The 115,011-nt window shown below is 46.6% G+C and carries 106 protein-coding genes, 2 tRNA genes, 3 rRNA genes and 1 pseudogene (1 of these 112 only partly in view); 47 read left to right on the forward strand and 65 right to left on the reverse strand.

The window, feature by feature from the left end; all coding sequences use genetic code 11:
* The first annotated feature begins 21 nt into the window (after nt 1-21).
* Nucleotides 22-1,812, forward strand: a complete 1,791-nt coding sequence (locus tag LEPBO_RS0114405; RefSeq protein WP_017288286.1) for an ABC transporter ATP-binding protein — start codon at nt 22-24, stop codon at nt 1,810-1,812.
* Between the two features lie 12 nt (nt 1,813-1,824).
* Here the strand turns inward: LEPBO_RS0114405 and LEPBO_RS0114410 are convergent, their stop codons facing one another.
* The 7 genes from LEPBO_RS0114410 to LEPBO_RS0114440 form a co-directional block, all read right to left on the reverse strand.
* Entirely contained in the window at nt 1,825-2,769 is a 945-nt protein-coding gene (locus tag LEPBO_RS0114410) for an NAD-dependent epimerase/dehydratase family protein (RefSeq protein WP_017288287.1), read from the reverse strand.
* A gap of 2 nt (nt 2,770-2,771) precedes the next feature.
* Nucleotides 2,772-3,803: a glycosyltransferase gene (locus tag LEPBO_RS40070; protein ID WP_017288288.1), complete on the reverse strand. Its 1,032-nt coding sequence runs from the start codon at nt 3,801-3,803 to the stop codon at nt 2,772-2,774.
* A 5-nt stretch (nt 3,804-3,808) separates the two neighbouring features.
* Nucleotides 3,809-4,870 (reverse strand): hypothetical protein, encoded by a 1,062-nt coding sequence (locus LEPBO_RS37110; RefSeq protein WP_017288289.1) that lies wholly within the window; start codon nt 4,868-4,870, stop codon nt 3,809-3,811.
* Between the two features lie 140 nt (nt 4,871-5,010).
* Nucleotides 5,011-5,169: a hypothetical protein gene (locus tag LEPBO_RS43340; protein ID WP_017288290.1), complete on the reverse strand. Its 159-nt coding sequence runs from the start codon at nt 5,167-5,169 to the stop codon at nt 5,011-5,013.
* Between the two features lie 93 nt (nt 5,170-5,262).
* Nucleotides 5,263-6,450, reverse strand: a complete 1,188-nt coding sequence (locus tag LEPBO_RS0114430) for a glycosyltransferase (RefSeq protein WP_017288291.1) — start codon at nt 6,448-6,450, stop codon at nt 5,263-5,265.
* A 50-nt stretch (nt 6,451-6,500) separates the two neighbouring features.
* On the reverse strand, nt 6,501-6,812 hold the full coding sequence (locus tag LEPBO_RS0114435; RefSeq protein ID WP_017288292.1) for a PqqD family protein: 312 nt from the start codon (nt 6,810-6,812) through the stop codon (nt 6,501-6,503).
* Between the two features lie 99 nt (nt 6,813-6,911).
* Nucleotides 6,912-7,886 (reverse strand): sterol desaturase family protein, encoded by a 975-nt coding sequence (locus LEPBO_RS0114440; RefSeq protein ID WP_017288293.1) that lies wholly within the window; start codon nt 7,884-7,886, stop codon nt 6,912-6,914.
* Between the two features lie 363 nt (nt 7,887-8,249).
* On the opposite strand from LEPBO_RS0114440, the gene LEPBO_RS0114445 reads away from it, so the two are divergent.
* The 3 genes from LEPBO_RS0114445 to LEPBO_RS0114455 all read left to right on the forward strand — a co-directional run bounded on the left by LEPBO_RS0114445 (nt 8,250) and on the right by LEPBO_RS0114455 (nt 10,875).
* Nucleotides 8,250-8,897 (forward strand): CIA30 family protein, encoded by a 648-nt coding sequence (locus LEPBO_RS0114445; protein WP_017288294.1) that lies wholly within the window; start codon nt 8,250-8,252, stop codon nt 8,895-8,897.
* Between the two features lie 10 nt (nt 8,898-8,907).
* Nucleotides 8,908-9,336 carry a lactoylglutathione lyase gene (gloA, locus tag LEPBO_RS0114450; RefSeq protein WP_017288295.1) on the forward strand — a complete coding sequence of 143 codons (429 nt, stop codon included), beginning with the start codon at nt 8,908-8,910 and terminating at the stop codon, nt 9,334-9,336.
* Nucleotides 9,337-9,399: 63 nt separating this feature from the next.
* Entirely contained in the window at nt 9,400-10,875 is a 1,476-nt protein-coding gene (locus LEPBO_RS0114455) for an iron uptake porin (protein WP_017288296.1), read from the forward strand.
* Between the two features lie 57 nt (nt 10,876-10,932).
* On the opposite strand, the gene LEPBO_RS0114460 is transcribed toward LEPBO_RS0114455, so the two are convergent.
* The 3 genes from LEPBO_RS0114460 to LEPBO_RS0114470 all read right to left on the reverse strand — a co-directional run bounded on the left by LEPBO_RS0114460 (nt 10,933) and on the right by LEPBO_RS0114470 (nt 13,280).
* Nucleotides 10,933-11,823, reverse strand: a complete 891-nt coding sequence (locus LEPBO_RS0114460) for a hypothetical protein (protein WP_017288297.1) — start codon at nt 11,821-11,823, stop codon at nt 10,933-10,935.
* 114 nt (nt 11,824-11,937) lie between these two features.
* On the reverse strand, nt 11,938-12,540 hold the full coding sequence (locus tag LEPBO_RS0114465) for a DUF1517 domain-containing protein (RefSeq protein WP_017288298.1): 603 nt from the start codon (nt 12,538-12,540) through the stop codon (nt 11,938-11,940).
* 95 nt (nt 12,541-12,635) lie between these two features.
* A complete protein-coding gene (locus LEPBO_RS0114470) occupies nt 12,636-13,280 on the reverse strand; it encodes a hypothetical protein (protein ID WP_017288299.1) in 645 nt (214 codons plus the stop codon).
* A 115-nt stretch (nt 13,281-13,395) separates the two neighbouring features.
* Between LEPBO_RS0114470 and dacB the strand changes: the two genes are divergently transcribed.
* Nucleotides 13,396-14,853, forward strand: coding sequence for a D-alanyl-D-alanine carboxypeptidase/D-alanyl-D-alanine endopeptidase (gene dacB / locus LEPBO_RS0114475; RefSeq protein ID WP_017288300.1), 1,458 nt, complete (start codon nt 13,396-13,398; stop codon nt 14,851-14,853).
* Nucleotides 14,854-14,947: 94 nt separating this feature from the next.
* Here the strand turns inward: dacB and LEPBO_RS0114480 are convergent, their stop codons facing one another.
* The 11 genes from LEPBO_RS0114480 to LEPBO_RS0114535 all read right to left on the reverse strand — a co-directional run bounded on the left by LEPBO_RS0114480 (nt 14,948) and on the right by LEPBO_RS0114535 (nt 27,126).
* Complete coding sequence (locus tag LEPBO_RS0114480) at nt 14,948-16,540, reverse strand: iron uptake porin (RefSeq protein ID WP_197693264.1); 1,593 nt, start codon at nt 16,538-16,540, stop codon at nt 14,948-14,950.
* Nucleotides 16,541-16,854: 314 nt separating this feature from the next.
* A complete protein-coding gene (locus LEPBO_RS0114490) occupies nt 16,855-18,246 on the reverse strand; it encodes an efflux RND transporter periplasmic adaptor subunit (protein ID WP_017288303.1) in 1,392 nt (463 codons plus the stop codon).
* Between the two features lie 60 nt (nt 18,247-18,306).
* Entirely contained in the window at nt 18,307-20,670 is a 2,364-nt protein-coding gene (locus LEPBO_RS0114495; protein ID WP_017288304.1) for an ABC transporter permease, read from the reverse strand.
* A complete protein-coding gene (locus LEPBO_RS0114500) occupies nt 20,670-21,413 on the reverse strand; it encodes an ABC transporter ATP-binding protein (protein ID WP_017288305.1) in 744 nt (247 codons plus the stop codon). Before LEPBO_RS0114500 ends, LEPBO_RS0114495 begins: the two co-directional genes overlap by 1 nt.
* Nucleotides 21,414-21,677: 264 nt before the next feature.
* The gene (locus LEPBO_RS0114505) at nt 21,678-22,553 is read right to left on the reverse strand and encodes a metal ABC transporter permease (protein ID WP_017288306.1); all 876 of its coding nucleotides are present in this window, start codon (nt 22,551-22,553) and stop codon (nt 21,678-21,680) included.
* Nucleotides 22,516-23,241, reverse strand: coding sequence for a metal ABC transporter ATP-binding protein (locus tag LEPBO_RS0114510; protein WP_017288307.1), 726 nt, complete (start codon nt 23,239-23,241; stop codon nt 22,516-22,518). Before LEPBO_RS0114510 ends, LEPBO_RS0114505 begins: the two co-directional genes overlap by 38 nt.
* On the reverse strand, nt 23,238-24,206 hold the full coding sequence (locus LEPBO_RS0114515) for a metal ABC transporter solute-binding protein, Zn/Mn family (protein WP_036045906.1): 969 nt from the start codon (nt 24,204-24,206) through the stop codon (nt 23,238-23,240). Before LEPBO_RS0114515 ends, LEPBO_RS0114510 begins: the two co-directional genes overlap by 4 nt.
* A gap of 162 nt (nt 24,207-24,368) precedes the next feature.
* Nucleotides 24,369-24,806, reverse strand: coding sequence for a type II toxin-antitoxin system VapC family toxin (locus tag LEPBO_RS0114520; protein ID WP_017288309.1), 438 nt, complete (start codon nt 24,804-24,806; stop codon nt 24,369-24,371).
* Complete coding sequence (locus tag LEPBO_RS0114525; RefSeq protein WP_017288310.1) at nt 24,799-25,017, reverse strand: hypothetical protein; 219 nt, start codon at nt 25,015-25,017, stop codon at nt 24,799-24,801. The genes LEPBO_RS0114520 and LEPBO_RS0114525 overlap by 8 nt, the downstream gene beginning before the upstream one ends.
* 141 nt (nt 25,018-25,158) lie before the next feature.
* The gene (locus LEPBO_RS0114530; protein WP_017288311.1) at nt 25,159-25,701 is read right to left on the reverse strand and encodes a peroxiredoxin; all 543 of its coding nucleotides are present in this window, start codon (nt 25,699-25,701) and stop codon (nt 25,159-25,161) included.
* Between the two features lie 30 nt (nt 25,702-25,731).
* Nucleotides 25,732-27,126, reverse strand: coding sequence for a BCD family MFS transporter (locus LEPBO_RS0114535; protein WP_017288312.1), 1,395 nt, complete (start codon nt 27,124-27,126; stop codon nt 25,732-25,734).
* A 131-nt stretch (nt 27,127-27,257) separates the two neighbouring features.
* Here LEPBO_RS0114535 and LEPBO_RS0114540 point away from each other — a divergent pair, with 131 nt between their 5' ends.
* Nucleotides 27,258-28,211, forward strand: a complete 954-nt coding sequence (locus tag LEPBO_RS0114540) for an aldo/keto reductase (RefSeq protein ID WP_017288313.1) — start codon at nt 27,258-27,260, stop codon at nt 28,209-28,211.
* Between the two features lie 80 nt (nt 28,212-28,291).
* On the opposite strand, the gene LEPBO_RS0114545 is transcribed toward LEPBO_RS0114540, so the two are convergent.
* The gene (locus tag LEPBO_RS0114545) at nt 28,292-29,134 is read right to left on the reverse strand and encodes a DUF4351 domain-containing protein (RefSeq protein ID WP_017288314.1); all 843 of its coding nucleotides are present in this window, start codon (nt 29,132-29,134) and stop codon (nt 28,292-28,294) included.
* A gap of 129 nt (nt 29,135-29,263) precedes the next feature.
* Entirely contained in the window at nt 29,264-31,267 is a 2,004-nt protein-coding gene (gene uvrB / locus LEPBO_RS0114550) for an excinuclease ABC subunit UvrB (protein WP_017288315.1), read from the reverse strand.
* A 200-nt stretch (nt 31,268-31,467) separates the two neighbouring features.
* On the opposite strand from uvrB, the gene LEPBO_RS0114555 reads away from it, so the two are divergent.
* From LEPBO_RS0114555 to LEPBO_RS0114600, 10 genes are all read left to right on the forward strand, one after another.
* Nucleotides 31,468-31,656 (forward strand): CsbD family protein, encoded by a 189-nt coding sequence (locus LEPBO_RS0114555; RefSeq protein ID WP_026148649.1) that lies wholly within the window; start codon nt 31,468-31,470, stop codon nt 31,654-31,656.
* A gap of 248 nt (nt 31,657-31,904) precedes the next feature.
* Nucleotides 31,905-33,401, forward strand: coding sequence for a TM0106 family RecB-like putative nuclease (locus LEPBO_RS0114560; protein WP_017288317.1), 1,497 nt, complete (start codon nt 31,905-31,907; stop codon nt 33,399-33,401).
* A gap of 202 nt (nt 33,402-33,603) precedes the next feature.
* Nucleotides 33,604-34,872, forward strand: coding sequence for an MSMEG_0569 family flavin-dependent oxidoreductase (locus tag LEPBO_RS0114565; RefSeq protein ID WP_017288318.1), 1,269 nt, complete (start codon nt 33,604-33,606; stop codon nt 34,870-34,872).
* Nucleotides 34,873-35,045: 173 nt separating this feature from the next.
* Complete coding sequence (locus LEPBO_RS0114570) at nt 35,046-35,528, forward strand: MSMEG_0572/Sll0783 family nitrogen starvation response protein (RefSeq protein ID WP_017288319.1); 483 nt, start codon at nt 35,046-35,048, stop codon at nt 35,526-35,528.
* A gap of 52 nt (nt 35,529-35,580) precedes the next feature.
* Entirely contained in the window at nt 35,581-36,561 is a 981-nt protein-coding gene (locus LEPBO_RS0114575) for a Nit6803 family nitrilase (RefSeq protein WP_017288320.1), read from the forward strand.
* Nucleotides 36,554-37,630: an MSMEG_0568 family radical SAM protein gene (locus tag LEPBO_RS0114580; protein WP_017288321.1), complete on the forward strand. Its 1,077-nt coding sequence runs from the start codon at nt 36,554-36,556 to the stop codon at nt 37,628-37,630. Before LEPBO_RS0114575 ends, LEPBO_RS0114580 begins: the two co-directional genes overlap by 8 nt.
* Nucleotides 37,631-37,900: 270 nt before the next feature.
* Entirely contained in the window at nt 37,901-38,386 is a 486-nt protein-coding gene (locus LEPBO_RS0114585; protein ID WP_017288322.1) for an MSMEG_0567/Sll0786 family nitrogen starvation N-acetyltransferase, read from the forward strand.
* Nucleotides 38,386-39,339, forward strand: a complete 954-nt coding sequence (locus LEPBO_RS0114590) for a sll0787 family AIR synthase-like protein (RefSeq protein ID WP_017288323.1) — start codon at nt 38,386-38,388, stop codon at nt 39,337-39,339. The genes LEPBO_RS0114585 and LEPBO_RS0114590 overlap by 1 nt, the downstream gene beginning before the upstream one ends.
* Entirely contained in the window at nt 39,336-40,436 is a 1,101-nt protein-coding gene (locus LEPBO_RS0114595) for an MSMEG_0565 family glycosyltransferase (RefSeq protein ID WP_017288324.1), read from the forward strand. The genes LEPBO_RS0114590 and LEPBO_RS0114595 overlap by 4 nt, the downstream gene beginning before the upstream one ends.
* Nucleotides 40,429-40,716, forward strand: a complete 288-nt coding sequence (locus LEPBO_RS0114600; RefSeq protein ID WP_017288325.1) for an MSMEG_0570 family nitrogen starvation response protein — start codon at nt 40,429-40,431, stop codon at nt 40,714-40,716. Before LEPBO_RS0114595 ends, LEPBO_RS0114600 begins: the two co-directional genes overlap by 8 nt.
* 45 nt (nt 40,717-40,761) lie before the next feature.
* Here LEPBO_RS0114600 and mutL read toward each other — a convergent pair whose 3' ends face one another.
* Together mutL and LEPBO_RS0114610 are read right to left on the reverse strand one after the other, a co-directional pair.
* Nucleotides 40,762-42,399 carry a DNA mismatch repair endonuclease MutL gene (gene mutL, locus LEPBO_RS0114605; RefSeq protein ID WP_017288326.1) on the reverse strand — a complete coding sequence of 546 codons (1,638 nt, stop codon included), beginning with the start codon at nt 42,397-42,399 and terminating at the stop codon, nt 40,762-40,764.
* Nucleotides 42,400-42,622: 223 nt separating this feature from the next.
* The gene (locus LEPBO_RS0114610; RefSeq protein ID WP_017288327.1) at nt 42,623-43,591 is read right to left on the reverse strand and encodes an aminotransferase class IV; all 969 of its coding nucleotides are present in this window, start codon (nt 43,589-43,591) and stop codon (nt 42,623-42,625) included.
* Nucleotides 43,592-43,828: 237 nt separating this feature from the next.
* Between LEPBO_RS0114610 and LEPBO_RS0114615 the strand changes: the two genes are divergently transcribed.
* The 3 genes from LEPBO_RS0114615 (at nt 43,829) to def (ending at nt 48,221) form a co-directional block, all read left to right on the forward strand.
* On the forward strand, nt 43,829-45,442 hold the full coding sequence (locus LEPBO_RS0114615; protein WP_017288328.1) for a hypothetical protein: 1,614 nt from the start codon (nt 43,829-43,831) through the stop codon (nt 45,440-45,442).
* A 111-nt stretch (nt 45,443-45,553) separates the two neighbouring features.
* Nucleotides 45,554-47,371, forward strand: coding sequence for an ABC transporter ATP-binding protein (locus tag LEPBO_RS0114620; protein ID WP_017288329.1), 1,818 nt, complete (start codon nt 45,554-45,556; stop codon nt 47,369-47,371).
* Nucleotides 47,372-47,693: 322 nt separating this feature from the next.
* The gene (def, locus tag LEPBO_RS0114625; protein ID WP_017288330.1) at nt 47,694-48,221 is read left to right on the forward strand and encodes a peptide deformylase; all 528 of its coding nucleotides are present in this window, start codon (nt 47,694-47,696) and stop codon (nt 48,219-48,221) included.
* Here def and LEPBO_RS0114630 read toward each other — a convergent pair.
* The 3 genes from LEPBO_RS0114630 to argS all read right to left on the reverse strand — a co-directional run bounded on the left by LEPBO_RS0114630 (nt 48,210) and on the right by argS (nt 50,982).
* Entirely contained in the window at nt 48,210-48,629 is a 420-nt protein-coding gene (locus tag LEPBO_RS0114630; protein WP_197693263.1) for a sulfite exporter TauE/SafE family protein, read from the reverse strand. The two genes, def and LEPBO_RS0114630, sit on opposite strands and share 12 nt — an antisense overlap.
* A gap of 20 nt (nt 48,630-48,649) precedes the next feature.
* Nucleotides 48,650-49,150, reverse strand: a complete 501-nt coding sequence (locus LEPBO_RS0114635) for a GNAT family N-acetyltransferase (protein ID WP_017288332.1) — start codon at nt 49,148-49,150, stop codon at nt 48,650-48,652.
* Between the two features lie 65 nt (nt 49,151-49,215).
* On the reverse strand, nt 49,216-50,982 hold the full coding sequence (gene argS / locus LEPBO_RS0114640; RefSeq protein ID WP_017288333.1) for an arginine--tRNA ligase: 1,767 nt from the start codon (nt 50,980-50,982) through the stop codon (nt 49,216-49,218).
* Nucleotides 50,983-51,264: 282 nt separating this feature from the next.
* On the opposite strand from argS, the gene LEPBO_RS0114645 reads away from it, so the two are divergent.
* On the forward strand, nt 51,265-52,707 hold the full coding sequence (locus tag LEPBO_RS0114645) for a uracil-xanthine permease family protein (protein ID WP_017288334.1): 1,443 nt from the start codon (nt 51,265-51,267) through the stop codon (nt 52,705-52,707).
* Between the two features lie 146 nt (nt 52,708-52,853).
* Nucleotides 52,854-53,639, forward strand: coding sequence for a C39 family peptidase (locus LEPBO_RS0114650; RefSeq protein WP_017288335.1), 786 nt, complete (start codon nt 52,854-52,856; stop codon nt 53,637-53,639).
* Here the strand turns inward: LEPBO_RS0114650 and nadC are convergent.
* Nucleotides 53,629-54,486 carry a carboxylating nicotinate-nucleotide diphosphorylase gene (nadC, locus tag LEPBO_RS0114655; RefSeq protein WP_017288336.1) on the reverse strand — a complete coding sequence of 286 codons (858 nt, stop codon included), beginning with the start codon at nt 54,484-54,486 and terminating at the stop codon, nt 53,629-53,631. The two genes, LEPBO_RS0114650 and nadC, sit on opposite strands and share 11 nt — an antisense overlap.
* Before the next feature lie 6 nt (nt 54,487-54,492).
* Nucleotides 54,493-55,350 carry an NYN domain-containing protein gene (locus tag LEPBO_RS0114660; RefSeq protein WP_017288337.1) on the reverse strand — a complete coding sequence of 286 codons (858 nt, stop codon included), beginning with the start codon at nt 55,348-55,350 and terminating at the stop codon, nt 54,493-54,495.
* A gap of 323 nt (nt 55,351-55,673) precedes the next feature.
* Here LEPBO_RS0114660 and LEPBO_RS0114665 point away from each other — a divergent pair.
* The 8 genes from LEPBO_RS0114665 (at nt 55,674) to gyrA (ending at nt 65,306) form a co-directional block, all read left to right on the forward strand.
* Nucleotides 55,674-57,161: ribosomal RNA gene (locus LEPBO_RS0114665) — 16S ribosomal RNA — on the forward strand.
* A 114-nt stretch (nt 57,162-57,275) separates the two neighbouring features.
* Nucleotides 57,276-57,349, forward strand: a tRNA-Ile gene (locus LEPBO_RS0114670).
* 14 nt (nt 57,350-57,363) lie between these two features.
* Nucleotides 57,364-57,439: transfer RNA gene (locus LEPBO_RS0114675), tRNA-Ala, on the forward strand.
* Between the two features lie 198 nt (nt 57,440-57,637).
* Nucleotides 57,638-60,522: ribosomal RNA gene (locus tag LEPBO_RS0114680) — 23S ribosomal RNA — on the forward strand.
* Between the two features lie 114 nt (nt 60,523-60,636).
* A 5S ribosomal RNA gene (gene rrf, locus LEPBO_RS0114685) occupies nt 60,637-60,753 on the forward strand.
* The 16S, 23S and 5S rRNA genes sit together here with 2 tRNA genes alongside, the layout of an rRNA operon.
* A 129-nt stretch (nt 60,754-60,882) precedes the next feature.
* The gene (locus LEPBO_RS0114690) at nt 60,883-61,527 is read left to right on the forward strand and encodes a hypothetical protein (RefSeq protein WP_017288338.1); all 645 of its coding nucleotides are present in this window, start codon (nt 60,883-60,885) and stop codon (nt 61,525-61,527) included.
* Nucleotides 61,528-61,584: 57 nt separating this feature from the next.
* The gene (gene thyD, locus LEPBO_RS0114695) at nt 61,585-62,496 is read left to right on the forward strand and encodes a thylakoid membrane protein ThyD (RefSeq protein ID WP_017288339.1); all 912 of its coding nucleotides are present in this window, start codon (nt 61,585-61,587) and stop codon (nt 62,494-62,496) included.
* A gap of 152 nt (nt 62,497-62,648) precedes the next feature.
* Entirely contained in the window at nt 62,649-65,306 is a 2,658-nt protein-coding gene (gyrA, locus tag LEPBO_RS0114700) for a DNA gyrase subunit A (protein ID WP_017288340.1), read from the forward strand.
* A gap of 110 nt (nt 65,307-65,416) precedes the next feature.
* Here the strand turns inward: gyrA and LEPBO_RS0114705 are convergent, their stop codons facing one another.
* Nucleotides 65,417-65,623, reverse strand: a complete 207-nt coding sequence (locus LEPBO_RS0114705) for a hypothetical protein (protein ID WP_017288341.1) — start codon at nt 65,621-65,623, stop codon at nt 65,417-65,419.
* Nucleotides 65,624-65,810: 187 nt separating this feature from the next.
* Here LEPBO_RS0114705 and lpdA point away from each other — a divergent pair, with 187 nt between their 5' ends.
* The 4 genes from lpdA (at nt 65,811) to LEPBO_RS0114725 (ending at nt 69,681) form a co-directional block, all read left to right on the forward strand.
* Nucleotides 65,811-67,232, forward strand: coding sequence for a dihydrolipoyl dehydrogenase (gene lpdA / locus LEPBO_RS0114710; protein ID WP_017288342.1), 1,422 nt, complete (start codon nt 65,811-65,813; stop codon nt 67,230-67,232).
* A 179-nt stretch (nt 67,233-67,411) separates the two neighbouring features.
* Nucleotides 67,412-68,296, forward strand: a complete 885-nt coding sequence (trpC, locus tag LEPBO_RS0114715) for an indole-3-glycerol phosphate synthase TrpC (protein WP_017288343.1) — start codon at nt 67,412-67,414, stop codon at nt 68,294-68,296.
* 125 nt (nt 68,297-68,421) lie between these two features.
* Nucleotides 68,422-68,682, forward strand: coding sequence for a DUF5340 domain-containing protein (locus tag LEPBO_RS0114720; RefSeq protein ID WP_017288344.1), 261 nt, complete (start codon nt 68,422-68,424; stop codon nt 68,680-68,682).
* Nucleotides 68,683-68,721: 39 nt separating this feature from the next.
* Nucleotides 68,722-69,681 carry a hypothetical protein gene (locus LEPBO_RS0114725; RefSeq protein ID WP_017288345.1) on the forward strand — a complete coding sequence of 320 codons (960 nt, stop codon included), beginning with the start codon at nt 68,722-68,724 and terminating at the stop codon, nt 69,679-69,681.
* Between the two features lie 166 nt (nt 69,682-69,847).
* Here LEPBO_RS0114725 and LEPBO_RS0114730 read toward each other — a convergent pair whose 3' ends face one another.
* From LEPBO_RS0114730 to LEPBO_RS0114745, 4 genes are read right to left on the reverse strand one after another with little or no spacing between them, the layout of a single operon-like run.
* Nucleotides 69,848-70,360 carry a tetratricopeptide repeat protein gene (locus LEPBO_RS0114730; RefSeq protein WP_017288346.1) on the reverse strand — a complete coding sequence of 171 codons (513 nt, stop codon included), beginning with the start codon at nt 70,358-70,360 and terminating at the stop codon, nt 69,848-69,850.
* On the reverse strand, nt 70,323-71,162 hold the full coding sequence (locus tag LEPBO_RS0114735) for an ABC transporter permease (protein ID WP_017288347.1): 840 nt from the start codon (nt 71,160-71,162) through the stop codon (nt 70,323-70,325). The genes LEPBO_RS0114730 and LEPBO_RS0114735 overlap by 38 nt, the downstream gene beginning before the upstream one ends.
* The gene (locus LEPBO_RS0114740; RefSeq protein ID WP_017288348.1) at nt 71,155-72,159 is read right to left on the reverse strand and encodes an ABC transporter permease; all 1,005 of its coding nucleotides are present in this window, start codon (nt 72,157-72,159) and stop codon (nt 71,155-71,157) included. Before LEPBO_RS0114740 ends, LEPBO_RS0114735 begins: the two co-directional genes overlap by 8 nt.
* A 30-nt stretch (nt 72,160-72,189) precedes the next feature.
* On the reverse strand, nt 72,190-72,579 hold the full coding sequence (locus tag LEPBO_RS0114745; protein ID WP_017288349.1) for a response regulator: 390 nt from the start codon (nt 72,577-72,579) through the stop codon (nt 72,190-72,192).
* 126 nt (nt 72,580-72,705) lie between these two features.
* Between LEPBO_RS0114745 and LEPBO_RS0114750 the strand changes: the two genes are divergently transcribed.
* The 3 genes from LEPBO_RS0114750 (at nt 72,706) to LEPBO_RS0114760 (ending at nt 74,845) form a co-directional block, all read left to right on the forward strand.
* Nucleotides 72,706-73,755 (forward strand): ABC transporter ATP-binding protein, encoded by a 1,050-nt coding sequence (locus LEPBO_RS0114750; RefSeq protein WP_017288350.1) that lies wholly within the window; start codon nt 72,706-72,708, stop codon nt 73,753-73,755.
* A gap of 161 nt (nt 73,756-73,916) precedes the next feature.
* A complete protein-coding gene (locus LEPBO_RS0114755; protein WP_036044615.1) occupies nt 73,917-74,381 on the forward strand; it encodes a phosphate-starvation-inducible PsiE family protein in 465 nt (154 codons plus the stop codon).
* 11 nt (nt 74,382-74,392) lie between these two features.
* Complete coding sequence (locus LEPBO_RS0114760) at nt 74,393-74,845, forward strand: nitrate reductase associated protein (RefSeq protein ID WP_017288352.1); 453 nt, start codon at nt 74,393-74,395, stop codon at nt 74,843-74,845.
* Here the strand turns inward: LEPBO_RS0114760 and LEPBO_RS0114765 are convergent.
* From LEPBO_RS0114765 to LEPBO_RS0114775, 3 genes are read right to left on the reverse strand one after another with little or no spacing between them, the layout of a single operon-like run.
* Nucleotides 74,842-75,909, reverse strand: a complete 1,068-nt coding sequence (locus LEPBO_RS0114765; protein WP_017288353.1) for a glycosyltransferase family 4 protein — start codon at nt 75,907-75,909, stop codon at nt 74,842-74,844. The genes LEPBO_RS0114760 and LEPBO_RS0114765 overlap by 4 nt on opposite strands.
* Nucleotides 75,906-76,814, reverse strand: a complete 909-nt coding sequence (gene hpsE / locus LEPBO_RS0114770; RefSeq protein WP_017288354.1) for a hormogonium polysaccharide biosynthesis glycosyltransferase HpsE — start codon at nt 76,812-76,814, stop codon at nt 75,906-75,908. Before hpsE ends, LEPBO_RS0114765 begins: the two co-directional genes overlap by 4 nt.
* A 48-nt stretch (nt 76,815-76,862) precedes the next feature.
* The gene (locus tag LEPBO_RS0114775; RefSeq protein ID WP_017288355.1) at nt 76,863-77,402 is read right to left on the reverse strand and encodes a thioredoxin family protein; all 540 of its coding nucleotides are present in this window, start codon (nt 77,400-77,402) and stop codon (nt 76,863-76,865) included.
* Between the two features lie 148 nt (nt 77,403-77,550).
* Between LEPBO_RS0114775 and LEPBO_RS0114780 the strand changes: the two genes are divergently transcribed.
* Complete coding sequence (locus tag LEPBO_RS0114780) at nt 77,551-78,438, forward strand: alpha/beta fold hydrolase (protein ID WP_017288356.1); 888 nt, start codon at nt 77,551-77,553, stop codon at nt 78,436-78,438.
* Nucleotide 78,439: 1 nt separating this feature from the next.
* On the opposite strand, the gene LEPBO_RS0114785 is transcribed toward LEPBO_RS0114780, so the two are convergent.
* Nucleotides 78,440-79,522 (reverse strand): class I fructose-bisphosphate aldolase, encoded by a 1,083-nt coding sequence (locus LEPBO_RS0114785; RefSeq protein ID WP_017288357.1) that lies wholly within the window; start codon nt 79,520-79,522, stop codon nt 78,440-78,442.
* A gap of 77 nt (nt 79,523-79,599) precedes the next feature.
* Here LEPBO_RS0114785 and LEPBO_RS0114790 point away from each other — a divergent pair, with 77 nt between their 5' ends.
* Nucleotides 79,600-79,983 (forward strand): VOC family protein, encoded by a 384-nt coding sequence (locus LEPBO_RS0114790; RefSeq protein WP_017288358.1) that lies wholly within the window; start codon nt 79,600-79,602, stop codon nt 79,981-79,983.
* A gap of 187 nt (nt 79,984-80,170) precedes the next feature.
* On the opposite strand, the gene psaC is transcribed toward LEPBO_RS0114790, so the two are convergent.
* The 6 genes from psaC to LEPBO_RS0114820 form a co-directional block, all read right to left on the reverse strand.
* Entirely contained in the window at nt 80,171-80,416 is a 246-nt protein-coding gene (gene psaC, locus LEPBO_RS40975) for a photosystem I iron-sulfur center protein PsaC (RefSeq protein ID WP_009458117.1), read from the reverse strand.
* Between the two features lie 169 nt (nt 80,417-80,585).
* Nucleotides 80,586-81,485: a heterocyst differentiation master regulator HetR gene (gene hetR, locus LEPBO_RS0114800; protein ID WP_017288360.1), complete on the reverse strand. Its 900-nt coding sequence runs from the start codon at nt 81,483-81,485 to the stop codon at nt 80,586-80,588.
* Between the two features lie 359 nt (nt 81,486-81,844).
* The gene (locus LEPBO_RS0114805) at nt 81,845-82,036 is read right to left on the reverse strand and encodes a hypothetical protein (protein WP_017288361.1); all 192 of its coding nucleotides are present in this window, start codon (nt 82,034-82,036) and stop codon (nt 81,845-81,847) included.
* 95 nt (nt 82,037-82,131) lie between these two features.
* Nucleotides 82,132-83,946, reverse strand: a complete 1,815-nt coding sequence (locus LEPBO_RS0114810) for an FAD-dependent oxidoreductase (RefSeq protein WP_017288362.1) — start codon at nt 83,944-83,946, stop codon at nt 82,132-82,134.
* Between the two features lie 76 nt (nt 83,947-84,022).
* Nucleotides 84,023-84,646, reverse strand: coding sequence for a hypothetical protein (locus LEPBO_RS0114815; protein ID WP_144056202.1), 624 nt, complete (start codon nt 84,644-84,646; stop codon nt 84,023-84,025).
* Between the two features lie 200 nt (nt 84,647-84,846).
* Nucleotides 84,847-85,524: a Mo-dependent nitrogenase C-terminal domain-containing protein gene (locus LEPBO_RS0114820; RefSeq protein WP_017288364.1), complete on the reverse strand. Its 678-nt coding sequence runs from the start codon at nt 85,522-85,524 to the stop codon at nt 84,847-84,849.
* 104 nt (nt 85,525-85,628) lie between these two features.
* On the opposite strand from LEPBO_RS0114820, the gene LEPBO_RS0114825 reads away from it, so the two are divergent.
* Nucleotides 85,629-85,997 carry a DMT family transporter gene (locus LEPBO_RS0114825; protein ID WP_017288365.1) on the forward strand — a complete coding sequence of 123 codons (369 nt, stop codon included), beginning with the start codon at nt 85,629-85,631 and terminating at the stop codon, nt 85,995-85,997.
* Here the strand turns inward: LEPBO_RS0114825 and LEPBO_RS0114830 are convergent, their stop codons facing one another.
* Genes LEPBO_RS0114830 through LEPBO_RS0114870 form a run of 9 tightly spaced genes read right to left on the reverse strand, consistent with a single transcriptional unit; the run spans nt 85,998 to nt 96,353 of the window.
* Nucleotides 85,998-87,056: a glycosyltransferase family 4 protein gene (locus tag LEPBO_RS0114830; protein WP_017288366.1), complete on the reverse strand. Its 1,059-nt coding sequence runs from the start codon at nt 87,054-87,056 to the stop codon at nt 85,998-86,000.
* A gap of 10 nt (nt 87,057-87,066) precedes the next feature.
* The gene (locus LEPBO_RS0114835; protein WP_017288367.1) at nt 87,067-88,185 is read right to left on the reverse strand and encodes a glycosyltransferase family 4 protein; all 1,119 of its coding nucleotides are present in this window, start codon (nt 88,183-88,185) and stop codon (nt 87,067-87,069) included.
* Entirely contained in the window at nt 88,182-89,147 is a 966-nt protein-coding gene (locus LEPBO_RS0114840) for a GDP-mannose 4,6-dehydratase (protein WP_017288368.1), read from the reverse strand. The genes LEPBO_RS0114835 and LEPBO_RS0114840 overlap by 4 nt, the downstream gene beginning before the upstream one ends.
* 33 nt (nt 89,148-89,180) lie before the next feature.
* Entirely contained in the window at nt 89,181-91,559 is a 2,379-nt protein-coding gene (locus LEPBO_RS0114845) for a glycosyltransferase family 4 protein (RefSeq protein WP_017288369.1), read from the reverse strand.
* A gap of 11 nt (nt 91,560-91,570) precedes the next feature.
* Nucleotides 91,571-92,500 carry a class I SAM-dependent methyltransferase gene (locus tag LEPBO_RS0114850; RefSeq protein WP_017288370.1) on the reverse strand — a complete coding sequence of 310 codons (930 nt, stop codon included), beginning with the start codon at nt 92,498-92,500 and terminating at the stop codon, nt 91,571-91,573.
* Nucleotides 92,501-92,524: 24 nt separating this feature from the next.
* Nucleotides 92,525-93,568: a glycosyltransferase family 4 protein gene (locus LEPBO_RS0114855; RefSeq protein WP_017288371.1), complete on the reverse strand. Its 1,044-nt coding sequence runs from the start codon at nt 93,566-93,568 to the stop codon at nt 92,525-92,527.
* Nucleotides 93,565-93,978 (reverse strand): hypothetical protein, encoded by a 414-nt coding sequence (locus tag LEPBO_RS0114860; RefSeq protein WP_017288372.1) that lies wholly within the window; start codon nt 93,976-93,978, stop codon nt 93,565-93,567. Before LEPBO_RS0114860 ends, LEPBO_RS0114855 begins: the two co-directional genes overlap by 4 nt.
* A 7-nt stretch (nt 93,979-93,985) precedes the next feature.
* The gene (locus tag LEPBO_RS37115) at nt 93,986-95,338 is read right to left on the reverse strand and encodes a hypothetical protein (protein WP_017288373.1); all 1,353 of its coding nucleotides are present in this window, start codon (nt 95,336-95,338) and stop codon (nt 93,986-93,988) included.
* 16 nt (nt 95,339-95,354) lie between these two features.
* The gene (locus tag LEPBO_RS0114870; RefSeq protein ID WP_144056204.1) at nt 95,355-96,353 is read right to left on the reverse strand and encodes a class I SAM-dependent methyltransferase; all 999 of its coding nucleotides are present in this window, start codon (nt 96,351-96,353) and stop codon (nt 95,355-95,357) included.
* Nucleotides 96,354-96,506: 153 nt separating this feature from the next.
* On the opposite strand from LEPBO_RS0114870, the gene LEPBO_RS0114875 reads away from it, so the two are divergent.
* The 5 genes from LEPBO_RS0114875 to LEPBO_RS0114895 all read left to right on the forward strand — a co-directional run bounded on the left by LEPBO_RS0114875 (nt 96,507) and on the right by LEPBO_RS0114895 (nt 100,530).
* Nucleotides 96,507-97,247: a DUF3891 family protein gene (locus tag LEPBO_RS0114875; protein ID WP_017288375.1), complete on the forward strand. Its 741-nt coding sequence runs from the start codon at nt 96,507-96,509 to the stop codon at nt 97,245-97,247.
* The gene (locus tag LEPBO_RS0114880) at nt 97,237-97,755 is read left to right on the forward strand and encodes a GAF domain-containing protein (RefSeq protein WP_017288376.1); all 519 of its coding nucleotides are present in this window, start codon (nt 97,237-97,239) and stop codon (nt 97,753-97,755) included. Before LEPBO_RS0114875 ends, LEPBO_RS0114880 begins: the two co-directional genes overlap by 11 nt.
* A gap of 69 nt (nt 97,756-97,824) precedes the next feature.
* Nucleotides 97,825-98,934 carry a sensor histidine kinase gene (locus LEPBO_RS0114885; RefSeq protein WP_051077861.1) on the forward strand — a complete coding sequence of 370 codons (1,110 nt, stop codon included), beginning with the start codon at nt 97,825-97,827 and terminating at the stop codon, nt 98,932-98,934.
* A 96-nt stretch (nt 98,935-99,030) separates the two neighbouring features.
* A complete protein-coding gene (locus LEPBO_RS0114890) occupies nt 99,031-99,744 on the forward strand; it encodes a lysophospholipid acyltransferase family protein (protein ID WP_263970827.1) in 714 nt (237 codons plus the stop codon).
* A gap of 6 nt (nt 99,745-99,750) precedes the next feature.
* The gene (locus tag LEPBO_RS0114895) at nt 99,751-100,530 is read left to right on the forward strand and encodes an alpha/beta fold hydrolase (protein ID WP_017288379.1); all 780 of its coding nucleotides are present in this window, start codon (nt 99,751-99,753) and stop codon (nt 100,528-100,530) included.
* Nucleotides 100,531-100,613: 83 nt separating this feature from the next.
* Here the strand turns inward: LEPBO_RS0114895 and LEPBO_RS0114900 are convergent, their stop codons facing one another.
* From LEPBO_RS0114900 to LEPBO_RS40980, 3 genes are read right to left on the reverse strand one after another with little or no spacing between them, the layout of a single operon-like run.
* Nucleotides 100,614-101,432, reverse strand: coding sequence for a peptidoglycan recognition protein family protein (locus LEPBO_RS0114900; protein ID WP_017288380.1), 819 nt, complete (start codon nt 101,430-101,432; stop codon nt 100,614-100,616).
* 32 nt (nt 101,433-101,464) lie between these two features.
* Complete coding sequence (locus LEPBO_RS40075; protein ID WP_017288381.1) at nt 101,465-102,328, reverse strand: peptidoglycan-binding protein; 864 nt, start codon at nt 102,326-102,328, stop codon at nt 101,465-101,467.
* 58 nt (nt 102,329-102,386) lie between these two features.
* Nucleotides 102,387-103,229, reverse strand: coding sequence for a peptidoglycan-binding protein (locus LEPBO_RS40980; protein WP_017288382.1), 843 nt, complete (start codon nt 103,227-103,229; stop codon nt 102,387-102,389).
* 455 nt (nt 103,230-103,684) lie between these two features.
* Here LEPBO_RS40980 and LEPBO_RS43985 point away from each other — a divergent pair.
* A pseudogene (locus tag LEPBO_RS43985) lies at nt 103,685-104,668 on the forward strand (NB-ARC domain-containing protein); the annotation flags it as partial.
* A gap of 278 nt (nt 104,669-104,946) precedes the next feature.
* Here LEPBO_RS43985 and LEPBO_RS40985 read toward each other — a convergent pair.
* Nucleotides 104,947-105,855 (reverse strand): S66 peptidase family protein, encoded by a 909-nt coding sequence (locus tag LEPBO_RS40985; RefSeq protein WP_071596161.1) that lies wholly within the window; start codon nt 105,853-105,855, stop codon nt 104,947-104,949.
* 51 nt (nt 105,856-105,906) lie between these two features.
* Nucleotides 105,907-106,992 carry a glycosyltransferase family 4 protein gene (locus LEPBO_RS0114930; RefSeq protein WP_017288385.1) on the reverse strand — a complete coding sequence of 362 codons (1,086 nt, stop codon included), beginning with the start codon at nt 106,990-106,992 and terminating at the stop codon, nt 105,907-105,909.
* Nucleotides 106,993-107,256: 264 nt separating this feature from the next.
* Here LEPBO_RS0114930 and LEPBO_RS40080 point away from each other — a divergent pair, with 264 nt between their 5' ends.
* On the forward strand, nt 107,257-108,786 hold the full coding sequence (locus tag LEPBO_RS40080) for a serine/threonine-protein kinase (RefSeq protein ID WP_017288386.1): 1,530 nt from the start codon (nt 107,257-107,259) through the stop codon (nt 108,784-108,786).
* Nucleotides 108,787-108,864: 78 nt separating this feature from the next.
* On the opposite strand, the gene tmk is transcribed toward LEPBO_RS40080, so the two are convergent.
* Nucleotides 108,865-109,521 carry a dTMP kinase gene (gene tmk, locus LEPBO_RS0114940; protein WP_017288387.1) on the reverse strand — a complete coding sequence of 219 codons (657 nt, stop codon included), beginning with the start codon at nt 109,519-109,521 and terminating at the stop codon, nt 108,865-108,867.
* 287 nt (nt 109,522-109,808) lie between these two features.
* Between tmk and LEPBO_RS0114945 the strand changes: the two genes are divergently transcribed.
* Nucleotides 109,809-110,156 carry a hypothetical protein gene (locus LEPBO_RS0114945; protein ID WP_026148660.1) on the forward strand — a complete coding sequence of 116 codons (348 nt, stop codon included), beginning with the start codon at nt 109,809-109,811 and terminating at the stop codon, nt 110,154-110,156.
* 74 nt (nt 110,157-110,230) lie between these two features.
* On the opposite strand, the gene LEPBO_RS0114950 is transcribed toward LEPBO_RS0114945, so the two are convergent.
* The 5 genes from LEPBO_RS0114950 to LEPBO_RS0114970 form a co-directional block, all read right to left on the reverse strand.
* Nucleotides 110,231-110,656 carry an FHA domain-containing protein gene (locus tag LEPBO_RS0114950; RefSeq protein ID WP_017288389.1) on the reverse strand — a complete coding sequence of 142 codons (426 nt, stop codon included), beginning with the start codon at nt 110,654-110,656 and terminating at the stop codon, nt 110,231-110,233.
* Nucleotides 110,657-110,868: 212 nt separating this feature from the next.
* Entirely contained in the window at nt 110,869-113,163 is a 2,295-nt protein-coding gene (locus tag LEPBO_RS0114955; protein ID WP_017288390.1) for a heavy metal translocating P-type ATPase, read from the reverse strand.
* A gap of 67 nt (nt 113,164-113,230) precedes the next feature.
* Complete coding sequence (locus LEPBO_RS0114960) at nt 113,231-113,416, reverse strand: hypothetical protein (RefSeq protein WP_017288391.1); 186 nt, start codon at nt 113,414-113,416, stop codon at nt 113,231-113,233.
* Between the two features lie 95 nt (nt 113,417-113,511).
* Nucleotides 113,512-113,790, reverse strand: a complete 279-nt coding sequence (locus LEPBO_RS0114965; protein ID WP_017288392.1) for a TM2 domain-containing protein — start codon at nt 113,788-113,790, stop codon at nt 113,512-113,514.
* A gap of 60 nt (nt 113,791-113,850) precedes the next feature.
* Nucleotides 113,851-115,011, reverse strand: the 3' portion of a protein-coding gene (locus LEPBO_RS0114970) for a CPBP family intramembrane glutamic endopeptidase (RefSeq protein WP_017288393.1). 348 nt of this gene lie beyond the right edge of the window; only the last 1,161 of its 1,509 coding nucleotides appear in the window; its start codon lies off the right edge, out of view; it ends in the stop codon at nt 113,851-113,853.

The raw sequence follows: 115,011 nt of genomic DNA on the forward strand, positions 1-115,011 counted from the left end.
TGCTGCATCTCGCCTAGCACCATGCAAATTCGTCAAGTCATAAAAGCGCTGCACTTGTTACCTGTGTTGAGGTTAATTTGGTCCGCAGCGCCAAAGTGGACAACGATTCGCCTGATTCTTGTCGCGATTCAGGGCGTATTACCATTGCCCTTACTCTACTTCACAAAATTAATCGTTGATACAGTCAGCGCTAGTCTTCATCAGCCAGATTTACCAAGGCTTTTGGCTCTATTGGCAGGAGTGGCAAGCGTCATGCTGATCACGATTGTGTGCAATGCCATTTCAGAGTTTGTCAACACTGCTCAATCGCAGCAAGTCACGAACTACATGCAGGATGTTCTTCATGCTAAGTCGATCGAAATTGACTTAGAGTACTACGAGAACTCAGACTATCAAGACACGCTACAGCGTGCCCAGCAACAAGCGCTTCATCGTCCAGCGACTGTAGTGAATAATACTCTTGAGGTCGTGCAAAACAGTATTTCCCTGATGGGAATGATCGCTTTATTGCTGTCATTGCATTGGGGGGTCGCCGCAGTTTTATTTGTAGCAGTGATTCCGACTACTATGGTGCGGTTGAAGTTTGTGAATGTGCGCCACGAATGGTATCGACGACGCACTGCGATGGATCGACACAATCGGTATCTCAGTTGGCTTTTAATCAGCGATTGGTATGCCAAAGAACTGCGACTGTTTAATCTGGGACAGTTTTTTCGCCAGCGATTTAATCGCCAGCAGCAGCAACTCTATCGAGAAACTCTAGAGATTGGGCAACAACAAGCGATCGCAAATGGTTGCGCTCAGACACTTGCAGGAGCATTGATATTTGCAGCTTATGCCTTTATTGTTTATCAGGCATTTCAAGGCACGTTGCAGGTTGGTGATCTGGTGCTTTGTCGTGAAGCATTGCTACGTGGGCAAGGTGCGTTGTCAGGTGTAATGTCGCGGATTGGAGGACTTTATGAAGACAATCTTTTTCTGGCAAACTTATATGAGTTTTTACGGTTGAAGCCGAAGTTAGTCGAACCGATACGACCTCAGTCGATCCCAACACCCATGCAGCAAGGAATTGTGTTTGATCGAGTGAGCTTTCAGTACGACAATTCTGCGCGTCAAGCGATTCGAGATATTTCACTCAACATTGCTCCTGGAGAAGTGATTGCTTTAGTGGGTGGAAATGGTTCTGGAAAAACAACATTAATCAAGCTGCTGTGTCGATTGTATGATCCCACAGCAGGACGAATTACAATCGATGGGATTGATCTCAATCAGTTTGCGATCTCCGACTTGCGACGACAGTTCAGCGTGGTGTTTCAAGACTATGCGAAGTACCAAATGACCGCACAGGAAAACATTTGGCTGGGCAATATTGAACTCTCTCCGGATCATGAGCGAATTTTCAAAGCAGCCCATCACAGTGGGGCAGATGCTGTGATTCAAACATTACCTCAAGGCTATGACACCATTTTAGGAAAGTACTTTGAGACGGGTGAAGAACTGAGTCTGGGACAATGGCAGAAAGTTGCCTTGGCAAGAGCATTTTTGCGCGCTGCTCAGGTGATCATTCTCGATGAACCAACGAGTGCGATCGATCCAGAAGCCGAAGCCGAAATTTTCCAGAGCTTTCGTCAATTGATTCAAAACCAAGCTGCGATCCTGGTAAGCCATCGGCTTTCGACGGTCAAGCTCGCGGATTGCATTTATGTGATGGAAAACGGTTGCATTGTCGAGCGGGGAACACACGAGGAATTAATGCAGCAGCAAGGCAAATATGCTTTCTTATTTGAAACCCAAGCTCAAAACTATCGATAATATGAATCGATTCTAAGCTGCGATCGAGGCAAAGTCGAAACTGTGGAGCAGCGATCGCAGACCTTGTTTAGTGCTCCATTGAGGATGAAAATTCAACGCGGTTCGGGCTAGCATGATCTCGGCTTGAGAGTATTGAATATCACCGGGTCGCGCAGCGGCAAACTGCATTCCTGCTTGGTAATTGGGAAAACTTAACCTCAGCCAGTCGATCAGTTGTAAAAGTGAGGTCGCCTTTCCCGTACCAATGTTACACACAAGCGACGATCCGGGAGCCAGTGGAGCTTGTAAGGCTTGCACAAAGGCTTGAGCAACATCTTTAACATAGACAAAGTCGCGAGTTTGAGTGCCATCGCCGTAAACTGTAAGCGGTACTCCCTGCTGCATCGCTTGAATAAACTGCGAGATGACTCCAGAGTAGGAAGAATGGGGAGCCTGTCGATCGCCAAACACATTGAACAACCGCAATCCTACAAAGGAAAATCCGCAGCGCTCAGCAAATAAACGCCCATATTGTTCACTGGCTAATTTTTGTAGCCCGTAGGGAGAAATAGGCGCGATCGCGTGTTCTTCAGAAATAGAAGTCGCGGACAGATTGCCATAAACGGCGGCTGAACTCGCAAAAACGAGTTTGGGAATCGATAACGCTTGACAGAGATTGATCACTGCAATAATGCTCGAAAGGTTATTGTGATGAGACTGAGTTGAATGAAGCCATGAGTCCATGACTGAAGGGGTTGCAGCCAAGTGGACAAGACCATCAATTTTGCCGGAAAAATCAATCGGTTGACAGCGCAAAATATCTTTTTGTAGGACTGATAATTGTGGATGTGAAGATAGATTTTTCAGCGATCCAGTCATCAGATTATCGACAACAATTGCAGAATGTCCTTGTGTTAAGAGTTCTTCGGTGACGTGAGAGCCAATAAATCCAGCTCCACCAGTAACGATAAAGCGCATCTTCAGTATCCTTTTTGTTGTTTTAGAAAGTGGCGCAAGGCAGACAGAAACACGAACTGCTCAGGATGAAGACGCGCTTTAATCCACTGCTTGATGTTGTGTTTGACTCGATTAATGCTGAGAGAGCTTAAAAGCGCGATCGCAATTCTTGAACCCCAGTCACTTGGCGAGAGCCGCATCGTACCGGCTCCGATAAAGGAAGCAGAGCGGAGTCGATCGAAGATTCCGCCACCCTGGGTTTTGTGCAAGTAGAATGCAGTTTTACAGAGTGCTAGAGCAGCGATTGGATGACGGTTTTCTCGCAATAATCTCGCTTCATCTTCTGTGCAGCCAAACAGTAAAGGTGCATTTTGAACAAAACAATCATCAGTTAAGGCTTTCAACGTTCCTTGACCAATGTATGTTGCCGTTTCACTATTGCTCCGAATGCGGTAGTAGATGAGCGGTAACTCTAAATTGGCGAGCTTATATTTTGTGGCAACTCTTAGCCAAAGATCATAATCTTCGACACCCGGTCGTTCTCGATAGTTACCCACCTCTAAGATGGCTGACCGTCTAAACATGACAGATGGATGCGCCATACTGTTAACGCTGATCAGGTAGTTTACAATGTCCTCAGGGTGAGTCGGTCTAGGATAGAGTTCATTGAACCCTGTATCTTGGTGGATGAGATACATAGAACTGCCAACCACAGCAACATCCGGATGAGCGATTAAATACGAAAGTTGTGTTTCCAGGCGTTGTGGCACATTGATATCGTCGGCATCAATTCGAGCGCATAGTTCTGTGTTGGATGCTTCAACCATTTTGGCTAAGGAACCTCCAACCCCACACGGATCATTTGTCACCACTCGACCCGGTAAGCGTTCAGGAACCCATTTTTCTAGTTCTTCCAACGTGCCATCAGTTGAACCATTGTCCCAAATTAAAACTTCCCAGTTTTCGTAAGTTTGTGCCTCGATCGAGGCTAGAGTTTCGGGCAGGTAAGGCATCCCATTTTTGACAGGAATTAACCAGGTGACACATTCGCTCATAAGTTTTAGTGAGGGTTACACAGCGATCGCGATTGCTCTAAATCATGGGTAATCGCAGCACAGAGATGATCAAGCTGGTACAAATCATCTGGACGATAGAGTTTACGAATTGGTAGAGTTTGCGCAATCCGAGTAAGATGTTGCAGTTCTGCTTGTTGCCCCGATCTCGATAAGATCGATCGCCCGTAAGCATGGGTAAGTAACTGATGGAGGGCTGCGATCGGGGTAAGAGGATCAATCCTTACTTGGGTCAGCTGCGGATCTCGTTCTGTGAGCACATACACAGCGCTCAGAGGTAAGGGGTGTGCAGTAAAGCTTTGAGGTTTGGACTGGGTGGCAATACTAGGATTTGTATCGTTCTCCATCTGAGTACTCAGGTCTAGCAGTCGTTTATCCCAGCGGTTAGCAACCCGTCGCAGTTTAGAGGTAGAAACTTGTAGCGCATCCAGCGAGGGACTCCACAACCGCAAAGCAGGATATCCAGGCTGCACCCAGAATTGCTGATTCATCCAAGTCAGCGCAGCAATATCATCACTGAGAACGCTGTATCCTCGTAGAGCGAAGGCAGCAGCAGTGGTCGATTTCCCAGCCCCCGACTCACCGACTAGCGCGATCGCGCGATCGGCAATTTCCACCACGCTGGCATGGAGGCAAATCACATTGCGCAGCCGCAAAACATGCCCCAACACTGCCCCTAACAGCATCGATACAGCATCTTGAAACAGGTCTTCGTGTGACCAAAAGCCCCAAACTTCAGTCCCAGTGGGATTGATCACAAAATCCAGCCGATCGCCTCCCTCATAGGATCGTAGGCGTGAGTAAATGCCATCTGGTCGCTGGGTCTGCCACAAATACAAGCCCTCTTGTTGATCACTGGTGTCTGAAGCTTGCCAATAGCTCGGTTGCACAAAGGCATAATCAGCAGTCGCTGTGCCTAGCAAATTCACTCGAATTGGATCTTGCAAGGCAGTACGGGCAGGCAAGATGGGTAAACCAGGAAGCGATCTCTGGGTAACAAACTGACAGCCGTAGACTGAATAACAATACAGGCGATCAGAATTGAGCATAGGACAGATAAGTGGGATAAAGGTTGAGCAAGACGCAGGCGGATCTCTATCTCATGGAAATGCGATTCGAGGAGTGATCTGCGATCGCCAGAAGCACCCGCAGATCACTCCTTACCCTGGTACAAGCCAAGATAACAGCATTAGAGCGGCAAGATAGGTCCGGAAGTTGTCGGCGCAGTTGTCGGTGCGGCTGTCGTCGAAATGCCACCGCTTCCAACGACTTGGTGAGTCAGTCCAGCGATTGTGCCGTGTTCAACGAGCTGCGGAGAGCAATAGGTTTGCTTGTTGTTGTTAGACATTTGAAGAAGTTCCTCTGTTGTTGTTCGATTGACGTGGGTAGATCACAATTCCTGAAACTCGTATTGAGGCGTATGGAATGAAGCGCACGCTGATTAAACTGCTTGAGCAAGTGCTGTCTGTTGTCCCACCTGTTCTAGCGTCTGAAGAAATCGCTGTTTCCATATCGCTTCGTCAAACTGCTCGATGACCTGTTGGCGAATGCGATCGCAATGTTCCTGGTGCTCCGCCAACGATTGGTTTGCGACCTGAATCATCGTTTCAGCCAGTGCTTGTGGATGCCTTGGTGCAGTCAATGTACAAATCTGCTCAAAAATCGTGCCCCGATAGGCCGGTAAATCTGAGCTAATAATCGTACATTCGCAAGCGGCTGCTTCAAGCAATGTTGAAGGAAAAGCATCAGCCCCCAAATAGTTCACGACCACATCTGCCAAGTTATACAGTGTTGGCATCCAGAGATGGGGAAAGTGAGGTAACCAGTGCAGATGCTCCCTGAGATTGGCAGCTTCCGCCTGTTGGCAAACTTCCTTGTATACTTCTTGCACATCCTGCTGAGTTGATCGACCCATTCCACACATCACCAACTGTGTAGACTGCTGGAAATGAGGATAAGCCAGTATATAGGCTTGCATAATATATTCCTGCCCATAGCCGCGTCCCAGTCCGCGTGGCGACAGAAATATGAAGGTGTCTGGCGCAACTTTCAGCAAATCTTGTTTCCACTTTTTCAGGTCGCGCGTTGCCCCGCGATGAAATCGGGCAGTGTCTACTCCCAGTGGCAAAAGTGCAATCTCGGCACCTGGCGGTAGGAGCGCTTGAGAGGGTTCGACTAACTTCGGGTTTTCTACAATCAGCAGATCAGTGTGCTTCAGCACAAATTTGCCTAGTTCCGAGTGTTCGTCTACTCGGTCATATAGCAGAAAATTTAGAAACCCCCAGGCTGAGACAACAAGTGGATGCAAGCCCGCTAACGCACAGCTATACGCATACCAACCAATGCCATTTGTATGGATCACATCTGGTTGAAACTCAGTAGCAATTTCGCGTAAGCGAGGAGCTAATTTGATCGCCATGCGATGTTCTGTCGCTTGATCATCGATCGTGGTTTCATCTATCCAAGTTTCAATCAGCTTTTGAGCCTGAAAAAAGCGATAGTTCTCTGGGTGATGGTTTGGAAAAAAATCGCCATCGCTCACAAGGCAAACCTGGTGTCCTGCCGCAACCAGCCATTGAACTGGGCGCTCTGCCGCAATCCCTCCGGAAGAAACAACTAAAATTCGCATCGTGAATGAAGGTAAAGATTGTGAACTTCAACAGAAATACTTTCACTTGCTCAGGTTCGCATTTGCAGTTCAATTAATTCAGCCTTCAGTAGCTGTTCGATGAAGCTCAGGAGATCCTGCTTCAACCGCTCTGGTGTAACTTCATAACGCTCTAACAGCAAATCATACGCCGCCGCGATCGAATCCGACTCCGTTAACACTGAAAGCATCTCGGTTGCTATTGCATTTTGACTGAAGTACTTTTCAGTTTGCAGATTCAACAAGGCTGTCTCATCCGCTACATCTTGCATCAAAATATGAGGAACAAGCGCCACAGCATGATCTGGCAGAATTTGCGGTTTGATATGGCTGCTGTTTAGCATTGGAAGGCTCAAGAGTAATTGGTACAAGTAAATCTACTTACATTTTTTTATACGTCCGGATGGATTGAACCGTTTGTTCAGAGGAAAGATCCCCAACCCCTAATGAAACGGATAAAGGATTTGCGCCCAATAGGTTCTAACGACGCTGGGAAGCGTGAATTTTTGTGCGATCGGAAATTGTGGATCATCAATTCCCGTTCCTGGATAATCCTGAGTATCGTGATGTTGAGTACCAAACAAAAAATCCCAGATGGTCAGGAGAGAGCCATAGTTCTGATTATGTTGGCGCAGTTCGATCGAGTGATGAACGCGATGATATTGCGGTGTGACAAAAATATGCTTTAGCCAACCCATGTTACAGCGAATTCCGGAATGACAAAAACGCCCATACCAGTTGTAAAAGAAGATATAGTACATTTGCCCGGGATAGGGAATTGCAAATAGATACCATGGAAGAACCAAGATTGGATATCTCAGTAACATTTCCCCAGGATGAACCCGCAAAGAGGTGAATAGATTGAGCTGTGCCTGGGAGTGATGAATGACATGAAACCGCCACAGGAATGAATGCTGATGCATCAGAAGATGACTCAGCCAGGTAACAAAATCTGCAAAAATTATCGACAAAATAAACCGCAACCAATCGGGTAAAGCCAGCAGTTGTGGTAGATTGATGCCCCAATTTCCTAGTAGCTTTGTGTAAAGCCAATCTATCCCCATCGTGCAAGGCGCTATCCAACAGAATCGCATCACAAAGCTTCCAAGCAGCCAGATTGAATCTTGCAATAGTCCAATCGAAAAGGTTTTCTGCTTTGGCTCTACCGGGAAGAGCCGCTCCAGCAGCAAAATCGCTGCGGTCATTCCATAAAATATCGGATTGAAGATGACTTCAGTCATACTGGTCTTGATCGCGGCTTTAAGATTGCTCAACAGCCAAATTGTGATCGGTTTTAGCTGTAGTAGAAAATACAACCCAGTAGCTTTTTGCCAGTACAAAATACAAACTAACCCTACTAGCACTAGAAGCCCGTGCTTTTGGAGATTGAGCCGAACCAAGCGATCTCGCTTTTGCATAATACGGAGAATCAACTACCGAGTAGACAGAATGACAAAGCAATACGGTAGAGTCCCCAAAATCTGCACCACAATTTGCTTGTCCTACAGAACAGCAAATTGTGGTGCTAACGAATCGTATGGACAATCAGTTAAACTTCACACCTGATGTAAATACATAAAGGAATATGTAGCATAAAAACCTAGTGTAGTCATCCACAATCAACAAATTCTCTGCAAAGGCGTAGCGCAACTCACCCAATTCGGTAGATCTAAGGAAAAAGGCTGACAATACTGAGGGCGATAATCCTACTGAAATATGATGTAGAATTTCTCAATTTTGCTCGCTAGAGTAGGGGAAAGCCTCTTCATTTGGTGAATATCATGGCTCAGTGGGATCTTGGTCGATTTGTGCAAACATTAGAGTATTTTGAAGCGATACCCGTCGTTAGCTGGCTACAAAACATGTTTCAACCACGCCCCAAACCTTTGACCTCAAATGAAACTGTTCTCTTCGACTTCAACGATTCAGCAACAGATTTGAAAAATACTTGGGGGGCACTTGATGATGTCGTGATGGGCGGTGTTAGTAATAGTGGCATCCGTCTTGAGGGGGGTGTTGCTGTTTTTACAGGCAATGTCTCGATCGAGAATTCTGGAGGATTTGCCTCAGTTCGGACACGCAATTTTGATCCACCCCTGGATTTATCGAATAGATCCGGAGTTGAACTGCGGATCAAAGGTGACGGCAATCGCTATAAATTTCTCATCCGCGATAGTGATGGGTGGGATAGTACAGGTTATTCTTACTCGTTTGATACTGTTGCTGGCGAATGGATGACGATTCAAATTCCTTTTGCCCAGACGGTTCCAGTGTTCCGGGCAAAGACCGTTCTAAATGCCAGACTGGCGACTGAACATCTTCGGTCGTTTCAACTGATGCTGAGTAAATTTGAATATGATGGAGCGTTGAATCCCAGATTTAATCCTGGGACATTTCGCTTAGAAATTTTGTCGATCGCTGCCTACTAGGAGAAAGTTGATGCGGTTATTACACACGATGCTACGAGTTGGAAACTTAGACGAGTCGCTGAAATTCTACTGCGACACGCTCGGAATGAAACTCTTACGCAAAAAAGATTATCCCGGCGGCGAATTTACTTTAGCGTTTGTCGGCTATGGCGAAGAAGCAGATCACACCGTCATCGAACTCACCTACAACTGGGGAAAAGAGCAGTATGACTTAGGCGATGCTTACGGTCATATTGCGATCGGGGTCGATGATATTTACGCAACCTGTGAGGCGATCGCCGCGCGTGGCGGAAAAGTAACGCGGCAACCTGGTCCAATGAAACATGGCTCTACTGTGATTGCCTTTGTTGAAGATCCGAATGGGTACAAGATCGAATTGATTCAGCTTGGAACACAAGGATCAACTTCAGAGAAAAAGGAGGCAACTGCGAACGCTTAAAGCGCGCTCGGGTTCAGAGGGCTGCTATAACTAAGTTTGGCAGCCCGTCTGAGGAGTGAGTCTGTGAAAGAGTTGAATTGGATCTGTATCGGTATAATCCTTGCAACCGCCGTTTTGCCAGCGCGATCGCAGCCCGTTTCCGATGAGCCGAGCGAGCCAATGGAGCAAGTCACGACTGTTTCAGAATTGACCGATATTCGTCCTAGCGATTGGGCATATCAAGCGGTTAAATCCTTAGTCGAGCGTTATGGAATTCTCTCCGGCTATCCAGATCGCACCTTTCGCGGCAATCGTCCTCTGACTCGGAATGAATTTGCAGCCGCGATCGCAAATGTCATCGGTCGAATTGAAGAACAATTAATTGCAGGCAATTCAGCCAATACGATCGCAGAAGATATGCAAACAATTCGCCGCGTGGTTGCCGCTTATGGAGAAGCCTTATCGCAGCTACGATCGCGCGTTGATGACCTGGACAATCGGACAGCTACAGTCGAACGTCAGCAATTTTCGACAACGACAAAGCTGAGCGGGCAAGTTTATTACGGTGTGACGAATGGCACAAATGATCAGGCAACATTGCTGTCTCGCGTGCGGTTAAACTTACTCACCAGCTTTCAAGGGAACGATGTGTTAGTGACGCAACTCCAAGCCGGAAATGATGGGCGAGATGCAATTTCCAAAGCACACGACGAGCGGCAAAACTTACTAGGAACAAATGGAATTTTGGCAGATGGTGGCGGACTCGATGCTGTGGGAGTTCCGCGTGAATTAAAGATTCGCAAACTCTACTATTCGTTTCGCCCAAGTGAGAATTTGCAGGTTTCAGTCGGATCAAATTTGCCGCCTAGCGATTTTATCGATCGCAATCAGTTTGCGAACCAATCCGGGCAAAACTTTGGGTCGAGCTTTTTCGCGAACAATCCTTTGATTGTGCAGAATGAAATCGATCGCTTTGGGGGAGCTGGTGCGGCAATTGCTTGGAATGCGAATCGAGCATTGGTGATTCGAGGACTGTACGCTGCTGCCGATTCTGCAACCACAGGATTGTTTCAAGACCGCTATCAAGCCAGTCTCGAAGCTGAATATACGATTCCAAATCAACCGATCACCGTTCGCGCCCAGTACACTCATGCTGATATTAATGGCACGCAGATCAATGCGGCTGGTTTAAGCGCAGAATGGGCGATTCAAAGGCGATTCGGAGTGTTTGGAATATTTGGGCGATTGGGAATTGGGAGCTATGAAGGCTTTAACTCCATTCTCCAACAAGATTTAGACCTCAATCCAAAAACTTGGGCGTTAGGGGTTTCGTTTCAGAACTTTTTAATTCCCGGATCGAAAGCTGGACTTGCTGTTGGACAGCCATTTATTAGCGATCGCTTAGGCAATAAGACTCAGACGAATTTTGAAGCATTCTTTGGTCTGTTGCTCAACGATCGCTTGAATATCAGTCCTTCTGTTACGGTCGTATCGAATCCGAATAATCGGGCGAGTCCGACGATTTTAGAGTGGTCGTTGCGGGTGTTGTATGAGTTTTAGGTTGGTCGTGAATTGCATTACGAAAAAGCCCCCGATAATCGAGGGCTTACCAAATCTTTAACGCCTTCTGCCGCTACCGAACGACGAACGAGATCGCGTTCCGCTGCCAAATCCACCTGGGCGATTGACTCGGCTTGGAGTGGAGCGATTCGATCGACGAAGGGTGCTGGTTCCGTATCCCGATCCGGTTGGGCGATCGCGATTAATCGCCGGGCGGCGCACGCGCGGATTATTCAATCCTGGAGAACCGATTCGACCCGTTGAACGGAAGACTTGTCGATTTCGTTCAACCACAGGTGCAGAGCGATAGCGTTCTTGGTAGCGATTCACCGCTTGACCGTAAGAAGAACCATAACCACCAAATCCTGTCAAAGGCACACCTGGCTGATAGAAGGGCGGCACATAGTACTGAGGACGGAAGAGTAAACTCCCGATCGCTTGACCTGCTAAAGCCCCTGCAAACGGAGACCAGAAACTCGGCTCTTGGCGCACAACCACCGTTTCAGTCCGACCCGTTTGGGGATCAGTGACATTCTCGGTAACGTTATGGACGTACTCAATTTTGAACTCTTCAGGAATATGCAGCGACACTTCCCCGTTTTCAGACTTGAGGTAAGCTTTTTGACCTGCTTTTACCTCGTCTGGAGTCAATTGAGCTAGCTTCAAATTTTCAGTTCTAAACGCCGAATTGACTCCAGCAGGCGTATCTCTGAGAAGAACCGTATACTCGCCTGTGCCATCATCAAACGTGGCTTGCTGAACCCCAAACTGACCATTGGGCAATTTTTGATCCGCACGAGTGGTTGCAGCGGGGCGATCTTGCGGACGTTGAGGATCGCCTAAAGAAGAACTGCTACAGCCAACTGCAGTCCAACATAAAGCTACCGACATAGAGAGGGCAAGAAATTTTCGCATCATCGATCGAGCGAGGTTAATGGAGATAAACATGGGTGTTTCAGTACCGTTCTAGAGTCTCAGAGGTGGGGGAGTGGGGAGTGGGGGAGTGGGGAGAAATTACCTTTTGCCCCGTGCCCCTATTCCCCCGTTCTTTACCTTCCGATTCTAAAGGGGAATCAGTTCTGGAAAAAATTCTATAAGCTGATCGGTGCTAAGTTCGTCACCCAAACGAGAGGGAGAGAAATGAACTTGAACGGCTCGGAGACGTTCTTGGTAGTGCAAATTGATGATCGCTTTCAGTCCAGCTTGCAGTGCCCGCAAATCCGCTAAATCCGTTTCGAGTTCAGGAGCTTCTCCCTCTGCTGCGATCGTAATCATCACGACTAGATTCTGCGTGACGGGTAACGTCAATTCGTCAGGTGAGGTTTCCGCACTTTCAAGCTCAGGGGCACTGAGATAGCGTTGAGCCGAATCGGTAAATAATTCGTTCACGTAGTCGCCTGCTTCGCCTTCATCCCGAATTGCATCGCCTTCATTGGCTGCCGATCGCCAGTAGGTTTGGTACTGCAATAAACTTTGACAAATTTCAACTAACCCTTCGCCGAGGGTATGTAAATCGCCCTCTGACGCGATCGCATCTCGACCTGCTTGGTTCAACACGCCTAACAATGGCGCGACTTCATCCCCCGCCAAATGGATAAAAATACGGCAGACGACAAAGCGACTTCTGCCTGTGAATTGATTGAAGCGATCGCGCCATGAACTCATAATCAATGCGTCCCCAGTCTAAAATCTTTCAGAATGATAAACCGCCCTAGAAACAGAAATTTCTATCCCAGGTTGAAATCTTTGCACCTGGGAGATTAGCTAATCGAAATTGGTACATTGCGAAATACACGGACATTTGGAATATCGAGATCAATGCGATCGAGCGTATCAGGAACTCGGAGCGTCACCGAAGTGTTCAGGCTTGATCCAGGACGCAAGTTACTTAGACTGATGAATTGATTATTAGAGGCGGGTGTCTGAATGACTGGATACTGCTCATTTGTGCGGGAATTGAGCGCGATCGCATTGGCAAGATTGATAGTCGGAGCCGCAGTGACTGGGCGATCAAGCCGACGCACTTGCAGTTGAATCGTGGCTGAATTCGACGAGCCGCGCGTTGCAGATAACAGTTCAACCTGAGCAGAACGGTCTTCAGTTGGTTGGATAAATTGACCCTGTGTAACCTGCTGCGGTTGGGACAGAAAGGGCAACAATGGACGGCTTACAGACGGATTCGACGATTGCGGTTGAACAGAAGATTGCCGTCTGACTTGAATCACCGCGTAGGCACTGAGAAAAAATGCAATCAGCGATATGAGTAACGCTAACCCTGAGAGAATATCGCTTAAAGGGGTGCCGGAATTTTCATGCCGCATCGGCGGGATCGGGCGATCGCCAAGTGGACGATCGAGATCTGACTCCTGCATTTTCCGGGGTCGAAGATCACGTTCTTGCACCATAATGATCACTCTTTGAAGATTGTGCTTCAATTCTATTGGTGAAAGATAAACTTCCGCACTGTACTAAGGGGAGATTTCACCGATATCTACCGTGAATTGTTGTTGCAAAATCGTCATGACCGTGTTCTCTCAGCGATTGATTATTAGTCTACTAGGATGGTTTTTTCTGGGTCTGACAGGGTTCACGACAAGTTTGCGTGCCGAATCGGGGGCAATTTGCTCGCAACAATTAACTCCGCAAATTGATGCGATCGTCAATCGTCCAGAGTTTGCCCGATCCAGATTTGGGGTGATGATTCAGACGCTGGACAGTCGCCAGACGCTTTATCGCCGAGATGCCGATCGCTTTTTTATTCCGGCTTCTAATATGAAGCTGTTCACGACGGCGATCGCGCTGAAAGAGTTCAGTCCTAATTTTCGGATTCGCACTTCGGTGTATGGTACGCCGACTGCAAATGGATGGCGGTTACGATTAGTCGGGCGAGGCGATCCGAGTTTGAGCGATCAACAGTTGAAAGAAATGGTGCAGCAGTTGAAGCGGCGCGGGATTCAGCGAATTGCAGAATTGACGATCGAGGATAGTTATTTTGGACAGGATAGTTTGATTTCCAGTTGGGCAGTCGGAGATATCCAAGCGCCTTACGCGGTGCCTGTCAATAGTTTGATTTTGAATCAGAACAGTTTAGGCTTTCAGGTGATACCGCAAGCCGTTGGACAACCGTTGCAATTAAAATGGGACGATCCAACGCAGGCGCAGTACTGGCAAATCGATAATCGCTCTCGAACGGTCGAGACAAAGACCAAAGAATTTTTGCAAATTCAGCGAGATTTGAGCCAGTCGATTTTGAAAGTCGAGGGGCAGTTGCAAGTTGGAGCGAAGCCCGATCTCTGGGCGATCGCGGTTCCGAACCCGAACCAGTATTTTCTGCGGCAGTTGGTGCGATTTCTTCAGGAAGAGAAGATCTCAGTCGCGCGATCGCAGATTAGTGATCAAGCAATGCGACCGTTTGGAATTGAGGTTGCAGGAATTGATTCGCCGCCTTTGAGTGAATTGGTGAAAGAAACGAATACGAATAGTAATAACCTCTTTGCAGAAGCACTGCTGAGGACGATTGGAGCAAAGAACCCACAGGCAGAGGGTCGCACGGTTTTAGAGAAAGGGCTAGCAACTGTCGCTGTGCGATTAAGCCGTTTGGGTATTGAATCGAACGAGATTGAACTCGAAGACGCAGCCGGATTGTCGAGAAAAAATTGGAGTACACCTGCGGCTTTTGTGAAGTTACTCCAAGTCATGCTCCAGCAACCAGAAGCAAAATATTTTCGAGAATCTTTAGCGATCGGTGGAGAAACCGGGACATTAGCAGGTCGATTTCAAGATCATCCAGCAAGAGGCATCACCCAAGCCAAAACGGGAACTTTAACCGGAGCAACAGCGCTATCTGGGTATATTACTCCGCCCCGTTATTCCCCGATCGCATTTAGCATCATCATCAATAACGCACAAGATTTTACAGCCCAACGAACTGCAATCAGTGAAATTGTGGCAATACTAGCACGATTGAAATCTTGCTAAGTTGAATGATCTTGATGCAACAGCGATCGCATTCATTTCCCCACTCCCCACAATCAACCTACTGAACTACTAGCACGGATGAATTGAAATGGTACTAGAACAGAAATGTTCCCCGTAAAGTTCCAATCACAACATCAGGATTCTCATTAGATTGATTCGGTGCAGTCAACCAAATTAGACCTCCGGTGATAGAAAGATTATCCGTCAACTGGTGCTTGTAAAAGCCTTCAACACGGAATGGAAAGGCTTGCTGGAAAGGAACACGTGCTCCATCCAGATAAAATCCTGTGAGATAAGGCTCAACTCCTAGTACGATCCCGCCCAGATTTCCTTTTTTCCCTAGGTCTGGAAATGCGAATGCTAGTGCATAAGACCAAGTGTAATAGTAATCCGATGATCCTCTAGGAATCGTAAAATCGCGACCATTCGTTGTCGTTACCCATCCATTGATCACAATTCTGGGACTCACCCGAAAGGTTGCTGCGACTCCAAAGGAATTATTGTAAGTGTCTTCAGGCACAAAAGTATTGGCAGTCGTCAGTTTTGTCCCTGTAACCTCAGCGAAATTCGTGTTAGTAATTGCTGTGAGGTAGGTGTAATTGTAGGTCAATCCCAATGAGAAGCGATCACTGGGTGTAATCGTCAATTGTGCCAGTGCTGAAAAGCTTCCATCTAGAAAGCCTCCATACTGACCTGGGAAATTACCTGTTCCGTTTGCTAGATAGCCGAGAGAGAATTCTAAGACTCGATTGAGTTGAGTCGTAATGCCAACGCCCGAACCAAAACTACTGCCCATTCGGTAGATTGGACTACGTTGCCCAAAAGTAGAGAGAGAGCCATTGCCCCCATCAAAGTCTTCAAAGTAAGGATTTAAAGTAGGTACATAATCTGCATGTTCCCCTCCATTCGCAATCACAGCCACTTTCGTTGTCTTTCCAACGGGAAAGCGATAGAGAAGAGAACTGAGATAAATGGCTCCAGGGGTCGCTGTTGGGTTTGGAGAGATAGAGGGAACACAGCAGCTTTGAGTGTTGGGGAAAGGACGGATGACATTAAACGTTTGGATGCCTTCCCGATTTGGAAAGCCAGGTTGAGCTGCGATCGTAAAGCCAGGAATATCAAAGTTACCGGATTGAAACCGGAGTCTGAGTAGATCTGTGCCTAAAAAACTGGTGTCAAAGTTTAAGCGCACCCGATTCGCAAGAACAGCATTTTGAGTTGGAGTAGTATCTGATGTCGCTTGAGTGACGCGCGTTTGATTATCGTCGCCCGTCAACACATCCGTCAGCGCGAAGATGACTTCACCCGTGAGTTTGGTCGTTGTCGAAAATTGTTGCTTTTCGAGTGCTAGAGTCCGTTCTTCTAGTTGACCTACCTTTTCACGAAGCATTGCAAGCTCTGCTGCAAAATCTTGCTGAAGTCGTTGGAGTACAGTTAGATCCTCTGCCCGTACTAAGTCAGCCGCTGCTGTTTCAAGTATCTGATTCAATCGATTGATGCAGGCGTTCAATCCCGCAGCAAATTCGTAACGAGTCAGTGCTCGATTGCCTTGAAAATTGCGATCGGGATAACCCTCTATGCACTTGTAGCGTTCCGCCAGAGATTGTACCGCTTGAAATGCCCAATCAGTAGGCTGAACCTGGGAAAGTTCTGATACGGCAGTGATCGACTTCAGGGATGAAGACATGTCTTCATTTACACTATCTTCCGACGGCTGCTCAATTGGTGCGGCTAGAACTGAAGGAGAAAAAGCGATGCCAATACTTAGGATAGCGAATAGAGAAAGCCACATTTAAGACCAAACTCCGTGAATCAATACTGAGAAAACCCCACAATTAAAACACAGAAACAAGAAAATGAACGTCGTGCAAAATTGCATCAACTTTCATGCGACTTGAGCAATTGTTGTTGCTGCTCAGTTTGGGTTCGGTTTCTCCCTGGAACGCTTTGGAATCTCAACGATCTGATCAATTTTGTGCTCATCCGGTGCTTTATCGATCGCTAACGTGACTTCACCGGTGTTCCTGTTGTGATTTGTTCATTCGGATGCAGGATCACTGTTTCTCCAGCTTGTAAGCCTTTTTGAACTTCTGCTTCAAAGGTGCTGCGCTGACCAATCTCAATCGATCGTTCTTGAGCTTTGCTATCTTGAACACTAAAAACACACCAAGCTTGGTCACAGCGAAACAAAGCACTCAATGGCACTTTCAAAACATTTGGATTCTGCCAAACGACAATTTGCACATCTGAACGATAGCCATCACCGAGCGATGCAGGCGCATTGATAAAATCACCAATAACATTGACGCGCTGTTCTTCCACACCCAAGGCAGAAATTTTAGTAAATGCTGAAGGCTCAACCTGACGAACTTTCGCTTTGAGCATTGGCATTCCCGATCCCGCTTGGACTAAGATCACATTTCCAGGTTTGATCCTCAAAGCATCGGTTGATAAGACATCAATCACAATCTCTAATTTTGAGATATCTCCAATTTCGAGCAATGGGGTTCCAGCCGTGACGGATTGGGCGCTTTGCTGCAAGAGTCGTAAGACTTGACCACCGCTTGGAGAACGAACGGATGTGCGATTCGCTTCATCTTGCAGTTTTGCAAGATCTGCTTCGATGCTAGCAATTCTCGCATCATATACTTTCAGCAAATAGTCTGGATCTCGCTGTTCGGCTTGTAAAACGGTGAGTGCTGCTCGTGCAACATCGACCTCAGCCGATGCTGCTTTTGCGGCGAGTGTCGCACTCTCTAGCTCTTTGGCTCTTGTAATTTCAACGAGTTCCGCATTTTCGCGATCGCGTCGAGAAATCACCCCGGACGCTGCCATTTCTTGGGCACGTTGGCGATCGCGCTGAGCTTGATTGAAGGCTGCTTGTGCTTGAGCCACACTGGCTTCAGCTTGGCGTTGAGTCGCGATCGCGGCTTGAATCCGCGTTTGTGCTTGGGCGAGTGTTGCAGATTTCGGTCTTTGCGTTGCAACTCCTTCTCGCTGAGCACGCGCTTCTGCGAGTCGTCCCAACGCTTCCTGAACGGGTGCAGTTAAGGTTAAAGGTTCAATCTGAGCAACAATTTCACCAGGTTGAACAGCATCGCCAGCTTTAAGCTGAATCCGGGTTAAGCGACCACTAACAGGTGCAGAAATGACAAAGCGATCGCGAATCCGAGTTTTCCCTTCAGCAGCGACGCTCACTTGTAATTCGCCTCGTGTGACTGCCTGAGTTTCGACCACGATCGGAGTGGGACGAAATGCCCAAACGATTGCCGTGAAAGTTGCGATCGCGGCTCCCCCGTAAATGAGCCACCGGGATTTTTTCTTTGGAGAATGCGGAGATAAGTCTTCTCTCAGGTCTGACGCAGGCTGAGTTGTCCGAGGGAGCAGCTTCATGGCAATCTACCAACACTGACGTTTCCAGAGTAAAGAAGAAGTTTGAGGAAGTTGTGAGGACTACTCGCGCGTTTTCAGCACTGCAACTAAATCCAGATGATCTAGCTTCCGCCGCACGATTAATCCTGAAATGAATGCCGCACTGGTTACAACAATCACGGCAAAGGCATAGCTCGCACTCGTTACAATTGGCGGAAGTCGATAAAGTTCGGTGTTGTAGGCGATCGACAGCAGGACAACTAATCCATAGCCAACTAAAAAGCCAACGGGAATTGCTGCGATCGTTAATGCTGCCTGTTCTCCGAGTAGAACGACCGCAATTTGAACGCGTGAGAAGCCAATAATGCGCAGAGTTGCAAGTTCTCGACTGCGTTCGGATAAGGCAATTCGAGCCGCATTGTAAACGACACCAAACGCAATAATGCAAGCAAAGACGATTTCAACGGCATTCATGATCTGTCGCGTATCCGCGATCGTTTTCTGAAATCGCTCAATCGTGGTTTTGCGAAGGTTTACTGACGCGATCGCGGGCGTTTGCTTGAGTAATGCGTACAATCGATCCAGTTGAGCCGCATCGACTGCGAGGTACGCGCCAGAACTCGTCTCCCCTTCCTGCATCAATCGATTCAATGCCCGTCGTTCCATATAGGCAGATAAGCCGACTAAATCATCAACCAGTCCTGCAACTTTGACATACCGAGTCGGGCGATCGCCTTCTAGCACTTCGACAGTTAGCGTTTCTCCGGTTCGGATATGCAGCTTTTCTCCGAGTTTAGCTGTTAGTAAAATTCCGTCTATCGGTAATGGAATGGGATTGAGTTGTTGATCCACAAGTTGGTGCAATTGCCCGTTTTCGACTAATCCTTGAATGCCAAGCTGGTGCGTATACTGCTGATTGCGAAACCGAACAGCTACTATGCGAAACGGTTCAGAGTAAAGCACACCTGGTAAATGATCGACTTCATACCGCACGGATGCAGAACGTGGCTCATTGAAAATAATCGTGACATCTTCACGCTGCATTAAGCGGAATTGCACATCGATCAGATAGCTAATCGCATCTTGAGAATAGCGCCCAACAATTAACATGGCGATCGCTAAAGCAATTCCCACGATCGACAACAGTGCTTGAATCGGCTTCCGCTCTAAATTCCGTAGAATAATCCGTCCTACAGGCGAGAGAAAGCTCTGTAATCCCAATCTTTCCATCAATGTTCGCCGGAAATGAGCCGGAGGCTCTGGACGCATAGCTTCGGCTGGCGGCAGCGAAACGGCATGTCGAACTGCAACAAATGCCCCAATGATCGCCGCACTCGCACTAATCGCGATCGCACCTAACACTAATCCTAGACTAATCTGATAGTTCAAATTCGGAAAATGATAGTACTGCGTGTACATTTTCAGCATTCCTGAACCCATCCAGAGTCCAACCCCTGTGCCGATCGCGCCACCTAAAAACACAATGACTAAGACTAATTTTAGAAAATGCCATCCCACACTCCAGTTGCTATATCCAAAAGCTTTGAGAATCGCAATTTGATCGCGCTGTGTTCCAATCAACCGAGATAGCAGAATGTGGAGTAAAAAAGCAGCGATCGCCAAGAAAATACTTGGAACAATCATCGCGTGAGATCTGAGTTGAGTGATCTCGTCAGTCACAAACTTAGTCGAGATCTGATCTGCTTGCTCATACGCTCCAAATCCTCCATAAGGCTTGAGCAATTGATCGAGCTGAAAAATCACAGCTTCTGGATTCGTCTGAGGACTCAGAGAGAGGGCTAGATCATTAAATGCGCCATCAAGGTTAAACGCAGTGCCTAAAGCTTTTCTGCCCATCCAAAATACGCCGAACCGTTGATTGTCAGGCAGCACATCCCCCGCTCGAATTTCGTACACATATTCGGGTGAAAGTGCAATTCCGACAATGCTAAGCTGTTGCCATCGACCGTTGATAATGGCTCCAACGCGATCGCCTATTTTCAGGTGATTTGCGTTAGCAAATGCCTCACTGACTAAGACTTCTTCGGCTCGTCCAGGTTCTAGATACCGTCCTTGACGAATAAATAAATCATTGAGTATGGGTATCGGTTGCTCTGGTACAGACACGAGTCGCCCAATGGCTGGTTCTTTCTGTCCGGGCACATCCAGCGTGACATCCACTACGACTCTAGATTGAACCTGAGCCACTCCTGGAATTGCTTGAATTTGCTCGATGAGAGGCTCTGGCGCACGTTTGAGTTGAGCAAAAACTTGGGCAAGTCGATACTGCTGATAGTAAGCAGATTGCGATGCAGCGAGCGATTGATAAGCACTAATCATGGCAATAAAAATTGCAATCCCACAAGCCACGACTAATGCGATCGCAATCACCTGCCCGCGCAGTTTCCACAAATCTCGCACCAGTTTGTAATTGAGTGCTTTCATCACCACTCCAATGCCGAGGGGGCTAGCTTGTGTTCGTTGTATTGAATGTTTGTAATTTCGCCGCTGCGCATCGTAATCACTCGATCTGCCATGCCTGCAATTCCAGCATTGTGAGTAATCACAGCCGTAGTTGTACCTAGCTCTTGATTCACTTGTGCTAATGCTTCTAAAACAATCTTGCCAGTTTGAAAATCTAATGCCCCTGTCGGCTCATCGCATAGTAAAACTTCAGGACGTTTAGCGATCGCTCTAGCAATGGCAACGCGTTGTTGCTCTCCGCCGGATAGCTGAGCCGGGAAATGATCGAGTCGATCTCTGAGTCCGACTAATTCCAATGCTTGTTCCGGTTTCATCGGATGTCGAGCAATCTCAGTCACGAGTGCTACATTTTCGCGTGCGGTCAGGCTCGGAATCAGATTGTAAAACTGAAAGATAAACCCGACCGAATTTCGGCGAAATCGAGTTAAAACGGCATCATTCGCATTGGTTAAATCCTGATTGCGAAAGTAGAAATGCCCACTTGAGGGAATATCCAATCCGCCTAAAATATTCAGCAACGTGGATTTACCACTGCCAGAAGGTCCAAGCAGGACTACAAATTCACTTTCGTAGAGATCAAGATTTAGCGATCGTAAAGCATGTACTTCAACTTCTCCCATGCGATACACCTTGCTAATCCCTTCGACATGAAAAATCACAGGAGCAGATTGCCGAGTGGTTGGTTGAGCGAGGGAGATGTTCATAGGAGGTGAGGGGTGAGCGATGCAGAACCGATATTCTTCTTAGTTGTAGGCAAAGAAGTTGAGGAACTTGTGAGGGTTATCTAGACTGCGTTTCTATCCCGCACCGGATTCAAAACCCGGTGCTAATCGTGCGAACTCCCTGAAGGGACTCCCGAACTCAGCCATTGGCTTGGAAATGCAGTCTCTTCAGAGACTTTGTCCGACGAGCACGGGGCTTCAACCTCGTGCGGCGCGCTCGCGCTCGTGCGGCTCTCTCGTGCAGCTCTAAGCCTTATTGAATTTAGTTCTGCTCCGCCAGAGTTCCAATGATTTCGTAGCGACAAACACTACGATAAATAAACAAAACTGAACCAGAACAATGCTTGGGCCTGAAGGAAAATTGAAAGCACCTGACACTAGCATTCCGGCAATGCTGCTTAATGCTCCGATCGCAACTGACCCTGCCAAATAGGGATTAAATCGATGGCTGATCAATTTCGCAGTCGAAGCTGGAATGACAAGAAACGCATTGACTAGCAAAATCCCGATCGCTTTAATCGCTACTGCTACCGTCAACGACAACAGCACCACAAATAAATAACGATGAAACTGTACGGAAACACCTTGTACCTTAGCAACTGCCTGATTCAACGTTAAAAGAATCTGCTGTTTCAACGTCGCCATCAAGATCGTCACACTCACAATCAGTAGCAATCCTGTCAGTGTGATATCTGCCCAATTGACTGCCAGAATATCTCCGAACAGCACGCCCATCAGATTGCCCCGATAGCCTTGAATAAACGTCGTCAGAATCACCCCGATCGCTAAAGCTCCCGACAGTACAATATTCAGAACACTATCGCTCCAAAGATTGGTTTGATCAATCAAATAAAGCACTGCTACGCCAAACAGTAACGTGAATGGTAACAGCGTCCAGTTTGGATCGATTTGTAGCAAAACGCCGATCGCGATTCCAACGAGTGCTGCATGACCCACCGCATGAGAAAAGAAAGACAACTGCCGCAACGCCACAAAACTGCCTAAAAAACCACACAACAATCCCATCAGTACCCCGGCAACGATCGCGCGCTGCATAAAGGGATATTGCACAAGATTGATCAAATTAGTGCTGATGTCGGTAACGGCTAAAGGCAGATCCATAAGTTTGTAGCAAATTATCGCGGGATAGAGCGACCTCCGGCTTGCCTGTGCAAACCAGCGATCGATTCAGACACAGAACATAATCGCAGTGCCGATTCACCATGTCTAGATCATGCGACACTTGCAGCACTGTCCAACGTTCTTCTTGCTGAAGCTCGTGCAGAAATTGATAAAATTCCGCCTCGCCCTGCACATCCACTTCTGCAAAAGCTTCATCCAAAATCAGCAATTTGCGAGGACTGACTAAACAATATGCCAGTAAAACCCGCTTCAACTCGCCGCCGCTCAGCGTTCCGATCGCTTGATGATGTAAATGCAATGCATTCACTCGACGTAATGCAGTTGCTACGGCAGTGCGTTTCTGCCCTTTTCCCGTGTATCCCAATGCGACTAATTCTTCAACAGAAATCGGAAAGCTGCGATCGAAGATGAAATTTTGAGGCATATAGCCAATCTGCGATCGCAAATTTCCCAAGCGTCGAATCGGACGACCGAAAATTTCGACCGTGCCCGTGGATTTGGGAAGTAAGTCCAGAATGGCTTGGACTAACGTACTTTTTCCAGAGCCGTTCGGACCCACGATCGCACTGAGACTGCCCGCCGGAATTTCAAACGAAATATTTTCGATCGCAGTGTATCGTCCCCGTTGTACCGTCAGTCCTTCGACTTTCAAAATAGAATCAATCACTTGAAGGCTTGTGTGAGAGTTTGCAAATTCGATCGCATTGCTGTGAGATAGTACTGAGGGTCAGTTTCTCCCGCTTCTAGAGAATCTAGAGGGCGTAACGTCACTTTGAGATCATTAGAAAGACTATTCAATAATTTGTTATCGACCCCTGGTTCACTGAATAAGGCTTTCGCCTGAAATTGTTTGACTGCATCGACTGTGGCTTGCACATCGGCTGGAGAGAGTTGATCTTCAGGAATTTCAACCACCGCAACTTGTTTGAGGTCATACCGTTTTGCCAAGTAGGGAAAGGCATCGTGAAACGTGATAAAGGTACGGTCTTGAAAGGGTTTTAATGTTTGTTCAAATTCAGTATTGAGTGCTGCTAATTGTTGCAGATAAGCGGCTGCATTGGCTTCGTATTTCGATTTATTTTTAGGATCGGCGGCGATCAGCCCGTCTCGAATCGTGGTGACTTGCTGTTTGGCAAGTACGGGATCGAGCCAGACGTGCGGATTGCCGTCGCTATGGTCGTGATCATGTCCCGCTTCTTGCCCTGTTTTGACGACTTGCGAGGTTTCGCCGATCGGGGTAATCCCTTTGCTGGCATCGATCACTTTGAGTTTAGTGTTTTGTGCGCTTTTGATGGTGTCGTCGAGAAATTCTTCCATGCCTAAGCCGTTTTTGACGACGACATCAGTTTCGCTCAAGGCTTTGACATCAGCCGGAGTAGATTGATATTCATGCACCTCGGTTCCAGGTTTGAGCAGGATATCAACTTGTGCCGCATCGCCTGCAACGGCTTTGGTGAAGAGATAGACCGGGAGAAAAGTGGCGACGACGCGCAATTTCTTCTCAGAATTCGCAGCAGGGGAAGACTGGACATCTCCAGTCGTTTGGGGAGGCGGGGCGGACTGTGTACAACTTGTGAGCAGTCCAAAGATGAGTAGAGAGGTAGCACAAGCGATCGTCGATTTCCTTCTCATGAGAGACACTCCAACCGATGAAAAGACGAATTTCATCATACAGTGAGAATGAGTCTCATTTTAATTGATCTGAATTTCTTAATCGATTTCTCACTCTGGGATAAAACGGTTCTGTCGCCTCGGAGCGATTCTCAGAAACGCTGATAAATGTTCTATCATTACTTATGATTGTGCTGGTAATCGTTGAAATTCCAGCCCGACTTGAATAAAATGTGCATCTTCAGTGAGGACGTGAAGAATGCCAAACTCCTGCATCACTGCCATTGAAGTGAGATCCGTGAAAGAAATCTGTGGTTTATCGAGATACTTCAGGCGTAGGGTTGGGGCTTGGGAAAAGCGCGTTTCATCTATCTGAATCAGTTGAAATTGGTCGGTAGAGAATGCGGCAGAAAGTTGAAGCATTGCTTTCTGTGCTTGATAGGCATTGAGGCGCTTAAAAAATAAGGTAAAGGTTTCGTCTAGGACGAACGTTGTTGTGTAGATCAGTGTTTTTTGTTTAAGTAGAGTGCGATAGAGAGTTGCAACTTGTTGGTGTCGCCGTTCTCCAGCATCGTTTAAGGTTAACCATCCCCAAGTATCGATCAAAATGGAATTAACCATAGAGTGTGTCATCGATCGAGCTTGCAAGATGACCGTGGGTATTTGAGCCGACAAATTCAATTAGAGGGTCAACTGTTGTGGGATCGTTCAGCGGAAGAGGGGGGGTTTTCTGTAGAGTTTCGACCCACTGGAGCAGAAGAATCACTTGACGATCGCTCAGATCAGAAATCGCTTCAATCAGTTGTTGGCGCGGTGTAGTTTGGGAGTTCATTGTATGGAATGAGGTGTAACTCGGCTTCATTTTAGCAAGGATGAGATTGAGTTTTATTTGGGCGATCGCTCAGACAAAATTAGACCTCCAAAGATTTGGAAACCTCGGAGGTCTAAGCTCTATGTGATCGTTTTGAACAAACTACTGAAGCTCTGCCAATGTCGCCAGTACTTCACGACTATGGACGATCGGATTCACCCCTGTAAACGTCGCCCGCAAAATTCCTTCAGGGTCAATAATGAAGGTGTGCCGCGCCGATCGAACTCCGATCCAAGACCCATACGCCTTGCTGATTGTGCCTTTCTCATCTGCCAATAACGGGAATTTCAACCCTTCAGAATCACAAAAGTCACTGTGAGAATTCACATCATCTGCACTAATCCCCAACACTTGCGTATTGCGATCGCGATATTTCGGCAAATCTTCCTGAAATTTTCGCGCCTCTAATGTACAGCCCGGTGTAAAGTCAGCCGGGTAAAAATATGCCACAACCCATTGACCACGGTAGTCTGAGAGCGAAACCATGCCTGCGTCAGAATTGCTCGGCAAGGTAAATTCGGGTGCAGGTTTATTAATCTCAGGGAGCACTCCCCCCATGGCAAACGCTGGAAAAGTGAAGCTCAGGCTGGCAACGATCGCCAGCACACTACTGAAAAATCCAAGGATGAGAGTTCGACGGGTCATAAGCAACAAAACTTAATAAAAACACATCTTCTAATCTAACTCTCCTTGCAAAATTGTCGAGATTGCAGCTTTCGTCTTCAAATGAAACGCTTTCACATCGACACGATTGAGTAAGGTCACGGCGATCAACATGCCGATCGCTTGCAGCCCAAACACAAGCGCATAAGCCAAGGTCAAATTCGGGAAAATGGCTTTTCCTAAATCCAAAGCACCCCCACCCATAACCGTTGCTAACGCTCTCGCCAACGCCTGCGCCAAACCCCAAGCACCAATGAATGTTCCCGCCGTTTCAACTGCTGTGAGATCAAGCATCAAACTCAATGCTCCAGTTGTGGTCACGCCGGAAGCTAGCCCAAATAAGAACAATCCGCTTTGCAAAAGCTTTGGATTTGCCATAAAGCCCGCAAAGATGAGCAACGTCATACAAGCCGCAACGAGCACACAGCCGAGCTTTGCAGTTCTGGTTTTCCCTAACCGTGGCACGATCGCAAAGCCAGCACTACTAATGCCAACCAAGGTTCCCGTACCCCAAAACGCATTTAATCGAGTCGTCTCGGACACCGACATCTTGAACACTTGCCCACCATACGATTCCATCACTGCGTCTTGCATAAATAAGCTAATCGTCATCAAGAGCAAGAAAGAGAAAAATAATCCTGTTTGTGGAGAAGCGGTTAACACGCGGACTGCACGACCCAATGTAATTTGATCTTCGCGATCGTTGTCTTGCGATCGCGTTGCAAAGTGCGAATACTTTTTCTCAACTCCCAACGTTGCTAAGATACAAAGCCCGCAAACAATCCCTGGAACGATCATAAATAAGCGATCGACGGCTGGACGCAACTGTTCGAGTGGAATACTGCCCTCAGTCGGCAACAATCGAGAACTCAGAATTGCACCCAGAACAATTCCAACCATCAACATTGACCAAACGACCCCGACGAGTCTCGATCGATTGTCTTCCTCGGACACATCGACCAGCAAGGCGGCAAAAGGCGTGGAGCCTGCACTCAAGGTCAATCCATACAGTGCAAAGACCAATCCCAATACGACAAGCCACATCTGAGTCGGCGCTGCCCATCCTACAGATTGCAAGCTCGCGCCCAATTGCCACATGACTTGAACCGCGAGAAATGCCGCGATCGCAAACAGTCCTGAAGCAATCCAAACGTAGCCTGTGCGGTGATAGCCTGCGATCGGCTTCGCATCAGACAGTTGCCCAAACCATAAGCGCGCCGGAGCCATGAATTGATGAACTGCGATCGCACTGGCTGCGAGGGTTGCTGGAATTGCCAGTTCTTTAATCATGATGCGGTTCAAAACCCCCAAGGTTAGCACTGACATCATGCCGAGTCCCATCTGGTACAACCCAAGTTGAAACATCGTGAAAAGCTTGATTTTAGAAGGTGTTTTTACCGCTTCCATAACAAAATCTAACACTGCGAATTGATATTCATTAGCTTACGGTAGTCGCTAGGTCGTTCTAAAGGCGAATGTCAGAATTGAAATCAATTATTAAACTTAAAATAACGTTACAAACGCAAAGTGAGATCTGCATGGAAACATTGATGACGCTCGGCAAAACGGATTTGAAGGTTCCATCCCTGTGCATTGGAACTTGGGCGTGGGGCGATTCGTTGTTCTGGAGCTTTGGCAAAGAGTATGGAGAAGCAGATCTAAAACAGGCATTTGATCAAGCGATCGCTGCGGGTGCAACGTTTTTTGATACGGCTGAAATTTACGGATTGGGAAAGTCTGAGCAGTTTATCGGTCAGTTTATGCGGCAGAATCCGCAGCCGATTCAAATTGCGACCAAGTATATGCCCCTGCCGTGGCGCTTCAATGCGGATGCGGTGCATGATGCGGTGACAGCAAGTTTGCAGCGTTTGGGCGTAGATTCGATCGCGCTATATCAAGTGCATATGCCGTTTGACTTTTTTATGAGTAAAAAAACGCTGATGGAAGCGTTAGCCGCAGAAGTCGATCGCGGACGGATTCAAGCGATCGGCGTGAGTAATTATTCGGCAGATCAGATGCGAGAGGCACAAGGGTATCTCGCAGCAAAGGGAGTGCCGCTTGCTGTGAATCAAGTCCGATATTCGCTGCTGAATCGCGAGATTGAGGCAAATGGGATTTTTGACACGGCAAAAGATTTAGGCGTAACAATTCTGGCTTATAGTCCACTTGCTCAAGGGTTACTGACTGGCAAATATAAGCCGGAGAATGCAGATTCAGTGACCGGAGCGAGAAAGCTTGATCCAAAATTTAGTCGGCAGGGGTTAGAGAAACTGATGCCTGTGATTGAGCAGTTAACGGAGATTGGGAAAAAGTACGATCGCACTCCGGCTCAGGTGGCGTTGAATTGGTTGATTGCTCAGGGCAATGTGATTCCAATTCCGGGTGCAAAAACGGCAAGTCAGGCAGAACAAAATGCAGGAGCAATGGGCTGGACGATGGAACCGGAAGAGTTAACGAAATTGGATGCGCTAACGAGAAGCTATCGTAAGTAAGAGCAATCCGGAGATGGCTAGAAATTATGAGAATTCTAGCCATCTCTAAAAGGATCTTTTTATACCTTCAAAATATCCTCTTAGGCGTTATGGTCTAACCAAGCTGTCAAATCCTCGCTCTGGGTGAAGTCTAACAAGGCTTCGCCTAACGCTTCCAATTGCTCGATCGACAATGCTTCAACTTGAGCAGTGAGTTCTGGTGAAGGAGCACCAACTCGACGAGTGAGTTGTTTTAAGATCAGCGATCGCTCCCGCTGTTCTCCTTCTCGTAAAATCTCCTGATACCAGGGTGATTCTCGCAGTACTGCCATATCCCACCTCATGATTTGCCGCACAACTTCACTACTCATCACAAAACTAGCAAAAAATGCCAGCAGTGATTCCAATTCTACTAATTGCTCGTCCCTGCGCAATTGATTTAAGGCACGTTGTACCACAGTCGTCTCTCCACCATTCTTCAGCACGGGGACAAACGGCAAAAGTGCGTTCAACGATTGCTCAAATACGATCGTCGCTTCGACTTCCCATAGGTTAATCACGTGGTAATCTTGCCGCACCGCTAGCCCCATGAAATTTGATTCGTAGCGATTGAGAATCGTGACTGTAGATGCGGGGGGCAAGATGTTGATTAAGACTGGATAGGTCGGGAGGCTGTACTTCTCTTCAGCTAGAGCTGCATACGCTCGCATTCGCACGGGCAACTTGTCGTTGTAGCGCAACTGCAACTCATTGAGAATTAGAAACTCTCCCTGCGTGGGACTGTAAGCTTTTACCAAAACATCGTTTTCTCGACTGACCCACTGAAAGTCAGATCCGAGGATTCCTTGAGCAATCACATCGGGTTGCTGAGTTACCCATTGCACCCAGGCAGTCGGTGCCAGACTAATGAGACGTTTACTACCAATATCAGCTTTTTTGACCACAGACTATCGTTGAGAAGTAGTTCAAATAGCCTACCATCTTTTGATTGAAGTCGTAGATTTTGCCGAATGAGTGGGTGAATTCAATCTCAAAAAGTCGGATTCTTTGAGAAAAATCCGACTTCTACTCGATTACGCTCGATTGCCCAACAGCTTGTCTCGCAAGTGTTTGATCTTGTCGCGATATTTTGCTGCTTCTTCAAACTCCATCTTTTTCGCCGCTTCTTTCATTTGACCTTCAAGCTGAGTAATCAACGTTGGAATATCTTCTAAGGGAATCTCATCTGCGTGCTCATAGACTTGATCCAACTCTTGAGCATTCAAACGGCGCGACACTTCCAGAAATGCCAAAATCGCATTGTTCGATTTCTTGATGATCGGCTTCGGAACAATGCCATGTTTTTCGTTATATTCCATCTGGATAGCTCGTCGTCGCTCCGTTTCGCTAATCGCACCTGCCATGCTATCGGTTAAATTATCCGCATACAGAATGGCTTTTCCTTCTACATGTCGAGCAGCACGTCCCATCGTTTGAATCAGCGATCGCTTCGCTCGCAAGAATCCTTCCTTATCTGCATCCAGAATCGCAACCAGCGAAACTTCTGGTAAATCTAATCCTTCCCGCAGTAGGTTGACCCCAATCAGCACATCGAATGTGCCTTCTCGAAGGTCTTGCAGAATTTCGATCCGTTCGATCGACGTAATCTCCGAATGTAAATATCTAACGCGAATGCCGCGCTCTTGGAAATACTCGGTCAGATCTTCTGCCATTCGCTTCGTCAGCGTTGTGATCAGCGTACGTTCTCGTTTCTCAACTCGAATTTTGATCTCGTGCAGCAGATCATCGACCTGTCCCTGAGTCGGGCGCACAAAGACTTCCGGATCAAGCACACCCGTCGGTCGAATCACTTGTTCAACCACACGATCTTCTGAAATTTCGAGTTCCCAATCGCCCGGAGTCGCAGAAATGAACACACACTGATTCACTTTTGCCCAAAATTCCTCTGCTTTCAATGGGCGATTATCTGCCGCACTCGGAAGCCGGAAACCATGATCGATTAGCACTTTCTTCCGGGCTTGGTCACCGTTGTACATGCCTCGAATTTGCGGAATAGTTACGTGAGATTCATCGATCGCAAGTAACCAATCATCCGGAAAGTAGTTCAGCAAACATTCCGGCGGATCGCCAGGATTGCGTCCTGCTAGATGTCTTGAATAGTTTTCAACGCCATTGCAAAATCCTACCTCTCTCAAAACTTCCAAATCGTAGCGGGTACGTTGTTCTAAGCGTTGAGCTTCTAGTAATTTTCCTTCAGTCTCAAGCTCGACTAAACGCTGTTTTAGCTCTAGCTCAATGTCATCGCAAGCTTGCTGTAATCGATCTTCGGGTGTGACAAAGTGACGCGCCGGATAAATACTCACTGCGTCCATACTTTGCAAAGTCGCACCTGTTACCGGATCGATATAGCGAATCGCATCAATTTCATCGCCGAAAAATTCGACTCGAATAATGCGATCTTCGTAAGCTGGTCCAATTTCTAGAACATCCCCTTTGACTCGGAATTTGCCCCGACCCAGATCGAGATCATTGCGAGAATATTGCACAGACGCGAGATCTCGTAAAACTTGCCGTTGATTGATCTCTTCTCCAACTCGCAATGGAATCGACGCATTCAAGTATTCCGAAGCAATCCCTAACCCGTAAATACAGCTAATTGAAGCCACTACAATTACATCGCGACGTTCAAACAGCGATCGCGTTGCCGAATGCCGCAACATATCAATTTCTTCGTTAATCGAAGCGGTTTTCTCAATGTAAGTATCGCTGACCGGAATATAAGCTTCAGGCTGATAGTAATCGTAATAGCTGATGAAATACTCAACTGCATTATTCGGAAAGAATTCGCGCAATTCATTACACAGTTGGGCTGCCAGCGTTTTGTTGTGAGCTAGGAGTAAGGTCGGTTTGCCAATTTTCTCGATCGTTCTTGCGATCGTGTGCGTTTTTCCGGTTCCAGTCGCGCCGAGCAGGGTTTGATAACGATTGCCTGCCTGAATACTTTTGACCAGTTGTGCGATCGCTTTGGGCTGGTCGCCAGTCGGCTCAAAGGGAGTGTGGATGTTAAATTCTGGCATTGTGAATTCACTGGGGTTCTATTCAATTTTAGCGGTTTCTTTTCCGGCAGTGGCGGCACTTCTCTATCGATCGAGGGAGAAATTGATCACGCAACAATCCAACTCTAGCCAGACTCAAAAATTAAGAAAAATCGTTAAATTCGATACATATCGATAGCGCTATCGACTGATTTATCAACAAATTTCTAAGGAGAATGATCATGAGTTTAGAAGAAAGAGCGAAGGCAGCTGCGAAGAACGTTGAAGGTAAAGTTCAAGAAGCTGTAGGCAACATCACCAACGACCCAGCCGACAAGATGGAAGGCAAAGCGAAACAAGCCGAAGCTGGCGCGCGCAACGCTAAAGAAGATGTGAAAGACGCAGCGAAAGATGTTGTTGACCGTGCATAGTCGCTCTTAATTTTCACTTCAACTTGATCAAGAGATGCCTGAGCTGGGCATCTCTTTTTTACGAAAAACCGACATTTTGAAAAAACGTAGCTTAATTTACATTTAGTTTCCGCTTAAAGTCAGATTGTTAGAATAAGTTAGATCTATGTCTAATTGTTAAGAAATTGTGATTGAGAAAGACGATCGAGCGTAATCTGACGATGAAGACACGATCCCGCAGACCGCCTAATTTTTGTTAATTTATAGGCATGTTTATTACTGCTGATCTCCTGCTCAATTATCAACGCTGTAGTCGTCGAGCATTCCTCGATCGATATGGAGATGCTGAGCAAAAAGATCCGCCCAATGATTATCTGCTGAAACTGATTCAAGACAGTGCAGAAAATCGCCGACAAGTCCTCGCAACCGAAGATCAAGAACATCGCCAACCGACTTATAAAAGTGGAGATTGGCAAAAAGGTGCGGAAGAAACCTTGAAGTTAATGCGGGCGGGTGTAGAAAGAATTTATCAGCCGATTCTGTTAGCAGAAGAAGGAAATGTAACGCTCGTTGCCAATCCAGATTTATTAGTCAAACGACCGGGACAATCCATTTTTGGCGATTGGATTTATGTTCCGACTGAGATCAAACTCAGCAAGCGTCCGAAGCAGGAATATCAAATTATCGTGGCGTACTTTGTGAAGGTGCTGGCTGCGGTGCAAGGAGCTTGGGTCGAGGAAGCTTGGTTGATTTTGAAAGAACGGGGCGCGTTTGCGGTGGATTTGTGGGAAATCATTCCGCGAATGGAAACGATTCTGACCAGTTGTATTGAAGCGGTGACAGGCGAAGAAGAACCGGAAGTGTTTATTTCTCGCAGTCGATGTAGTTTATGCCATTGGTTCAGTCATTGTTATGCGATCGCCAAATCCGACAATCATTTATCGCTGCTTCCCGGTGTGACTCAATCGCGTTATGCACAATTACAAGCGTTAAATATTACGACCTTAGAAGCCCTAGCTGAAATTCCTGCAAATCAGTTAGAACCGTTACCTGGATTTGGCAGCGAGACGGCGCGCAAGTTGGTCAGACAAGCGCGAGCAACTTTGCAGAATGTGGCGCTCTTAGGTGAAAGTTTAGCCGCGCATACGGTAGGAAAACGACCGTTTGTGATGCCAACGATTCCTACGGCTGCGATCGAACTTTATTTTGATATCGAAGCTGAGCCGAGTTTGAATCTGGTGTACTTGCATGGCGTGTTGGTCGTCGATCGCCTCCAGCAGACGGAAACGTTCCATCCCCTGCTTGCAGAGAAACCAGAAGAAGAAGCGATAGTGTGGCAAAAATTGTTGGATTTAATGTGGGCGTATCCGAATGCGCCCATTTTTCATTTTTGCCCCTATGAAGTACAGACGATGGAGCGATTGGGTAAGGTCTTTGAGACTCCTGATGAGTTGGTTAAACCGCTGCTGACGCGATTCATCGATTTGCATGACTACGTCACACAGACCGTGACGCTTCCGGTTGAGAGCTATGCGCTGAAACATATTGCGCGATGGGTTGGCTTTGATTGGCGCGATTCGACGGCAAATGGGGCACAGTCGATCTATTGGTATGCTCAATGGTTAGCAACGAGCGATCGCAGTTATTTAGACTCGATCGTGATGTACAACGAAGATGACTGTCGAGCGACCTATCAGGTGAAAGAGTGGCTAGTTGAATTTTTAGAAGCGGCGACTTTAGCCGATGATTTTGGCTACGCGGTTTAGCGGTGAATCGAGAATCGTTGATGCTCAAGTTCATGAATCCGATGCGTAAAATCTGATGAGCTATCGATAGTGAGAGGGAGACGTGATGTGCGATCGCGCTGACTCTCTTTACAGCTAGACTCATCCTTCCGGTAGTGAAAACTACAACGCTCCTCTACGATCGCGCTTTACGCTGCCTAAAAATGCGATCGTGGAGTTTTCAATGCAAAGCCATTATCCGGTCATTATTGTTGGCGGAGGGCAATCAGGCTTATCGATGAGCTATTGCCTGAAGCAGAAGAATATTGAGCATCTGATTTTCGAGAAACATAAGATCGCTCATGCGTGGCAAGCCAAACGCTGGGATACTTTCTGCTTAGTGACTCCAAACTGGCAATGTCGGCTCCCAGGCTTTCCTTATGCAGGCGACGATCCGCGCGGATTTATGCAAAAAGATGCGATCGTGGATTACATCAAGAGCTATGCTGCTTCGTTCGATCCACCGATTCGAGAAGGTGTTGAAGTCTTGAAGATTATCAAAAATGACGATCGATTTGAGCTAACAACTTCAATTGGCGATTACACAGCCGATCAAGTTGTCATCGCCGCAGGAAGCTACCATCAACCGAAAATTCCACGTCTTTCTGAACGATTTCCGTCAGCGATCGTCCAACTCCATGCGTCTGAATACAAAAGTCCAGACTTTCTACCCGATCAAATTCTAGTTGTAGGAACTGGACAATCCGGCTGTCAAATTGCTGAAGATTTGCATCTTGCAGGTAAAAAAGTCCATCTTGCTGTCGGAAGTGCTCCGCGATCGCCTCGGCTGTATCGCGGTAAAGATATCGTGGATTGGTTAGATCAGATGGGGTACTACGATCTCTCGATCGACGATCATCCTCAAAAAGAATCGGTCAGAAGTAAAGCAAATCACTATGTCACAGGTCGTGATGGCGGACGAGAAATTGACTTGCGGCACTTTGCGCGAGAAGGAATGAAGCTCTACGGCAGATTGAAAGATGTCAATGGCAGCACGATCGAGTTTGAGAACAATCTCAAACAGAACCTAGATCATGCCGATGCAGTTGCCGAAAGTATTAAGCGAACCGTCGATCAATTCATTGAAAAGAACCAGATTGATGCTCCAATCGAGCCACCTTACCAACCTGTATGGGAGCCAGACTCAGAAGAGTTAACGCTGAATGCTGCTGACATTGAAGCGATCGTGTGGTGTACCGGATATCAATCTGATTTTCGCTGGGTGGAAGTTCCAGTGTTTGATGGCAAAGGCTATCCAGGACATGAGCGCGGCGTAACGCAGATTTGGGGCTTGTACTTCCTCGGCTTACCTTGGCTCTATACCTGGGGTTCTGGACGATTCTCAGGAATTGCCAGAGATGCTCAGTATCTTGCAGATTATATTGCTGCAAGAAAGAAAGTCTCACAAGATAGTGCTTGGAGTGTTGTGAATGAGTTTTTACTCGGATCATGACCTGTTGATTTAGATAGGTCAGTTTTTGGGTTTTGCTAGCTGTGTAACCCTTCGATCAAGCTCCCTAGTTTTATGATCAGTGTTCTAGTTCTAGTAGCCAGCACTACAAAAGTTAGTAACCAATCCCCACTAATCTTGCAGCAAGCTCATCTATCAAATTTAAGGAGATCGCTATGCCAGAGGTTACAGCTCCCGCACATCAAACTGGCGATTTCTTTGTAGACTACGAAGAAAAAGTTTTTCCAGATGTCAAAGCGGAACCTGGCGAGAAAGCTTTAGTCACGTTTCACACCGTTGCTTTTGAAGGCTCGATCGGGTTTGTCAACTTGCTTCAAGCGACCCGATTACTCAGAAAAGGCTTTGAAACTTCGATTTTGCTCTATGGACCTGGTGTAACTTTGGGGGTACAACGCGGCTTCCCGAAACTCGGAGATTCTGCTTTTCCGGGACACCAGAACTTCAATGATCAACTGAGCAAATTCATGGCAGAAGGCGGCAAAGTTTATGCATGTCGCTTTGCATTGCAAGCGCTCTATGGTCATGGTGAACCTTCTTTAATTCCAGGCATTCGACCAATTAATCCATTGGATGTCTTGGATCTCGTTCTGATGCATCGCAAAGATGGTGCATTTATCCTCGATACCTGGACACTTTAAAAGCTCCGAAAATCTCCGATTGCAAGTCTAATTTTCACTTACCTCTCCCACAATGACAGATGCTCACATTGTTCGAGCGGCAGCCGTACAAATTAGTCCAGTCCTGTTTAGCCGTGATGGGACAACCGAGAAGGTTTTAGACGCGATCGCGTCCGCTGCCAAATCAGGCGCGCAGCTCGTTGTCTTTCCAGAAACCTTGATTCCGTACTATCCCTACTTCTCGTTCATTCAGCCTCCAGTGCTAATGGGCAAAGAACATATGCGGCTGTACGAAGAAGCTGTGATTGTTCCCAGTCCAGTCACAGATGCGATCGCTCGTGCTGCTCGATCGTATGGTGTCGTTGTCGTTGTGGGAGTGAACGAGCGAGACAACGGATCGCTCTATAACACTCAGCTTGTTTTTGATGCGAATGGAACCTTGGTTTTGAAACGCCGCAAAATTACGCCAACTTACCATGAGCGCATGGTTTGGGGACAGGGAGACGGTGCGGGACTAAAAGCGATCGACACTGCGATCGGGAAGCTTGGAGTGCTTGCCTGTTGGGAGCATTACAATCCACTTGCTCGCTATGCCTTGATGGCACAGCATGAGCAAATTCATTGTTCACAGTTTCCAGGCTCAATGGTTGGGCAAATTTTTACGGATCAAATCGAAGTTACCATTCGCCATCATGCTTTAGAAGCAGGCTGCTTTGTTGTGAATGCGACAGGTTGGCTCTCGCCTGAGCAAGTTGCACAAATTACGAGCGATGAGAAGCTTCAGAAGGTTCTAACAGGTGGTTGTAATACCGCAATTATTAGTCCCGAAGGTAATCATCTTTGTCCACCGATTTTAGAAGGAGAAGGAATTGCGATCGCGGATCTCGATTTCTCGCTGATTACGAAGCGCAAGCGCATGATGGATTCTGTGGGGCATTATGCTCGTCCTGATCTCCTTCAGTTGCAGGCAAATTTTGATACTCAAACGGTGCTAAAGGAGTCGCTCGAAGTGCAGCCAGCAGAACAGTTTTTAATCCCTAACCTCAATGAATAAGCAACAACTCATTACGGACTTACAATCACATGGATTGAAGCTGATTGACTCTCAAATCGGTGCATCAGGGCGACAAGGTGGAGCAGGGCCTTCAGATCACAAAGCAGTGACGATCGAAGGAACAACCATTATGGTTCCGATTTACAATACACCTGCTGCAAGTTCTCCCTATAGCACTAATCAAACGGCTCAAGTTTTAGAACTAAATGGAGAAGCGATCGCCCCGATTAGTTTTCCTAAGCAACCCAAGTTCTACAACCTCACCACAGAAGACGGGATTCCTTACTGGAAGATTGCGTTACTTCATAGTCACGATGTCCTTGCAACCACAGTTTTGCAGACCTGTATGCGATACAGCGATGCGGCTACAGCTTGTCAGTTTTGCGCGATCGGGCAATCTTTAGCGGCAGGGAAAACTATTGCTCGTAAAACGCCAGCGCAACTTGCAGAAGTTGCAGAAGCGGCAGTTCGGCTCGATCACGTGAAACACATGGTGATGACGACCGGAACACCAAATACGAGCGATCGCGGTTCAGCTTACCTGACAGAATGTGCAGCCGCCATCAAAGCAAAAGTAAATCTTCCCATTCAAGCTCAATGTGAGCCACCGGATGATTTTGCTTGGTTCGATCGGATGAAAACGGCTGGAGTGGATAGCTTAGGAATGCACTTAGAAGCGGCTGATCCAGAAGTGCGAGCAAAAATCATGCCGGGCAAAGCTTCTGTCCCACTAGATTACTATTACAAAGCTTTTGAGGCATCTGTTAAAGTGTTTGGCCGGGGTCAAGTTAGCACTTACTTGCTTGCAGGACTCGGTGATAGCTTAGAGACTTTGATTGAAATGTGCGATCGCTTAATTCGTCTCGGTGTTTATCCGTTTGTTGTGCCGTTTGTTCCGATTACAGGCACGCCTTTAGAAGGACATGCTGCTCCAGATCGTGACTTTATGCTGGCTTTGTATCAGCAAGTTGGAGCAATGATCCAGCAATCAGACTTCTCTGCAACTGAGATGAAAGCAGGCTGTGCAAAATGTGGAGCTTGCTCTGCTTTATCCAATTTTGAGTCTTAGGGGAATAGTTTGTTAATCGTGTACTAGAAAACATTTTTTCGCTGCGTTGCGATTCCGCCCTCGATTAAAATCGGGGCTAACAAAACGAAGTCCACTAAAGGGACTAAAACAGCCAGCCTGAGAGTGTTCCAGTCCCTTCAGTGGACTTTTCTCTATTAGCCCCGATTTTAATCGAGGGCGAGGCAGAATCGGAGCTTAGGGACTTTATTAACCGCAAGTTCCTAGCTATCAAATTTTGAGTCTTAGCTGTCGAATTTTGAATCCTAACCTATGTCCTATCAGTTTAAACTTGCTCAATCAGCGAGAGAGGTTCAAGCTTACTTCGATCTGCGTCGATTAATTTTTACAGAAGAACAACAACTCTTTGAAGATGATGTAGACGAACTCGATCGAATTTCCTATCCGATTATTGCTGTCGATCAGTCTCAAGTTGTCGGTGTTGTGAGAATCTACGAAATCGAACCTGGAATCTGGTACGGTGGCAGATTAGGCACGCATCCAGACTATCGAAAAGGCTGGCAGATTGGCAAAGGTTTGATTTACAAGGCAGTCACAACTGCCAACACTTGGGGCTGTCAGCAGTTCTTAGCCACCGTGCAGCTTCAAAATGTGCGATTCTTTCAAAGATTACATTGGCGATCGCAAAAAGAACTGATGATCTGCGATCGACCTCACCATTTGATGGAAGCTGACCTCGATTTCTATCCGCCCGGAACTGAACCGCGCCCAATTCTTGAGGTTCGGGAGGCATCTTGATGCTGTCATCTCTGGCTGACCAACTTCATCGCTCTTTGGGGTTGCTGCAAAAGCAAGATATTCAAACTGCGGCGAATGCGTTGAAATCTGACTGGAGCAATGCAAAAATTCGATTAGGGGATGATTGCGCAGCAATTCGCGATCGCGATGGCTATCTTCTCTTTGCGGCTGAGGGAATGTTGCCGCAATTTGTCGAGCAGGAGCCTTGGTTTGCGGGCTGGTCGGCAGTCATGGTGAATGTGAGTGATATCTATGCCATGGGAGGAACCCCGATCGCGGTTGTCGATACGATTTGGAGCAAAACTGGGCAGAATACGGACGCAATCTGGGAAGGAATGAGAGCTGCATCTGCGGCTTACAATGTCCCCATTGTTGGCGGACACACAAACTGCCATAGTTCTTATACAGCATTATCTGTCGCAATTCTGGGACGCGCAAATCGTGTGATTACTAGCTTTGATGCTCAACCTGGAGATTTATTATTAGTTGCTACTGATCTTCGAGGTCAACCTTATCCCAACTATCCCTTCTGGAATGCTGCAACTAATGCCGATCCAACTCAACTGCGAAAGAACTTGTCGATTTTGCCAAAACTAGCTGAAACTGGGCTTTGCAAGGCAGGCAAAGATATCAGTATGGGCGGCATTATTGGAACGCTGATTATGTTGTTAGAGACTTCTAACTGTGGAGCGATTCTCAATCTTGAACAAGTTCCCTGCCCGAATGAGCTTGCATTGCACGAGTGGTTAGTGCATTTTCCAAGCTATGGCTTTTTATTGAGTATTGCGCCTCCTCTCGTTCAGCAGGTGCAAGCTTTATTTCGAGAACAGGATTTAGTCTGTGAAGTTGTTGGAGAGATTCAGGCGAATCCGCAGTTGATTCTACGATCGTATGGTGAATCGATCGAATTCTGGGATCTCTCTAAGCAGGGACTGACAGGGTTTGCACCATGAAAATCGCACTCCTGACTTACTCAACCAAACCGCGAGGAAGTGTCATTCATACCTTAGAGCTTGCAGAAGCTTTGCATGATTTAGGACATTCTGTTTGTGTGTTTGCGCTGGATAAAGATGGCAAGGGATTTGATTATCCGCTCTCTTGCCAGGTGCAATTGATTCCAGCCCATCCTGCTCCATCGGAAATTGACCAACTGATTGCTCAACGGATTCAAGAATTTGTCAATTACTTCAATCAGTTTCCGCAGCAGTTTGACTGCTACCATGCTCAAGATTGTTTGAGTGCAAATGCGCTAGCAATTTTGCGAGAACAAGGATATATCCCGCATTTTGTTCGCACAGTGCATCATATTGAAGACTATCAAAGTATTTATTTGCAACACTGTCAGGATCGATCGATTCGAGAAGCTTCTCTGTGCTTTTGTGTCAGCGATCGCTGGAAGTCTGAACTTCAAGAACACTATCAAATCAATGCTCCACGTGTGATCAATGGCGTAAACCTCAAACGATTTTCGGCTCAAGATCATTTCTTTGATTTTTCAGGTCATCCCATCTATCTGACCGTCGGCGGCATTGAACCCCGAAAAAACTCTATCTGTCTCTTGCAAGCGTTTCAGAAAGTTCTGACTCGATTTCCTCAAGCGCAATTGGTGATTGCAGGGGGAGCGACTTTATTTGACTATCAAGAGTATCGAGATGAATTCTTTGCGATCGCCGAATCTCTCAATCTAAAAGACTCACTGGTACTACTTGGCGTAGTTGCTGATGCTGACCTACCCAAGCTTTACCAAAGTGCCGATGTCTTTGTATTTCCATCTGTAAAAGAAGGTTGGGGCTTAGTCATTTTAGAAGCGATCGCTAGTAAAATTCCTGTAATTACTTCCAAACAGCCGCCGTTTACTGAATTTCTCAACGAAACGCAAGCGCTACTCGTTGATCCTTACTCAGTTGATGCGATTGTCTCAGCAATGTGTTCCGTGTTTGATTCTGCCGATTCTCTAGTCGCTCAGAGCCAATCGGTTCTCTCCCAATACACTTGGGAAATTTCCGCTCAGCAACATATTCACCACTACCAAACTTTACTTTATGCCTGAAATCCGGTTTCAAATCCGTTGGTCTGACGGAACACAAGATTCTTGCTATTCTCCCTCGCTGATTGTTAAAGAGTACTTTAGTCCCAACACAGATTACGCGCTAGACGATTTTGTTGAGCGATCGCGCACTGCCTTGAATATTGCCAGCGATCGCGTCAAAGCAAAATACGGAAGACCCTGTGGGCTTGCGCTTGGGCAACTGCAAGAAATTGAGGAAAAATCAAAACAGTATGCTCAGATTCCTAATGCAAAAGTCCGTGTGATTGGATTTATTGAATAGCCAGTTAATGCATTCAGAAGCATTGGATTTGAGCAAGTTGGACAATTACTCAAGTCCATGACTTTTGCCAATCACCCAACTGCGGCGGAAAAATCGCGCCAAACTCGACTCTTCCAACGATAGATAAATCGGACGACCATGTGGGCAAGTCCGTGGATTTCGAGTGCGCTGCCAGCGATCGATTAAACTCTGCATTTCCTCAAGCGACAATGGCACTCCATTCCGAATCGCACTTCGGCAAGCAACTGCCACCTGTGCCGCCTGCAAATCTCCTCCCAAACTCAATTCAATCAATGCATCGGCACAATCCTCGCGTTGAGCGAGTAACTCAGGAGCCGATCGGACTGCCCACAATTGCTCTCCAAACGGATCAACTTCAATCCCAATCCGCTCAAGCTGTTCGATTTGAGAGCTAGAAAGCTGATTCAGAACAATGGCAGGGTCGAGTGGAATGAGTTGCCAGCGATCGCTAATTTCTTCAAACAACACTCGCTCATGAGCAATATGCTGTTCGATCAACCACATGCCTGAAGCATGTTCTGCCAAAATATATCGATTGTGAACTTGAGTCAGAGCTTTTAATGGAGAAAACGGAGCAGGTTCAGGCTGGATTTCACGCGACACATGATAGCCAGCCTCAGCTTCCGCTGCTTTGATCAGTTGGCTTGCTTGAGCCGTATAAAGACTATCAGGAACCGTATCAGGATGAATGCGAAGCGCTTGAGCGATCGTACCTTTCACCCGCTCTTTCCACTCATCCAAGTGATGTAAGTACACTTCAGCTTTGGCAGGGTGGCGATTCCAATCGATATGTTCAGGATCAAGTTGCAGATGCACTAAGCAAATCGGATGTCGATCGCGAGGTAACGTTCGCCGAAATGCGCCTAAAATCGTTTGCTCTAGGTCTGAAAATTTTACAAATCGCCCATTCACAGCAACTCTCACCCAATCTGGACGATGTCGATGCGCGCGATCGGGCAATCCTAAGACGACAGAAATTCCAGGCGATTGCAGTTCCGTTAAATCCTCGATTCGCACATCTTTCAACAATTGTGGAAGAAGATCTTTCGCAGAGTGACCGCCCCAGAGATTAAACCATACGCGATCGTTTTGATAAACCTGCCAGGTGATGCGCGGATGAGCTAACGCAATTTGATAAATCGTTTGTTGAATTGCTTTTAATTGCTGTGAAGTAGAAGGTAGTCCTTCCCGTCGCGCTTCCCAGATTTCAAATAAGCGATCGACTATGACAATCGTTCCGGGTGCGATCGCAACCGATTCGATTTGATTCGCTTCTCCCTCAGAACTATAAGCCACGCGCCATCCCGGTTCTGAAGCACTGCGGCTGAGGATTTCTAAACTAGAGAGTTGCGCCAGACTGTGCAATGCTTCGCCTCGAAATCCTAGACTATGAATTTGCCAGAGATCGGCGCGATCGCGAATTTTACTGGTGCTATGCGGCTGTGCAGCTTGGCGCAAGTTCTCCAAAGTCATGCCTGCCCCATTGTCTGCAACTCGTACTCGCCACTGGTCTGCCCAAATGGAAACAGTAATGCGAGTCGCTCCAGCATCAATAGCATTTTCCACGAGTTCACGAACAACTGCGGCAAGAGAGTCGATCACTTCTCCAGCGGCGATGAGGTGAATTACGTCGATCGGTAGCGGTTGAATCTGCTGTCCCATTCCTTCAGTTTACAGAAATCAAAAAGGGGATTGGAGGAATGAAAATCACAATCGCCCGAAGTTCTATCTCATTCGCCTTCAGATCCGGTCTGATGGATGGATTCGCTCAGGCAAAGCAAACAACTCTCTTCTGATGCGCTGTGAAAAAATGGTGTCTAGAAAAGAAAAAAGCCATTGCTGGAATCTCTTCAGCAATGGCAAGGGTTGGATTTTGTTTGATCAATTAGCCAACTGTAGTTAGCTCGGGAGCTGATGCAACCTTACTAGGAGCCGGAATCAGAGAGAAATCAACAGCCGGATGCGGATCAAGTCCAGTCACAGCATTGTGATACCGTTCCGCGATCGCATTGATAATCGGAGAATCCCCATACACGGTTTTCTCAACCGATTTCACAGGTGTAACCTCGCTCAAGGTTCCAACGATTCCGACTTCATCAGCGATGATCAACTCGGTACGCTCGATTGGGCGACGCTCAAACGGGATGCCCATCGATTGACATAGGCTTTCAATGATATCAACAGTGATGCTCTCTAGCGCACCTTCCCACGCTGGAGGTGTGAAAACTTTGCCATCTCGCACGACCAGAACACAAGTTTGTAGGGTTTCAGCGACTCGTCCTGATTCGTTGAGGATAATCATGTCGGAATATCCGCGATCGCGTCCTTCGATTTTGACAAAGCGAGCGATCTGATAATTTGTGCTGGTTTTCACGCGTGCAGGCAGCGCTAAATCTGACCCGCGCTTCCAAGGCGTAACCCCCAAATTCATAGGAGCAGGGCGAGTCATGGGAGTTTGATATGCGGTGAGAACGAGATTGCTGGTACTGCCTTCGCCCCAGAAGCCTTCATCGCCGTATAGAGTGGCTCTGACCCACATATTGCGATCGGGTCGCCACAGCAGTTTGACCAAATCATGATGCGCCTGCTCGAATTCCTCGTAACTCATCTCGAAAGGGATATAGAGCACCTTGGCAGAGCGAATTAAGCGATCGTAGTGTCTTCGCATTGCCACAATACCGAAACTTCCGTCCGGTTGCCAGTATCCTTTGAGACCTTCAAAAACGTTAAGTCCTCGAAGTATAGCTTCACTCGAAATATGAAAATTGGCTTCTTCCCAAAGGCAAATCTTGCCGCCAAAGTAAACATATTTCGGTTTTTGCAGTTGAGTAACAGAAGGAGGGGGTGAAACCATGAGCTTTAGATGTGAAAGTGAATAGGATAAAGTGGAGGTCAAAAAGTAATTAAGGATTCAGAGTCTCCACTCACTCTTATCGTCAATTATTGGTCTTCTGTCTAGCAATTCTACGGATATCTTCATTGAATCCTTGTATCCCTGCGCGATGTTTAAATTTTGCGCGTGAATGTCTTCGATCAAACGGGGTCGCCAAGAACCAGTATTGTGATTAGGCAATCCATACCATTGTGTGAGATGAATACTCGTTCAATTCCCAAAATTTCGGTCTGGTTAATTCTGACTCTGGCGATCGCAACGGTCTACGCCGGGTTGGCACTGAAAGATGCGTTCTCAGACGCAACCGTAATTCAGGATGATGCGCGAGTGTATTTGATCTGGATGCAGCGATTTCTCGATCCGTCGCTGTTTCTCAATGATCCAATGGCGCAATATTTTCATTCGGTTACCCCTTGGGGGTTGGGGACGCTGTATTGGCTGGCATCACAGCTTGGAATTACGCCGATCGTATTCAGCAAAATTCTACCTATACTGGTCACACTGCTTCTAGGCTGGTATGGCTATCGCTTGACTTTGGTCTTGTTTCCTGTGCCAATGGCTGGATTTCTGAGCAGCGTCATTCTGCTGCAAAGTTGCTGGCAGCGGGATGATCTGGCTTCAGGGTCTCCGCGAGCATTTTGGGCATTGTTGTTAGCTGCATTCCTTTACTATTTTGTAAAACGGGCTTGGATTGCGATCGCGCTAGTTGTGATTGCGATGGGGTTACTGTGCCCGTTAGCTGCTGTGCTGATTTGCATCTGGTTGGGATTGCGAGGACTTTGGGGACTAAAGCGCCGATCGATTCAACGAGCAGAATGGATCATTTTGGGAATTACGATCGCCATGTTACTGCCTTATGTCTTCAGTCAATCGGAGTTTGCGCCAACGGTGAATGCGGCTCAAGCCCGATTGATGCCAGAATTTCAGCCAGGGGGGCGCTTGCCATTTTTCTTTCCCAATCCAATGCGGTTTTGGTTTGAGGGAACAGATAGCGGGTTTCAAGTTTCATTCAATCCGGCTGTGATTGGCTTGGGATTGTTGTTACCAGGGCTTGCTAAGTTTCGGATGCCTGAACAGTTAAAGCCTGAATGGGTTGTATTGCCACAATTAGCTGGAGCCGGAATTGTTGGCTTTTTTCTCGCTCATGCTTTGTTTGTGAAATTACACTTTCCTAGCCGATACATCACTCATAGTTGGCGGATTGCAATGGCAGTCAGTGCGGGAATTGTCATTGCGATCGCACTTGAAAAGTTAAAACCACAGCGCTGGCTCTGTGCAATGCTCGTCATCGGAATTGTTGTATTTCCGCATTTTGCTTGGAAAGATTTTCCGTATACCGGGTATGCAGGTGGTAAAAATCCAGAACTGTATGAATTCTTGAAAGTACTGCCAAAGACGACATTAACCGCTTATCTTGGCGAAGATGCGAATAATCTACCTTTACTGTCTCAGCGATCGACTTTAGTTGCTCAAGAATATGCTGTGCCGTTTCATCTAGGCTATTATTTACCGATGCGGCAGAAAGCAGTCGATCTGATCAATGCACAGTATAGTGAATCATTAGAGCCTGCAAAAAAAATGATTCGGCAGTATCAAGTCACGCATTGGTTAATTGATGCAAATGCATTCACGCCAGGCTATTTGGATAGCTATCGTTGGTTTAACGTATTTCAGCAAGAGAAGAAACAAGCGATCGCAGTTCTAACCTCTGGAAAGGTTCCGGCGCTCTATCGATTCATACCCAGATGTGCGATAACTACTATTTCAGGCACAACGGTTGTCGATGCCGTTTGCGTACTCGCACAAAAATAGCTCTTGTAATATCTGTATTATATGTAGTATGCTAGTCGATCTTACAGGCTGAAAGGTTCATCATTTCAGCCAAATTTCGATTAGGGACGATCGACCATCGCCGGAGGATGTATGGCTAAATTTTTAGACATTCTCAAATATTTTCGCAACTACTGGAAGATTTCGCTTTTTAGTATTGCGATGATGAGTTTGTTCGAGATTATTGACTTATCTGTGCCGTATGCGATCGGGCAAATTTTGAACGTGTTATCTGGACAACCGTTAGATCGAGTTGTACAAGGTGGCGTAACTGCGATCGCTCAACTTGGCAATTTCGAGATGACGCAAACGTTTACACTGACCTCGCTGTTAATTTTGGTCGGGCTAATTTCGGTTGGACGTGCCCCGATTCAACCTTGGTTAGGACCTTGGTTTGCCTGGGATACAGCATTTCGAGCACGCCGAGATAATGCTGAAGCAGCGTTGAGAAAAGTATTGACGTTGCCGTTAGAATTTTACGACGAAAATAATGCGGGTAGAATTGCGGCTCGTGTTGCTAAAGGTTTATCAAACCACACCTGGACTTTTCCTGATCTCACATCTCATCTATTACCGAAGTTTTTCCGAGTCATTGGGATTTTCGCAGTTATCTGGTTTATTGAGTGGCGAATTGCGCTTCTCTTATTAGTCTCTTTCATCGGCATCTTAGCGTTTAACTTATCGGGATTAAAGCGATTATCCCAACAAGAAGAACGCTTAGATAAATATATGGAAGATACCGAAAGCCGGACTTCTGAGATTATTACCAACATTAAGACCGTTAAAGCGTTTGCGACTGAAACATCAGAACTCAAACGGCAGCAACAAAGACTCGATCGAGAATTCAAAGTCCTCGATTACCGGATTCACAAAGGGTATGTGATTCTTGGAACCTATGAACGCACGATCGTACAATCCTGTGTTTTCTTGGTCTTTGCACTGACTGTATTTGCAACGGCTCAAGGTACAATCTCGCTCGGTCATTTCATTACGACCTTTACAGTCGCGAGTATGGCGTATGCTGAGGTTGAACCGATTAGCCAATTTGCTGAGTTCTTTGCTCGTCGATATGGCTCCATGATTCGCTTCCATGAGTTTATGAAGCTCCCGGTCGGTGTGGATGCGAGTAGTCTTGCTGAGACTCCAGAAGCCGTTCCGCAGTATCAATTTACTGGAAAAGTTGAATTCTCTCATCTGAAGTTCGGGTACAGTGCCGATCGCCCTGTACTCAAAGATATCAATCTACTCATTGAACCGTATCAGACGGTGGCATTAGTCGGTCGATCAGGTTCAGGGAAATCAACGCTAGTAAAACTCTTGTTCCGTTACTTTGAACCGAATCAGGGCAAGATTCTGATTGATGGTCAAGATATCCGACGGTTAGATGTGAGCGGTTACCGGAAACGATTAGCGATCGTTCACCAAGAAGTCGATATTTTCAATGGCACGTTGCTCGATAACCTAATGTATGGCAATCCCAATGCCACGATCGAGCAAGTCCGCGAAGCCTGTAGAATTGCTCAGGCTGAGGACTTTATCAAACAGATGCCTGCGGGATATTCTACGATCGTGGGAGAACGAGGCGTTCGACTCTCAGGAGGACAACGACAGCGCATTGGGATTGCACGGGCGCTGATTGTTGATCCAGATGTGCTGATCTTTGACGAAGCAACATCGAGTTTGGACTATGAATCTGAGCGCTCGATTCAGCTAGCCATGCGATCGATTCTCGGTACGAGAACGTTGATTATTATTGCTCACCGACTGAGTACGGTGCGTGAAGCAGACAAAATTGTGGTGCTAGACCAAGGCAATATTGTCGAGGTCGGTAGCCATGATGAACTGCTTCAGCAAGGCGGATTGTATCAACGTTTGCACTCACTTCAGGAGACGGGTGAATTGCTAGCTTAGTAGCATAGATTGAATGAGGGCAAGAATCTCGCCCTCATTACTATTTCAGGACATTGAAGATTCTGTAATCTGTGTTCTTGATTAATGTGGATAGGCGCAATTAACTTGAAGATAGTTGCTGCGTTTGCGTCTCGCCCCGCATTGAAAATACGGGTCTAACTGTGCGAAGTGGGTTGAAACCCACTGAAGAAGACGTTACGATTGGCTTGTCAGTCCAGTTTATTGGACTTCGCAGCGTTAGCCCCGAATTCATTCCGGGCGGGTGAGCAACGAAGCGAGAGGAACTTTGAACTTGAAAGCTGGTTTTAGGAAGGAATTTTCTATGGCTGAACTCTTAGATATTATTGAATTGGGTCATCCGATCCTGAGGCAGAAAGCCCAAGACATCGACAATATTCAAGACGATCGCATTCAAACGCTCATTGATAACTTACTCGTCACGGTTAAACATGCAAATGGGGTTGGCATTGCTGCGCCTCAAGTTGCGGAGTCTTATCAACTCATGATCATCGCCTCGCGCCCAAATTTGCGATATCCGACTGCGCCATCGATGGAGCCGACCCCAATCATTAACCCGCGCATTCTCTCACATTCGACTGAGATGGTGAAAGGGTGGGAAGGATGTTTGAGTGTTCCAGGGATTCGAGGCAATGTTCCGAGATATCAAGCGATCGAGATCGAATTTCTCGATCGCTTTGGCAAGACTCAAAAAATGGAGATGACCGATTTCGTTGCCCGGATTTTTCAACATGAATTCGATCACTTTAATGGGACTGTGTTTGTCGATCGCGTTGAAAGCACGGCAGATCTGATCACGGAGAAAGAATATCAGAAGCTCTTAACGAAATAAGAGATACCGAAATCCGATCGCGAGGAGAAACACTCCGTACAACTTTTTCATGGTTTCTCCACTAATAAAAGGCTGATTGGCAAACAAAGCCCCAAAGTAATTGCCAATGACTAAGCCAACTGCAATCAAAATTGAATATTTAATATTAACGTTGCCCTTTTGGTAATAGACATAAGCCGCTAGAATCCCGATCGGTAAAATTTGTGCAGCAACGGATGTCCCGGTTGCGAATTTCTGCTCCATTCCCATCAGTAGAACCATCGCCGGAACCATAATTGCCCCGCCTCCGATTCCGAACATTCCGCCAGCAACTCCCGCAGCTAAGCCAATCAGCAAAAGCTGAACCCATACGATCGACATAATCTGAAGTCCTCGATAACCTGTCTGGATAGTACAGGATACGCTCATCTGATTTGTTCAAATCTGTCTTACGGCTTACATTCACCATCCAAAAGGCGATACATCACATAAGCATCAACATATCCAAGTGTTTTGTGATTGAAGGCTTTTGGGAGTGTTCCAACGATCGAGAATCCGAGCTTTTGCCAAAGTGCGATCGCGGCGTGATTCGTACTCACCACAAAATTGAACTGTATCGCCAAGTAGCCCAAATTCTTAGCTTCTTGCAGACAATGTAATCCCATGGCTCGACCAATTCCTCGACCATGACAAGTTGGATCGACCATGAAGCTAGCATTTGCAACATGAGAACCGCGATCGCGTTGATTTGCAACGAGCTTGTACATTCCGATAATTTGACCCTCTTCTTCTGCAACGTAAGAGAGGACTCCTGCTCCAAACCAGTATAAAAACGCATCGTCACGACTTGTATTTGAGTCAAAAACGTATGTATCTCCTGGCTCAATAACTACTTTGAAGATGTTCCAAATCGAGTGAAAATCGGACTTGATCGCGCGACGAATTAGCATCACAAAAACTGTATTGCCCTTAAATGAACCGAAGATCAGCTATCGTCGATAGCTGATCTGTATTGTTACATTCGCTCTAAAACTTGAATTCCTAACAGCGATAACCCAAGCTTCAACGTTCTCGCTGTCAAATCACAAAGCACCAATCGAGAAGTCCGTGCGGGTTCTGGTGCATTCAGAACTGGAACCCCTTGTTCGCGATCGTAGAACACATTAAACTTCTGACTCAGTTGGAACAGATAATCACACAATCGATTCGGAAATAGATCTTGCTCGACTTCGGATAAAGCAGTACTAAACTGAAGTAAATGCTTAGCGAGAGCTAATTCAGTTTCATGCTCTAGCACCATTTGTACATCAGAACCAAGTTGAGTGAAATCAATGTCCCCTTTCCGGCTAATGCCTTGAATTCGAGCATAGGCATACAACATATACGGTGCAGTATTGCCCTTGAGATCCAGCATCTTGTCGTAACTGAAGATATAGTTACTCGTGCGATTTTGGCTCAAGTCAGCATACTTGACCGCACTCAGCCCCACAGTTTTAGCAACTTGATCAATAAAGTTCTCAGATTCTTGGCGTTCTTCAGCCACAAGCCGAGCTTCGATATCAGCACGCGCTCGTTCAACTGCCTCATCCAGTAAATCTCTCAACCGAACTGTATCACCCGATCGCGTTTTCAGTTTCTTGCCATCTTCGCCTTGGACTAATCCAAATGGAACATGCACAATCTCAACGGATTCAGGAATCCAACCCGCTCGACGTGCGACCTGAAAAACTTGAGCAAAATGATTCGCTTGACCTGCATCTGTCACGTAAATTAAGCGATCGCTCTGATCCTGCTGCACTCGATATCGAATAGCTGCTAAATCCGTTGTTGCATAGTTATAACCCCCATCTGACTTTTGAATAATCAGAGGTAATGGATTGCCTTCACGATTCGTAAACCCTTCTAGGAACACACACTTTGCACCTTGATCTTCAACCAGCAAACCCAACTGATCTAAATCTTCGACAACCTGCCCTAACCGCGAATTGTAAAAAGACTCTCCCCGCTCAGTCAGTTGAATATCCAGCAAATCATAGATGACTTGAAACTCTCGACGAGACTGATCACACAACAATCTCCAAGCTCTCAACGTATCTTCTGCACCGGATTGTAATCTCACCACTTCTTGACGCGATCGCTCTTGAAACTCAGAATCTTCATCAAATCGCTGTTTTGCTTTCTTGTAAAACGCAACCAAATCACCTAAATCTAAAGCATCCGCCGTGGTCAAAGCTTCCGGCGCAACCTCTCTTAAATAAGTGATCAACATGCCAAATTGTGTTCCCCAATCGCCCACATGATTGAGCCGCAAGACATCATGACCTTGAAATTCTAAAATTCGTGCGATCGAATCTCCAATAATCGTCGAGCGTAAATGTCCGACGTGCATCTCTTTCGCAATATTCGGACTCGAAAAATCGACAACAACTTTTTTCGGCTCTTTCACCGCAGCAATGCCCAAGCGTGAATCCCCTGCCATTGCCGTTAATTGCGTTTGAAGGTAAGCAGGTTTCAGCGTCAAGTTGATGAATCCCGGACCTGCAATCTCAGGCGGTTCACAAAGGTCATCAATCTGCAACTGCTGAGAAATTTCTTGCGCGATCGCTCTCGGCGCTTTCCCTAAGCGCTTTGCCAATGACATCGCCACATTCGCTTGATAATCCCCAAACTTTGGATTACTCGTCGGAACCAGCATCGGATCAGTCCCAGCCAAATCAGCTCCAAACGCTGATACCAACGCGGCTTCCAAGCGATTTTTTAATTCAGCGATCGTCGCATTCATATAAATTCCTAGTCCGAAAATAGCGCAAACCTATCCTAGGATACAGACTCTACTCATTTAAAAGCGATGAATCTTCAAGAAAATGCTCTAAGTGAAAATCGAGAGAAATCATCTAAAAAATATATCTGTAGACAGAAGATGGAATACTTTCAAAATGATCCTCAGGAATCGGCTTTTTCGACCTCTGAATATTTCTTGGTTCTGTAATGCTACTAACAATTTCTTGGATTTTTATCTGGTTGTATACAGTATGTAATCTTCATCACCCTGACAAATCATCTTATGACAGAGGCAAATGCAGAACTCGCCGCTTTGGATGTTCCAGAAGAAGAGTTAGTTAATCGATCGCAATTACTTTACGGTCTGACGGATAGGCCTCCCGTTGTGGAAGCAATCTTTGTCGCGTTTCAGCATGTTCTTGCTGCTTTTGTTGGGATTATCACCCCCCCAATCATCATTTGCAGTAGCTTAGGATTAGATGCTGCAAATACTAGCTATCTCATTAGCATGTCGCTGTTTGCTTCCGGGCTTTGTACCTTCATTCAGTGCAAGAAGATAGGACCAGTTGGTTCAGGACTCTTGAGCTTGCAGGGAACGAGTTTTGCATTCCTTGGACCCATTTTAGGAGTAGGGTCGATCGCATTACAAGGTGGAAAAACCCCAGAACAGGCACTCGCTCTAATTTTTGGAGTTTGCTTCTTTGGCTCTTTTGTCGAAATCATTCTGAGCCGATTTTTGCACCTAATGAACAAGATCATTACCCCCGTCGTATCTGGAACGGTTGTCATGATCATTGGGTTAGGTTTAATCAAGACTGGAGTAACCAGTTTGGCAGGAGGAGCCGCAGCACTGGCTAAAAATGACGGTTCATTTGGCAGTTGGCAGAATCTCGCTTTAGGCGGCACTGTATTGTTGATTGTAGTGCTGCTTACCCTGTCTAAAAATCGCTTCTTACGAATGGGTGCGATCGCAATCGGACTAGCTGTCGGCTATATCGCTTCGCTATTTATGGGAATTGTGAATTTCAGCGGGCTTAGTGCGCTTCCACTCTTTAGCCTGCCGATTCCTTTTCGATATGGAATGAGCTTCGATTGGGGAGCTTTTTTGCCGTTTATTTTGCTCTATGTCCTCACTGCTATCGAAACAGTCGGCGACTTGACTGCGACTTCTGCAGTTTCAGGGGAACCCGTGAAAGGATCGCTCTACATTCGTCGCATCAAAGGTGGTGTTTTGGGAGATGGAGTCAACTCTCTAATCGCTGCGGTGCTCAACACGTTCCCCAACACAACCTTCAGCCAAAACAATGGCGTAATCCAAATGACTGGCGTTGGCAGCCGCTATGTTGGCTTTTATGTTGCCGCAATTTTCTCGCTTCTTGGATTAGTGCCGATTGTAGGAGGTGTATTCCAAGCAATTCCTCAACCTGTTTTAGGGGGTGCGACTTTAGTGATGTTTGGCTCGATCGCAGTTGCAGGATTGAATATTGTGACTTCGGTAGAACTTGATCGACGCTCAATGATTATTGTTGCAGTTTCTTTAGGGCTAGGACTAGGCGTTGTCTTCATGCCGCAAATCTTTGCGAATAAACCTCCTTTGTTTAGCAACTTGTTCGGCTCTGCTATTTCGACCGGAGGCTTGACAGCAATCCTTCTCAGCGCGTTGCTCCCGCGTGAACTCCCCTCCTCAACTTCTAGCAAAGCTGAAAGACTTGCGGAAGTTGAATAATTGAGCCGAATTCATCGCGAACATCAGAATCCATTGGTTTTTCCAAGGCTTGCCCCTGCAAAATTGCGAAGTTGCTCATCCGAAAAATCGGGAACGCTATAGAAGCAATTGATATGTGTTCACTTACCACTTAAGGGGCAAGCCTGATGTCACTGACCCTCAAAATTGACACCAATACAGTTCTAAAGAGAAAACCGATTCAGTCAGCTGAACTGCCTGAAGAGCAAAAACACGCAGTTCAAGCAGGCAGGGTATTTAAGATTGATTCTTATACGATCGAACGAGACCACGTTCGCTGTTTTCTCAGCGAAGAAACGATTAAAGACACAAATGTTTGGTACGCCTTCGGGAAACACGTCAAAATTTTCCGCGAGTCACAAGTCTATCCCCGTACTCTTCCAGCCACAATCAAGCTCAATATTCCTTATAAATCTCAGCGCGACAATGTTCTCAATCCTGATGGCGCGTGCAATGTCACTTCGATCGCAATGTGTCTCCGCTATCTCGGTGCAACTCCCCGACGCTCTGATGTTCAATTTGAAGACGAACTCTATAACTACGCCATTCAGAAAGGCTACAGCCGCCATAGCCCCTACGATCTTGCCAAAATTGTTCAGGACTACGGCTTCCGTGACGATTTCAGAACTAATGCCACGATCGAACAAGTCCGCGCTTGGCTCGCTGATGGCAACCCGATTGTTATCCACGGCTATTTCACCGATTTCGGTCACATTGTTGCGGTTGCAGGCTACGACGAGCGCGGCTTTTTTGTCCACGATCCCTATGGAGAATGGTTCTGGTGGGGCTACGATCTAAATGAGCCTGGCAGAAACAATCGCAAAGGCGAATATATCCATTACTCCTACACTATGATCGAGCGGCTCTGCATTCCAGATGGTCATTTCTGGGTTCATTTCATTTCTAAGCCTTAAACCGCATACTCAGATCCAACCAAGTCGATCGCGTAATCGGAGCGCTACTCGAAATGAAATCTACTCCGGTTTCCGCGATCGATCTCAACGTTTCGAGAGTCACATTCCCAGAAGCCTCAACCCGAATTCGGTCATTCTTCCGGCGAATCATCTCTACGGCTTGACGCATCATTTCCAGAGGCATATTGTCCAGCATGATAATGTCTGCTCCATGCTCCAGTGCCTGTTCAACCATGTCCAAAGTTTCAGTTTCGACCTCGATTGTCAAAGGATAAGGAATATTGGCGCGAACTTGCGCGATCGCCGCTCCAATTCCTCCGGCTGCAACAATATGATTGTCTTTGATCATCGCTGCATCATCTAATCCCATTCGATGATTGACCGCTCCCCCCACTCGTGTCGCATACTTCTCCAACACCCGCAATCCCGGAGTCGTCTTGCGTGTATCCGTTAATCGAGTTGGTAAATCTTCAATCTTCTCGACATATCGACGAGTCAAAGTTGCAATTCCACTCAACCGCATCGCCAAATTGAGTGCAACCCTTTCTCCAGTCAGAAGCGCATCATAAGCACCTTGAATTTCAGCGATTGTTTGCCCTTTCTGAACGGCCTCCCCCTCTTGAACGATTGGAGTGAATACAGTAGAGGCGTTAAGAAGTTGAAAAACCCGTTCAGCGATCGGCAATCCAGCAATCACTCCATTCTCTTTGGCGATCCAAACCGCTTGACGAGTTCCAGAGATGAGAGATTGAGTTGTGCGATCGCCCCGCCCAATATCTTCAAGAAGCCATTCTTGAAGCAGCTTATCTAAGATGAATTGTGATGGCAGAGTAGCAGTTCTGTTCAAAGTGTTTTAACCTTTCAGCTTGACGTATACCACTTTAACAACAGGATTATGCTCACTCGGCACTTCCTGAATTTCAAATAATCCTACATCCCTGATCAATGCACCCAACTTGCTATATTCATAGTTTCTAGAGTCAAAAGAGGGAGAGATCTTATTGATTTGTGATCCAAAGGCTCCCAAATTTGCTAATCCATCTTCTCCTGCTGCCGCCTCATAAGCACGTTGCAATAGATTGATTAACTTTTTATCTTGTTGAAGTTTAGCAGTGCGCGAAGAAGGATTTTCTTTCTCTAAGTCCGCAGCCTTCTTGAAATGTTCATTTTTGCTTGATTGAACCTGCCCATTTTTGGATTCAGCGATCGCTTCCGAAACTTCATGCCCTACTAAAATCTCGGTGTAAGTGAACTTATCACAGGCTTTCTGAAATGGTATTGGAGTTTGTTTCCGTCCAAACCCATAGACAAACAATCCTGATTCCCTCAACCTGCAAGCCAATCTTGTAAAGTCACTGTCGCTTGACACCAAACAGAAACCATCAAAATGGCCTGTATACAGCAAATCCATCGCATCAATAATTAGTGCGCTGTCCGTTGCATTCTTTCCCGACGTGTAGCTGTACTGTTGAATCGGTTGGATTGCGTATATGTGCAGCTTTTCTTTCCAACCTCCAAGATTTGGCTTTGTCCAGTCGCCATAAATTCTTTTGACATTTGCAGTGCCGTATTTAGCAATTTCTTCCATCAAAGGCTCGATTAAACTTGCCGTTGCGTTATCAGCATCAATTAAAACGGCTAAGCGATCGTCTCTAAGTTTTCTCTCACCCACAAATGTTCTCTCCACAGTGCTTAAGATGAGAATTCCCATTCACCCAGTCCTAAACAGCGTGGATTTCAAGAATTGATGTCGCTCAAAAGCTTTTACCGAGGTGATTTGAGAACGAACTAGACGAAACTCAAAAAAAGGAGTTGACACCTTCTGATTAATGGCGCTATATTATCAAAGCGCGGGTGAGGGAAGAGCGAGCGAAAGCGGACTCAGCTTCATCTGCGAGAAACTGAACCTATAAAACAGAATAGTTTAGAAGCCAGAGAAAGGAAAGCCTTCGTCAAGAAAATGTTCCTAACGAGTTAGGAACCGGAAAGGTAACCGGATAAATTACTGAATTGAGCTACAAGCTTACTCTATTTACTATGGAGAGTTTGATCCTGGCTCAGGATGAACGCTGGCGGTATGCTTAACACATGCAAGTCGAACGGTCTCTTCGGAGATAGTGGCGGACGGGTGAGTAACGCGTGAGAACATGCCTTTAGATTGGGGACAACAGTTGGAAACGACTGCTAATACCGAATGTGCCTTAGGGTGAAAGATTTATTGTCTAGAGATTGGCTCGCGTCAGATTAGCTAGTTGGAGTGGTAACGGCACACCAAGGCGACGATCTGTACTTGGTCTGAGAGGATGACCAGGCACACTGGAACTGAGACACGGTCCAGACTCCTACGGGAGGCAGCAGTGGGGAATTTTCCGCAATGGGCGAAAGCCTGACGGAGCAATACCGCGTGAGGGAGGACGGCTTTTGGGTTGTAAACCTCTTTTATCAGGGAAGAATCGATGACGGTACCTGATGAATCAGCATCGGCTAACTCCGTGCCAGCAGCCGCGGTAATACGGAGGATGCAAGCGTTATCCGGAATTATTGGGCGTAAAGCGTCCGTAGGTGGTTTATCAAGTCTGCTGTCAAAGCGTGCGGCTTAACCGCATAAGGGCAGTGGAAACTGATGAACTAGAGTGCGATAGGGGTAACAGGAATTCCCAGTGTAGCGGTGAAATGCGTAGATATTGGGAAGAACACCAGCGGCGAAAGCGTGTTACTGGGTCTGCACTGACACTGAGGGACGAAAGCTAGGGGAGCGAAAGGGATTAGATACCCCTGTAGTCCTAGCCGTAAACGATGACAACTAGGCGTGGTTCGTATCGACCCGAGCCGTGCCGTAGCCAACGCGTTAAGTTGTCCGCCTGGGGAGTACGCACGCAAGTGTGAAACTCAAAGGAATTGACGGGGGCCCGCACAAGCGGTGGAGTATGTGGTTTAATTCGATGCAACGCGAAGAACCTTACCAAGGCTTGACATCCTCGGAACCCTGATGAAAGTTAGGGGTGCCTTCGGGAGCCGAGAGACAGGTGGTGCATGGCTGTCGTCAGCTCGTGTCGTGAGATGTTGGGTTAAGTCCCGCAACGAGCGCAACCCACGTTTTTAGTTGCCAGCATTCAGTTGGGCACTCTAGAGAGACTGCCGGTGACAAACCGGAGGAAGGTGTGGATGACGTCAAGTCAGCATGCCCCATACGCCTTGGGCTACACACGTACTACAATGCGTCGGACAAAGAGCAGCCAGCCAGCGATGGTGAGCCAATCTCATAAACCGGCGCTCAGTTCAGATTGCAGGCTGCAACTCGCCTGCATGAAGGCGGAATCGCTAGTAATCGCAGGTCAGCATACTGCGGTGAATACGTTCCCGGGCCTTGTACACACCGCCCGTCACACCATGGGAGTTGGTCACGCCCGAAGTCGTTACTCTAACTGCTTGCAGAGGAGGACGCCGAAGGTGGGGCTGATGACTGGGGTGAAGTCGTAACAAGGTAGCCGTACCGGAAGGTGTGGCTGGATCACCTCCTTAAAAGGAGACCTACCCTCTCACTTAGCTAAAGCTAGGATGAGAAAGGTCAACTAGGTCGTTCGAAGCTTTCCATAAATTTCGATGTGCTTCTAAACTATCCCGGTTCAGGGATGGGGGCTATTAGCTCAGGTGGTTAGAGCGCACCCCTGATAAGGGTGAGGTCCCTGGTTCGAGTCCAGGATGGCCCACTCCATTAAGACAAGGGGGTTTAGCTCAGTTGGTAGAGCGCCTGCTTTGCAAGCAGGATGTCAGCGGTTCGAGTCCGCTAACCTCCACCAACCGATTGATTGAATCACTCTGTTGAATTTTTGTTGAATTGAGCGATTGAGGATATGCGACAGCAACTCATCTGCGAGATGTAGAGAGCCTGCTGGATTATGTCCAGTACAAGAACCAAGAAAACTGCATAGTAATGATGTCAGGTAGAGATACACAGACACCAATGTAAAGGACTAAAACTGATTGAAATAATTAGTGGTCAAGCTACAAAGGGCAGATGGTGGATACCTAGGCACACAGAGGCGATGAAGGACGTGACGACCGACGATATGCTTCGGGGAGCTGGAAGTAAGCATTGATCCGAAGATTTCCGAATAGGGCAACCTTTAACATGACTACCTGAATCCATAGGGTAGAGCAAGCTAACCCAGCGAATTGAAACATCTTAGTAGCTGGAGGAAGAGAAAGCAAACGCGATTTCCGTAGTAGCGGCGAGCGAACTGGAAACAGCCTAAACCAGGTGATTTATCAGTCTGGGGTTGTGGGACAGCAACGTGTATCAGAGCGGTTAAACGAAGTAGTGAGAAGCTACACCAGAGAAGGTGAAAGTCCTGTAGTTGAAAACTTAACTGAGCTAGCTGTATCCCGAGTAGCATGGAGCACGTGAAATTCCGTGTGAATCATCGAGGACCACCTCGAAAGGCTAAATACTCCTGTGTGACCGATAGAGAACTAGTACCGCGAGGGAACGGTGAAAAGAACCCCGGGAGGGGAGTGAAATAGAACATGAAACCATCTGCTTACAAGCAATGGGAGGACGATTGAACGTCTGACCGTGTGCCTGTTGAAGAATGAGCCGGCGACTTATAGGTACAGGTAGATTAAGGCGGAGATGCCGAAGTCAAAGGGAAACCGAGTCTGAATAGGGCGCGATATCTGTATTTATAGACCCGAACCCCGGTGATCTAACCATGTCCAGGATGAAGCTTGGGTAACACCAAGTGGAGGTCCGAACCGACTGATGTTGAAAAATCAGCGGATGAGGTGTGGTTAGGGGTGAAATGCCAATCGAACCGGGAGCTAGCTGGTTCTCCCCGAAATGTGTTGAGGCGCAGCGGTAATTGTTTAAGTCTGGGGGTAAAGCACTGATTCGGTGCGGGCTGGGAGACCGGTACCAAATCGAGTCAAACTCTGAATACCAGATGAATAGATTGCCAGTGAGACGGTGGGGGATAAGCTTCATCGTCAAGAGGGAAACAGCCCAGACCATCAGCTAAGGTCCCAAAATAACACCTCAGTGATAAAGGAGGTGGGAATGCAGAGACAACCAGGAGGTTTGCCTAGAAGCAGCCATCCTTAAAAGAGTGCGTAATAGCTCACTGGTCAAGCGTTCCTGCGCCGAAAATGAACGGGGCTAAGGTGTTTACCGAAGCTATGGACTTGCATTTATGTGAGTGGTAGGGGAGCGTTCTGTTGTAGTGAGAAGCATCAGCGGCAAGCAGGTGTGGACGAAGCAGAAGTGAGAATGTCGGCTTGAGTAGCGCAAACATTGGTGAGAATCCAATGCCCTGAAATCCTAAGGGTTCCTCCGGAAGGCTCGTCCGCGGAGGGTGAGTCGGGGCCTAAGGCGAGGTCGAAAGACGTAGTCGATGGACAACTGGTGAAGATTCCAGTACTCAATTTGGATTGTGACGGGGGACGGAGAAGGCTAACACAGCCCCATGTTGGTTAGGGGTTCAAGCATTCGAGGTGATGAGAGTCGGCGGAAACGACTTGAGCTGAGGTGTGAGTACGAGAGTCTACGGACTCGAAGTGTGTGATGTCAGGCTTCCAAGAAAATCCCGGATCACGATAATTCAAATTACCCGTACCCGAAACCGACACAGGTAGGATGGTTGAGAAAACTAAAGGGCGCGAGATAACTCTCTCTAAGGAACTCGGCAAAATGACCCCGTAACTTCGGGAGAAGGGGTGCCACCGAGAGGTGGTCGCAGTGAAGAGGCCCAAGCGACTGTTTACCAAAAACACAGGTCTCCGCTAAGTTGCAAAACGATGTATGGGGGCTGACGCCTGCCCAGTGCCGGAAGGTTAAAGAAGTTGGTCAGGGATTCGTCCTGAAGCTAGCGACTGAAGCCCCGGTGAACGGCGGCCGTAACTATAACGGTCCTAAGGTAGCGAAATTCCTTGTCGGGTAAGTTCCGACCCGCACGAAAGGCGTAACGATTTGGGCGCTGTCTCGGAGAGAGGCTCGGCGAAATAGGATTGTCTGTGAAGATACGGACTACCTGCACCTGGACAGAAAGACCCTATGAAGCTTTACTGTAGCCTGGAATTGGGTTCGGGCTTTAACTGCGCAGGATAGGTGGGAGGCTATGATTCAATCCTTGTGGGGATTGAGGAGCCAACGGTGAGATACCACTCTGTTAAGGCTAGAATTCTAACCTTCGCCCGTAATCCGGGGAGGGAACAGTTTCAGGTGGGCAGTTTGACTGGGGCGGTCGCCTCCTAAATGGTAACGGAGGCGCGCAAAGGTTCTCTCAGGCTGGTTGGAAATCAGCCGTAGAGTGTAAAAGCACAAGAGAGCTTGACTGTGAGACGAACATGTCGAGCAGGGACGAAAGTCGGCTTTAGTGATCCGACGGCGCTGCGTGGAAAGGCCGTCGCTAAACGGATAAAAGTTACTCTAGGGATAACAGGCTGATCTCCCCCAAGAGTTCACATCGACGGGGAGGTTTGGCACCTCGATGTCGGCTCATCGCAACCTGGGGCGGTAGTACGTCCCAAGGGTTGGGCTGTTCGCCCATTAAAGCGGTACGTGAGCTGGGTTCAGAACGTCGTGAGACAGTTCGGTCCATATCCGGTGCAGGCGCAAGAGTATTGAGAGGAGTCTTCCTTAGTACGAGAGGACCGGGAAGAACGCACCGCTGGTGTACCAGTTATCGTGCCAACGGTAAACGCTGGGTAGCCAAGTGCGGAGTGGATAACCGCTGAAAGCATCTAAGTGGGAAGCCCACCTCAAGATGAGTACTCTCATGGTGTTAAACCAGTAAGGTCACGCGGAGAACACGCGTTGATAGGCTCTAGGTGGAAGTGCAGTAATGTATGCAGCCGAGGAGTACTAATAGACCGAGGGCTTGACCTCTTGAATCAGATTGAATCTAAGCCTTGGTGTTTGAGATTTCTACATTCAAAACTGACATCAAAAACTATGCAGCCTTCTGGGTTCTGGTGAATTTGAGCCAGACTCAACGAGTTTCCTGGTGGTGATGGCGATGTGGACCCACACTCATCCATCCCGAACTGAGTGGTGAAACGCATTTGCGGCGACGATAGTTGGAGGGTAGCCTCCTGTCAAAATAGCTAACCGCCAGGGTATCATTCAACGGAAAGCGTTCTAAGAGAAGTCTTAGAACGCTTTTTTAGTTTATAAATTCTCTTGTGTGTTTCACGGTGCTTCTGATTTGGGAACGTTTGCCAATACTAAACTTGACAAATATTTTCTATGAATAATCAACTGATGCAATCTATTACAAAGGAGAAGCTTTTATTTGAGCCTTGGATAGGTAGTCAGTACGGGAGCGACAGTTTATTTGGAATTTCGATCTTGGTTGTTGGAGAGTCGAACTACACAGATAATCAAGATCGAGAGCTGCCTCACAATACTTTTACTCATCGATTGATTGAAGATGCGATCGATGGCTGCCAAAAACATCGTTTTTTCAAATACATTCGCCGTACTTTCATGGATGACGTTTCACCGAAAGCATTCTGGCACTCTGTTGCATATCAGGAATACATTCAAGACTGGCTTCCTTGTCCTGGAGTTAGTCCTGATGAGGAAATGTGGCAAAAGGCAAAACCTCTCTTTCAAGACGTGGTGAATGAGTTGAAACCTCAGTGCATTTTGTTTGTCAGTAAAGGAGTTTACGATCGAGCATCAAAAAATTTCTCAGATGCTACATCTTTGACAATCTGCGATGATGTCGCCTTGAGAATCTACAAGCCTTCTCATCCAACTGTTCAGATTCATCAATCACTAGCTTCTTGGATTTACCATCCATCTTCTCGCCGAGGTGGCTTCAGAAGACCAAGACCAGTTGTTAAGGCTCTAGTTGAAGCTGCTGGAGGTAGATTGAGTAAGACTTAAAGTACGATCGCTGTCCCTCCGATATACTGGCAGATGGACGTTTCGCCTTGAATAGCTATGAAAGTTGCAGTGACAGGATCAACCGGATTTGTTGGAAGTCGGTTGGTGGAAAGATTGTTGGCGGAGAACCATCAAGTGGTGGCATTTACTCGGAATGTAAGTAGTGCTGAACGAGTGTTGCCAAAATCTGAAAATCTGGAAATTGTGGCTTATAGTCCGAAAGAAGCGGGGGAATGGCAAGAGAAAATTTCAGGATGCGATGGCGTTGTGAATTTGGCGGGAGAGCCGATCGCTGAAAATCGTTGGACTCCTGAATTGAAAAAAACATTGCTCGAAAGTCGAACTTTGACTACGCAGAATGTGGTGAATGCGATCGCACAAGCTAATCCAAAACCTTCAGTGCTTGTAAATGCTTCAGCGATCGGTTTCTATGGCACGAGCGAAACAGCTAGCTTTGATGAAAATAGTGCATCAGGACAGGATTTCTTAGCCGAAGTTTGTCGAGCTTGGGAAGCAGAAGCAAACAAAGTGAAAGAGAGCGGAACAAGACTCGTCGTTCTCCGAATTGGGATTGTTTTAGAAAATGGCGGGGCACTTGGAAAAATGTTGGCTCCGTTCAAAATGTTTGCAGGTGGACCAATTGGCTCAGGAAAACAATGGTTCTCTTGGATTCATCGGGAGGATTTGGTGAGCTTGATGATTCGGGCACTCACCTCAGATATGGAAGGCGTTTACAATGCAACGGCTCCGAATCCTGTGAAAATGGCGGAGTTGACAAACACATTAGGGCAGGTGATGAATCGTCCGTCTTGGTTGCCTGTGCCGGGATTTGCACTCGAAGCAATGTTGGGGGATGGCGCGATCGTGGTTCTTGAAGGACAGCAAGTCTTGCCGAAGCGTACTCTAGAATCCGGCTTCGAGTATGCTTATCCAACGGTAAAACAGGCATTAGAAGCGATATTAAAATAAACTGCGGAAACCCTAGATTTCATGGGAATTTCAGCCCTGATCCCATTTATGAATTTGTGCTAAAATTGTCCCAATATGAGGCGAAGCAGGTATACTTTCTAGGCATCTTTTTTCGCTCATAAAGTAGTACAAAAGTATTTCGGAGTCTCCGTATGACATTCTCCCAGGAACCGCCTCAAGATCGGATTATTCCAACCGATTTACGCAACGAAATGCAGCGGTCTTACCTGGAATACGCGATGAGCGTGATTGTGGGGCGAGCGCTACCCGATGCACGAGATGGGCTGAAACCTGTGCATCGTCGCATTCTCTACGCAATGCACGAATTGGGGCTGACCCACGATCGACCGTTCAGAAAATGCGCCCGTGTCGTCGGGGAAGTGTTGGGTAAATATCATCCGCACGGTGATACAGCGGTTTACGATGCGTTAGTGCGGATGGCGCAGGACTTTTCGATGCGATCGCCTCTGATCGATGGGCATGGCAACTTTGGTTCGATCGATAACGATCCACCTGCGGCAATGCGATATACCGAATGTCGTTTGACCTCTTTGACAGCCTATTCGCTGCTGCAAGATATCGAATCGGAAACGGTTGACTTTGCAGATAACTTTGATGGTTCCGTTCAAGAGCCAACGGTTCTCCCTTCACGAATCCCGCAACTGCTTTTGAATGGTTCAGCCGGGATTGCTGTTGGGATGGCAACCAACATTCCGCCTCATAATTTAGGGGAATTGATTGATGGGTTGGTGGCATTGATTGAGAATCCAGATTTGACGGATTTGGATTTGATGCAGTACATTCCAGGGCCTGATTTTCCGACGGGAGCGCAGATTTTAGGACGCACTGGAATTCGTGAAGCTTATACGACGGGACGTGGATCAATCACAATGCGCGGTGTTGCTGCGATCGAAACAATCGAGCAACGGGGACGACCCGATAAAGACGCAATCATCATTACCGCATTGCCGTATCAAACCAATAAAGCAGCGCTGATTGAGCGAATTGCAGAATTGGTCAACGATCGCAAGATTGAAGGCATTTCTGATGTACGCGACGAGAGCGATCGCGATGGGATGCGGATTGTGATTGAACTGCGGCGAGACGCTTATCCGCGTGTTGTCCTGAACAATCTTTATAAGCAGACTCCGATTCAAGCCAATTTTGGGGCAAATATGCTGGCGCTCGTTAACGGCGAGCCACAGCTGTTGACCTTGAAGCAGTTTTTGACGGTGTTCTTAGAGTTCCGGGTTGAGGCGATTACTCGTCGGACTCAGTATCAACTTCGCAAGGCAGAAGAACGCGATCATCTCTTGCAAGGGTTGTTAATTGCCTTGTCGAATCTGGATGGCATTATTGCTCTGATTCGGAGTGCAGCGGATACTGCTACTGCGAAGCAGCAATTGATTGAGACGTATTCGCTCTCTGAATCGCAAGCGGATGCCATTCTGCAAATGCAATTGCGACGCTTGACTGCGTTAGAAGCGGAAAAGATCGAGCAAGAACATGAAGACTTGCAAGCTCAAATTCGAGACTTGTTAGATATCTTGGCAAGACGCGAGCGGATTTTAGAAATCATTACGACTGAGGTAACGCAGCTTAAAGCAACCCATGCAACGCCACGGCGAACGGTGATCGAGCAATCAGAAGATGAGTTGGGAGATATTGATCTCATCGCGAACGAGAAATCGATCGTTCTCGTCACCGAGCAAGGCTACATTAAGCGGATGCCGATCAGTACTTTTGAAGCACAGAGCCGGGCAACCCGCGGGAAATCCGGGGCGAAGATGAAGGAAGACGATGCGGTTGAACACTTCATTAGCTGTTGTGACCACGATAGTGTGTTGTTCTTTAGCGATCGTGGAGTTGTATACGCGCTGAAAGCCTATCAAATTCCCCTTGGGTCGAGAACTTCGCGTGGGACTCCGATCGTTCAACTGCTCACCGTTCCACACGAAGAGAAAATTACCTCTGTCATTTCGGTCTCAGAGTTTTCAGACGACGAGTATCTGGTGATGTTGACCAACAAAGGTTACATCAAGAAAACTGCCCTTTCAGCGTTTAGCAACATTCGGACGAATGGGTTGATTGCGATTTCTTTGGAAGAAGGCGATCAACTGCGATGGGTGCGGCTGTCGCGAGTCGATGACAGTATCATCATTGGATCGAGTCTAGGTCGATCGATTCACTTCCGAGTCAACCATGAGCAGCTCCGTCCTTTGGGTCGGGCGACCCGTGGCGTTCGGGCAATGTCGCTCAGAAATGGTGACAGCCTAGTCGGTATGGCAATCTTGCCAGGGCAGATTGTGGCAGATGTCGCACAAGCTCAGGCGGAAGGGGCTGCCGATGAGGATGAAGAAACGGGAGTCGATGAGAATGCAGAATTGCCGCCTCAATCCGGGCCTTGGGCACTTGTGATTACAACAGGAGGCTATGGTAAGCGGGTTCCCGTGAAACAGTTCCGACTGCAAAATCGAGCAGGCATGGGAATTGTGGCAACGAAATTCCGTAAGCCTGGAGATACCTTATCTGCCCTGCATATTGTGAACGAAGGCGATGAAATGATGCTGATCACAAATCGCGGCATTATCATTCGGCAATCTGTGGATGCGATTTCATCTCAGTCGCGGGCAGCGACAGGGGTACGTGTACAGCGATTGGATGAAGATGATGCGATCGCAGCCGTTGCTCTAGTGCCTGCTACCTCTGAAGAAGGGGGAATGATTGAGGATGAGATTGAAGCTGAAATCGCAGCCGAGGAAATCGCAACCGAAATCACAACCGAAATTGCAACCGAAGTAGAAGAGTAAGATTCGGGAAGAACTCCCGATACATTGCTGTCTTTCTGAGTAAGGGGCGCGATCTTCAAAAGTTGAAAGCGCCAAGCTGCTACATGACCTAAATGGAGAAAGCTGTCTTTCTACTCGGGAGGCAGCTTTTTTTCGGAAGTCGCTTCTTGAGCTTGAATAAGTTGCTCGATTTCTGCTACGGCTTGTTCTAAATCGATTGGGCAGCTTGCAGGGGTTGGCTCATCTTCAGGCGACCAAATTGTTTGCTCCAGCTTATTGAGCGATTCTGCAAACGCTTGAGCCGCAGCACGACGTAATTCTCGCTGTTGATGATCCATATCTTGACTCCTAAACGGGTTGAAACTCGAACTTGAGCTTCAACGGGAATACTCCAATTTCCACGGTGGCTCCGCTTGAATCAGGATGCCCAGTTCGGAATCGAGGGATGCCATTTTAGAAAAATCGTATTGTCGAATGGGCGCTTCACGGTTGAGAATAAATAGGCATTAAGAACGGGAGGGGACTGTGGCTCACGATTATGATTTAGTGATTGTAGGCGCGGGCGTGGGTGGTCATGGAGCGGCGCTTCATGCCGTTGATTGTGGTCTGAAAACTGCGATCGTGGAAGCAGCAGATATGGGCGGGACTTGTGTGAATCGCGGCTGCATTCCCTCTAAAGCACTGCTTGCCGCATCAGGACGAGTGAGAGAATTGCAGCAGACAGACCATCTCAAGGCATTAGGCGTTGATGTGGGAGATGTTTCCTTTGACCGGGCTGCGATCGCGCAACATGCTCAGAATTTGGTCAATAAACAGCGTGAAGGCTTAATTGGGAGTCTGAAACGTCTGAATGTCGATGTGATTCAAGGTCATGCCAAAGTCGCAGGTGCGCAAAAATTGATTGTCTCCACCCCAGAAGGTGAGAAAACGATTACGGCGGAGAATATTATTCTAGCTCCGGGGTCAATTCCATTTGTACCGCCCGGAGTGCAAGTGGACGGCAAAACTGTTTTTACCAGCGATGATGCGATTAAGTTGGAATCATTGCCGCCTTGGATTGCGATCGTGGGAAGTGGGTACATCGGATTAGAATTCTCTGATGTTTATACGGCACTCGGTTGTGAAGTCACGATGATCGAAGGTCTGGATCAATTGATGCCAGGATTTGATCCAGATATTGCCAAGTTAGCGCAGCGGATTTTGATTACTCCCCGCGATGTGGAAACGAAAGTTGGAGTGTTTGCCGCGAAAGTCACACCTGGATCGCCAGTGACGATCGAGCTAATTGACGCAAAAACGAAAGAACTCGTCGATGTGCTCGAAGTCGATGCTTGCTTGGTTGCAGCCGGGCGAGTGCCTGCCGCGAATGACATGGGCTTAGAATCAGTTGGAGTGGAACTCAATCGCGGGTTTATTCCGGTGAATGACAAGATGCAAGTTTTGTCAGACGGCAAGCCTGTGCCGCATTTATGGGCAATTGGGGATGCGACTGGGAAAATGATGCTGGCTCACGCGGCTTCTGCTCAAGGAATCATTGCCATCGAAAATATGTGCGGTCGAACCCGAGAGATTGATTATCGATCGATTCCGGCGGCAGCCTTTACGCATCCAGAAATCAGCTTTGTCGGATTAACTGAACCGCAGGCAAAAGACCTCGCGAAAGCGGAAGGATTTGAAGTTGCAGTGGCAAGAACCTACTTTAAGGGCAATGCGAAAGCGTTGGCTGAGGGTGAAGCTGAAGGAATTGCCAAGATCGTGTTTCGCAAAGATAACGGCGAACTTTTAGGGGTGCATATTATTGGAATACATGCGGCTGATTTGATTCAGGAAGCGGCGAATGCGATCGCAAAACGCGAATCGGTCAACACGTTGGCATTCTTGGTACATACCCATCCAACGTTGTCAGAAATTCTGGATGAGGCGTACAAGCGGGCAGCCGCACATTGATTGTGGCTTTATTCCAGTCAGTTTTAGCCTCCTAGATGCTCAACATTGGGGAACTTTGATTGAAAACTTCTTGAAATTCGGGAAATCTTTCTTCTCAAAGTTCTTCAAATTGGGGATTTAGGAGGCTCTTCAGAAAATTCTCAATTTGATCCAATCCTTTCCTAACCTGAACCCACGCTATGGAAATTCGTCGTCGTCCCCCGAACCCATCTATCGCTGTTGAAGAACTGCGCTATCAAATCAAAACACCCAACAGCGAACCTGCCAACATTCTTGAAGAAATCATTTGGCATAAGGAAACTGAAGTTGATCAACTTCGGGAAAAGCTGCCCCTCAGCGAACTGCAACGCAAACTCAAAGATGCCCCCGCTCCGAAAGACTTTCTCGCGGCTTTAAGAAACAACCCCAAGAAACCTGCGGTGATCGCCGAAGTAAAAAAAGCTTCTCCAAGCAAAGGTGTTATCCGTGAAGATTTCGATCCGGTTGCGATCGCAAAATCCTATCAATCCGGCGGCGCATCCTGTCTGTCTGTCCTCACCGACACTAAGTTTTTCCAGGGCAGCTTCCAATATCTCGCTCAAATCCGCGAAGTCGTTGATATCCCACTCTTGTGCAAGGATTTCATCATTTATCCCTATCAAATGCAGTGGGCAAGGCTGCATGGTGCAGATGCGGTTTTACTGATTGCAGCAGTGCTGTCAGATCAAGATTTGCAATATTTTCTCAAAATTGTGAAAGCGCTCGGTATGACCGCTCTAATTGAGGTGCATACCTTAGCCGAACTCGATCGCGTTCTCAATCTTGATGGAGCTACGCTGATTGGCATTAATAATCGCAACCTCAAAGACTTTTCAGTCGATTTGAAAACGACAGAAGACATTTTGCAAGCACGTCTGACGACTTTATCTGCAAGAAACATTACAGTAGTCAGCGAGTCAGGGCTTTACACGGCTGAAGACTTAGCGAGAGTCGGGAAAGCTGGCGCTTCAGCCGTTTTGATCGGGGAATCGTTAGTCAAACAGCCCGATCCGGGACAAGCTCTTGCACAGCTAATTCAAGATTGAGTGATTTGGCGCTAGACTGCTCGCAGGTTAATTCTTTAGAGTGATCTCTTGAGTTCTGTGAGCTTAACCGTTTAGAGTCAGAAGAATGTCGCTCTTTTCTTATTGTCCCTTCGTCACTTTAATTCATGGAACCGATACCTCTTCCATCGCATATTCATTATGAGTTGCTGCTGCAACTGTTAGAGCGTCAAACCATGTTTGCCGTGGGATCGGGTCAGCGAGAGCAGGTGCAGCAATTAATTATTGCTCTGCGGAAAGCCTTATCCCAACAAAAGCATTTTGAAGGTGAGTTAGAACGCAAAAATATTCCGATCGAATATCGTTGGTCACTGAATCGTGTTGATCCCCCCGAAGTAGCAAAATTACCTGAGGAACCGAGAATCTGAAACTATAATAAATAGGCAAGGATTTGGGAGGAGCGATCCGTGTCGGAGTGCCCAGAGCAACTTAGTTTGATCCCAGAGGATTCTCCTCCCAGTTCGGTCACGCCAGAATTATTGCAGCTTCAAGATCAAGTTCAAACTCAACAGCGTCGCATTCGGGATTTAGAACTGGCGTTGGATCAGTCGATCGCAAGTTTAAGTGACTTGCGATCGCAGATTGTCGATCAACGATTTCTGGAACGTCAATTGGCTTCGACTGAAGAAATCGCCAATGTTCAACAACAGGCAATTCACCATCTCAAGCTGCAATTTGCCCAACAAAAAGCAGAACTTGAAGCCAAAGTCCAACAGGCACAGCAACGAGAGCGAGATTATCAAATTCTGTTAGATGCGGCAGAATTGGATGCGTTGAAAACGCAAATTCAAAGTGATGTAGGCGAACCTTCTGCACTGGGGCAACAAATTCAAGTACTGCAGGCTGATTTGCAACTGCGCCGCCAGCAGATTCAAGATTTGGAGGAGCAGAAACAATCTGCACAGATTCGGATTACGGAATTAGAAACTCAAGTTGAAACGCTCGAAGGGCGAATTGCTCGGCAGATGACGACGCAAGCGCTGATGCAGCAGGTCTGTCAAGAACTGGAAGCCGATCGCGAACAAAGCCAGAGCCGAATGACAGAACTAGAGAGTCAAGCTGCCGAAATGCAGGAACAAATTCTTAGCCAAGCCCAACAGGCAAGCGAGTACGAAACGGCAGTTCAACATTGGAAAACGCGCTTTCAGGTCTTGCAGGATAAAGCGATCGCACTCAAACAACTACTAGGCGATCAAGACCTTCCAACTGAAATTGTTGAACTACTAGCAACGATCGATACTTCTGCCCCACCGGATTTGAAATCTACAGCGCGATCGAATCCGTTCCATCAAGATCTCAAAATTGATATTCCTGAATTTCTGGTTCGCCGCCGCACTTACCGCAGTCGCAAATCAAAAGAAGCTTGACGAAAAATCTAAAATTCTGAATCAAGACAAACAAAAGCCCTTGAACGTCTGGCCGTGTTTCGACTTCAAGGGCTTTTGCGATTTTGTAACTTACTCCTCACACGACTCTATATTGGCATACTTCTTCTAATCTGAGTTACTCCTTGTGACAGATTTAAAAGTGTTCTTAGCTTAATTTGGCGGTACATTCCAAAATTAGGCGCTGATTCTCGATCGCGTAAGGCTGAATTGCCAAAGCTTGCCGAAATGCGGCAATGGCATCTCGATAATCTCCGATCGCAGCGTAACAGAGTCCCAATCCATGCAGCGCTCCAAAATGAATGGGATTGAGTTCGATCGCTTTTTCGCAATCGGCGATCGCTTTTCGATATTGCTGCTGCACGAAATACAATACAGCACGGCGATTCCACGCCTCAGCGAAATCGGGCTGATGTTCAATTAATTCACTCAAAATAGTTTCTGCCTCAAGTGCCTGCCCCGATTCCAGCAGCACTTGGGCGCGTTGGAGCGTTTGCAGTCCAGTCACACCCTTTTGAGCAAACCAAATCTGCCATAATGCCTGAGTTGCATCTGCTCGCACATCTTCGTTGGGATCTTTGAGCGCTTCTAGTAGAACGTTAATGTCTTCCATAAACTGCAAATTATCTCGATCGGGGATCAAATCCGTCGCGTAATCCATCTCCAAGTAAATTAAACGCTAACACGATGAGGGTAATCGCGATCCCTGGAAAAATGGTTGTCCAAGGAGCAGTCCGTAAATAGCCATCTCGAAATGCATCCGCCAACATCGTGCCCAGTTCTGGAGTCGGCGGTGGCGCGCCCAATCCTAAAAATCCTAGTCCTGCTGCTTCTAAAGTTGCGGTTCCTAACGACAAAGAAGCTTGCACGATCATCGGCGCTAAACTGCCGGGCAAAATGTGTCGCAAAATAATCTGCGGCGTTGTTGCTCCTAATGCTTTCGCTGCCTGCACGAATTCCTGCTCTCTCAACGACAGAACGACACTGCGAGTGAGCCGAATATATGTCGGAATTTGCACCACTCCAACCGCAAATATCACAGTCTGAAGACTTGGATTAACGGTGACAGTTACGATCGCGATCGCGAACAAAATCGATGGAAATGCCAACAAAATATCGGTCATCCAGCTTAGAACTGCATCAATCCAACCCCGAAAATAACCTGCCAAGATACCCAAAGTTAAACCAATCAGAGCACCAATTCCAACGGAGACGAGACTGATCAGCAATGAGGTTTGAATGCCATACCATACACCAGTCAGGAGGTCGCGCCCCAGTCCATCGGTTCCAAAAAGATGCGTCAGGCTTGGAGGGAGCAATCGGTCTTGGAAATTTCTGCTCGGACGATAAGGACGCAAAATCGGAGCAAGCAGCGCGATCGCAAAGAGAAACACGGTCAAACCCAGTCCAATTCTGCCCGACATGGATTGCCAGAATCGCCGTACCGATCTCAAATCATTCATACCGCACCCTCGGATCGACGATCGCGTAAGACAAATCTACGAGCAGATTGATCAATACAAATACGATCGCAATAAACACAACGCCACCCTGTACGACGGGATAATCTCGCGCCAAAATTCCCTCGTAAATCCACGAGCCAATTCCTGACCAAGAGAAGATCGTCTCGGTCAAAATTGCGCCGCTTAATAGCGTTCCAAATTGCAGCCCGATCGTCGTATTGATTGGTAAGAGCGCATTTTTTAACGCATGTCGCCAAATCACGATGCGATCGGGTAATCCTTTGGCTTTTGCGGTGCGAATGTAGTCTTGATTCAACACTTCGAGCATGGCACTGCGAGTAATTCTTGCCACGATCGCTAGTGGAATCGTACCTAATGTCAATGCAGGCAGAATCAAGTGCGTGATTACATCAATGAACGCCGCTGGATTGAGTTGCCAGATCGCATCGAGAACATAAAAACCTGTTATCGGTTGAAAATCAATGCCAACGCTGATCCTGCCAGCCGGCGGCAACCATCGCAATGTGACTGAGAAAAAATAAATCAGCAGCAATCCTAACCAATAGACTGGAAGGGAAACGCCGATTAGCGATCCTGCGATCGTCAATTGATCCTGCCAGCGATTTTTCTGAACCGCTGCGATGATTCCCGCTGGAATGCCGATCACGATCGCGATCAACATTGCTGCGATCGACAATTCAAAAGTCGCTGCCCATCTTGTCCGAATCTCGTCTAAGACTGGAATCCCAGTCAAAATGCTAGTGCCAAATTTCAACTGCAACAAATTTCCGACAAAGGTAAAATATTGCAAAAATAAGGGTTGATCTAGCCCAAGTTGAGTCGTTAAAGCTGCAATCTGTTCAGGAGTTGCGCGTTCTCCCGCTAAGACAACTGCGGGATTACCCGGAATGAACCGCAACAATAGAAACACTGCCAGCGTAATCCCCCATAGCACCGGGATTAGCCCCAAAAGCCGCTTGAGAATGTATTGCGACATAACTTCTAAGAAAACCGCTCAGTCGCAACTTTACCGCATCAATCGGGCGATCGTACTCAATAAAATTCTCGAATCATATGGCTTAGACAAATACACCTGAAATCCTGCTGACTCTGGATCGACTCGAATCGCTTCGATCTCTTCGCCCGTCAATGCGATCGCGACTCTAGGGCGATCGACATACTGCCTGCGAATTGCCTCTAAGACTCTGGCTCCATTGCCATCTGGAAGACGAATATTACTGACCAACACCTCTGGCTCTAAGCCGGATTTGATAGCTTGAATTCCCTCTTGTACGGAGCCGACAGCCGTGACGATTCCGCCCTGATATTCTAGAAGAACCGTCAACGCTGTCCGCGTTACCGCTTCATCTTCCACAATCAGAACCTGTAACGAATTTAAACTGGAACTCTGATTCACCAAAATCCTTAAACTGAAGTCTACTAAACAACATTAATTTACAATGGTATTAAAATAATGTCCCTTAAGATAGACTGGGCACTTCAAGCTTTACGTAAGTTTTACTATCAAAGATAGATATTTCCTATGGCAACTGTACAGCTTGACGGGATTACTCGCCGCTTTAGCAAATCTGCCGCGATCGAAGACATCAGTTTTAAGATTCCCGATGGTGAATTTTGGGTGCTGGTTGGGCCGTCTGGCTGTGGGAAATCGACGATTTTAAGAACGATCGCAGGGTTGGAAACCGCGACTTCAGGAAATTTGTATATTGGCGATCGCTTGGTGAATCAAGTCCCAGCACGTCAACGAGATGTCTCAATGGTGTTTCAAAATTACGCGCTTTACCCTCATATGAGCGTGGCAGAAAATATTGCGTTTGGGCTGAAGATGCGTCAGGTGGAGGCATCCACAATTCAAGCTCGAGTCGAAACGGTTGCCAGAATTTTAGAAATTAGCCATCTCCTCGATCGCAAACCAAGACAATTATCCGGTGGACAGCAGCAACGAGTCGCACTCGGTCGAGCGATCGCTCGTCAACCTCAAGTGTTTCTCTTAGATGAACCGCTTTCAAATCTGGATGCCCAATTGCGAGATGGGACTCGAACCGAATTAAAACAATTACATCAGCAAGTCGGAATTACCACAATTTACGTCACGCACGACCAAGTAGAAGCGATGACACTGGCCGATCAGATTGTCGTGCTCGATCGAGGAAGAATTCAGCAGATTGGGACACCGCAGCAAATTTACGATCGTCCTGTCAATCGCATGGTTGCAACTTTTCTGGGAAGTCCTCCGATGAATCTCATTCCTGTGACGTTCACGGGAGCAGAGTTTCGCATCGGCAATCACGCCATTCCTGCTTCACTGAATGTAGTGCCAGGTCAATACGATTTGGGAATTCGCCCGGAACATATTGTGATCGATGCGGAAAATCCTTATTGTTTCGGTACTGTTAGCGTGATTGAGCCTTTAGGACGTGAGATTCTACTGCGAGTCATGCTGGAAGGACGAGCGTTGAATCTGCAAGCTTCTCCAGAATTGGATGTGAAAGTCGGCGATCGCTTACCGTTGCGATTTGATCTCGATCGCATATTTTTATTCGAGCTAGCGTCTGGCAGCCGCATTTTATAAAATTATCCTTACTTTGCTGGTATTGAGAAAAGTACGGTTTGACAACTATAGACTTTGCTCAATTGCTCCTGATAGAATCCCTCATGTTCGGAAACTTACTCTTCTCTTTACTCCGATCCCTGCCTTCGGTATGCTCACAACAGTAGAGACGGTAAGTATTTATGCGGCATCCCCTGTTGAAATCGGTGCGAGAATTCATGAAAGATGACAATTTTCTCGGACTTCTGGGGCGTGTCGAGACATGGGTCTCGAAGATCCTCTCGATTATGATGCTGCTGGTGATTTTTCTAGCAGTCTTTCAATTAGGAACTTTCTTGTTTATTAAACTTTCTTCGCCTTTTCCAAGCGAAGAATCAGGAAAAATCTTATTCACAACATTTGGTCTATTTCTAAACGTTTTGATCGCGTTTGAGATTTTAGAAAACATTACTGCCTACCTGAAAAAACATGTGATTCAAGTAGAGTTAGTAATTGTCACTTCCTTAATCGCAGTCGCTCGAAAAATTATCATTCTCGATTTAGAGAAAACGGCTGGGCTTGATCTCATTGCTTTGGCTACAGCAATTTTTGCGCTATCTATTAGTTATTGGATTGTGCGAAATGTTGCTCCGAAAAGTAATCACTAAAGGCAAATTTTATGAGTCTTTTCTTTCAGTTTGAAACTGATTTTGTCGATTCGCTGCGCTGCATTCCGATGATTGTGCGCTTCAAGTTGGATACATGCGGAGTCAAATTGAAATTACATCAGTGGAACAAGTTTACTGAAGCCGATCGCTATCAAACGATCGAGACTCCATGCAGTTCTGAGTCTGAGATTCGCACCTATCACGATCTCTTGCATCAGCTCGTTGAACAGCGCACTGGAGAAACTGCGACCGATTTAGCAATCGATCCGAATTCACAGTGGAATGACGCCAATACAATTCCTGAGAGTGTGACGCAGAAGGCTAAAGAAGTAGGAGTTACGATCGCTCAATCCCAATGGGCAGAACTGGCTCCGATTCAGCGCTTTGTTTTGATTAAATTGAGTCGCTCAAGTCACGAAAATGCGAACTTCTTGCCTGCGGTGAAGGAATTCAACCTGGGCTAACGACACAATTCGAGCAACTCGCGCACGGCTTTCTCGGAAGTAAATTGTTCAGAAATATATTGATGCGCTAGCTCGCCTCGCTCTAAAGCTTGACTGGGATTGTCTAAACAAGTCTGCATATGCTGAGCTAAAGTCTTGTAATCTTCACGCTCGAAGAGCAAATTTGACTCTCCTGCCATCTCGGGTAAACCTCCGACTCTTGCAACGATCGAGCAAGTCCGTACACTCGAAGCTTCTAGAGCTACATATCCAGCGGGTTCTTGCCAGCGAGAAGGCGCAATTAATGCCAACGACGATCGCACAATTTCTAACACTTCTTTGCCAGAGCGACGACCTAAGAATTCAACCCGATCTTGAATTTGCAACTCTTTGACCAATTCTGTCAATCGCTCTAAATCCTGACCACTGCCAATAATGTTGACTTTGAAATTCTCAGCTTCGATCAGCTTGGTGGCTCTGAGCAAGAGATCAACGCCTTTATCAGGACTGAGGCGACCGACATACGTAAATGTGTAAGGCTGGTCGAGATCTGTCAGGGTTTTCTTGTCTGATGCAGACGCGATCGGATAATTTAACGCCTCAACTTTCCAAGGAAAACTATGGGATTCTGCTAAAAACTGGCTACAGGCAGCATGTCGATCGCTTAAAAGCGCTGTCCCCAAACGAGTTGCTAATCTTGCCCATTTTACAAAAGTATGCAACTTCCATTTCAGGGGATAATTTGACTTCGGCAAAGTCTGAATCAGTTCAAACTTGAATCGTTGCCAAAAAGTCATTTTTTCGTAATGAAAATGAGTCGAAATATAGAATAAATAATGATATTTAATAACGATTTTTTTACCCAATAACTTACAGAGTAATGCGAATCCTAAGTGATTAGAATTCATATGCACAACATCTGCCCAAAAAATCTCTGAAATCCAGGAGATAATCGATTCTGTCTGGGTTGACAGCACTTTTGTTTCTACCCCGTTAGCATTTAGACCGGGTACGATTGCATCAATATAAGTGACAACGCCTGCAATCTCATCGGGGCGATGTGTATGTTGGATTAAGAGTTTCATTCTTTTAAGTTCAAGCGTCTCAAATAGAATGGACTGACCAAACTACTAAGTAACAATTGCTGTTCACAAACGACTTCTAAATTCTGCGATCGCCCGAATTTTACCCAATGAGTCATCAGCTTTCTCAAATCATTCAGCAAATAAATCGGCGTGATCAATGGACGTTGCCAAGCCTGCCAGCGAGTCATGCGAATCTGATGCCGAGCCAGTCCTACGCCTTTAATTAACTTCAATAAGTACGATTTCTCAGTTCGCCATTTGGGGATCTGATGATAAAGGTGCATTTCGGGGTTGTACCAGATTTCATGTCCTGAATTCTGAATGTGCAAAATGGCTTCAATATCTTCACTTGCCAGCATTGTTGCTGTTGTTCGTCCGACTAAGACCAATTTCTCGGGCATATGATCGAGCCAAACTTGCCGCCGCACCACTAATCCTGCTCCAGGAGGTAAAACTCGATCGTATCGATGTGGCTTCGACCCGCGTTCTACGATCGCTAAATAAGGCGCAATTTTTCCAATTCCACTGGGTGGCTCAACTTCGTACTCTGGATGAATCTGTCCCCCAAATGCACCAATCTCTGGATGTGTCTGCGTGAATTGGTAAGCCTGCGCGACCCAGTTTTCATCGGGTACTGTATCGTCATCAATAAAAGCGATCCATTGTCCTTGTGCTTCTTTGACCGCTCTCGATCGCGCAAAAGCCGTTCCTTGCTGCGCCTCAAACACATATCGCACTTTTGGATAAGCTTCGACCACCTGTTTTGTGTGATCTTGACTGTTGTTATCAATGACCAGAACTTCCCAAGTAATCGACTCTGTGTGAACTTGCGATCGCACTCCGTCTAAAACTTGTCCAATTCGTCCTGCACCGTTGTAAGTACAGATCACAACACTCAGATCCATGCTGCTTAACCTCGATCGTTTGCCCTCAGTATGGACAAGCTTGATCGATTAATTGCGCCATTTCACAGAGCATCCGACGGGATCAGTTGAAGTGGGTGAAATGGGTTGATGGTTGAGCAGTGCTGCAATCGCATTTTTCAAATATTGATGCTGAACCGCTTCAGGGGTTTGAGCATTATCATCGATCGCGCCTGCGTAGCAGACAATGCCTTGCTTGTTGAGCAGATACACCTGCGGAGTTTTTACAGCTTTGAAGGCATGAGCGACATCTTGATTCATATCCCGCAGATACAAAAAATTAAGTTGATGCGCTGTTGCAAAGGATTGCATCTTTTCGTAGCTATCTTCGGGAAATTGATCCGAATCGTTGGGATTGATGCCGATCAAGGTTACACCTTGAGGTTTAAGCTCAGTTTGAAGTTGTTTGAGCCGATCGAGATACAGTTTCACATACGGGCAGTGATTGCACATGATCACCACCACGATCGCCTGGTGCTGTTCAAGGTAACGGGCTAAATGATGAATCGCTCCATCTGTACCGGGGAGTTCAAAGTCGGGTGCATATTTGCCGATAAGTGGACTGTCCATAGTGCTTTGGAGTGTAACAACTGAGACGTTTTGCCCTCTTAGTTATAGACCAGCTTTCTGCAAAATCCGACATTTGCGGAAATTTGGCGACCCCGAATGTCCAAAAAATCGTTACAGTTTGTAAAGAGGCATTTTGGGAACAGGGAAAATGGTGACGGCTCCGACAGTTGCGATCGAATACAAAACCTGGAACTGGCAAGGATTTGAAATTGCCTATCAAACTCAAGGAAGTGAGGGAACGCCTGTTGTCTTGGTGCATGGATTTGGGGCTTCTTTTTTTCACTGGCGCAAGAACATTCCCGAGCTTGCAAAAAACTGTCGCGTTTATGCGATCGACTTGATTGGGTTCGGCAAATCTGCAAAACCTAAACCCCTTGAAGAAATCGAATATACCTTTGAAACTTGGGGCAACCAGATTGCTGATTTCTGTCGTGAAATTGTTGGAGAGCCTGCAGTTTTAGTCGGGAATTCCATCGGCTGTATTGTGGTCATGCAGGCTGCAGTCGATCATCCCGAAATTGCGCGATCGCTAGCGTTGCTCAACTGTTCACTACGGCTTTTACATGAACGATATCGAGCAACCCAACCCTGGGTAAAACGAATTGGAGCGCCAATTTTACAGAAAGTTTTGAAAAATCAAGCCTTCGGAGAATGGTTTTTCAAGCAAGTTGCCAAGCCAAAAGCGGTCAGAAATATTTTGCTCAAGGCTTATGCGCGATCGGAAGCTGTGACTGATGAATTAGTTGAACTGTTGCTCGGTGCAGCGAGCGATGAAGGCGCTGCTGCTGTTTTCGTTGCGTTTACCGGATATTCCACAGGGCCTTTGCCTGAAGATCTGTTTCCAAAATTGCCGTGTCGCGCGATCGTGCTGTGGGGTGAGAAAGACCCTTGGGAACCGATCAAGTTAGCCCGCAAATTTGCAGAATATCCCCAGGTGAAAGAATTTATCGAACTTCCAAATGTTGGGCACTGTCCCCAAGATGAAGCGCCGGAACTGGTCAATCCGATCTTGCAGCGATGGATTGACCAATCTTGATTTAAGCGATCGTAATTTCAGGCGAGAGATAAACATCTTGAATTGCATGGAACAATTTCACGCCTTCGTCAAAGGGGCGTTGGAATGTCTTGCGTCCAGAGATCAATCCAGTTCCGCCTGCTCGCTTGTTAATCACAGCAGTCCGAATCGCTTCTGCAAAATCATTTTTACCCGAAGCACCGCCCGAATTAATCAATCCTGCTCGACCTGAATAACAGTTGAGCACCTGATAGCGCGTTAAATCGATCGGGTGATCCGTTGTCAGTTCGCTATATACTTTTGGATCAATTTTGCCATAACTTTCCCCGGTCGCTTTCGCAACTGCAGCATAGCCGACGTTGATTTCTGGCAGTTTTTGCTTAATGATGTCAGCTTCGATCGTGACTCCCAAATGATTCGCCTGTCCAGTCAAATCTGCTGCGAGATGATAGTCTTTATCCTGCTTAAATGCACTGTTGCGCAGATAGCACCAAAGAATCGTTGCCATGCCATATTCATGCGCTAACGCAAACGCTTGACTCACTTCTTGAATCTGTCGAGTTGAATTTTCAGACCCAAAGTAAATCGTTGCCCCAACTGCAACCGCTCCCAAGTTCCAAGCCTGTTCAACAGATGCAAACATGATTTGGTCGTACTGATTGGGAACAGTGAGTAGCTCATTGTGATTGAGCTTGAGAATGAAGGGGATTTTGTGCGCATATTTCCGTGAAACGCTGCCGAGTACGCCAAGCGTTGTTGCAACTGCATTACATCCCCCTTCGATCGCGAGTTTGATAATATTTTCACTATCAAAGTAGATCGGATTCGGGGCAAACGAAGCTCCGGCTGAATGTTCAATTCCTTGATCAACAGGCAAAATCGAAATATAACCTGTATTTGCTAACCTTCCAAATGAATAAAGCTGGCGCAAACTCCGAAGCACTTGGGGAGAGCGATCGCTTTGAACAAAAACGCGATCGAGAAAATCGGGACCCGGCAAATGCAATAAATCCTTAGAAACTTTGGCTTGATAGGTGAGTAAATCTTCTCCTTCATCTCCTAGCCAAGATGTTACCGACTGAGGCGCAGAGAGTGTAGCGGTCATCGCAGTTTCCTCAATACTGTTCCCTCTCAATCTAACGTTTTGTTCCAAAATGAATTTATGTCTGGAAGGGGATTTTTATGCGCATCCAAAAAGCGTGGGTTACGATCGCAGCCTCACAATTCGATCGGTCTGTCAACTTTTATCAGCAACTTTTTCAGCAAGAGCCGCAGATTTTCACGCCTGAAAAATATGCAGAATTTGAAGCATTTGGTATCCGGCTCGGCATTTATCGCCCAACGGTTGAGGAATCGCCAGAGAAAGCGCCGATTACCTTATTTCCAGCCGTAAGTTTGTGTGTGCAGATTGAAAAGTTGGAAGAGGCGATCGCTTTACTCGATCGCATTGATGCGTTTATCAGTGAGATTCGCACGGTGTCTCATGGACGCGAAGCCTATGCCTATGATCCTGACGGCAATCGCATTATTTTGTACGAACCCAATTCGAGCGGAGATAATAGATAGATGCTCCTTCAACGATCTTGCTGGATTTTGAATTCACGATCGGAGAGAATTAGAGCTTTCAAGAGCGAATCTCCCTCAATTGCAAACAAAAAGCAAACAAAAAAATGAGGGCGAACTGCCCCCATAACTTTGAACCCACATAAATGAAAAATGATTGCTGTATGAAGTTTTGCTTAATAAGACAAACTTAGTAAGCCAGACCCATACTGCGAGTCGTTTCAGCACCCAAGTAAACCCGAATGCTGAGGAAGTCCGTCGGGCAAGCCGTTTCGCAACGTTTGCAGCCAACACAGTCCTCTGTTCTTGGTGACGATGCGATTTGACCCGCACGGCACCCATCCCAGGGAACCATTTCTAGAACGTCCGTAGGACAAGCACGAACGCACTGTGTACACCCAATGCAGGTGTCGTAAATTTTGACCGTATGAGACATATTATGGAAGGCTCCAGATTAGTGCTTATGATTTGGCATCATCTGTAGTTCTAGGATGAAGCGATACTAGACCGCTTCATCCTAGAATCATTGCCTAGTTTACTCTGGGGAGTTGACGCTATCTTTCAGACAGTTGCAAAAGTTTAAATTGCGTAATAGTCTAAACTGCTTACGTTTCGGTTGAACCAAATACCATCTGCACGACAAATGGTTTTCCACCTTCTTGATGATACCGATCGGCCCAGTTGCGTAATATTTCGTCCAGTTCTGCGATCGCATCTCTCACGCGATCATCTGGAATATCTAATTCTTCTAAGACGCGCATGACCTGATCTTCTCGCTTTGCCCAGTCTTGCATCAAGCGAAAAAATCGCGCTGTGTCTTCAATCATGACATAAGCGCGTTCTTCTTGGTCTTCAGGTGAGTAAGATGCTCGGGTGAGCGCATAGAAAGGCATTCCCCAAGGCGACTCGATGCGAGTGACGGTTCCAGAGTAAAGCAGGCGGCGCTTGATATGCTCTGCCAGTGCTTCACTCAAGGGCATTCGCTGCTCTGGTGGAAGATCTTCTTGCGATCGCGTATTCAGAAACTCGATGAGTTCTAAAAACTGAAAGGAGTTGATCAGTTGGGCATCGGGCAGATTGTTGGGCAATTTCTGTTCGATTTGGCGCTTTTCTTCAGAAGTCAAACTGGTTCCAGGAACTCGTGAGCGTCCCGGTTGCCAGGGGTATTGCTCCATCCAGACGTAGGGTAACTGAATCAAATACCGAGGTTCTTGTGACCCTAGCATTTTCAAGAGTTTGCCTTCGGTAAGAGCTTGTCTGACTTCTTCCACGATCGCCTTTACTCGTTTGGGTTCGATGTGGTGCAGATGACCCGTCATCCGGATGTTGCCATCTTGCTCCAAGTAAGTCATGTAAATCGCGCACTTGGCAGCTGTTGCGGCTGCGTCTAGGAATGCGCCATGACGATGACCGCCCGTTCGCATTGCGCTAAACGCCAGATACAACATAATCTGATCCATTGCACTAGGGCTGAGAAGTTTGATCAGATCTAGGTCATTTGTCATATCGATCGCGCCACCGCTGAAACAAAGAACACGAATACAATCAAAACGATGCCGAAATCCAGTCTACAGCGAGAGTCTGTATTTCAACAGGAATTCTCTCAATACAGAGCAAAACTTCATCGTTGGCATACGTTAACAATTTTATCTTTAATAGATTTCGATAAAATTGCTTTTTTGAACGTGCCCAACTCTCGCTGAAAACTCAACAGTTGGGTCTTATAGTGCTTCGTCAGGGAATAGACTGCGATCGTCGATGGAAAAAAATTAAAGAGGGAGATCGACCCTCTAGAAAAGCGATCTCCACACAGTTTGGAAGCTCAATGTAAACTGTTCAGATTGAAAAGCTGAGATTGAGAAAATTAGATGAGAAAGTTCATCTGTTCGAGTTGGGTTTCGATCCGTCCGCTGCCCCGATGGGCAAGTGTGTGTGGAATCAGTTGAGGGGCGTTTAACTGAGAGGCGGCGGGGAAGAAACGCTCGGTGGTGTAAGAACCGATAGCAACTGCTCCAATGAGCCAGCTAAAGAGTGCAACCAAAGTTTGAGCGCGCATATTTTACGTCCTCAGTGTTGATACCCCTTTCTTCACAATTTTGGGCATCACATCAGGACAAAAAATGCCTGAAAACTCAAATTCGGTAGTCGCACCTACTTGACAAACGCTTCAGGGTAGTGTTGATTATCCGTATTCAGCGCTTCTACTAAAATCCAATTTCCAGACTGATTAAATTTACCTAAACCACTCAGTGATTGTCCGGTCTGAATTTTCTGTAGTTGAGCGTTGACTTCGGGATCTACTGTGACGATCAGCCATTCAGTCTGGGATGGTTCTGTAGATTTTAATGTATAGTCTTGTACTCCTTTGCGGTGGAAAATTCCATTGAATGGTTTAGCTTGGTCGCTAGGTGCTTGAATGCTTTTACTGGCGGGACATTCACCGTTTGTCGGATAACTTTCTGGATGGTCGAGATAGTATTGCTGCCAGACGAGCCATTCTGGGTGTTTAGGTGACAAATTGAACAGAGGAAAAATTGCAGCGGGCGCGATCGCATCGGTGAGTAAGGCGAGTTGCAGCGATCGCACATCTAAATGACGGGGATGACAGATTTGTTCGATGCAAAGAGCGGCTGCCATACCTGCGGCTTGCCCAATTCCTAAAACGAGCGGTTGAAGCCGAGTTGCGCCGTTGGCGATGTGGGTGACGGAGATGTTTTTCTCACAGACTAGAAAATTGTCGATTTCCTTCGGAATCAAGCAGGTGTAAGGAATCGTGAAGGGGGTTCCTGTCCAACGCCCGCCCCAGCGGATGGATTTTGATTTTAATGGAATGTCGCCGCTCGGATAGTGGTGGTCGTTGGCGTAGTTGCCAATGGCGATCGCTTGGCAGAAATTTTCGGCGTATTCACAGCCGATCGCATCGACTTGGTAGGGGAGTGGGGCAACTTGTCCTTTGGGAAGCAGATCTTGTTCGCGCAGGGTGGTGATACCGATGAGACGGCGGCTTTCTCGATAATAGGGATGCAGAGCAAAGGCAGTGCCATTCGGAAAGGTGTTTTCGGCGAGTCCGTATCTGCGCCCTAATTTGGTTTGGATAAAGTGGGCGAAAGCTAGAGAGTGGGCTTTTGCTTCTTCATGGAATTCGAGGCGAGTTGAGCGATCGAGTAGCCGATTGGGATTCTCACCGTAGTCGTTGCCAGAGATGGGCCAGTTGATCATGAAGCGATCACCGGGAAGCCGTCCGTAATTCAAAAATGCTTCAGCGCCATAGTTTTGCCAAGCTTTCTCGAATAAGTCGGGATTGTAATGTTCAGGTTTGGGAATTTCTGGTGCTTCTGCTTCACCAAAATCTTGCATCACAACGACCCAGGTTGGGGCTTGAACGGGGTAGGTTTGAGTCAGCTCGTTGGATTCAGGCGGGGCGCTTGGCTCGTTGAATTCGGATTGCAGTTCCCAACCCCAGCGATGAGGAATGTTGCCCAGGGCTAAAAGATCGCCGAGTTCGGTGGCATCGATCGTAATTTTTGCCTCGACTCTGACGGTTTGGAATTCGACTCCGAGAATGCGTGTGGCTTCGCCGATACCGCAAGGGTCGTTTTCTTGCAAAACGGCGGTGGGAATTTCTCCGGCGATCCACTGCAAATTCGGTAAAGCCTTGACCCAATCGGCAAAGATTTCGGCTCCGATTCGGGGTTCGTAGGTGAAGAAACTGACCCAAGCGTTGTCGAGTCCTCCGGGTTGTCGGCGTTCTAATTCGCGCAGGAATGCACCCCAGATTCCGGTTTGAAAGGCTGCGAGTTCGTTGCCATCTGGGGCGGTTACGCCTGCGCTGGTGAGCATTCCGCCGAGCCACTCAAATTCACTGACGAGAATTGTTTTTGCACCGCGTCGGGCGGCTTGGATGGCTGCGGCTGTTCCGCCGGTTCCGCCTCCGACAACCAATACATCCGCGATCAGTTCTTGCATCGTTTTTTGAGCTAAAAAATCCTTTCAATCATCTAAGTGAATGAGGATTTCAGCAAGGTCTTTTAAAGTGCGATTTTTAAGACGTTGCAAGAAGCATTACATCTTGTCTCTCCGCTGCTTCAAGATAAAGATCTCTCCAGTAGCCGAAGAATCTTGCTGTATAGTTATCCCAACGCATCCCTTGATTTGAATCCTGCCAGCTTTCAGGAACATCAAATATTCGCTCTGGCGGAATGTCACGAAGAAGGTTTGCTCCCGTTTGAACAGTTTGAGCAGAAAGAAATCTAAAGTCGCTGGAAGAGAGCAGGTGCGGATCAAATAGCGCAGAACCGGAATAGAGAAGACTAGTAACAAGCTCGGATTCAGCACCTTGAGATGCGTTTAGGAATTGAATGAGGGCTGCCTTAATCTGACGCGATATATAACTTTCAAGCATTACATATTCAGGTATGGGGTTCTGCATGTATGCTTCAAACTGCTTCATGATGTGAAGCGTTACATCTGGTGTAACAAAGATATCTGGAAAATCTTCAACTAAGAATTCAATCTCTTCCTCAAGGTCTTCAGGATCTAAATCGAGCAAAGTGAAGTGACAACTGAAAGATTTTTCTGCAAGAACATAAGTCGCCTTGTCTTGGCACAATAGCTGATAAAGTTCACTTTCCAGAGACATCGGGAAGTAATAAGTTGAGGAACTCATACGTTGATTCGATTAGTATAAAAATACTATAAACGATCGCGCTGAAACCGCTTGTAATTTTGAATTTTTCGGTTGGCTTAGGTTTCGACTTCGCTCAATCCGCGAGGATTCTGCATCTGTTGTAGGAATCTCCTCTCAAATCGAAAAATCCCTCGTTGAGCGGAGTCGAATCGAGCCACCTAACAATCGAACCGAGCTACCTAACAGTAAGGCGTAACATCCTCGCCGCATTCGTCTGCAAGATATGAGAGTGCGCGGAATCGTAAACCGACCAACTGTTCATACAGCGGATTCAACTTGCACATGGGTGGAATATGCACAATCTTGTGCCCGAATAGCTTTACGTCTCGCTCAAAGGGGCATTGGGCGGGAATGAGTTTGCAGAGAAAATGTGCAACCTTTGGATCGTGAACTTGGAAGCCGTCGAGCCACGATCGTACAGGCTGCAACACATCAAGATGCAGTTCAGGATGCGGCTGGAGCGCTTGAGTTTCGGCATGTCGATCGCATAAAGTCAGCCGCAGATTTTCTAGAATCTCAGTTCCAGTATTCAAGGTCTGACAGAATTGTTCTAAGATTTCGTCTTCGCTGGATGTGTAGACTCCATCTGCGAGGGCAACCATCACTGCGGTTCTGAGAAAATTCTCGGCAAGCTGAGCGTCAGGGGCAAAGTGCGATCGCAGTTCTTCATTCGAGATCGGTTGAAACGATCGCTCTGTTTCTTCCTGGGTTAAGGCATGTTCAGTCAGAGAAGCAATTAACTGTTGCTCCGCTTCATCGAACTTATCATCTGCCCAAGCCAAAGTGAGAAGACCACGTAACCAAATGGAAATTTGGGCGTCAGTGTAGGTCGGTCGTACAGGGGTTGAAGAATTCATCGTGAGTTTTTCATGCTTCCAAAATAAATGTAGCTCAAGGTTTCCCGGTCAGACGCTCAAGCTAGCTGTAAACTGAAAAAGCGAAATGTGGAGAAAGATTTCCTGTGAGTTTTCAAGAATTTGCATTGTTTCTGATGTCGATCGTGGCAGGTGTTGCAGGTCAGTTTTTTCTCAAATCAGGAGCATTAAAACTGGGGCAACTCACTTCTAATAATGCCGTGAGTCATGTTCTCAGTATTGCCACAACGCCTGAATTGGTGATTGGACTAGGATGCTATGGAGCGGGTGCAATCTTATACATTTTGCTGCTGACTCGTGTTCCTCTCAGTATTTTGGCTCCGGCAGTTGCATTGCAATATGTATTTTCGGTGCTGCTCGGGAAATTCGTCTTTAATGAGCAGATTCCGGTGATCCGACTGTTTGGATTAGCGTTTATTATCTGCGGTGTTGTGATGCTGATGGCAAAAAAGTAATTAGAGATAGCGTTTGAGAATTTCGGCGGTTTGGTTCGCAGTAGTTTGCCAGCTAAAAGATTGAGCGCGATCGAGTCCTTTTTCTCTCAGTTGGGTTCGGAGGCTTGAATCTTGGACGATCGCATTCATCGCATCGAAAATTTCAGATTCACGGTAAGGATTGACTAAAATCGTCGCATCGCCTGCCACTTCAGGAATTGAGGACAGATTAGAAGTAATGACGGGAGTTCCACATGCCATTGCTTCGAGTACAGGTAAGCCGAAACCTTCCCACAGACTGGTAAAAACAAGCGCAGTGGCTTGATTGATCAATGCAGGTAATTCTGCATAGGAAACATAACTCAAGAATTTAATGCGATCGCGAATTCCCAAGCTTTCAGCCTGTTGTTGTAACTGAGGGGTAAATCTTGGATCGGGTGAGCCTGCGATCCAGAATTCATAATCTTTAGGAAGTCGAGAAAAAGCGCTGAGTGCTCGACCAATATTTTTATAAGGGTCATGTCGCCCGACGTAGAGAAAGTAATTTTTAGTGGGTAAATCTAGAAATCTGAAGTGCTGATTGTCGTAAGCAAGTGGAATGACTGTGATTTTATTCGATGGGATTTTGTAGAACTCGATCGCATCATTTGCCGTCGATTCTGAATCGCTCAAAATATGCTGAGCTTGGGCAAGAACATGGGGAATATAGAATCGATAATATTGAGTGAGTGGTGATGTGAAACGCGGAAATCGAAGCGGAATAAAATCGTGTAATGTCACGATATAGCGACATTTTGTAAAGATTGGAGCTTCAGGAATTGGAGAGAAAATGAGATTACTCTGAAGCTGATGATAGATTTTAGGTAATTCAAATTGCGTCCATTTCAATCGATTGAAATGCCCTTTTGTCCCTTGATCCGGTGTGAGTTGATCTGAAATCGGATAACACTGGTAAGGAGGGATATTTTGTCCAGATAATAAAACTGGATCAAGCGCGCTTAAACCAGGTAGTAAATTTTTTGCATAGACAGTGTGACCTGTCGGTTTTGAAGCTAAAAATGCAAGATTGACTAATATCACAGAACTAAGATCACAGAATTGATCGATAAGCTTTCAATGTTTCTTGAGCCGTATTTTCCCAAGAATATAATTTAGCTTGTTCTTTGCCCTTTTGAATCAAATTCTCGCGTAAAGTGCGATCGCGAATGACGTTCAAAATCGCTTCTCCTAAATCTTCGATCGCATTTGGCTCAATCAATAGTGCCGCATCGCCCGCAATTTCTGGCAGAGATGAGACATTCGTTGTCACAACAGGTGCACCTAACGTCATTGCTTCTAATACAGGCATTCCGAACCCTTCGTAGTGCGAGGGATACACAAATACATCTGCATTTCGGTAAAACTGCATGACTTGAGCGTCGGGAAGATAATCGAGATGCTGAATTTCACTTTGATACGGCGATCGCGCAATTTGATCAAAAATAGGTTCGTATAACCAACCTTTTTGACCGATTAGAACTAATTGATGCTCAATTTTATAATTTCGCTTTAGATATTCAAATGCAGAAATCAGCGATCGAATATTTTTTCTCGGTTCGATCGTACTGACAAATAAAATATAAGGTTTCGGAAACGAGAATTCAGGAATCGGCTGATCAACTTGATAACGACTGGCTAAATGAGTCACCCAAACTCGATCTGGATCAACCTTGAGATACTCAACGATATCGCGTTTAGAACTATGCGAGATGGTCAAAATTAAATCTGTCCAACGCAGGCATTTTTTTAACCGTTCTGTATAAGCGCTAACCGTTGAATTCGTAAATTCAGGATACTTGATAAACGTCAAATCATAGATCGTAATGACTCGACGACTTTTCCGAGTTGGAAAAACAGTATAGTTCGTTCCATGCACAATATCAGCTTGCTGGAAACAGGCTTCTAAGCCATTAGAAAATAAGAAGGGAAAGTCAATAATTAAATTCGACAATCTTACCGGAAGTGGAAATAGATTAAGACGCGAATAAGCTCGTAAATAATCAGGAAATGCGAAATCTCCCTTGAGCCATTTCTTGAGTCCGGGCTGATAGATGAGTTCTAAATCTGGAGAATCTTGCGATCGCATCAGCCCTTGAATCAAGTTTGAGACATAAAACCCGATTCCACTCGGTTTCGGCATCCAAGGGGTGACATCGATCGCAATTTTCATTGGGCTTCGCTCAATTCCTTCAAGTCGTGATCAACCATTAACTCGACCAACTGCTTAAACGGATATTGCGGCTCCCAATTTAGCTGTCTGCGGATTTTATCGATCGAGCCAACGAGCTGCACGGCTTCATCCGGTCGATAAAAATTCGGATCGACTGAGACATACTCCTCCCAATTCAATCCCACACAGTCGAAAGCAGTCTGCACTAACTCTCGAACGGAGTGCGTTTCACCGCTGGCAATGATGTAATCATCGGGTTGCTCTTGTTGCAACATCATCCACATTGCCCGCACGGCATCTTTCGCATAACACCAATCCCGCTTCGCGTCTAAGTTTCCAAGCTTCAACTCTTTGGCTAAACCCATTTTGATCAAGGCTGCCCCACGAGTGATCTTACGAAAGACGAACTCTGTGCCTCGACGCGGAGACTCATGCGTGTAGGTCACCCCACAACAGCTATAGAGTCCATACTGCTGGCGATAATTGATCGTCATCCAATGCGCGTAAGCTTTTGCGACTCCGTAAGGATTTCGAGGTCGAAAGGCGGTTCGTTCGGTTTGAGGCGACTCATCGGGTTGTCCGAACACTTCACTACTAGATGCTTGGTAAAACCTGGCATCTGATTTACAGCGACGAATCGATTCGAGTAACCGTGAAACGCCTAGAGCAGTATATTCTGCGGTCAAAGCGGGCTGTGTCCAAGACAGCGGCACATAACTTTGAGATGCCAGATTATAAATTTCGTCGGGTTGGGCGTAGGAAACGGCATCCATTAACGAACATTGATCCAGTAGGTCACCGGATAAAATCTCGACGGTTCCTGATAAATGGCTAATGCGATCGGCATTGCCCGAACTCGATCGACGAACTAACCCAAAGACTTGATAGCCCTGCTCTAGCAAAAGTTCTGCGAGATACGATCCGTCTTGTCCGGTCAGTCCGGTAATGAGTGCTTTTTTCACGATGATCTTGCTCGATTTAAGCTGATGAACGTTTTACCTGAATGTTGCAGAAGCAGCCATAAAATTGTCGGCAATGACTCGCCAATCATACTGCTGCTGCACTCGCGTTCTGGCGGCTTCGATTCGGGTCAGTTGAATCGTTGAAGACTCTGATCGCACTTGCGCGATCGCGCTTGCAAACTGGTCAACTTCTGCGACGATGCAGTGTTTGCCATGTTCCACGCCCAATCCTCGGATTCCGGTTGGAGTCGAAATGACTGGGATGCCTGCCGCAAAGTACTCTAACATCTTTAGGTTTGTCCCTGAACCAAAGGTGACTGGATTGAGTGCGACATCGGCAATCTCTAAAACGATCGCTTTTGTCTCTTCCTCTACTTCTCCTAAAAATCCCACATTCTCCGGGCGTTTTTTATCTTGAAATGCCCAACCTACACTTCCAACAATTAGAAAATTGATATCAGGCAGTGATGGAGCAAGATTCAAAATGGTTTCAACGGCTTTGAGGTTTGGATCGTGCCAACTTCCCAAGAAAAAAGCAGTAAAGTTATTAGAAATTCCTAACTTTTCTTTCATCGATCGCCGTTTTTCTTGAGAAATATATGCGATCGCTTCAGTGTCTACTCCGTTTGGAACCTCAATCATTTTATTGAGATCAATACCGTAAATTTGATTGAGCAAATTCGCATCATTTTGCGAACAAGTCATGATCAATTGACTCGCGTTACAGCATTCTAATTCGACTTTTTTAATCGATTCTAAGAGCTTCCGACTGACCGCATTATCCGGGAGGATTTTCGCTTTCAAATCGACTTCAACGTCTTGGGCTTCATACCAAATCGGTTTATCCGTAATCGATCGAATGGCGGGATAGAGGTAAGGATGACAAGCAATGACGAAATCTGAAGATGCGATCGACGTTTTTAATGCTTCAAGATATTCCGGAGTCAAATGAATCAAATCCGGCATAACGATATCGGTAATTGGAACTCTAGTTTCCTTTTCGATTTCTTGTTCTTTTTGCTGATGTTCTGCCGATTTAGGGATACGAATTTCGTAAACATGTTCGGCAATCTCACCTGCAAACGGAACCTGATCGAATCCGGTGACTGAAACAAATTCGATATCGAAATATTTGGCAAGATGTTTGTATAAATGGAAAACGCGGCTTTGTCCGCCTCCGCGTGGAGGAAAGACTGAAAATGTAACCGCGATCGTAATTTTTTGGCGAGATTTACTCATTCCATTGCTCATCGTCTTTAAGGGAGGTTCGCTTAACAAACGAGTGACCGTATTTTCCCAAGTAATTGTCTCAACCAGTTTTCGACCTGTGAGTCCCATTTGCTTGGCTTCTGTACGATGCTGATAAAAATAATCTATTCGTTCAGCAAGTGCAGCAGGTTCGGGTAAAACAGAAAATCCGGTTTCTCCATTAATGACAAACTCGTTCGGACCACCCGCATCGATTGTGGTTAAAACAGGTTTTCCACTCATCATGGCTTCAATCACGACTAAGCCATAATCTTCGTCATAAGGAAGATACGGAACTGCGATCGCATTGGCATACAGCCCAATTACATCTTCGTCATTGACGAATCCAAGAAATTCGATGCGATCGTCGTCTCCAGCTAACTCTTTTAACCGTTTTTCATCCGGTCCAGTTCCTGCAATTTTAAGCTGAACTTTTGACTTTACAAAGCGCATGGCTTCGACGAGTAGGCGAATTCTTTTTGCACTGTCTAAACGGCTAATTGTGAAAAAATAATCGCTACTTCCCTGCTCAAATCTTCTCAGGCTTGAAGGTGGATAAATTACATCGATCGCACTGCCACGTGGAAAATAATTCTTTCGATTTGCGACATTATGAGAGATAGCAGTGTATTTCTTAATGGCTTTGGGATCTAAAGCAATTCCATCAAAATAGTGAATCAATTCTCGAACAAAAGCGCCAGGAAAATGGGCGGCTTCTTCGGGTAATTTCCCACTAGATTCTAACTGTTTAAGCTGTAAAAAAATCTCTGGTAAATCGCCACGTTTTCCTTGTTGAATTCGTTTTTGAAGACGAGAAAGGGTTGGATGATTTGTCGTAAATCGCTCCGGTAAACCTGTCAAATGATAGGCATCATATAAGCCTCGCAATCGGTGTAGCATATAGCAAACATGATTCGGATGCTTGACCATCCAAGCCGGATATTTGCCGGAAATGACCAAATCAAAATGGCGCAAATCTAGCTCAGAAAATTGCTGATAACTATCAATCAACTCTGAAAAGTTCTGCTCTGGGCTGGGCAGTTTGATCAACTCAGCCTGATGCGATGTATTTTGATTGATTTCTTCTTGTAATCCCCACCAGAGTTTCTCGGCTCCACCAATACAAAATGGAACAGGACTGGGTGCAACGATCGCGATATGCATAAAATGAAAATTTAGAGACGAGTCGCAGTAAACGCAAACCGAGCATAGATCGAAGAATCGATCTCTTGTGCATTGCTCAAGTAGAAGAACTGGAACTTAAGTTTGTCTTGAGTCGGGCGAATGATTCTCTGCATAAAAGACTGAGGGCTATAAAAACGCCCGTGCCGATTTCCCCATCCTTCAGCGCAGTAAATGGTTGCAGTCTGATCAAACGGGACACCCGCAGGAACGCTAACCGTTGGATCAGTTTGAGTTGCTTCTTGATTAAAGACATAGAATGGCACAACGCAAACTGTTCCGCCTGGTTTTAAAACCCTCGCCAGTTCTTGAAACAGACCTGTATCTGCATCTTCTTCAAAATGCTCTAAAGAACAAGTGAGTGCTGCTTTTGTGATGAATCCATCGGGAATCGGCATATTACAAGCATTGCCGCCAATCTGATCGCCGTTAATTCCGTCAGGATACATAATGTCTTGACTGTAAGTTTTTGCTCCTGATAAACGCCGAAAAATTTCTGGGACAGGAGAATGTTCGCTGGCTAAATCGACAAAAACATCTTCTGAATTTAAACCTAATAATGAATAGCAAATATAGTGTTCTAATGTTTTCTCAGGCTGATTTCCTCGATAGTATTCAGAATAGCGTTTTGAGTATTCTGCGCTCTTGCAATACTCCTGATAAAGGCTAGGCTCGATTGAGAATTCATTAAATTCAATTCCAACTTGTTTGCCGAGTTCGATAATATTGGAGACGACTTCTGGGCGAGTATTCTCGATCGCATGATCAACCACAGAGCGTCCGCTGCGCCGAAGCTGTTCTACCCCTGTAGCAAAATCGAACTGAGCGACGTCTGGACGATAGATGTAGGGAGTTGGGCTTGTTTTGGTCGGTTTTCGATTGAGATTCTGAATCGAGTTCAATAAGCCTTTCAGAGAAATCATTACATTTACTCCACACAACAAGTTTCAACATCCTAATATCTTTTGCACAACATTAGCCCATGAAATGTCGAGTGCATTGTAGCGATCGTATCCTGCTGATCCCATTTCTTTCGCGATCGCTTGCTGTTCATAGAGATGATCAATCTTTTCGGCGATCTCCGTTGGATCAGCTTCTGTAATCCATCCGGTCTGCCCATTTACAACAAATTCAACGGGTTCACCCGAATCTTTGCAGGTAATCACAGGCTTGCGAGAGAGCATTGCTTCTAAGGTGACGTAACCGTAATCCTCGTTATAAGGCGCAAAAAAAACACCTAAACAATGTGCGTAATAACTGAGTTTCTCATTGTCGCTGAGCCGACCGAGCAGGCGGACTTTCTGATGGAGTCCAAATTGATCAATCAAACCTTGCAGATAAGGGTACTGACCGCCTTCGCCACCCATTAAGGCAACCACAGGCGATCGCACAAATCGCATGGCTTGAATCAGCAAATCCTGCCGTTTCAGAGTTTCTAATCGGCTCGGAAAGAAAATATAAGGTTCGGCAGGCGCGGTGTAAAACTGTTCTGCAAATTGGGGCGGATGATAGAGCGGGATAGAAGCGATTTGATTGAATTTTTGCAATCGCTTGGACACGGTTTTCGCGATCGTAAAAACGCCTCGAAATGTACTCAGGGCTTTCGTATCTTGTTCTGTAATTTCTTGTTTTAACTGTTTGCCTTCTGCACTGCGAGAAAATTCTGCTGTAAATTCAGTGTCCCATAGGTCATAAACACTGCGATGTTGATGTAAAAGCCAGCCCACTTTATTCGGATGCTGCAAATAGAATGCCGGAAATTTGAGACAGATCACACGATCGCATTGATAGCCATTCAAATTCTCAAAATTCTCAGATGCCCAAAGTTTCATACTTCGCTGAATTTCTGAGACAGGCGAAAATCGAAATGGCATCGCAATGATTTCAACCGAGTGTCCGGCTGCTTGCAGTGCATTTGCTAATCCGTCGGCTAAAATCTCCGCTCCGCCTCGAATAAAGGGAACTTGAACAGTGGCGATCGCAATTCTCATTCTTTTTCCTCGATCGCATCTAATCGAGCTTGCAAATCGCTAATTTCTGCCTGCAACTCTGAAACTTTTTTCACTAGGCTTTGATTCAGTAATAAAGTTTCTCGCAAAGCTTGATTGAGAGAGAAATTAACCGCTCGCTGTTCCTTGAAGAGAAAACTGTAAGTTTTCAAAGCGGCTTTCCCAAATCCTCTACCCAAGCTCCAGGGGAATCGTTTTAATTTGGCAGGTAAGTCGGTTCTAATTTGAGATTTTGCGCTGGCAGCATTCAAAAGTGCTTCGATATTGCTCGATCGAATTCGATTTGCCGCATCTATATTTGCAGGAGGTTGATATTGAGAAACGGTTTGTCTCTGGGCTGCTTCTTGCCGAATTTTATCGATCAGAGTGTCAATATTTACGGGGTCACTCATGTTAGATTCACTCCTTTTTTTGCTCTAATAACTTCACTTCAGGTTGACCCAATCGCTGTTTGATTTTCCACCAAACATTTCTCGCTTTCCAAAAAATGCTGTTCTCCATTTCTGAGATTGTTTGATGCGATCGCGCAATTTCTGCGTCTGCTTGCTGGCGAAACTGTGTAAATTCATCAACAGTTTGTTCTAGCGAAGATTGTGTCTGCTGAAGCGAAAGTTGTGTTTGCTGAAGTGTTAAATGAGTTTGATGATTCTGCTGCTGAAGTTCAACGAGTTGCTGATAAACTCCATAGAGTTCTTCTCGCAAAAAATGAGTGGAATCAAGCGTGTACCTTTTTGCCTGAAAGTATTCAGAATTCTCGAACGGTGCTGAGATTGCAATCCCTTGTTTTAGCTCATCATAGTAGCCGCGTCGAACTGCTTGGGTGATCGGAGTTCCGTCATTGAATTTGCTAAAAGTATAAGGAAACTGCCGCGTTTTCTCATAGCTATTCTTCAATAATTTGTCTCGATAAATATCTGCTAACTCTGCCCAAGGCGAAGTAATTTCTTCGGGATAAAGAGACGTATTTTTAGAAACAAAATGAGGACGATCAATATCCCATCCACTAAAGTGTAGAAACAGGAGAGGTTGACCGTTCACAAGTACATTTCCTTGCATGTCTCGCTCAAATGTCTTTTCATAGAAATTCCAATGACCAATATTGGTTCCTGGATGCTTTAAGAATTTGAAATCCGAGAAATAAAGCACGGCAAGATTCAGCCATAACTGGTCTGCGGCAAGTCCTCTCGGATCTCCGATCGCACAATCTAAAAAACAGTAATGAATTAATCTGTCCTTCCACCATTGGATAAATTGTCGGGTTTGCTCGGTTCTTCGCAATCCCATAAATCCACCGTTATTGATGCCATGAACTAAGAAGTTAATCTCATGGTCAGCCTGCTCTAATGGGACAGGTCGGCTACAGTGTGGACTAAAGATTAATGATGTTTCAGAAAGTTCTTGAAAGATTGGCTCTAGAGAATCACAAATTAAAATATCGCAATCGATAAACAGCCAGCTTTCAGCCGTTGTATGTTCCAGAATGTATTCATGCAACAATCCCCGTAGCGCACAGCAAAACTCTAAGGGAGTGTAATAGAAACTCATCTGAGCGATCGCATCTTGCTCGGGCAGATCTTCTAAGTAAATTAGCTCAAAAGGCTCCGTTTCTGGTTGAAAATAATCCTCAACCCGATCGGCAAGCAAAACATATAATTTTGCTTCTGGATTATGCTCGGTTAACGTTTCAGCTAAGGTTCGAGCATATGCCAAATAGCTCTTCGTGACGACAGTGCAAACAATTCTTTCAGGCATATTCTTCAACGCTCAACTATTCTTGAGTTGGCAATCCCAATTTTCGCTTGAGTTGGAACCAAGTTGCTCGTAACTTCCAGAATTTACTACTTTCCATTGCTTGAATTCGAGTCTGTGCAGCGGCGGCAAGTTGATTGACACGATCGAGTTCAAGTCGGGTTTGCTGAAGCTCTTGATTGAGCTGGTTAACCTGGTCTGATTGCGGTAACGTTTCAGTTAGAAGTCGCATCAAAAACTGAAATGCACTCTGCGAAATACTGGTTTGATTTTGCAACTGTGATTCATCTACATTCACGATCGCTAAATATCCATCAGCATTCTCGATCGCAGAAAGATTTTCTAAATACTCACGCTCAAAGAAATCCTTCGGCAGAGGGTTCTGATAACTCTCAAATCTCACGCCTTTTAATGCAGGTGAAATCGGCTTAACAATATGACTCGAAACGCTGTAGTGCTGCCCTAAAAATACCGCTTCACCAAACGTGCTCAACACCAATTCTCGAAACTCAGGAAATCGGAACTTATGCAAATGAAACTCACTGATCCAAGGCGCAACGCGATAATCATTTGGACAAGACAAAAACAGTTGTCCATCTGGTTTCAGTAAGCGTCTGAGTTCAACTACAAACTTTCGCGGATTCGGCAAATGCTCGATCGTTTCAAAGGAAACAATCACATCGAACGAAGCATCTTCTAATTGCCGCACATAATGAGCATCGGACTGAATAAACGTTGCATTCGGATGCGCGTGAAACTTAGATGCAAAATTCACTGCCGACTGATCCACATCGACCCCAACAACTTCTAAAGCGCCTTGCTGAGCGATAAACTGTGTCCCATACCCCGTTCCACAAGAGATATCTAACACCCGTTTTCCAACGACAAAGGGTGCAACATACGCATAGCGAATCATATGATCCACATTTGCAAGCGAAGTATCTGTTCCTGTCTCGTACACTGGCATATGCCGTTCGCTAGTCGGTGTGTAATCGGCAACTGGGTCAGATGAGATCATGGGCTTCGCTGTCAAAAGAATCGAAGATAGTATACCAAACTGATTGAATCTCCAACGGGAAAGTGGTTCCCGCGAATTCTCGATCGTCAGATAGATTTCAGCAAACCGCGCAAATCACTATGATGCTTAGCGTTGTTCGCGCTAAAACGGTACATGATCGTTAATCCGACTCAAAACGGCTGGCAAATTATTTATCATCGGGCACATGCGCTCCTTGCTGCACAGATTGCAGGGCAGTGGTGCAGAAAAGATGCTCCTCCTCGGCTGTATGAAACTGTTGCTGCGATTTCTCATCATGACGATCTAGAGCGCGAATGGGATGAGAACAATCTGAATAAAGCGGGTGCACCAAAAGATTTTACTCAAGATAGCGAGCAAGAAACCGACTATGACAGCTTGCGGCGACATCTTGAAGGTTCGTTGTATCGCGGGCGCTGGGTGGCACTTTTAACGTCGATGCATTTGCTGCGATTGAATTCTGCAAAACGAGGAACCTCGCCGAAAGCAGATGCTTTCCTGGATGAACAGATCGAAAATCAGAAACGCTGGCGCAAAGATTTAGAAATCTCTGAAACAGATGCGACGCAAGCGTATGACTTTCTGCAATGGTGCGATCGCTGTTCGCTCATTCTCTGCCAGCAAGAACTCCCCGCCGATGAACGCTGGCTCGAAATCAGCAAAGCTCATGATGAGCAACGCTATGACATCAAGCAATTAGAAAACGGATTAGTCACTGTCAATCCTTGGTGCTTTCAAGACGATCAATTTACGGTAAATGTCGAAGCCGTCACCCTTTCAGAGGTCAAATTCAAAGACAACAAGAGTCTGACAAAAGCACTGCAATCTGCACCCCGTAAAGTTTTGGAATGGACGTTTGTCAAAGATGCCGCCTGAAATTGATCAATTACTGAGTCAAGGTGATTTGTCTGAGTTAATGCGAGCGATCGCAGAGTATTTCAATTGCGATCGCTGTTTTTTCTACCTTCGCAATCCCCAAACTCGTCTCGGTCGCGTTCCGTTTTGTTGGACACGCAATTCACAAATTCCTATCGTCTACGATGAAGATTGGAAACCCGAGCCGCAGTCTTTACCGGATGAAGATCCAATGTTTGCGGCAGCACTAGCGACGAAACCTTCTATTTTTGTCGAAGATGTACAAACGGCGAGTGCTGATGTTTTGAATGCAAAATTTGAGCGAGAGAACTTTGGACATCGGGCATTAATCCATGGTCATGTTTGCTATGACAATCAGTTGTGGGGAGTTTTGCAGCCTTGCATAATGGATCAGCCCCGACCTTGGACAGCAGCAGAACGGGGAATCTTTACAGAAATTATTCAACGGATCACCCCAATTGCTGTTGCATACATCAAACAGCAAAGCGAATATCCCCCAGAAGAATGAGGTAGAACGTGACAAAAGTAGTGTTTAGTACTTAGGAACACTAAACGCTCATCTTTGTCGATGTCTGGGATGAATCATACTCCTTTTAGCCGAACGCGGACGATCGATCGCATTCTTGTGGTTGACGATACGCTTGATAACTGTTTACTAATTCAGGCGATCTTGCAGGATGAAGGCTATCAAGTTGAACTCGCAGATAGCGGCAAGGAGGCTTTGCGAATTATTGAACAATCTCCCCCTGATCTAATTCTGCTCGATGTGATGATGCCAGAAATGGATGGATATGAGGTGACACGCCGAATTCGGGCAAATTCTGCATTGCCATTTATTCCCATTCTCCTCACAACCGCTTACGATCAGCCGAGTGTCGCTCAGGGATTAGATACCGGAGCAGACGATTTTATCCGCAAGCCTGTTCACTTTGACGAATTGCTGGCGCGAGTCAGAGCACTCCTGCGGCTGAAGCATAGCGTTGATGAGCGAGATCAGATTGCCCGACAAAGAGAAGATTTTGTGTCTCGCCTGACCCATGATTTGAGAACGCCGTTAGTCGCTGCCGATCGCATGTTGAATCTGATGGCACAGGGCGCATTAGGCGATCTGTCTGATGATGTGCAAGATGCAATTGCAACGATGATTCGCAGCAATTCTAATTTGCTGACGATGGTCAATACTTTGTTAGAGGTGTATCGCTACGAGGCAGGTCGCAAGACGCTAATTTTCTCTCCGGTGAATCTACTTGAACTGGCTCAAGAAGTGATTCAGGAGCTTTCACCTTTAGCGATCGACAAACAATTAGCGCTGAAGCTCGAAGCAGAAGCATCAGAAGAATATATTGCAAAAGGCGATCGCTTAGAACTGTACCGAGTTTTAACGAATTTGATTGGCAATGCGATCAAGTTTACGGATGAAGGTTCGGTCACTGTTCGCTTGATCAAAGTAGATACAGGGCTTGTACCTGCGATCAAAATTGAGGTGCAAGATACAGGAGCAGGCATCTCAGACAGCGATCGCGCTACGCTCTTTGAAAGTTTTATCCCTGGCAAACATAAGAAATCTGGCAGCGGATTAGGATTACACCTGACGCGACGGATTGTAGAAGCGCACAATGGCAGAATTAATGTCATGACTGAACCCGATCAGGGCAGTACGTTTACGGTTTATTTGCCGACGCATTGAAGATGGATCGAACTTTCAGAAGATGGCAGATTGGGCAGAATTTCATTCAATAATGGTAAGAAGTCGTTTGAGGACTGCCCAGGTTTGATATCAGGTTTGAATCCCCTTCAAGTTTCCCAATTCATGCTGATGAGTATGGGAATTCGGATGTATTCGTATCATTCCGAGCGAGTTCCCCGAAATAGTGCAGTACTCGTCGTGAGTAATCATCGCAGTGTCATGGATGCACTGGTGTTGATGAGTGCGATCGAGCGTCCGATCCGATTTGCTTGCCATCACTATATGGGACAAGTTCCTGTGATGCGTGAGGTGGTAAAGCAGTTGGGATGTTTTCCGTTAGAAAGTGATCAGCATCGGCAAGCCAGTTTTTTCCACCAAGCGATCGGTTTACTAAAGTCCCAAGAAGCTGTGGGAATTTTTCCAGAAGGAACGTCACCGATGGTGCAACCGCCTCAGCCGCCTGAGATGGGAAAATTTCACCGCGGGTTTGCACATCTCGCCTTGAAAGCTCCGATCGAGGAATTAGCAATCTTACCCGTTGCGATCGCGCCTGAGAAAGAGACGATTAATTCTGCGATCCCATTAAGAGTCTTAAGCTTTTTCGATCCCACCGAGCCGCTATTTGACCAAGATGGCTGGCATCCGCTAGTTTTGTATCAGACTGTAAATGTCATGATTGGGCATCCGATTTGGATGACCCCGACTCATCGGGCTGATTATCAAGGTCGGTTTGCCCGGAAAGCTGTGGTTGAATTAGTCGATCGTGCCCAAACTGAAATTAAATCCTTATTAGACCAAGGCTGTCCTTAGATTCTCATGCTGCATAGCTCTCCTTGTTTTCTGACCCCCAAAGCGCTACGACCTCAGTTCCCACTGTTTGTCTTTTTGCCCGGAATGGACGGAACAGGGCAATTGTTACGAGCGCAGACGGCAGGGTTGGAAGCAAGGTTTGATGTGCGCTGTTTGGCGATTCCGCCTGATGATTTGACGAATTGGGAAGATTTAGCGCAGCGGGTCGTGGATTTGGTCAAAGGTGAGATGATCGCGCCCCGATCAGTTTATTTGTGTGGAGAATCCTTTGGCGGCTGTTTGGCGATGAAGGTGATTGAGCGTGCGCCGGAGTTGTTCGATCGCTTGATTTTGGTCAATCCTGCGTCGTCGTTTAATCGCAGACCTTGGATTGGCTGGGGCGCACAGATAAGTCAGCATTTGCCGGAGGTAGCATACCATTGGTCTTCGGTGTCGTTGCTGCCTTTGTTGGCAGCGTTTCAACGAATTTCATCCGTTGATCGCCAAGCCTTGATTGAAGCAGTGCGATCGGTTCCGCAACCGACCTCGGTTTGGCGAATGAATTTATTGCAGGGGTTTGAAGTGCCGAGTGAGGCTTTGCGATCGGTGAACATCTCAACCTTGATTTTGGCGAGTGCGAAGGATCGGTTATTGCCGTCGTTGACGGAGGCTTATCGGTTGAAGGCGAATCTTCAGAAGGCTGAGGTTGTTGTGCTGCCGGAGAGTGGGCATACCTGTCTGTTAGAGGCAGATGTGAATTTGTATCAGATTCTGGAACAGTATGGATTTTTGCAGGAAGTCGCTTAGATTATGTAAGGTGATAGGCAACCAGTTTGATAAGTTGCCCATCACCTGTGCCTCGCTAGTTTCATTTCACGCCTATTATTGCGTTAGGCAATTCCTAACTCAGTTCGCGTCTTAATACCAGCAATGCCATCACTTTTGAGTCCAGCGGAACGCTGGAACGCTTTTACGGCAGCTTCTGTATTTTCACCAAAGGCACCATCGATCGCACCTGGGTTAAATCCCTTGTCTAGGAGTCGCTTTTGCAACTTGATTACTTCGGCTCCGGTTGAGCCAAACTTCAAATCTACAAGCTGAGAACTATTCTTCAGTTCTTCCTCTGTAAATTTTAAGCCCAACTGATCTGCAACTTGTTTCCTTAACTGTGGCAATTGATTGTAAAGCCAGTTCCCTGGACAATCCGTATTGCTGAAATCTCGGTGTCCTTTAATATTGAGTGGGCTAATATTACAAGAACTACACAGCGATGCACATAGTTCTACAAGGCTCTCCCATTGTTTCTCACCCATTTGAAAGGTCATGAAATTTCCTTCATTCTCAATTCCTGGAGATTGATTCCCATTGGCTAATTTGCCTTGATCTTGTGCAGCATGGGCAGATTGAACACAAAACCCTTGCTCTACAGCATCCAGTGAACCATGCCGACCTTCTAGAATAAATCCGCCAGTGGTATTCAAGAAGTTATGCCCTGAGTCTGACCAGGACTGCTTCATGTGACCGTTTTGGATATTTCTTGCAAACTGCTTTGCTCCTTCGATCGTTCCTTTTGATGGATCATTGGGAGGGTTCTGATTGTCGGTGTGATGAACGATGACATAGTTAGGAACCGTTCTTTTGAAGGGAGCGTTTTTGGGTTCTGCGGCTCCCCATTCAGATGTGGTAATGACTTTTGCGGTGAATGGCATAAATAACTCCTAATTCGTTGAGTTAATGGAGATCAAAGCGCCTGAAGATAAGCGTTAGCAATTTTTTCAATGTGATCTGCTAGATCCATTCCATTAATAATTCTTCTGGCATTCAAGAAATTATCTCCAATGAAGTCACTCAAACTTAGTTCCGTGAAACTACCATCCCGCATTCCTCGGACTAAAATTAGGGCGGCAACATCAGGAGAAGCTGCTTTTTCTGGCTGATTGACGAGATCGATACCTAGCTTCTCTTTCCATTTCGCATAGTTCACTCGCCCAGTGATTTGGACAAACCCTCTGCCTTTAAATCGAGGTCCGTCTCCAGGCTCGGTATTGCCTAAATCCCCTCGACCTTCATAAGCCCATCCATCTGCGATTTCCATCATGTACCGTCCAAAATGGGATTCATGTTCGGCAGTCGCAAACACATAGGCAATCTGTCTCGGATCGGTCACGCCATCATTGAGGCATTGATTCAGAATCAATGGTAAATTTCTTCGGGCAAAAGAACGAATTGGAGAAGGAGTCCGTGCAATCTCTAAAATCTCATCCACACTGCGAAACCCAGATGGCATGACCGCAGGATTAAAGTCACGGCTGACCATCCTGATCTCATCTGGGTCAACTTTCATTAATTCTGCCCATGTATTCTGATCAACCACTCCAGTCATCTGTAGTCCTTGTGGGACAAAGGGACTGCCGGGAGGACGCATTCGTTGAAACTGCTCAACGGCTGCCTGAGTGGTGGAACCAAATAATCCATCGATTTTTGCGTCTTTGGGTAACACTCCCCAGTCTCTTAAACGTCGTTGCAAAACCTCGACATCATCTACTAAATGAGGTGTATCGATAATGCCATCATTGAGTTTTAACTCAACTCTTTCAATTCCCATATTGCTTTCTCCAACCGGAATGGTGCTGTTTTTGCCATTACATGAATGATGTGAAAATTTAGGCTGGGAGCTTTAACGATCGACGGGTTTGCGGACCGACTTGTCCATCAACGGACAATCCTTCCTTTTTCTGGAAGATTTCGATCGCAAGTTTCGTTGCCGCATCATAAATGCCAGTGACCTGATCCGTTTGCAGGAAACCTAAAGCCAATAAAGCCTGTTGCACTTTTCGGACATCTTCTCCTTCCATCGGAGGTGTCAGGAGTTTGAGAATTCTGGCGCGAGAGAAACCGCCTGCGGGCGATCGATCTAACCGCGATGCGGTCAAAGGTCCATACTGACCATCTAGCCAGTCGGGAGGATGAAGTTGATCATCAGGATTCTGTTTATTCCAAAGAATCTGGAACGCTTTGACTCCAATATCCCCGATATCATCTCGAACGCCGCCACCAATATAGGTAAAATGGACTTCATCACCATCACCAAACCATTCCCATCCTTCTGCTTCCAAAGCATCTCTCCATTCCATCCAATCTGGAGTGTCAATGGCAAAGCCATCCTCGTGGTTACTTCTTCCAGGTTTGGCGGCAATGCTTACAGCCCTTGTCCCCTGCCAGCTAAACAAAAGATGTTGTTGTACAACGGTTCGATAGGCAGAGGTCAATCTAAGAGTTTTTCCACGTCTACGAATTGCACGTCGTAGCGCATCCTTTGCCTTCGGTTGCAAGAAGAAGTTAACTGTTGCCTCATCACCCGATACGTCTAAATCATCAAAGCTGACCAGAACATTCGGAATGAGTAGGTTTATCTCATCAATAATTTGCAGGCTCAAGCCTTTTACAGCACGGGTGCTGAAAGTGCCATCTGCACGAGTTTCGACCACCTCTCTAACGATTGGCATGGATGTTCTCCTTATTAGTTCAACTGACTTTTGGAAAGATAAAGTTTGAGAATTCACGATGAAGACAGCCCCCAATGCTTTAAGGCACTTGTCTTACTACTAGTCCTCACTGGCGTGTTATCTCTATCAAACCTATCTGTTGCGATCACGTCTTGTCAGTCGGAAGCAGGTCGGGTAAAAGTCGGATAAAGGTTGGGTAAAGAAACAGTAGATTTACGGAGCAATCAAATAAAATTCTATGGGAAACTGAAAAAATACTGAGAAACGAACGGAAAGCAAGCGATCGATATGGATTCCTTTCTTATGGGGAAGGTCCTGGCTTTCAGCTTGTATCAAATCAGGGTGCATTCCCAAGCAAGTCACCGATTCACTAAGTCTCGTCCATCTGGACTATCGAATAACCCCTATCGCTCCGTCAGCTTACCAATTCACCTGTATCGACAAGGATTGAAGGGATGACTGCTGAAGAAGGATTGGAACTTTTAGAACAGATTTTAGCGCCAACCTCATTAAATAAAGTACAGAGCCTTGTTTTTAAGCACGCTTGGGAGGATCGATCGTATAAACAAATCGCGGATGAATTTGACTACACCTTGGGATACATCAAAGATACGGGCTGTGAATTGTGGCAACTGCTGTCAACCGTCTTCGGGCAAAAGGTGACTCGACGCAATTTTCAGACGATTCTCAAGAACTGGGTTCAAACTGGAACCCCAACACGCAACCTTGAAAAAGATGTTCAAATTTCCGAATTCACCCTGCACGATCGTATCGACTGGGGAGAAGTCATTGATGTTTCTCGGTTCTACAATCGCATCATAGAGTTAGCTACCCTGAAACAGTGGATTCAGCACGATCGCTGTCGATTGATTGCCATTCTGGGAATAGGTGGTGTGGGCAAAACAGCCCTGTCGGTCAAGCTAGCGGAACAGGCTCAGGACGATTTTGAATTCGTGGTTTGGCGAAGTCTACGTCATGCACCTTCCCTACCAGATTTACTTGCCGACTTGATTCCGTTTCTGTCTCAGCAGCAGACAGTAAAACTTCCAGAAGTCTTGGATGCCCAGATCTCTTGCTTGATGAGATATCTGCGCCAGCGGCGATGCTTACTGGTGCTCGACAACGTAGAATCTATCCTGCAAAGTGGTGAGCGCAGTGGACGCTATTGCCAAGGTTATGAAGCGTATGGTCAGTTGATCGCCCGAGTGAGTGATGAACGGCACCAGAGTTGTTTGGTGTTGACCAGTCGAGAAAAACCAGCAGAAGTGAGCATTCGAGAGGGAGACATACTGCCTGCACGATCGCTACAACTTACCGGATTAAAAGCTTCCGAAGCTCAGAAGATTCTGGATGAGAAAGGATTGCATGAGTCAAATGCCTATTGCCGTCAGTTGATTGAGTACTATAGTGGCAATCCGTTAGCGTTGAAGATTGCTGCTGCCACCATTCGATCCCTGTTCAATGGGGATGTGAAGGCTTTCTTGAATCAGGGAATCATCGCTTTTGGAGATATTAATGAGTTGTTTTATCAGCAGTTTGATCGTCTGTCTCAGCTCGAACAGCAGGTGATGTATTGGCTTGCAATTTCTAGAAAATGGCTCATGCTAGAGGAATTGCAAGAAGGTATTATACCAAAAACCTCACGGAGAGAGCTATTGGAAGCTGTGGCATCGCTGCAAGCCCGATCGCTGATTGAGACCAGTACTGCGGGATTTTCTCAGCAACCTGTGGTGATGGAATGCTGGCATAGTATGCCTCGATCACTATCTAATTCCACTGGAATTCCGACCGGAAGTGCTGCATTCTCGCCGTCATGTCCGAACGGTAAGCCTGAAACGATCGGAATTCCTAGATCCGAGAGTCGATCGCGTAAAACCTCTTCAACTTGAAAGCTGGGAATATTGGCAGGCGGATCGCACTGGCTGAATCGTCCGATCGCAATTCCCCGAATTTTTGCCAAAGCACCGCAGGTTCGCCAATGCGTTAACATGCGATCGATCCGATACGGGGCTTCTGTGACATCTTCGATCGCTAAAATTACGTCGGTTAAATCGGGTTGCCAAGGTGTAAACAGTAAATGGGTTGCAACGGTGAGATTTGCAGGAAGTAACAAGCCTGATGCTTTGCCCATGCCCCAACCGTTTCCTTGCAGCATCGGCAAAGCTCGACCTTCAACCCAATCAAACAATCGGGCTTGTGACCAATCGGGTTCAGATGCGATCGTCGTCAACAAAGGTGCATGAACGCCAGAAATACCTTGTTCTGCATACGCCCAGAGCAAACTTGTAATATCTGAAAAGCCGATCAGCCATTTCGGCTCAACCGATGGAAACGACCATTTTTCAAGTAATCTTGCACCGCCCCAACCACCGCGCGCGCAGAGAATGCCGCGACAGTTCGGATCTTGAAGCGCGGTTTCCAGTTGAATGCGGCGATGTTTATCGGTTCCAGCGAGATAGCCATAGCGATCGTCAAATCCGGGAGTCAATTCAACTCGATAGCCTCTTTGTCGCCAGACTTTTACCCCTTGCTGAAATGCCGTCAATTCGCGCAAGGCTCCGCTTGGGGCAATCACCCGCAATAAGTCACCCGATCGAAGTGGAGCCGGAATCTGACAGCGTTTCATAGAAGTATCCGTAAGATGCGTTTTGGCTGCGCTTAAAGCTTAAGCTCCAGGCTAAGCACAACCGAAACTCGAATTTCGGGATTGTACAATGCGATCGAGCCAAATTTCTAAGCGATTTCCCATCGCGCTCAAAGAATACTCCAGTTCGGCATCCTGCCGACACATTGCGCGATCGATGTGGTCGAGTTTTGCGATCGCGCTGACTAATCCCTCAATGCTATCGGGTTCAACTAACCAGCCTGTTTTACCATCTTTGACAATTTCAGCAGGCCCACCGCGACGATAAGCAATCACCGGAACACCACACGCTAGCGCTTCAATCGCAACATTGCCAAATGCCTCAACCCAACGCGGAGTCATCAACAAAGCTTGTGATTCTCCTAAAGCTTTTTGTAAGTCTTGTGTTGGAAGAAACCCGCAGTACTCGATCGCAGCATCGGGATAGTTTGCTTGAATGCTTTGCCAATAAGATTCGTCTTGAATCACGCCCCAAATTTTTAAGGGGATTCTCGCTTTTTCTATCGCTGCGACGGCATCTTCTAAGCCTTTCTCCGGCGCGATTCGACCCACCCAAGCTAATTGATGTTTCGGAGTTGGATTGAACTGATATTGAGTCAGATCAAAGCCGTTTTTCAAATTGAAACAGGCATCTTTGAAGCGAAAGGTTTCGGCTTGAGCAAGGCTATGAACGGCGATCGTGGTTGGAAAGCTGGATGCAACCTGTTCAATGATGTGATCCATTGCATCGGTGAGTGACCCCATGCTCACTAAATGCGCGATCGCACAATCGAAAAAGGGCGTGAGATAGAACGGCAACCAATCATAGGCAAAGTTGATGATCACGTCATAGTCGCTTTGATTGTGACGCGCATAGTCCCACATCTTGCCCAACACTGAATTAGGAGGCAACGTTACTAAGGCATCTCGACCTTGAGATTGAGCAGTAATTTGCAGATGACCGGGAATCTGAATCAGCGGAATGTCTTCTAAGGCAGAACCTTCGGGTGCAACGACCGTGACAGAATGATTCAGAGCAATCAGCGATCGCGCAATATTTGTCAGTGTTAATTCAACTCCGCCTCCTAAACCAGAACCGATCGCACCAACGGGTGTTGAGAGTAATAAGAGTCGAGCCACAAAATGTCTTGATGAACAGCTAATTGATCTTAGAAGATAACGTTGACCGCGATCCAAGAAAGGTAATTGCCATAATTTAGTCAGGCTTTAAATCAAGCACCGCCGCATGAGTCATGTGCAACCCAAAAAATCCCAGAGAAAATTCAGGGATAGCTTTGGGTCAACTTGATTCCTATTCTTAGGCGATCGAAAAACCGCCTCGCTTACTCCGATCAATTTAAGATCCAGTGATACAGTTGATCAGCATCATTTCCTGACCTCGTTATGAGCCTACCGTTTCCTGATGGCACGATCGTTCAAAACCGTTACCGAATTCAACGCATGTTGGGTCAGGGTGGCTTTGGTCGCACTTACCTAGCAGAAGATACGAATCGTTTCAACGAAACTTGTGTTCTAAAGGAATTTGAACCTGCCTCACAAGGTTCAAAACATGCCCAGAAAGCGGAAGAACTCTTTACTCGCGAAGCTAAGGTTCTCCATCAACTGCATCATCCTCAGATTCCGCAGTTCCGCGAACTGTTTCAGATCAAAACGCAGAATCGGGAATTGTTTTTCTTAGTTCAAGATTACGTCGCAGGCAAAACCTATGAGCAATTGCTAAACGATCGCCGAAATCGCGGCATGACTTTCAGCGAATCGGAAGCGGTTCAACTCTTGCAACAGCTTCTACCCGTTTTAGACTACATTCATCGATCGGGCATTGTGCATCGTGATATTTCTCCAGATAACATCATTCTGCGAGATCTCGATCAAAAGCCTGTCTTAATCGATTTTGGTGTCGTCAAAGCGGCAGCAACTCAAGCAGTACATTCCGGGCAAACCTTAGTCGGTAAACCTGGCTATGCTCCCATCGAACAGCTTCATAAAGGCAGCGCGGATTCGAGTAGTGATTTGTATGCGTTGGCTGTGACGATCATTGTTCTGCTGACGGGACGCGAAGCCCAATCGCTGTTCGATTCGATGAATATGACCTGTCAGTGGAAGCAATACACGAACGCTTCGCCCGCGTTCGCGCAGGTGATCGATCGCATGTTGAGTAATCGCCCTCGCGATCGCTATCCTGCTGCTCAAGAAGTGATGGAAGCGCTGTCCAGAGTTTCATCTGGTTCTATGGTTCTAACCCATGCGCCTGTTCCTATCCCGCCGCCGATCCCTCCTAACTCAACCCATTCAACTCATCAAGGAACAGTTGCGCTGGCAGGCAAAAGGCATCGCCGTTCAACGGTTGCGAACTCAACGACTACTGGAACTTATCCGCGTCCTTGGTTTGAATCTGCATTTGATGTGCCACTTGCGTTATTCCACGGGGCTTACAAACTGCTGAAGTGGATGTTTCGAGCGATGTTTGGCATCGTGCGATTGACGATGTTCGGTATGACTAAATTAGTCGTACGAGTGCTGCTTTGGATTTTAGCGATCGTCAGCTTCATCTGGCTTGTGCCGCAAGTCTTTCCGTATGTTGCTAAATCGGTTCCTGATTTTAGTAAAGCCGTTCCTGACTTTAGTAAAGCCGTTCCTGACTTTAGTAAAGTTCTGCCAAAACCAACGAGTGTGCAAGCGATCGACTACGAAGCGGAATGTCGAAAGTTGGGCATTGATTACAACGACTTCATTGCTCAAGTCAACGATGAGTTTTACCGTAAGTTTCCCGCGCGACGAGGCAAGCCGCTTACTCAATCACAAGCTGATGAGAAGTTTCGGAGCGAATGGCATCGAATTGCTCAGAATCTTCTGAGTGAGAAGTCAGGCGATCTCAAATCTCAGCGCAAAGTGGCTGAAGATTCTAATTTTTAAATCTCTCTACGGGTTACGGGTTGAGCAGAGCCAAAACTCAACCCCAATCAAGCAGACTAAAGCACGTTCTCTAAACAGTCAAAGCTCCCAATTTGCTAAAGCCTGACTCAATACAGTTTGAATCCGCTCTTCTACCTCGTCCTCGCTCCCACTCGCGTCAATTCTCAACACCCGATCGCGATCCCGTTCAGCTAAAGCTGCAAATCCCGCTCTAACCCGATGATGAAAATCGAGACTCGCCTGCTCAATCCGGTCAGGTTTTCCGGTTCCAGAAGCATCGCGTTGTCCCCGTTTCTGCATCCGTTCTAGACCTGCTTCCACCTCGATATCTAACCAAAGCGTCAAATCGCTCTGCAAGCCCCCAGTGGCAATCTGATTGAGCTGATCAATCAGTTCAAAATCCAACTCTCTTCCATAGCCTTGATAAGCGATCGTCGAATCCGTATAGCGATCGCACAAAATCCAATGTCCCTGTTCTAAGTGCGGGCGCAAAAAACCTTCCACATGTTGCGCACGGTCGGCAGCATACAGTAATAATTCTGTGCGATCATAAATTTCTTCTTCTCCGTGTAGCAATAGTTGTCGGATTTCTGTTCCGAGCTGTGTTCCTCCTGGCTCACGAGTTGTCATCACTTCGCTCCCCAACTGCGTCGTCAGCCATTGGCGCGATCGCTGCAACTGCGTCGTTTTTCCACAGCCTTCAATCCCTTCAAAGACAATTAATTTACCGTCCATTTGTTTCGATCGCTTTTCTCTTCGACATTTTAGAGTATTGCAAAACTCGAACTTTTCTATTTGATCCTGGCAAATTAAACCACTTTTAGAGGAATTCGGTATAAAGGGAATGATGACAGATTGACAGAAACACGACAAACTGGAAAACACCTTCGCTGCCTGAGCCATCCTCTTAGTCCGGAAGCCAGGATTAAAATTTAAGAACACTTCCCTAGACCGGGGTATCGTTTTAGCGTAGGTTGGAAACATAAAGTGAAGATTCGCTTGTCACAAGATTGGGGTTTGATATGGCTCGATACACCTGTCTATTCACTGTTGGAGTCCCAATGCAGCAGCTCCAGCCGCTGTTGAATCAGACGTTGAAATCCTGCAATCTGGATGTGATTTACGCGACTGAGGATTATTTGATGGCGCGTGAAATCCCCGGAAATGTGGCATTCCCAAAACTAGTCACTGTTGAAGTGCTGATCGACAAAACGACTGCGACCGAGAAAGAAACTCGCCTCAATTTCGTGATCAAAAACGAGGAGTTACCGCTCCAGCTCGAGAATCACTGCCGCAAAATGTTTAATTTGGTCAATCAAACGATTACCGAGAATCAGGGGTGGAATTTGATTGAGACGGTGACGGGGTGATTGGTTGGGGGATCAAAAAAAACGCCCTAGCAACATAAATCTGCCAGGGCATTTTTTATATCAAAAGATAAAACTCAATCATCCTCTGGATCACCCACCATATTCGGGCTAATTAACGTAATATCAAACTCATCTGGTGGAACTGTCAAAACGGCATCCCGCTTGAGCAGATAGTAAATCGCACGAACTTGAGGACCAAACACAATTTCGTCCTGGTTGCGAAGATCACACTGTTGCAGTTTCCGACCATTGATTAGTAAGCCATTCGCGCTGGGCTTACCTTTGAGATTGCCATCAACGATTCGATAATAGTGAGTCCCATCTTCATTTGGCAATTGAAGTAAAGTCGCATGACGGCGAGAGACAAACTGAGACACCAAGCGAATGTCACACTTGGCATCGCGTCCGATCGAGTAAACAGGAGCATCTAACACAAACTCCCGGCGACCTTTATCGTCTTCGATAATTATCAGGTGGTTTTGATGCGGTTCTGAAGGCATTGATATTCAGCTTGAAAGGGTGGGCGAATAGAAAGGGGATCAGCCTAAGATGGACTTAGGATAGACCGAGCTTGATCGGATCAACACAGTACGAGTACCGACATTTCTCGAGATAACTTGCTGCGGGATTTCATTGTAATAAATAAAACATGGTCGGAGCAAATTTGATCGAAATGATCCTGGCTCTCATTGATCAGCCCTACTTTAGCTGATCATTCCGAAAATGACGATTTTGTAAATCCTCGTAATAATAGAGAATTCGTAACGACGCTGACTGAACTCAGTGCCATCAATGCCCCTGCAGCAGCCGGACTGAGTAAGAGTCCAAAGCTAGGAAGCAATGCACCTGCTGCGATCGGAATTCCCAACAAGTTATAACCAAATGCCCAAAACAAGTTTTGCTGAATTTTAGTAAAAGTGGCACGACTGAGCCGAATCGATTCCACAACATCCGTCAGTCGATCGCGCATTAAAACAATACCTGCTGTTTCGATCGCGACTTCTGTGCCGGATTGGAGCGCAATTCCGACATCTGCTTGTGCCAGTGCGGGCGCATCGTTAATTCCGTCTCCGACCATCGCGACTTGATGCTGGTTCGCTTGCAGTTGTGCGATCGCGGCTGCTTTCTCTTCGGGCGGAATTTCAGCCAGAATTTCAGTAATTCCGAGTTCAGATGCGATCGCGCTTGCGGTTTCTTTACGATCTCCGGTCAGCATCAGAATTTTGAGATTCAATTTCTTCAGCGCTTGAATTGTTGATTTTGCATCTGATCTCAGAGCATCGGACACAGCAATAATGCCAATCAGCTTATCAGTCGCAACATAGACGATCGTTTTTCCAGAGGCGGCGAGTTGATTCGCTTGCTCGATCGCTGATGCAGAAATTTCGATCTGATTTTTCTCCATCCATTGTGCAGTTCCGAGAAAAGCAGGCTGCTGATCAACCGTTGCTGATACTCCAAATCCAGGCAGGGTATAGAAATCTTCAGCAGGGAGCAGGGGTAAATCGGTAGCGGCTTGCTGGATTGCAGCAGCTAAAGGGTGACGGGTTCCGCGTTCGACCGCTGCTGCAATTTGGAGCACTTGGTTGTTCTCGAATTCAATCACGTCTGTGACGACTGGCTGACCTGTAGTTAGCGTTCCAGTTTTATCAAAGACGATCGTATCGAGGGAATGTACTCGCTCTAAAACGTCTCCTCCTCGAATCAATAAGCCTCGCTCAGCGCCAATACCTGATCCGACGAGAATCGCAGTCGGTGTCGCCAGTCCGAGCGCACAAGGACAAGCGATCGCGAGTTTAACACTCAACAACATCGGAGACGGATGTGACATCATTCCCATGCTATGAGAATGCTCCATCCCAATTGTCCAAGCTCCGGCGTTTGACCAGAGTTTTGTGCCGATAAATTCCCAAAACAGAAAGGTCAGCAGCGCGATCGACATGACACCGTAAGTGAAATATCCTGCGATCGTATCTGCGAGTTTCTGAATCGGAGCTTTCCGCGCTTGGGCTGTTTCGACGAATTCGAGGATTCTTGCCAAGGTCGTTTCTTTCCCGACTCGCGTGACTTGTAGCGCGATCGCGCCGGATTGGTTCATGGTTCCAGCGGTTACAAAATCGCCGACTTGTTTTTGTACCGGAACGGATTCCCCAGTCAACATCGATTCATCGATCGTCGTTTCACCCTTCACAATCTCGCCATCAACGGGGATCTGCTCACTGGGTAAAACTTGGAGCCAATCTCCGGGACGAAGATGCGCAACCGGAATTTCGATCGCGCTTTGATGCGTGTCTTGTTTGCCGATTAATCTTGCGGATTTGGGCTGCAATGCGGCGAGCGATTGCAGCGCGATCGCCGCTTGTCCACGGGCGCGTTGTTCGAGCGTGCGTCCTAACAAAATAAATCCGACTAACATCACAGGCTCATCAAAAAAGCACTCCCATCCGAGTTGTGGGACGATCAAGGCAATAAAGCTAGCTGTAAATGCAGTCAGTGCGCCCAAACTAACGAGTGTATTCATGTTGGGGACATTGCGGCGTAGTCCCTGCCAGCCCTCTACAATCATCGATCGTCCTGGAAAGCTCAAAGCTGCGATCGCGAGTCCGCAGTGAACCCAAACATCGCTGAGCAAAGGAATTCCCAAATGCCCGATCGTCGAGAAAATCAGCAACAGAATCGCGATCGCTAAATTGGTCGTCTGCTGTTTTTGTTCGAGTTGCCGACGCTCGGCTAAATCTTCTGCACGGGTTGAATCTTCAGACGTGCGAGGCTGACTTGGAAATCCAGCTTCTGTCAAAGTTGCAGCAAGATGGTCAGGATCAACTGAGCGATCGCATTCCACGGTTGCGAGTTCAGTCACCAAATTGACTGTGGCAGATTTGACTCCGGGTTGTTGGATTAATTGTTTTTCAACGGCTCGAACGCATCCGGCGCATTTCATGCCAGTGATATCGATCGTGACAGTTTCAGTTGATTCGAGAGTAGGTGATAAGAGAGCTTCAGACACAATTCAGCGCTCCGGAAAACTTCTTTCTTGAGCGTAGAAGAGTTTGACTAAATTGTGGAGAGTTTTTCTAATCTTTCAAGGTATCGCGCCGAAACCAGAGGAAGTAAATGACTAAACCAATCTGCACCGGAACGAGCGCGAGATAATTTTTCAGAATTGGATTGATATCCAGCGAGGAAAAGGCATTGAAATATCCCATTCCTAACAGGGCACAGAGAAAGTACAGCGAGGGTTTGGGCAGTTTTTGCAGCATTAGGGCGATCGCTCGAAGTTGGGAGAGACTAACGAAACTCCGAGTTTTTCAAAAACTCGGAGTTCTCACATTACGTAAAACTTTTAGCGGTTTGACTAAAACCAGCCTTTTTTGTTCTGAACGTAGGTTGCAACAAAGTCCTCGTCGGATTTAGTCAAATAGATGATCCCTTCAACCAATCCAACAATCCCTGTCAAACCGCAGGTCGGAAGGCAGGCAATGAGCATAATAATGCCTTCAGTTGTATATCCCAAAACAAACTTGTGAACACCAAGTCCACCTAATAAGATGCCGCAAATTCCTGCTGCAACTTTCTTGTTCGCGTCGCTCGAAGACCCACTCGTCATATGTTTAAAGTCCTTATCGAAACTCATCTAATACGACCGCAGTGTACCCTAGCTTTATCAATTCCAAACACAAAATTTACACTTGTTCTAAGTAGATGTACTGCCTAATAAGAACAAAGTTAACAGGGTTCCACTATTCCAGAGTGCATGGAGTAGCACTGATGCCATCAAATTTTGAGTACGGGTATAAACGAATCCCAGAATAATTCCTAACACGGTCAACGGTGCAACTTCGGACAAACTGAGATGCACGATCGCGAAAATTAACCCACTCAACACGATCGCTTGCCAAGTTGTGAAATATCGCGTCAATGAAGGCAGTAAAAATCCTCGGAAAAATGTCTCCTCAAACAAAGGAGCTAAAATCGCTGCGGTAATGAAAAACAGCGTAATTGCGATTCCGTCTTGACCTTCGAGTGCGATCGACAATAAAGGATTACTTCCTCCGCGCCCTTGCCAAATCTTTTCATTGACCCAAGAAACTCCCACCAGTAACGGATACGCCGCAACATAGCCTCCAACTCCCCACAGCAGCCATTTGCCCTTCAAGCTGAAGCGAAACCAATTGTCTTCTAACGATAAGAACCGTTTAATCGAGGCATAGAGCACGCCTAAACCGCCCGCAGCTAGACAAACATAAGTAATCAGCGCGAGAACTGCGCGATCGCGAACTGTAAACATCGTCGGATCAATCTGAAACGCCGATTTCGCCACTGCAAGTCCTGTCGGCAGAAGAATCTGCCCAATCAAAATTTGACCAACAGCAAAAAATCCAACGACTAAAACCTGCCAAGTGATTTCATAATCCCAAGGCACCGTCCATTTGATCAGATTTGTGCCGACTAAAAGCGACTGTTTGCGCTGAAGCAGCCATTGACCTGCTAGAAAGAGCAGCAAGCCAAATCCAAGAACCATAGCAATGGTTGGAATCGCATTCGCAGTGACCCATTTCGTGAGGGCTGACTGAGACTCGACTTGTTCGAGCGATCGCAATTCATTCAAAGCAGTTTCTCGTTGCTCTAAGGTGTAGAGCTTTTCTAGGGCGCGGTTGCGAAACCAGCCGTTGAGATTTTGTTTCAGAATAGATTCTGCTTGCGGTGGTAACGAATTTTGCCAAAGGGCGGTGAGGGTAGTCGCCGTCGATCGTAATTCGCTGCTTTTCTTGGTTTGTGATCCCGTTGTCTTCAGCGTTGCCCAACTTTTCAGTGCGGCTTCTACTTGGTTTTGCTGCGTTTGAAGAATACCAAT

It is taken from the genome of Leptolyngbya boryana PCC 6306, assembly GCF_000353285.1.
Classification (GTDB): Bacteria; Cyanobacteriota; Cyanobacteriia; order Leptolyngbyales; family Leptolyngbyaceae; genus Leptolyngbya; species Leptolyngbya boryana.

Bases quoted from the DNA above. Each gene is read 5' to 3' on its own strand.
- LEPBO_RS0114405 (WP_017288286.1), top strand. From the start codon at position 22: ATGCAAATTCGTCAAGTCATAAAAGCGCTGCACTTGTTACCTGTGTTG.
- LEPBO_RS0114410 (WP_017288287.1), bottom strand. From the start codon at position 2,769: ATGCGCTTTATCGTTACTGGTGGAGCTGGATTTATTGGCTCTCACGTC.
- LEPBO_RS40070 (WP_017288288.1), bottom strand. From the start codon at position 3,803: ATGAGCGAATGTGTCACCTGGTTAATTCCTGTCAAAAATGGGATGCCT.
- LEPBO_RS37110 (WP_017288289.1), bottom strand. From the start codon at position 4,870: ATGCTCAATTCTGATCGCCTGTATTGTTATTCAGTCTACGGCTGTCAG.
- LEPBO_RS43340 (WP_017288290.1), bottom strand. From the start codon at position 5,169: ATGTCTAACAACAACAAGCAAACCTATTGCTCTCCGCAGCTCGTTGAA.
- LEPBO_RS0114430 (WP_017288291.1), bottom strand. From the start codon at position 6,450: ATGCGAATTTTAGTTGTTTCTTCCGGAGGGATTGCGGCAGAGCGCCCA.
- LEPBO_RS0114435 (WP_017288292.1), bottom strand. From the start codon at position 6,812: ATGCTAAACAGCAGCCATATCAAACCGCAAATTCTGCCAGATCATGCT.
- LEPBO_RS0114440 (WP_017288293.1), bottom strand. From the start codon at position 7,886: ATGCAAAAGCGAGATCGCTTGGTTCGGCTCAATCTCCAAAAGCACGGG.
- LEPBO_RS0114445 (WP_017288294.1), top strand. From the start codon at position 8,250: ATGGCTCAGTGGGATCTTGGTCGATTTGTGCAAACATTAGAGTATTTT.
- gloA (WP_017288295.1), top strand. From the start codon at position 8,908: ATGCGGTTATTACACACGATGCTACGAGTTGGAAACTTAGACGAGTCG.
- LEPBO_RS0114460 (WP_017288297.1), bottom strand. From the start codon at position 11,823: ATGTTTATCTCCATTAACCTCGCTCGATCGATGATGCGAAAATTTCTT.
- LEPBO_RS0114465 (WP_017288298.1), bottom strand. From the start codon at position 12,540: ATGAGTTCATGGCGCGATCGCTTCAATCAATTCACAGGCAGAAGTCGC.
- LEPBO_RS0114470 (WP_017288299.1), bottom strand. From the start codon at position 13,280: ATGGTGCAAGAACGTGATCTTCGACCCCGGAAAATGCAGGAGTCAGAT.
- dacB (WP_017288300.1), top strand. From the start codon at position 13,396: ATGACCGTGTTCTCTCAGCGATTGATTATTAGTCTACTAGGATGGTTT.
- LEPBO_RS0114480 (WP_197693264.1), bottom strand. From the start codon at position 16,540: ATGTCTTCATCCCTGAAGTCGATCACTGCCGTATCAGAACTTTCCCAG.
- LEPBO_RS0114490 (WP_017288303.1), bottom strand. From the start codon at position 18,246: ATGAAGCTGCTCCCTCGGACAACTCAGCCTGCGTCAGACCTGAGAGAA.
- LEPBO_RS0114495 (WP_017288304.1), bottom strand. From the start codon at position 20,670: ATGAAAGCACTCAATTACAAACTGGTGCGAGATTTGTGGAAACTGCGC.
- LEPBO_RS0114500 (WP_017288305.1), bottom strand. From the start codon at position 21,413: ATGAACATCTCCCTCGCTCAACCAACCACTCGGCAATCTGCTCCTGTG.
- LEPBO_RS0114505 (WP_017288306.1), bottom strand. From the start codon at position 22,553: ATGGATCTGCCTTTAGCCGTTACCGACATCAGCACTAATTTGATCAAT.
- LEPBO_RS0114515 (WP_036045906.1), bottom strand. From the start codon at position 24,206: ATGAGAAGGAAATCGACGATCGCTTGTGCTACCTCTCTACTCATCTTT.
- LEPBO_RS0114520 (WP_017288309.1), bottom strand. From the start codon at position 24,806: ATGGTTAATTCCATTTTGATCGATACTTGGGGATGGTTAACCTTAAAC.
- LEPBO_RS0114525 (WP_017288310.1), bottom strand. From the start codon at position 25,017: ATGAACTCCCAAACTACACCGCGCCAACAACTGATTGAAGCGATTTCT.
- LEPBO_RS0114530 (WP_017288311.1), bottom strand. From the start codon at position 25,701: ATGACCCGTCGAACTCTCATCCTTGGATTTTTCAGTAGTGTGCTGGCG.
- LEPBO_RS0114535 (WP_017288312.1), bottom strand. From the start codon at position 27,126: ATGGAAGCGGTAAAAACACCTTCTAAAATCAAGCTTTTCACGATGTTT.
- LEPBO_RS0114540 (WP_017288313.1), top strand. From the start codon at position 27,258: ATGGAAACATTGATGACGCTCGGCAAAACGGATTTGAAGGTTCCATCC.
- uvrB (WP_017288315.1), bottom strand. From the start codon at position 31,267: ATGCCAGAATTTAACATCCACACTCCCTTTGAGCCGACTGGCGACCAG.
- LEPBO_RS0114555 (WP_026148649.1), top strand. From the start codon at position 31,468: ATGAGTTTAGAAGAAAGAGCGAAGGCAGCTGCGAAGAACGTTGAAGGT.
- LEPBO_RS0114560 (WP_017288317.1), top strand. From the start codon at position 31,905: ATGTTTATTACTGCTGATCTCCTGCTCAATTATCAACGCTGTAGTCGT.
- LEPBO_RS0114565 (WP_017288318.1), top strand. From the start codon at position 33,604: ATGCAAAGCCATTATCCGGTCATTATTGTTGGCGGAGGGCAATCAGGC.
- LEPBO_RS0114570 (WP_017288319.1), top strand. From the start codon at position 35,046: ATGCCAGAGGTTACAGCTCCCGCACATCAAACTGGCGATTTCTTTGTA.
- LEPBO_RS0114575 (WP_017288320.1), top strand. From the start codon at position 35,581: ATGACAGATGCTCACATTGTTCGAGCGGCAGCCGTACAAATTAGTCCA.
- LEPBO_RS0114580 (WP_017288321.1), top strand. From the start codon at position 36,554: ATGAATAAGCAACAACTCATTACGGACTTACAATCACATGGATTGAAG.
- LEPBO_RS0114585 (WP_017288322.1), top strand. From the start codon at position 37,901: ATGTCCTATCAGTTTAAACTTGCTCAATCAGCGAGAGAGGTTCAAGCT.
- LEPBO_RS0114590 (WP_017288323.1), top strand. From the start codon at position 38,386: ATGCTGTCATCTCTGGCTGACCAACTTCATCGCTCTTTGGGGTTGCTG.
- LEPBO_RS0114595 (WP_017288324.1), top strand. From the start codon at position 39,336: ATGAAAATCGCACTCCTGACTTACTCAACCAAACCGCGAGGAAGTGTC.
- LEPBO_RS0114600 (WP_017288325.1), top strand. From the start codon at position 40,429: ATGCCTGAAATCCGGTTTCAAATCCGTTGGTCTGACGGAACACAAGAT.
- mutL (WP_017288326.1), bottom strand. From the start codon at position 42,399: ATGGGACAGCAGATTCAACCGCTACCGATCGACGTAATTCACCTCATC.
- LEPBO_RS0114610 (WP_017288327.1), bottom strand. From the start codon at position 43,591: ATGGTTTCACCCCCTCCTTCTGTTACTCAACTGCAAAAACCGAAATAT.
- LEPBO_RS0114615 (WP_017288328.1), top strand. From the start codon at position 43,829: ATGAATACTCGTTCAATTCCCAAAATTTCGGTCTGGTTAATTCTGACT.
- LEPBO_RS0114620 (WP_017288329.1), top strand. From the start codon at position 45,554: ATGGCTAAATTTTTAGACATTCTCAAATATTTTCGCAACTACTGGAAG.
- def (WP_017288330.1), top strand. From the start codon at position 47,694: ATGGCTGAACTCTTAGATATTATTGAATTGGGTCATCCGATCCTGAGG.
- LEPBO_RS0114630 (WP_197693263.1), bottom strand. From the start codon at position 48,629: ATGAGCGTATCCTGTACTATCCAGACAGGTTATCGAGGACTTCAGATT.
- LEPBO_RS0114635 (WP_017288332.1), bottom strand. From the start codon at position 49,150: ATGCTAATTCGTCGCGCGATCAAGTCCGATTTTCACTCGATTTGGAAC.
- argS (WP_017288333.1), bottom strand. From the start codon at position 50,982: ATGAATGCGACGATCGCTGAATTAAAAAATCGCTTGGAAGCCGCGTTG.
- LEPBO_RS0114645 (WP_017288334.1), top strand. From the start codon at position 51,265: ATGACAGAGGCAAATGCAGAACTCGCCGCTTTGGATGTTCCAGAAGAA.
- LEPBO_RS0114650 (WP_017288335.1), top strand. From the start codon at position 52,854: ATGTCACTGACCCTCAAAATTGACACCAATACAGTTCTAAAGAGAAAA.
- LEPBO_RS0114660 (WP_017288337.1), bottom strand. From the start codon at position 55,350: ATGGGAATTCTCATCTTAAGCACTGTGGAGAGAACATTTGTGGGTGAG.
- LEPBO_RS0114690 (WP_017288338.1), top strand. From the start codon at position 60,883: ATGAATAATCAACTGATGCAATCTATTACAAAGGAGAAGCTTTTATTT.
- thyD (WP_017288339.1), top strand. From the start codon at position 61,585: ATGAAAGTTGCAGTGACAGGATCAACCGGATTTGTTGGAAGTCGGTTG.
- gyrA (WP_017288340.1), top strand. From the start codon at position 62,649: ATGACATTCTCCCAGGAACCGCCTCAAGATCGGATTATTCCAACCGAT.
- LEPBO_RS0114705 (WP_017288341.1), bottom strand. From the start codon at position 65,623: ATGGATCATCAACAGCGAGAATTACGTCGTGCTGCGGCTCAAGCGTTT.
- trpC (WP_017288343.1), top strand. From the start codon at position 67,412: ATGGAAATTCGTCGTCGTCCCCCGAACCCATCTATCGCTGTTGAAGAA.
- LEPBO_RS0114720 (WP_017288344.1), top strand. From the start codon at position 68,422: ATGGAACCGATACCTCTTCCATCGCATATTCATTATGAGTTGCTGCTG.
- LEPBO_RS0114730 (WP_017288346.1), bottom strand. From the start codon at position 70,360: ATGGATTACGCGACGGATTTGATCCCCGATCGAGATAATTTGCAGTTT.
- LEPBO_RS0114735 (WP_017288347.1), bottom strand. From the start codon at position 71,162: ATGAATGATTTGAGATCGGTACGGCGATTCTGGCAATCCATGTCGGGC.
- LEPBO_RS0114740 (WP_017288348.1), bottom strand. From the start codon at position 72,159: ATGTCGCAATACATTCTCAAGCGGCTTTTGGGGCTAATCCCGGTGCTA.
- LEPBO_RS0114750 (WP_017288350.1), top strand. From the start codon at position 72,706: ATGGCAACTGTACAGCTTGACGGGATTACTCGCCGCTTTAGCAAATCT.
- LEPBO_RS0114755 (WP_036044615.1), top strand. From the start codon at position 73,917: ATGCGGCATCCCCTGTTGAAATCGGTGCGAGAATTCATGAAAGATGAC.
- LEPBO_RS0114760 (WP_017288352.1), top strand. From the start codon at position 74,393: ATGAGTCTTTTCTTTCAGTTTGAAACTGATTTTGTCGATTCGCTGCGC.
- LEPBO_RS0114765 (WP_017288353.1), bottom strand. From the start codon at position 75,909: ATGAAACTCTTAATCCAACATACACATCGCCCCGATGAGATTGCAGGC.
- hpsE (WP_017288354.1), bottom strand. From the start codon at position 76,814: ATGGATCTGAGTGTTGTGATCTGTACTTACAACGGTGCAGGACGAATT.
- LEPBO_RS0114775 (WP_017288355.1), bottom strand. From the start codon at position 77,402: ATGGACAGTCCACTTATCGGCAAATATGCACCCGACTTTGAACTCCCC.
- LEPBO_RS0114780 (WP_017288356.1), top strand. From the start codon at position 77,551: ATGGTGACGGCTCCGACAGTTGCGATCGAATACAAAACCTGGAACTGG.
- LEPBO_RS0114785 (WP_017288357.1), bottom strand. From the start codon at position 79,522: ATGACCGCTACACTCTCTGCGCCTCAGTCGGTAACATCTTGGCTAGGA.
- LEPBO_RS0114790 (WP_017288358.1), top strand. From the start codon at position 79,600: ATGCGCATCCAAAAAGCGTGGGTTACGATCGCAGCCTCACAATTCGAT.
- psaC (WP_009458117.1), bottom strand. From the start codon at position 80,416: ATGTCTCATACGGTCAAAATTTACGACACCTGCATTGGGTGTACACAG.
- hetR (WP_017288360.1), bottom strand. From the start codon at position 81,485: ATGACAAATGACCTAGATCTGATCAAACTTCTCAGCCCTAGTGCAATG.
- LEPBO_RS0114805 (WP_017288361.1), bottom strand. From the start codon at position 82,036: ATGCGCGCTCAAACTTTGGTTGCACTCTTTAGCTGGCTCATTGGAGCA.
- LEPBO_RS0114810 (WP_017288362.1), bottom strand. From the start codon at position 83,946: ATGCAAGAACTGATCGCGGATGTATTGGTTGTCGGAGGCGGAACCGGC.
- LEPBO_RS0114815 (WP_144056202.1), bottom strand. From the start codon at position 84,646: ATGAGTTCCTCAACTTATTACTTCCCGATGTCTCTGGAAAGTGAACTT.
- LEPBO_RS0114820 (WP_017288364.1), bottom strand. From the start codon at position 85,524: ATGAATTCTTCAACCCCTGTACGACCGACCTACACTGACGCCCAAATT.
- LEPBO_RS0114835 (WP_017288367.1), bottom strand. From the start codon at position 88,185: ATGAAAATTGCGATCGATGTCACCCCTTGGATGCCGAAACCGAGTGGA.
- LEPBO_RS0114845 (WP_017288369.1), bottom strand. From the start codon at position 91,559: ATGCATATCGCGATCGTTGCACCCAGTCCTGTTCCATTTTGTATTGGT.
- LEPBO_RS0114850 (WP_017288370.1), bottom strand. From the start codon at position 92,500: ATGATTTCTCTGAAAGGCTTATTGAACTCGATTCAGAATCTCAATCGA.
- LEPBO_RS0114855 (WP_017288371.1), bottom strand. From the start codon at position 93,568: ATGAGAATTGCGATCGCCACTGTTCAAGTTCCCTTTATTCGAGGCGGA.
- LEPBO_RS0114860 (WP_017288372.1), bottom strand. From the start codon at position 93,978: ATGAGTGACCCCGTAAATATTGACACTCTGATCGATAAAATTCGGCAA.
- LEPBO_RS37115 (WP_017288373.1), bottom strand. From the start codon at position 95,338: ATGCCTGAAAGAATTGTTTGCACTGTCGTCACGAAGAGCTATTTGGCA.
- LEPBO_RS0114870 (WP_144056204.1), bottom strand. From the start codon at position 96,353: ATGATCTCATCTGACCCAGTTGCCGATTACACACCGACTAGCGAACGG.
- LEPBO_RS0114875 (WP_017288375.1), top strand. From the start codon at position 96,507: ATGATCGTTAATCCGACTCAAAACGGCTGGCAAATTATTTATCATCGG.
- LEPBO_RS0114880 (WP_017288376.1), top strand. From the start codon at position 97,237: ATGCCGCCTGAAATTGATCAATTACTGAGTCAAGGTGATTTGTCTGAG.
- LEPBO_RS0114885 (WP_051077861.1), top strand. From the start codon at position 97,825: ATGAATCATACTCCTTTTAGCCGAACGCGGACGATCGATCGCATTCTT.
- LEPBO_RS0114895 (WP_017288379.1), top strand. From the start codon at position 99,751: ATGCTGCATAGCTCTCCTTGTTTTCTGACCCCCAAAGCGCTACGACCT.
- LEPBO_RS0114900 (WP_017288380.1), bottom strand. From the start codon at position 101,432: ATGCCATTCACCGCAAAAGTCATTACCACATCTGAATGGGGAGCCGCA.
- LEPBO_RS40075 (WP_017288381.1), bottom strand. From the start codon at position 102,328: ATGGGAATTGAAAGAGTTGAGTTAAAACTCAATGATGGCATTATCGAT.
- LEPBO_RS40980 (WP_017288382.1), bottom strand. From the start codon at position 103,229: ATGCCAATCGTTAGAGAGGTGGTCGAAACTCGTGCAGATGGCACTTTC.
- LEPBO_RS40985 (WP_071596161.1), bottom strand. From the start codon at position 105,855: ATGAAACGCTGTCAGATTCCGGCTCCACTTCGATCGGGTGACTTATTG.
- LEPBO_RS40080 (WP_017288386.1), top strand. From the start codon at position 107,257: ATGAGCCTACCGTTTCCTGATGGCACGATCGTTCAAAACCGTTACCGA.
- tmk (WP_017288387.1), bottom strand. From the start codon at position 109,521: ATGGACGGTAAATTAATTGTCTTTGAAGGGATTGAAGGCTGTGGAAAA.
- LEPBO_RS0114945 (WP_026148660.1), top strand. From the start codon at position 109,809: ATGGCTCGATACACCTGTCTATTCACTGTTGGAGTCCCAATGCAGCAG.
- LEPBO_RS0114950 (WP_017288389.1), bottom strand. From the start codon at position 110,656: ATGCCTTCAGAACCGCATCAAAACCACCTGATAATTATCGAAGACGAT.
- LEPBO_RS0114960 (WP_017288391.1), bottom strand. From the start codon at position 113,416: ATGCTGCAAAAACTGCCCAAACCCTCGCTGTACTTTCTCTGTGCCCTG.
- LEPBO_RS0114965 (WP_017288392.1), bottom strand. From the start codon at position 113,790: ATGAGTTTCGATAAGGACTTTAAACATATGACGAGTGGGTCTTCGAGC.